The organism is Pantoea pleuroti (assembly GCF_014156615.1).
GTDB classification, from domain to species: Bacteria; Pseudomonadota; Gammaproteobacteria; order Enterobacterales; family Enterobacteriaceae; genus Pantoea; species Pantoea agglomerans.
Window position 1 is genome coordinate 1 of the sequence record NZ_SBFD01000009.1, and the last position, 115,343, is coordinate 115,343.

Consider the following 115,343-nt stretch of genomic DNA (forward strand, 5'->3'; position numbering starts at 1 on the left):
AGGCGCTCAGGCCTCCACTCTCGTGCCCTTTTTAACAATACACACTGAAGTTTCAGAGCAGGCCCGGCACCAGACTGCATTATCACCTGCCGCTTAACTGACAGGCATTACAGCTTCTGCTGGCTTTTTTTATGCCTGACACCGCTCTGCACCACAAAAAGGCAACGCTGCACCAGCAGAGGTCTTCGTTTGATTTATTCTAATTTTGCGGGCGAATTCGCATTACTTTTTCTCATTCTCCTGTCCGCTGAGCGCGGGATTTTTTTAACATCCTGAATGCCATCCCGCATAAATTTGCTGCGTATATTTAAAATCCCTGCATTTATTGCGCGATTAATCACAAAATTGCAGTTTTATATCCTGTTGGCAGCTGTTCCTGGTTAGGCTGTGCCTCTGCTTTCGACCCCGGTTTGCTTATGGTTAATCGTCAGATTCGGTGGTAACGTCAGCCATAAGAGAACGTTTGCGTCGGCACTGAATCCCGGCGCATTTTTGCACTCACTCGCTTCTGCACAGGATGGTTATGACTCAGCAAACACCTCTGTTTGAACAGCATCAGGCCTGCGGTGCCCGCATGGTGGATTTTCATGGCTGGATGATGCCGCTGCACTATGGCTCCCAGATGGATGAACATCATGTAGTGCGCACCGACGCTGGTATGTTTGATGTCTCTCACATGACCATCGTCGACCTGACAGGCCCGCGTACCCGTGAATTTCTGCGCTACCTGCTGGCAAATGATGTGGCAAAACTGACCCAGCCAGGCAAAGCGCTCTACACCGGGATGCTGAATGCCTCGGGTGGCGTCATTGACGATTTGATTGTTTACTTTATGAACGAAGAGTTCTTCCGGCTGGTGGTGAACTCTGCCACCCGTGAAAATGACCTCGCCTGGATCACGCAACACGCGCAGGGCTATGGCATAACGCTGACGGAACGCGACGACCTGGCGCTGATTGCCGTGCAGGGTCCGCAGGCGCAGCAGAAGGCACAGACGCTGTTCAGCGAGGAGCAGCGTCAGGCTGTTGCTGGCATGAAGCCATTTTTCGGTGTGCAGGCGGGCGACCTGTTTATCGCCACTACCGGCTATACCGGCGAAGCCGGATATGAGATTGCTATGCCCGCAGACGAGGCGGCCGATTTCTGGCAGCGTCTGCTGGCCGCTGGCGTAAAACCTGCCGGACTGGGCGCACGCGACACGCTGCGTCTGGAAGCGGGTATGAATCTGTATGGTCAGGAGATGGATGAAGGCGTTTCACCTCTGGCTGCCAACATGGGCTGGACGGTCTGCTGGGAACCTGCTGACCGCGATTTCATCGGCCGGGAAGCGCTGGAACTGCAGCGTGAACGCGGTACCGAAAAGCTGGTGGGACTCATCCTCACAGAAAAAGGGGTGCTGCGTAACGGCTTGCCGGTGCGTTTCACCGATGACCAGGGGCAGCCGCAGGAGGGGATCATCACCAGTGGCTCTTTCTCACCGACGCTGGGTTGCAGCATCGCCCTGGCGCGCGTACCGGCCTCAGTCGGCAGCACCGCCATCGTTGAGATCCGTAACCGCCAGATGCCGGTCCAGGTTACCCGTCCCGTTTTTGTCCGCGCCGGTAAACCGGTCGCTCAGTAAATTCTATTCAGGAGAAATGGCCAATGAGCAATGTGCCGAATACGTTGAAGTACCGCGACAGCCACGAGTGGGTGCGCAAAGAAGAAGATGGCAGCTACACCGTGGGTATCACTGAACACGCGCAGGAGCTACTGGGCGATATGGTGTTTGTCGATCTGCCGGAAGTAGGCGCGACGTTTGCCGCCGGAGAAGAGTGCGCGGTCGCGGAATCCGTTAAAGCGGCTTCAGATATCTATGCGCCGATCAGCGGTGAGATTGTGGCGGTCAACGAAGCACTGACTGACTCACCGGAGCAGGTCAACAGCGAGCCTTATGAAGGCGGCTGGTTATTCAAAATCAAAGCCAGTGACGCGTCTGAAATCGACACGCTGCTGGATGCGGATGCTTACAAAGCCTCCATCGACGAGTAGTCGTCAGGCGGCCTCATACAGAGGCCGCAGATTTATGTTTGCTCTCCGGTTCCCCCAGCCCGATTCAGGATTTACTGCTAATGACTCAGACTCTCAGCCAGCTTGAACACAACGGTGCATTCATTGAGCGCCATATCGGTCCTTCACCTGAGCAGCAGGCGCAGATGCTTGACGCTATTGGTGCCCGTTCGCTGGAAGCGTTAATCAGCACGATTGTGCCGGCAGACATTCAGCTGCCAGGCCCGCCAGCGGTTGGCGAAGCCGCCACTGAACAGCAGGCTCTGGCCGAACTGAAAGCGATTGCCAGCCAGAATCTGCGTTACAAATCCTGGATCGGTATGGGATACAGCGCGGTGATCACCCCGCCGGTTATCCTGCGTAATATGCTGGAGAATCCGGGCTGGTACACCGCCTATACCCCGTATCAGCCTGAGGTCTCCCAGGGCCGTCTGGAAGCGCTGCTGAACTTCCAGCAGCTGACGCTGGATCTCACCGGCATGGATATCGCGTCCGCCTCACTGCTGGACGAAGCAACCGCTGCCGCTGAAGCGATGGCGATGGCAAAACGCGTCAGTAAGCTCAAAAATGCCAATAAATTCTTCATTGCCGATGATATCCATCCGCAGACGCTGGATGTGGTCCGCACCCGTGCGGAGACGTTCGGCTTCGAACTGATTATTGATAGCGCGGACAAAGCGCCCGATCATGACGACCTGTTTGGTGTACTGCTGCAACAGGTGGGCACCACCGGTGAAGCGCATGATTACAGCGCACTGATTGCCGGACTGAAAGCCCGCAAAGTGGTGGTCAGCGTGGCGGCGGACTTTATGTCGCTGGTGTTACTGGAAGCGCCAGGCAAGCAGGGTGCAGACATTGTCTTTGGTTCAGCTCAGCGCTTCGGCGTGCCAATGGGCTACGGCGGCCCTCACGCGGCCTTTTTCGCCAGCCGCGACGAACATAAACGCTCTATGCCAGGCCGTATCATTGGTGTTTCACGTGATGCGGCGGGCAACACGGCGCTGCGTATGGCGATGCAGACCCGTGAACAACATATCCGCCGTGAAAAGGCCAACTCCAACATCTGTACGTCGCAGGTGCTGCTGGCAAACATCGCCGGTCTCTATGCGGTATTCCACGGCCCGGCGGGCCTGAAGCGCATTGCCTCACGCATTCATCGCTTCACCAACATCCTGGCGGCTGGGCTGCAACAGGGCGGCCTGAAGCTGCGCCATCAGCACTGGTTCGATACGCTGACGGTGGAGGTGGCGGATAAAGCTGCCGTGCTGAATCGCGCCCTGAGCTTTGGCGTTAACCTGCGTAGCGACATCCATAACGCCGTGGGCATCACGCTGGATGAAACCACCTGCCGCGAAGATATTCTGGCGCTGTTCGCTATCCTGCTGGGTGATGAACACGGCCAGGACCTGGAAAAACTCGACAGCGAAGTGGCCAGTGAAAGCCACGCGATTCCTGCTGGCCTGCAACGCCACAGCGAGATCCTGACCCATCCGGTGTTCAACCGTCATCACAGCGAAACCGAGATGATGCGCTACATGCACAGCCTGGAGAAAAAGGATCTGGCGCTGAATCAGGCGATGATCCCGCTGGGCTCCTGCACCATGAAGCTCAATGCCGCGGCAGAAATGATCCCGATCACCTGGCCGGAATTTGCGGAGCTGCATCCATTCTGCCCGGCTGAGCAGGCTACCGGCTATCTGCAGATGATCGGCCAGCTTTCGCAGTGGCTGGTGCAACTCACCGGCTATGATGCGCTCTGTATGCAGCCAAACTCCGGCGCGCAGGGTGAATATGCCGGACTGCTGGCGATCCGCCGCTATCACGAAAGCCGTGGCGAGGGCGATCGTCATCTCTGCCTGATCCCGAGCTCGGCGCACGGGACTAACCCGGCCTCAGCCCAGATGGCCGGCATGGATGTGGTGGTCGTGGCCTGCGATAAACAGGGCAACATCGACCTTGGCGACCTGCGTGAAAAAGCGGCTCAGGCGGGCGACAAACTCTCCTGCATCATGGTGACTTACCCGTCAACTCATGGCGTTTATGAAGAGACCATTCGCGAAGTGTGCCAGATCGTGCATCAGTATGGCGGTCAGGTTTATCTGGATGGCGCGAACATGAATGCGCAGGTCGGTATCACCACGCCTGGCTATATCGGCGCGGATGTCTCGCACCTGAATCTGCATAAAACCTTCTGCATTCCGCACGGCGGCGGCGGTCCGGGTATGGGACCGATTGGCGTCAAAGCGCACCTGGCCCCGTTTGTGCCGGGACACAGCGTGGTGCAGATCGACGGTGTACTGACGCAGCAGGGCGCCGTATCCGCAGCGCCGTTTGGCAGTGCATCCATTCTGCCAATCAGCTGGATGTACATTCGCATGATGGGCGCGGAAGGGCTGAAACAGGCCAGCTCGGTCGCGATTCTGAATGCCAACTACATTGCCCGCCGCCTGCAGTCGGCCTATCCGGTGCTCTACACCGGCCGTGACGATCGCGTGGCGCACGAATGTATTCTCGACATCCGTCCGCTGAAAGAGCAGACCGGCATCAGTGAGCTGGATATTGCTAAGCGCCTGATCGATTATGGATTCCACGCACCAACGATGTCCTTCCCGGTAGCGGGTACGTTGATGGTGGAGCCGACCGAATCGGAGAGCAAAATCGAACTGGATCGCTTTATCGACGCGATGCTGGCGATCCGCATGGAGATTGATCGGGTGACGTCAGGTGAATGGCCGCTGGATGACAACCCACTGGTTAATGCGCCGCATACACAGCTGGAAATCGTCAGTGAGTGGTCACATCCTTACAGCCGTGAACTGGCAGTCTTCCCGGCGGGCAGCCACAACAAATACTGGCCGACGGTAAAACGTCTGGATGATGTGTTTGGCGACCGTAATCTCTTCTGCTCCTGTGTGCCGATGAGTGACTATCAGTAATTTTCCCGCAGGCAAACGTTAACCATAGAGGGCCGATTCGTCGGCCCTTTGTTCTGGAGAATCAGCATGAAACTGGCACTGGTTACGGGTGGCAGCCGCGGTATCGGGCGGGCCACGGCGCTGTTACTGGCCGCCCGGGGTTATCGTGTTGCGGTGAACTACCGTCAGCGCGAAGTGGAAGCTCAACAGGTGGTGGCACAGATCCAGCAGCAGGGCGGTAAAGCCTTTGCTGTTCAGGCAGATATCAGTGATGAAGCCCAGGTGATGGCGATGTTTGCGCAGCTCGACCAGCAGTCCGAACCGCTGGCGTTGCTGGTGAACAACGCAGGGATTTTTTTTCAGCAGTGTCGCACCGAGCAGCTGGATGCGGCACGCCTGCACAAGGTCTTTGCCACCAACGTGATTGGGTCTTTTCTCTGCTGTCGTGAGGCGGTTAAGCGGATGGGCACGCATCACGGCGGCCAGGGCGGAGCCATTGTCAACGTCTCATCAGCAGCGTCGCGTACCGGTGCGCCTGGCGAATATGTCGATTACGCCGCTTCAAAAGGGGCGATGGACACGCTGACCAGAGGATTGTCGCTGGAAGTGGCGCAGCAGGGGATTCGGGTCAACGGCGTACGTCCGGGATTTATCTATACAGAGATGCATGCCGATGGCGGAGAGCCAGGCAGAGTAGACAGGCTTGCCAGCGTGATCCCGATGGGACGCGGCGGTGAAGCAGAAGAGGTGGCGGAAGCGATCGTCTGGCTGGCCAGCGACGCGGCCTCTTATGTCACCGGCAGCATCATTGACGCTGCCGGTGGGCGTTAACTCAATTCGCCGCTGATGCGGCGTGATGACTTACAAGTTTTCGCCGTTACTGGCGATAACCTGCTGATACCAGCTGAAACTCTTTTTCTTCCCACGAGAAAAATCGCCGCTGCCATCATCGTTTTTATTCACATGAATAAAGCCGTAACGTTTGTCGTACTGGCCGGTGGTGAAAGAGACGCAATCGAGGCAGCCCCACGGCGTATAGCCCATTAACTCAACACCATCGTATGCCACGGCTTTCTTCATCTCTTCGATATGCGCACGCAGATAGTCGATGCGGTAATCATCTTCAATTACGCCATTGGCGTTTGGCTTATCTATAGCACCAAAGCCGTTTTCAACAATAAACAGCGGCTTCTGGTAACGCTCATACAGCTCGTTCATGGCATAGCGCAGGCCAACCGGATCGATCTGCCAGCCCCAGTCGGACGCTTTCACATGCGGGTTTTTCACCACACCTTCAAAGCCGGTGATCGGATCGTCAACGCCGCTGGCATCGGTTTTCACCGCGTTGCTCATGTAGTAGCTGAAACCGACATAGTCTGCACAGCCCTGGCGCAGCGTCTCGGCATCATCCGCTTCCATCTGAATGTCGTAACCCTTGCGCGCCCACTCTTTCAGGGTGTAGGCCGGATAGTAGCCGCGCATCTGCACGTCACTGAATACATAGCGCTGATGCATCGATTCCTGCGCCAGCACCACATCGTCCGGGTGGCAGGAGAAGGGATAGACCGGCACCATGGCGATCATGCAGCCAATCTGAAAGTCAGGATTGATGTCGTGGCCGAGTTTCACCACTTTTGCACTGGCAACAAACTGGTGGTGCATCACCTGATACATCGCCTGTTCAGGTTTCTCATGTTCGGTAAAGATCACGCCTGAACAGCAGTAACCAAACAGCGGATACTGCCAGTTACGCTGGTTGTTGATCTCATTGAAGGTCATCCAGTATTTCACTTTGCTTTTATAGCGGTTCAGCACCACTTCGCTGAAGCGCACAAAGAAGTCGACCACTTTGCGGTTGTGCCAGCCGCCATACTCTTTGACCAGGTGATAAGGCATTTCGAAGTGCGAAAGGGTGATGACCGGTTCAATGCCATACTTCAGCAGTTCATCAAACAGGTCGTCATAGAATTGCAGGCCCGCTTCGTTGGGCTGTTGCTCGTCACCGTTAGGGAAGATACGGGTCCAGGCAATCGAGGTGCGGAAACATTTGAAGCCCATCTCGGCAAACAGCGCGACATCCTGTTTGTAGTGGGAGTAAAACTCCACACCCTTGTGGTTCGGGTAGAAATGACCCGGCTGCACGCCGTCGGTGATCACCCGGTCAACGCCATGTGAACCGCCGGTCATCACATCAGCAATGCTGACGCCTTTGCCGCCCTGATCCCAGCCGCCTTCAACCTGATGCGCTGCCACAGCTCCGCCCCAAAGAAAGCCTTTTGGTAACTGCAATTCTGCACTCATGCTTCACCCCATTACGGATATTGAAATTGAGCTGAGTGTAGCAAGGCAATAATGAAAGTCACGATATAACAGCGCGGCAATAATTGCGTTTGTTACATTTAAAAAACAGGCTGTTTTATTTCCCCAACTGGCGGCCGATTGCTTCAATAATATAAGTCACCGGCACCTGAGTCGTAATGTCGGAATTGTCCGCCATACGGATGATGGGCACATGGTAGCAGAGGTTGAAATCACCGATCTTCGCCAGCGAGCAGCTCTCCGTGTTGGTTATCGCAATTATTTTGCACTTATTCAGGTTGAACTGGCTGGCAATGCGCAGGATCTCTTCCGTTTCACCGGAAACCGATAAAATAAGGGCAATGGCGTTTTCATAGAGATCGGGACTGACCGGATAATAGGGATCATCAATCGCGTGGCTGAATTTACCGAGGTTAGAGAAAAAGCGTGCGCCATATTTTGCCAGGCTGCCGGAGGTGCCGACGCCAATAAAGAAGACCCGCTCAGCCTGATTAATCTTCTGCGCGGCCTCAGCGATGAGCTGTTCAAACTCAGGATTATTGATGCTCTTAAAAAAGCTCAGCATTTCACTGACGCCCGCCGTGTTGAGTATTGGCGCACTCTGCTGTTCGTTTAAGCGCAGGCGGATGCGGAATTCCGACCAGCCTTCACAGCCCATCTTGCGACAGAAACGCAGCACGGTGGTGGTGGAGACACCAGCCTGCTCAGCCAGCTCGCGGATCGTCATGTAGCTGACGCCTTCGCGGTGCTTAATGATGAACTGATAGACCTGCATTTCCAGATCGTTAAGGCGGGCGAGATCGCTATGCGAAAACATGGATGACTCGTTGAACAGTGGACTGGCGGCCAGTTTACCAGATTCATCACCCGGTTTAAGGGATAGTGAATTTCACCACGATAATTTTAGCGTACAAGTGTACACTGAAAAAATTGTTGGCTACGCTGGATAACGATATCACCGCTATGGAGCTGCTCAGGAACCTCTTATGACCCCCACACTCTCTCACAAACATCAACACGCCGCGGGCTATTCGTTCGCCGAGGAAATTGCCAACAGTATCATTCACGGTCTTGGCTGCCTGTTCGGCATCGTCGGTCTGATACTGATGCTCAATCAGGCCATCGAGAGGCAGGCCGACACCATCACTTTTATCAGCTACAGCCTCTATGGTGGCAGCATGATCCTGCTGTTTCTGGCCTCGACGCTCTATCACGCTATTCCGGCTGGCCCGGCCAGACCCTGGCTGAAAAAGTTCGATCACTGCGCCATCTATCTGCTGATTGCCGGCACCTATACGCCGTTTCTGCTGGTCGCGCTGAGGACGCCGCTGGCATATGGACTGATGGCGGTGATCTGGGGGCTGGCGCTGGCCGGTATCCTGTTCAAGCTCACGATTGCGCATCGCTTTAAAGCGCTGTCGCTGGTGACCTATCTCTGTATGGGGTGGCTGTCACTGATTGTGGTTTATCAACTGGCGATGATCCTGCCGCCGGGCTGCATCTGGCTGCTTGCCGCAGGCGGGATTATCTATTCGCTGGGAGTGATTTTCTATGTGGCGCGCCGCATTCCTTATAATCATGCAATCTGGCACGCGTTTGTGCTGGGCGGCTCTATCTGCCATTTCTGTGCGATCTATTTTTATGTCAGGTAGCCAGGCGGAACGGGCTTCCGCCTGGCTACGATCAGAGTCGTGAAGCGAGCATATCTTCCAGCTTTTGCTGATCCACGGCGAACTGGCGGATGCCTTCAGCCAGTTTATCGACCGCCATTGGGTCCTGATTATGCAGCCAGCGGAATTGCGCTTCCGTCAGCGGAAAGGGCGGATTCGACACCGCCGTCGAAGGTGTTAGCTGGCGCGTCACCGGCAGCGTGCTGCTTTCCAGACTCTGCAGCAGATCGGGGGAGATGGTCAGTCGATCGCAGCCTGCCAGCGCCAGCACCTGTTCGGTTTTACGAAAGCTGGCGCCCATAATCACCGTCTGATAGCGGTGAGATTTGTAGTAGTGATAAATGTTGCGTACTGACACCACGCCGGGATCGCGCTGCGCATCGTACTCCGTCTCTGGATTACGGCTCTGATGCCAGTCATAGATACGTCCGACAAATGGCGAAATCAGAAACACTCCCGCTTCGGCACAGGCCTGCGCCTGAGCAAAGGAAAACAGCAGCGTCAGGTTGCACTGGATGCCGTTGCGCTCCAGGGTTTCAGCCGCGCGGATCCCTTCCCAGGTGGCCGCCAGTTTGATCAGAATGCGTGAGCGATCAATCCCTTGTTCTTCATACATCCGCACCAGCTTTTCGGCTTTGGTGACACACATGCCGCGGTCAAAGGAGAGACGTGCATCCACCTCGGTCGAAACCCTGCCCGGCACGCTTTTCAGGATCTCCACCCCAAGGTTAACCGCGACCCGATCGCTGGCATTGATGATCTGCGTCTGTTTGCTGCCGCCCTGCGTGCGGGCGTCATCAATCGCCTGCTCAATCAGCGGCTGGTAGCGGGGCAGCGTCGCCGCTTTCAGGATAAGTGACGGATTGGTGGTGGCATCCTGCGGGTGATAGCGACGTATTGCCTCAATATCGCCGCTGTCGGCCACCACGGTGGTGAACTGTTTCAACGCCTCTAAAGGGTTCATTTTCTGCTCCATAGTCAGACCCGCAGCGCCACGCCAGGCACATTTTCCCCTGCGAAAGCCGCGTCGCCTCTCTGGTGGTGTGGTAAAGGAAAGTCAGGCGGAGTCCGGTAACGGGTGGCTTCGCCTGATGAAAAAGCGCGGCTTACTTATTCAGGCTCGCCTGCTCGTAATAATCAATTTTATCGACTTTTGCGCTCGACCCACCGGCCTCAAACTCCGACGCCAGCCAGGCGTTGACGATGCTTTTCGCCAGCTCCGGTCCCACCACGCGTGCGCCCATCGTCATCACTTGCGCATTATTACTTTTACGGGCGCGCTCGGCCGAGAAGGTGTCATGGCACTGGGCCGCCCGGACGCCAGGGACTTTATTGGCCACGATCGCCACGCCAATGCCGGTACCGCACAGCAGAATGCCGCGCTGATATTTTCCCTGCTGGATTGCCGTCGCCAGCGCAAAGGCCACGTCCGGATACATTGGGCGGTCATTGCGGGCGTCATTGCTGTAATCCACCACCTCGTACTGCTTCTCTTCCAGATGACGTTTAATCAAATTTTTCAGCTCAATCGCCGCATCATCGGCGCCAATCGCGATCGTTTTCATCGTCTTCTCCAGCCAGTTACCTGCTCAGCCCGCCACGCAATGACAGGCGCAAAAATGTTCAGCTTTAGCCTGACATATTTTTGTTCATATGTTCAATGGTATTTCTTTTGTTTTGCGCGGCGTCGCGGCGACCGGCTGCGCTGTAAGCGTGACTCTTCCCCGTCCGGCGCGGCGTACCGGCAGGTCATCTGGAAATTACGCTGAATTTAATTCATTTGAAGAGGATCACAGATCTCATCGTTGCTGTTGAGAGCTGCTCAATTATACGTGTACTGTTCATTTGTTCGAATAGTGATACCAATGTACAAGAAGACCCATTGAGGACTCGCACATGGATTACCCAGGCCCTGTTTTTTGCACCTGCTTCGACAATGCACCGCGTGCGTTGCCAACACCTGACACCACTTTTTATCGCGCCCAGACCGGAGGTGCGTCATGACCCAGACCACAATGACTGACGTGGAGCAATCCGCGATTCGTAAGATCTCCTGGCGACTGGTGCCGTTTGTCGCCCTGATGTTTTTTATCAACTTCCTCGACCGTACGGCGATTTCATTCGCCGGACCCAATGGCATGACGCAGGATCTCGGCCTGACCGCCGTGCAGTTCGGTCTCGCCTCCGGCATCTTTTTCATCGGTTATATCCTGCTGGAAGTGCCGAGCAATCTGGCGCTGCATCGCTTTGGCGCCCGTAAATGGCTGGCGCGCATCATGATCAGCTGGGGCATCGTGTCGCTGCTTTTTACCTGGGTCAGCAGTATTAACGGGCTCTATACCCTGCGCCTGCTGCTGGGCATTGCGGAAGCGGGCTTTTTTCCCGGCGCGATCCTCTATCTCAGCATGTGGGTGCCCGCACGCCACCGCAGCAAAATCCTGTCGCTGTTTTATCTGGCGCAGCCACTGACAGTGGTGTTCGGCGCACCGCTGGCGGCATCCTTTATTGAACAGCATGGTCTGTTTGGCCTGGCGGGCTGGCGCGTGATGTTCCTCGGCGTCTCCATCCCGGCCATTCTGATCGGCATCGTGGCGCTGTTCTGGCTGGTGGATACACCGCGTCAGGCGAAATGGCTGACGGCAGACGAGAAAAACTGGCTGACCCGCGAGCTGGATGCAGAACATAAGACGAAAACCCAGACCGGACACCAGGGCGTGCGCAGCATTCTCGGCAATCGCCGCGTCTGGATGCTATGTCTGATCTACTTCGGTTTTATCTACGGTCTCTACGCGCTAGCCTTTTTCCTGCCAACCATCATCGGCGGCTTCCAGCAGCAGTTCGGCACCACCTTCAATGTGATGCAAAAAGGATTGATTACCGGCGTGCCTTACCTGATTGCCGCGGTGGTGATGTTCTTCTGGTCCCGTGACGCCTCTCGTCGTGGCTGCAAAACCTGGCACATCGCGATTCCGGCGGTGACCGGTGGCATCAGCGTGCCGCTGGCGCTGTTCATGGACTCGCCTTTCACCACCATCATGGTGATTGCGATTACCGCCAGCTCTATCTTTGCCGCCTTACCCAATTTCTGGACCTTGCCGACGCAGTTTCTGACCGGCGCTTCGGCCGCGGCCGCCATCGCCCTGATTAACACGCTGGGCAATGTGGCGGGCTTCTCGGCGGGCTATATCACCGGCGCACTGCACGATGCCACCAGCAGCTACACCGTACCGATGTTTGTGGTTGGCGGCTTCATGTTGTTGTCAGCAGTGCTGATGCTGTTGCTGAACCGTAGCCGCCAGCTGGAACCGACCTCTCTCGCACAGGAGCAATTACCATGACTTACCTGTTTAACCAGCCTTCCGCTTTCGCGGCTGAACTGATCGAAGGCTTCGTGGCCGCTAATGCCGATAAAGTACGTCAGGTGCCGGGCGGGGTGGTGCGCAACACCCGCAGCCAGCCGGGCAGCGTGGCGGTCGTGGTGGGTGGTGGCTCAGGTCATTATCCGGCGTTCGCCGGGTTGGTTGGACAAGGTCTGGCGCACGGCGCGGCGATGGGCAACCTGTTTGCCTCGCCGTCGGCGCAGCAAATTTATAATGTGGCGCGCGCTGCCAGTAATGGCGGTGGCGTGTTACTGATGTTCGGCAACTATGCCGGTGACGTGCTGCATTTCGGTCAGGCCTGCGAGCGTCTGCGCGGCGATGGAGTCCCGTGCGAGATTCTGGCGGTCACCGACGATATTTCCAGCGCCGGCATCGACGAGATTGAGAAACGGCGCGGCGTCGCCGGTGATCTGACGGTGTTCAAAGTTGCCTGCGCCGCTGCCGAAGCGGGCCATCCACTGAAGCAGGTACTCCAGCTGGCGCAGCATGCCAATAATCGCACCCGTTCGTTTGGCGTGGCGTTTTCTGGCTGTACCTTACCGGGCGCGTCGCACCCGCTGTTCGACGTGGAAAAAGGGCGCATGGCGCTGGGGCTGGGCATTCATGGCGAACCGGGTATCAACGAATCGGCCGTGCCGACCGCCGATGAGCTGGCCGAAATTTTCGTTAACCGGCTGCTCAGCGAGCTGCCGCCGGGCATCAGCCAGACGGCGGGAGAGCGGGTTGCGGTGATCCTTAATGGCCTCGGCACGGTGAAATATGAAGAGCTGTTCGTGGTCTATCGCCGCGTGGCGCAGTTGCTTGAGGCGGCGCAGTTGCAGGTCATTGAGCCGGACGTCGGCGAGTTTGTTACCAGCTTCAATATGGCTGGCGCTTCACTGACGTTGATGTGGCTGGATGATGAGCTGGAAACCTTCTGGCGCGCCCCGGCCAATGCACCAGCCTACCGCAAAGGCAGTGTCATCGTTGCCGAAGCGCTGGGTCCGGATGCGATACTGGAGCAGGCGGAAGAGAGCCTGCCTGTCGCCAGCGCTGACTCACAGCAGAGCGCAAAACAGTTGCTGCAACTGCTGGAGGCAGTAGCCACCATGCTGAAACGCAACGCCGAGAAACTGGGTGATATTGATGCGGTGGCAGGCGATGGCGATCACGGCATCGGGATGGAACGCGGCGTACTGGGCGCGGTTGAAAAGGCGCGTGAGGTGGCGGCGCGAGGAGCAGGAGCCGGCACGCTGTTATGCCGTGCGGCTGATGCCTGGGCGGATAAAGCGGGAGGCACCTCCGGCGCATTGTGGGGCGTGGCGCTGACTGCCATCGGAACCGCCATCGGTGACAGCCAGACGCCAGACGCCGCGCGCATTGCCCGTGGCGTGCGGCAGGCGCAGGAAGGGATTCAGCATTTCGGCAAAGCGCGGGTCGGCGATAAGACTATGGTGGATGTGCTGGTCCCGTTCAGCGACAGCCTGAACGCCGCCGTTGCGTGCGGTACCTCACTGACCGAGGCCTGGTGCGAAGCGGCACGGGTGGCTGATGACGCCGCGCAGGCCACGGCGCAACTGCTGCCGAAAATGGGGCGCGCCCGGCCGCTGGCTGAAAAAAGCCTCGGCACGCCCGATGCAGGCGCGATTTCGCTGGCGATGATCGTCAATACCGTGGCCGATTTGCTGAAAGATCACGCCACCGCGGATCAGGGAGCCTGAGCATGTCACAACCTGTTCTGTGGCTGGGTGTCAGCCTGAAAATGTATTTTGGCTACCAGCAAACCCTCGACTGGTGCCACGACGTTGCCGCACTGGCGCGGCGTCATCCGGCGATTCAGCGCGGCGATATCGGGCTGTTTGTGCTGCCCGCCTATCCGGCGATACCGGCGGCTGCCGCTATTTTTGCCGATACGCCGGTACGCGTTGGGGGTCAGGATGTCTGCCAGGCTGAAAACGGTGCCTGGACCGGTGAAGTCAGCGCCAGCATGCTGCAGGAGCTGGGCTGTTCGCTGGCGGAGATCGGTCACGCCGAACGCCGCCGCCATTTCAATGAAGATTCCGCGCAGATTGCCGCCAAGGTGGCGATGTCGCTTAGCCATGGCCTGACGCCGGTGTTATGCATCGGGGAAGCGCAGCAGGGGGAGCCGTCGCAGGCGATTGCCCTGTGCCAGCAGCAGCTGGGCGAGGCGCTGTCGCTGGCACAACAGCAGGGCCTGACCGGCACGCTATTTTTTGCCTGGGAACCGCAGTGGGCGATTGGCGCACCGCAACCGGCACCCGAAAGCTATATCCGCGCGGTGTGTGAAGGTGTGCGTCAGCTGCCGACACCAGCAGGCATTACTCTGCAGGTAATCTACGGCGGCAGCGCCGGTCCGGGATTGATTCAGCGGCTTGGCGGAACGGTGGATGGTCTGTTCCTCGGCCGCTTTGCCCACGATCCTGCCGCGCTGGAGCAGATTATTGACGAGGCCAGCGCGCTGGCAGAGGAGTGTCACTCATGAGCCAGATCGGACTCAGCACCTACGCCTTTTTCTGGCGCATGTCAGAGCGGGTCCCGCAGCCGCTGACGCTGGAACAGATGCTGGAGCAGACCGCCGCACTCGATCTGTCGCTGTTCCAGATTTGCGATTATCCGGCGATTGAGAGCTGGTCGGATGCCGGGCTGCAACGATTGCGGCAGCAGGCGGATGCGCTGGGCATTACGCTGGAACTCGGCACTCGTGGGCTGGAGACGGCCCATCTGCAACGCTATCTGCAGATGGCGCAACAGCTCGATGCGCATGTCGTGCGCTCGATGTTTTACACCGCCAGCCATCGCCCCTCACTGGAGCAGGCGGCGCAACTGATCGCTGACGTGCTGCCGGACTATGCAGAGCAGCAGGTCCGGCTCTGTCTTGAGACCTACGAGCAGGTCAAAACGGCGGATCTGATGTCCGTGATTAACCGCTTTCCGTCGCCGTGGCTGGGTGTCTGTCTCGATCCGGCCAACTGCGTCGCCGGGCTGGAGTTACCTGAGCAGGTCATTGCGCAGACCGCGACGCGGGTCGGCAATCTGCATATCAAAGATTTCGCCTTTACCCGGCGTGATGGCTGGGTCGGCTTTACCTATGCCGGCTGCCCGATGGGTGAAGGCTTGCTCGATTATGACCAGATGATCGCCAGCGTGCGTCCGGCCGAACGCGGCATTAACCAGATTATTGAACACTGGCTGCCGTGGCAGGAAGACGCTGCCACCACCTGCCAGCGTGAAGCTGAGTGGACAGCACGCAGCGTGGAATTTTTACGTAGTAAACAAAATCGGGAGTAAAAATAATGAATCAACTGAAAACCCTTACTGTGATTGGCGCCGGCGGCAAGATGGGCATGCGCATTTCAGCCAACTTCCAGAAAAGTGATTACCAGGTCTTTTACTGTGAAAATTCGCCCGCGGCGCAGCAGCAGGTCACTCAACAGGGCCGTGAACTGTCGGATGCCGCCTCGGTGGTGCCGTTAAGCGACGTGGTGATCCTGGCGGTGCCGGATATCGTGTTGGGTAAGGTCTCTGAAGCGGTAGTGCCGCAGATGAAGGCCGGTGCGGTGCTGTTAACGCTCGATCCAGCCGCCGCCTATGCCAATCTGATCTTCCAGCGTGACGATATTCAGTATGCAGTGGCGCATCCCTGTCATCCATCGGTGTTCCTTGAGCGTTACACTAAAGAGGAGCACGCCGACGCATTTGGCGGCATTGCTGCGATTCAGCACGTTGCCGCGGCTTATGAAACGGGCAGCGAGGCGCAGCGCGCCGAACTCAGCAAGGTGATCAGCGTGATGTATGGCCCGGTGGAGCAGGTGCACTGGGTGACGGTGACCCAACTGGCCTATCTTGAGCCGACGCTAGTTGAGACCGTCGCCTGCATGGTCGGTGCCTTTATGAAAGAAGCGCTCGATGAAACGGTGAAGCACAGTGGCGTTCCGGAAGAGGCCGCAAAAGCGATGCTCTACGGGCATATTCAGATTGCGCTGGCGGTAGCGTTCCGCGCCACTAATCCGTTCTCTGATGCCTGCATGATCGCCATGGAATATGGACGCGAAAAGATTGTGAAGCCTGACTGGAAGCAGATTTTCGATCAGAAAGAGCTGGATATCGTGATTGCCCGGATGCTGAAAATCGACGCCATTCGTCGCTAATCTGTGACACCGCTACCGGCTCGCCGCCTCAATGCCTGGCGAGGTGAGCCGGTTCAATGGTATAAATTCCCTCCTTAAACGCCTGTGCTTAGTCAGGTAACTCACTGCGAGACAGATAACGCATGGAAAAACACACGCCTTCTCAGGACGCCGAACTGCTGACCGAAATCGCAGTCGCCTATTATCAGGATGAAATTACCCAGGAAGAGATTGCGCGTAAGTTTGGCATTTCACGCATCAAAGTCGGACGGCTGCTGAAGCGTGCCAGGGAAGAGGGCATTGTTGAGATTAACGTGCGTTACCATCCGGTATTCAGTACCCGGCTTGAGCAGCAGCTGCTTGACCGCTTTCCCCGCTTACAGCGTGCGCTGATCGCGCTCGATCTGCAGGATAATGATGAGCAGCGGCGTCAGGTGGCGGCGCTGGTCTCCTCCTGGCTGGAGCAATCGCTTAAAGAAAACTCGGTGGTGGCCGTCGGGCAAGGGCGCAACGTGGCGGCGGTGGCCGATCATCCGGGCCAGGTGCCGACGCGTAACTGCCACTTCATCAGCGGTATCGGCGGCACTCACCGTCCCGGTGATGCGATCAACGCTGACCACATCAGCCGTCGACTGGCGAAGAAGTTTGGTGGCATCAGCGAAACGCTCTACGCTCCGGCATATGTTGAAGATCGCTCGCTGAAAGCGGCATTTATGCAGAACGGCACCATTAAAGAGACGCTGGATCGGGCTCGCAAAGCTGACTTCGCGCTGGTCGGCATCGGCGACATGAATGAAAACAGCTATATGGTGAAGTTAGGCTGGTTTACGCCGCACGAAATTATCGACGCCAGCCTGAATCAGGGCGTCATCGGCGATATCGCGGGTTACGACTTTTTTAATTCGCAGGGGCAGCATGTTGATACCGTGATGAACGATCGGGTGATTGGTCTGAGCATTGATGAACTGCGCAAGATCCCGTGTGTGATTGCCATCGCCTCGGAGAACACCAAAGCGATGGCGATTCTGGGCGCGTTACGCACCGGCGCTATCGACATCATCGCCACCACGGCGCAGAACATCCGCACCCTGCTGAACATGACGCAGAAAGCGGAGTAGTCGCCGCGCAGGCATGTAGCCTCTGCGGCGACGTGCATCAGACGTTACTCTTCCTGCAGCGAGTAGGGCAGTGGCTGAATGGTCAGATGTCCGCCTTCATCGCCTTCCACCCGCAGCACGCTGTCCGGCTCCAGATCGTTATTCATCACGACCTGAATCCAGCTAATCCCGTCATCTAACTGTACCGCAGCCAGCACGCTGCCGGTTCGACGCCAGCGTTCACCCATCTGCAACTCCAGCGGGGCATTGGCTTCGGGCAGATGACTTGCCTGACCCGCCAGCCAGTAGAGCGCGCGTTTATTGGCGCCGCGATATTTCGCCCGGGCCACCATCTCCTGACCGGCATAGCACCCTTTTTTAAAGCTGATAGCATCCAGCGCCTGCAGGTTGGTGGCCTGCGGAATAAACTGCACGCTGGTGGCGGGATCAATCACCGGAATGCCGGCTTCAATCTCCAGCGCCAGCCACTGCTGACTGTCATTGAACTGTGCATCGTCATTGAGCTTCTGCTTCAGCGCTTCTGCCTGGGCCAGCGAAGTGACAATCAGAAAACGTTCGGCCGGATGGGCAAACCACAGCAGCGTGGTTTCTCCCTGCTGCACCACCGGTTTTTCACTGTCGGGCAGGCTATCAAACAGATTTGCCAGCGCGGCGCGCGCCTGAAAGCCGGCCACACCCAGTAATACTGACTCATCATCAGCCACCATCGACACTTTCGAAAACACGGCGTATTTCTTTAACTCGGGCAGCTGGGTGTCGCGCAGTTCACGACGGATCAGATAGGCATAGCCTTCACCGCGATGGAACAGGCGCATATTGCTCCACATTTTGCCTTTGGCATCGCAGTGTGCGGCAAGCGAATGATGGTCGGCATCCAGCGCGGCGACATCCAGCGTTAACTGACCCTGCAGGTAAGAGGTGCTGTCGGCGCCGGTAATGGAAACCAGCGCCCAGCTATCCAGTGACATCAGGGTTAACGGCAGACGAGACGACGCGGTAGGCTGGCGCGGCGGTAAAGTAAATGTGGGCATGGAGATATCCTGTATAAGAAGGTTCATCCGGAATAATATCTTCAATGTTAAAAGAGCCGACTGGCAATGCAACCTGTTTACGGAAAACGGCGCACAAAAGGCGTGATAACCCTGAAAACATTCAGCCTGAAATGTGGCAGGTTGCACAGCATGCGACGCTGCGCCTGCGAGCCGTATTAAACCAGGTTACACTAGGCGCCACGTTGTGAATTGTGGAAATTGATGCATGGATATTAATGATAAATCACGCATTCAGTGGGCCTGCCGTCGCGGCATGCTGGAACTGGATGTGGCTATTATGCCGTTCTTCAAATTTGAGTATGAGACGCTGAGCGACACCGATAAGCAGGTCTTTGTGGATTTGCTAAAGAGTGACGATCCCGATCTGTTTAACTGGCTGATGAATTACGGTGAGCCAAAGGATCCGGAGCTTAAGCGAATGGTGAACCTGATCCAGCAGCGTAACCATGATCGCGGCCCGGTGGCAATGTAAGCTGCAGCCCTCTCGCCTGGCGTGCGGGTTAGTCTGCGCCTGGCTGATAGCAGCCGTGACTGGCGTGGTGGTGATGACGCTGCCTGCAGGCAACTGGCTGGTTAAAGCACCAATTATTCTGCTGTTGCTGGCTGAGGGCTGGCGCAGCGTTCGGCGCCTGATTCAACGGCAGGGTACGTTACAGCGGGAAAGCGTCCATTGCTGGATCTGGCAGGGAAAACGCTGGCGGCCAACTCAGCCTTTATGCTGGTTACCCGTTGGCGTGCTGCTGGTGGCGAAGAGCGAACAGGGTGCCACGCTACGCTGGTGGCTGATGCAGGACAATATGCAGCCGGGCGAATGGCGGGCGTTACGCGCCTGCTGCTTCAGCAAGGCACGGCATTAACGCCAGCAGGGCAGGCAAAGCGTCTTAAGCCGTTTATCTGCCTGCACTGCGGTTCAATAATGACAGGCAAGGGTGGTTAAAGCCGCTCACCTGTTCATGCTACGGTTCGACACCGGCAGAAGGGCCGTCAGAGCAGTCCGGCTGTTTCGGTTAACACCTGCTCGCACCACTGCTCAACGCGCTCATCGGTGACCTCGAACTGATTCACATCATCCAGCGCCAGACCCACAAACTGCGAGCCATCGGCACTCAGCGGTTTCGGGCTGGTGAACTCATAGCCTTCAAGCGGCCAGTAGCCGACAAAACGTACCCCCATCGGCTGCAGCAAATCGTGCAGCATGCCGAGCGCATCTAAAAACCACTCGCCATAGCCAATCTGATCGCCCATGCCATACAGTGCGACAATCTTGTTTTGCAGATTCAGCGCGGGCAACTGCGGCCAGATCGCCTCCCAGTCCTCCTGCAACTCACCGAAATCCCAGGTCGGGATGCCCATGATCAGCAAGTCGTACTGCTCCATCAGGCGCGGGTCGTCATCTTTCACGTTATGCAGCGTCACTAACTCTTCGCCAATAAAATCGCGAATTTTCTCCGCTACGATTTCGGTGTAACAGGTACTGGAACCGTAAAAAAGACCGATTTTCATGCAGATAACACTCTGTAAATACTGACTTTGGCGCAATTGTACCAGAAGCGCTGCTGAATCAGGCATAATGAGCATGATTTTACACCAGACGGCGGAGATAACGTGCAGGACAGCGATCTGACAGAACAGTTTCTTGATGCGCTCTGGATTGAACGCAATCTGGCGCAGAACACTCTCTCCTCTTATCGCCAGGATCTTCAGACGCTGACCGGCTGGCTGGCGCATCATCAGCTGACGCTGCTTAGCGTGGCGCCGCTGGATCTGCAGCAGTTTCTGGCTGAACGGCTGGAAGGCGGCTACAAGGCGACCAGCTCAGCGCGGCTGCTCAGCGCCATGCGTCGCCTGTTCCAGTATCTTTACCGCGAAAAGCTGCGCCCGGACGATCCCAGCGCGCTGTTGTCAGCACCAAAACTGCCGCAGCGTTTACCGAAAGATCTCAGTGAGACGCAGGTCGAGCGGCTGTTACAGGCGCCGAATATCGATATCCCGCTGGAGCTGCGCGACAAAGCGATGCTGGAGCTGCTCTACGCCACGGGCCTGCGCGTCTCCGAACTGATTGGCTTGACGCTCAGCGACATCAGCCTGCGCCAGGGCGTTGTCCGGGTTATCGGTAAAGGGGATAAAGAGCGGCTGGTGCCTTTAGGTGAAGAAGCGGTTTACTGGCTGGAGCAATATATGGAACATGGTCGTCCGTGGCTGCTCAACGGTCAGACGCTGGACGTGATGTTTCCCAGTAATCGGGCGCAGCAGATGACGCGCCAGACCTTCTGGCATCGCATCAAGCATTACGCCACGCTGGCGGGGATCGACAGCGAAAAGTTATCACCGCATGTCATGCGCCATGCCTTTGCGACCCATCTGCTGAACCACGGTGCCGATCTGCGTGTCGTACAGATGCTGCTGGGACACAGCGATCTCTCCACCACCCAAATTTATACGCACGTCGCCACTGAGCGCCTGCGTCAGTTGCATCAACAACACCATCCGCGGGCCTGAACCGCGGCGATAAGGACAAAAATGAACAAGCATTTTGCCATGCTGGCTCTTTTAGCCAGCGCCTTTTCCGGTCTCGCACAGGCCGATGACAGCGCCATTCAGCAATCACTTAAAAAGCTCGGTCTGAACCAGACAGAGATCAGCCCGTCACCGCTGCCGGGTTTTAAAACCGTGCTGTCAGAAAGCGGCGTGCTCTACGTGACCGACGACGGCAAACACATGATCCAGGGGCCGCTCTATGACGTCAGCGGCAAACAGCCGGTCAACGTCACCAACCAGCTGCTGGACAAAAAAGTCGAAGCGCTGGTGCCGGAGATGATCGTCTACAAAGCGCCTAAAGAGCAGCACGTGATCACGGTCTTCACCGACATCACCTGTGGCTACTGTCACAAGCTGCACGAGCAGATGGCGGACTACAATGCGCTGGGCATCACCGTGCGTTACCTGGCGTTTCCGCGTGAAGGGCTGAACGGTCAGATTGAACCGGCGATGAAAGCGATCTGGTGCAGCGCTGACCGCAATAAAGCGTTTGATGAGGCGATGAAAGGCAATGCGCCGAAGATGGCCGCACCAGATAGCTGCAAAATCGATATCGCCCAGCACTATAAACTTGGCGTGCTGTTCGGCATTCAGGGCACGCCCGCGATGCTGACTGACAGCGGCATGATGATCCCAGGTTATCAGTCGCCGCAGGAGCTGAAGCAGGTGCTGGACAATCAGAAGCGTGGTGGTTAATCGGTGGTAAAACAGGATGTGGAACTCCGTCGCCGTGAGGTGACGGTTGACGATGCGCTTCCGGCGACGCTGCCGCCGCTGCTGAAACGACTCTATCTGCAACGCGGCGTGCGCGACGCGGCAGAGCTGGAGCGCGGAGCGAAAAACCTGCTGCCGTACCAGTCCTTAAGTGGGATTGAGAGCGCAGTGGAACTGCTGCATCAGGCGCTGCTGGATGGGCGTCGCATTATGGTGGTGGGCGACTTTGATGCTGATGGCGCGACCAGTACCGCGCTGACGGTCATGGCGCTGCGCAGCATGGGCGGCGGCAACGTGCAGTATCTGGTGCCTAACCGCTTTGAAGATGGTTATGGCCTCAGCCCTGAAGTGGTTGAGCAGGCGCGGGCGCGCGGCGCGGCGATGATCCTGACCGTCGACAACGGCATATCCTCCCACGCCGGCGTTGAATGTGCCCATCAGCACGGGATTCCGGTGCTGATTACCGACCACCACCTGCCGGGCGAGACCTTACCGGCCGCTGAGGCGATCGTTAATCCCAATCTGCCGGACTGTAACTTTCCCTCACGTGCACTGGCGGGCGTGGGCGTTGCGTTCTATCTGATGCTGGCGCTGCGCGCCCATCTGCGCACCCAGGGCTGGTTTGGTGCCACCCGCACCGAACCCAATCTTGCAGAGATGCTGGATCTGGTGGCGCTCGGCACGGTTGCCGACGTGGTGCCGCTCGACGTCAACAACCGCATTCTGGTGTGGCAGGGACTCAGCCGCATCCGGGCCGGAAAATGCCGGCCAGGCATCCGGGCGCTGCTGGAGATTGCTAATCGCGATGCGCGTCAGATGGCGGCCAGCGATCTCGGCTTTGCGCTGGGGCCACGGCTCAATGCCGCAGGCCGGCTCGACGATATGTCGGTGGGTGTGGCGCTGTTAATGACTGAGGATCTCAGTCAGGCACGGATGTTAGCCAGTGAGCTGGACGCGCTGAACCAGACGCGCAAAGAGATAGAGCAGGGCATGCAGAGCGAAGCGCTGGCGCTGTGCCAGGCGCTGGAGCGTGAGCAGAGCGATCTGCCGCTGGGGCTGGCTTTTTATCATCCCGAATGGCATCAGGGGGTGGTGGGGATCCTCGCCTCCCGTCTGAAAGAGCGTTTCCATCGTCCGGTGATTGCCTTTGCGCCGGCGGGCGACGGCACGCTGAAAGGCTCAGGCCGCTCAATTGCCGGTCTGCATCTGCGCGACGCGCTGGAGCGTCTGGATACGCTGAATCCCGGCCTGATGCTGAAGTTCGGCGGTCATGCCATGGCGGCAGGCTTATCACTGGAAACCGCACGCTACGAGGAGTTTCGTCAGCGCTTTGCCGATCTGGTCGGTGAGTGGCTGGATGGCGAATCTCTGCAGGGCATCATCTGGTCAGACGGCGCGTTGCAGCCGCAGGATTTTTCGCTGCAGACCGCTGAGATGCTGCGCGAAGCGGGGCCCTGGGGCCAGGCGTTCCCGGAACCCGCTTTTGACGGCAAATTTAAGCTGCTGCAACAGCGGCTGGTGGGCGAGCGACATCTGAAAGTGATGGTCGAACCGCTGGACGGCGGTCCGCTGATCGACGGGATCGCCTTTAATGTCGATACCACTCTGTGGCCCGACAGCAGCATTCGTCAGGTCGAGCTGGCCTATAAGCTGGATATCAATGAGTATCGCGGTAACCGCTCGGTACAGCTGATCATTGACCATATCTGGCCGCTTTGATTTTTATAAGGGGCGCGCGTCTCCGGCCACGGCAGAGGCGCGTCAGCCTGTTTTTCCCCTGCGTTAACCTGCTGTGCGAGCGGTTGTCGTCGCGGCCCGATAAGCAAATGCAACGCGTCACGCCGCCCCGGCATCAGCCCGCTGTCTCAGCGCTACAATCTGCCGCCAGTTTCGGGTAAACTTGTGCGTTAAATTTCCTGTCCCATCGAACATAAGAAAGACGCTAAAGCCATGTTTGAAATCAACCCGGTCAAAAACCGTATTCAGGACCTCAGTGAGCGCAGCGACGTTCTTCGGGGGTATCTTTGACTACGATGCCAAGAAAGAACGCCTCGAAGAAGTAAACGCCGAGCTGGAACAGCCCGATGTCTGGAACGAACCTGAGCGTGCTCAGGCGCTGGGCAAAGAGCGCTCCTCGCTGGAAGCGATCGTGCAGACGCTGGATCAGATGTCGCAGGGCCTGGAAGATGTGCAGGGTCTGCTTGAACTGGCGGTAGAAGCGGAAGACGAAGAGACTTTCGACGAAGCGGTTGCCGAGCTGGATGTCCTTGAGGGCAAGCTGGGCGAGCTGGAATTCCGCCGCATGTTCTCTGGCGAGTATGACAGCGCCGACTGCTACATCGATCTGCAGGCGGGTTCCGGCGGCACCGAAGCGCAGGACTGGGCCAGCATGCTGATGCGTATGTATCTGCGTTGGGCTGAAGCCAAAGGCTTCAAAACCGAAATTATCGAAGAGTCTGAAGGTGAAGTTGCAGGCATTAAATCTGTGACCATTCGCGTGTCAGGCGACTACGCCTTTGGCTGGTTGCGTACCGAAACGGGCGTACATCGCCTGGTGCGTAAGAGCCCGTTTGACTCCGGCGGTCGTCGTCACACCTCATTCAGCTCCGCCTTTATCTACCCGGAAGTCGATGACGATATTGATATCGACATCAACCCAGCCGATCTGCGCATTGACGTCTATCGTGCGTCAGGGGCGGGCGGCCAGCACGTTAACCGGACGGAATCTGCGGTACGTATTACCCATATTCCAACCGGTACCGTCACCCAGTGTCAGAATGACCGTTCTCAGCACAAGAACAAAGATCAGGCGATGAAGCAGATGAAAGCGAAGCTGTACGAGCTTGAGATGCAGAAGAAAAACGCTGAGAAACAGGCGCTGGAGGACAACAAGTCCGACATCGGCTGGGGAAGTCAGATCCGTTCTTACGTTCTCGATGATGCACGCATCAAAGATCTGCGCACCGGCGTAGAGACGCGTAACACCCAGGCGGTGCTGGACGGCGACCTGGATCGATTCATTGAAGCTAGTTTAAAAGCAGGGTTATAAGGAACCGACATGTCTGAACAACAACCGCAGAGCGCTGATGCCGCCGTTGAGTTAAATAACGAACTGAAAGCGCGTCGCGAAAAGCTGAGCGTGCTGCGTGCAAATGGCGTGGCGTTTCCTAACGATTTCCGTCGTGACAGCCTCTCAAAACAGCTGCATGAGAGCTATGGCGAAAAGAGCAACGAAGAGCTTGAAGATCTCGGCATCGAAGTCAGCGTCGCCGGACGTATGATGACCCGTCGTATCATGGGTAAAGCCTCTTTCGTGACCCTGCAGGATGTGGGTGGCCGGATTCAGCTTTACGTCTCGCGTGACGATCTGGCTGAAGGCATCTACAACGAGCAGTTCAAAAAGTGGGATCTCGGCGATATTCTGGGCGCGCGCGGCAAACTGTTCAAAACCAAAACCGGCGAACTGTCGATTCACTGTTCTGAACTGCGCCTGCTGACCAAAGCACTGCGTCCGCTGCCGGACAAGTTCCACGGCCTGGCCGATCAGGAAACGCGCTACCGTCAGCGTTACCTTGATCTCATCGCCAACGAGGAATCGCGTAACACCTTCAGAATTCGTTCGCAGATCATGGCCGGCATTCGCCAGTTCATGGTGGGCCGCGACTTTATGGAAGTGGAAACCCCGATGATGCAGGTGATCCCTGGCGGCGCGTCTGCGCGTCCGTTCATCACCCATCACAATGCGCTGGATATCGACATGTATCTGCGTATCGCCCCAGAGCTTTATCTGAAGCGTCTGGTGGTGGGCGGATTCGATCGCGTGTTCGAGATCAACCGTAACTTCCGTAACGAAGGTATTTCGCCACGTCATAACCCAGAGTTCACCATGATGGAACTCTATATGGCTTATGCGGATTACAAAGATCTGATCGAGTTGACCGAAAGCCTGTTCCGTACGCTGGCGCAGGATGTGCTGGGCAGCACCGTGGTGCCTTACGGCGAGCAGGAGTTTGATTTCGGTAAGCCGTTTGAAAAACTGACCATGCGTGAAGCGATCAAGAAATACCGTCCGGAAACGGATCTGGCCGATCTGGAAGACTTTGATAAAGCGGTGGCGATTGCTCAATCAATGCACATCAAGGTTGAGAAAAGCTGGGGTCTGGGCCGCGTCGTAACCGAAATCTTTGAAGAGACCGCTGAAGCGCATCTGATTCAGCCGACCTTCATCACTGAATATCCGGCTGAAGTCTCTCCGCTTGCCCGTCGTAACGACGAGAACCCGGAAATCACCGATCGCTTTGAGTTCTTCATTGGCGGTCGTGAAATCGGTAACGGCTTCTCTGAGCTGAACGATGCGGAAGATCAGGCTGAGCGTTTCCTGCAGCAGGTGAATGCCAAAGATGCTGGCGACGACGAAGCGATGTTCTACGACGAAGACTATGTCACCGCACTGGAGCACGGTCTGCCGCCAACCGCCGGTCTGGGTATCGGTATTGACCGTATGGTGATGCTGTTTACCAATAGCCACACTATCCGCGATGTGATTCTGTTCCCGGCACTGCGTCCAGGCAGCAAGTAATCGTTATGAGTCGCTACAAGGCCTGATCTTCAGGCCTTAAGCTTGCTGACAAAGTTTGGCCCGGTTCGCTGTCAGACCGTGCCTGCTCAGGGAACACGGTCAGATCGGAAAGACGCAAAAGCCGTCATCCATGACCGCTCGGCCCACGCCATCCCTGGCGCGGGACGCTTTCCTATTCTGACCGTGTTTCCTGCGCGCCTGGTTTATCTGTTGCTGTCAGATTTACTCAGATTTGGCGTTGTAAACATGCGAAATGGCCGGAAATTCCGGCCTTTTTTACATCTGTTCGTTCAGCATATATCAGGATTTAATCGCCTGATCCAGCCAGGTCTGAAATCGTGCATAGGGCACATAGAGCGCAACGTTCTTATAGAGTGTCTTACCGCTGACATTGTCGTTAATGTTATTGCTGTAGCCGATAATCACGCCCGCCAGCGTATCATCAGAGGCGTTATAGACTGCGCCGCCCGACATCCCTTTAACCACCCCCGCATTCGCCGCCACCACGACGCAGTCTGATTTGTTCCAGCTGTTCGCCAGCGTGGTATTGATCAGGTTCTGCCCGCTGGAACTGACCGGCATGGCCGAAATAAAACTGTAGCCGTAGAGATTGACCTGATCGCCGATGTGGCTGTTACGAAAGTTGGGTGGCAGGTTCATTTCGCTGTTTTTGTGGTAGACCACGGCCAGATCGCATTGCGGATGCCAGGCTTTTACCCGGTAAAGCGAAAACTTTGCCACATGGGCGGCGGTCAGGCTGTACTCCGGCGTCAGTGGGATGGTGGTACCAAGCGTGCCTAAACCCAGCACGGTGGGAATGCCGGTCACGGTCATATCCACCCGTTTTTCAGCTTCTTTACTGTACTCATAATGACCCACCGAGCAGCCGGTTAAGCCAAACACCATTAAGGCTATGAGTCGTTGCATTCTCTCTCCCTGCGTCAGAAGTTGATCACATCACCTGGCAATTGATTAGGGATATATCGGCAACGTTAAGGATTTATTAATTAAATACGCACTAAAAAGCGTAACGGGTTCGCGGGAAATGACAACCTGACCCTGGGTTATGTGCGCTTTAACGGGCTTAGCCAGCAGGCTGACAAAGCCATTTGTTCCGGCAAAGCGGCAGGATTATTGCGGCCCCGGCAATAATCCTTTGCTGCGCGCAGGCTATGTCGCGCATCAGCACTGTGCTGTAATGCTCACCGTGACGCAGATCTAATTTTAATAAGCGTCGAGGGGCTGCGCGTCTGTGCAGTTCACCTGCAAATGATATTGGGAGAGTGTTATGCCTGTAGCATTAATGGCGCTGGCGTTGAGTGCGTTCGCCATCGGAACCACCGAGTTTGTCATTATGGGATTGCTGCCGGAGGTGGCGCGTGACCTTCAGGTGACAATTCCGTCGGCGGGCTGGCTGATCAGCGGCTACGCGCTGGGCGTGGCGATTGGTGCGCCGATTATGGCGCTGCTTACCGCCAGGCTGCCGCGTAAAAAAACGCTGATTCTGCTGATGGTGATATTTATTGTCGGCAACCTGCTGTGTGCGCTGGCTTACAATTATAACCTGCTGATGCTGGCACGCATCGTCACCGCGCTCTGTCACGGTGCCTTCTTCGGTATTGGCGCGGTGGTCGCCGCCAGTCTGGTGCCAGCCGGTCGTCAGGCTTCCGCTGTCGCACTGATGTTTACCGGACTGACCTTAGCCAACGTACTGGGCGTTCCGCTGGGAACCAGTTTCGGACAGATGTTTGGCTGGCGAGCCACCTTCTGGGGCGTGGCTGTGATTGGCGTGCTGGCGTTTATCGCCCTGATCGTGAGTCTGCCCAACAATAAACAGGAAAAGCCGGTTCACCTGGCGAGTGAAATTGGTGCACTGGCCAACGGGAAACTGTGGCTGTCACTGCTGATGACGGTGTTCTTTGCCGCGGCGATGTTTGCGCTGTTCAGCTACATTGCGCCGCTGCTGTTAGAGGTGACGGGCATCAGCGATCGTGGCGTCAGCTGGACGCTGTTCCTGATTGGCGCAGGCCTGACGGTCGGTAACATTTTTGGCGGCAAACTGGCCGACTGGAAAGTCTCCTTCAGCCTGATCCTCAGTTTCTCCCTGATCGCCATCTTCTCGCTGCTGTTCAGCTGGACCAGCCATGCGCTGTGGCTGGCGGAGATCACCCTGTTCCTGTGGGCGATGGCGACCTTTGCGACGGTGCCGGGCCTGCAGATCAACGTGGTACGTCATGGCAAAGAGGCGCCTAACCTGGTCTCAACCCTGAACATTTCGGCGTTTAACGTGGGCAATGCGCTGGGTGCCTGGGTCGGCGGTGCGGTGATTGGCCGTGGATATGGCCTGACGGCGGTGCCGGTTGCTGCCGCTGCGCTGGCGGCAATCGGCCTGCTGATCTGTCTGATCACCTTCCGCAAATCGGGCCGCGCAGCCGCCAGGGTTCGCGCTTAAGCCAGGCGGGCGGCGATGCGTGCCGGAAAGTCAGCCACCTGCCGTTGCAGATGGCTGACAAAGGCATCGACCAGCGCCGACGCAGGGCGGTGCTGCGGCCTCACCAGGCTGACGGTAAACGGAACCGCCACGCTGAACTTACGCATCACCACACCGCTGTCGGCGTAATCCAGCGCCGTCAGCGGATTCACAATCGAAATGCCCACGCCCGCTCTGACCATGGCGCACACCGAAGCGGCACTGTGCGTCTCCATCACCAGCCGCCGCTCGACGCCCTGCTCATGAAACAGCGCATCCAGCAACTGACGATAGCTGTCACTGCGCGACAGGCTCACATACTGTTCGCCCGCAAAATCGTGCGGCGTCAGCTCTGTACGCTGACTCAGAGGGTGGTTCTGAGGCAATACACACACTTCATCGCAGGTGAGCAGGGCGAGACGATCAGTACCGGCCGGAGCGTGCTGAGTTTCGGTTAAGCCGATATCATAGCGCTGTGCTGACAGCCACTCCTCCAGCAGCGGCGACTCCTGCGGGATCACATTCAGGCTCACATCCGGGTAGCGCTGTAAAAAGGGCTGACACAGTGGTGGCAGCAGCGACTGCGAAAAAACGGGCAGGCAGGCGATCGACAGCTCACCCTGACGGAACTGGCGCAGCCCTTCAGCCGCTTCCATGATGCGATCCAGACCGTACCAGGATCGCTGCACCTCTTCAAACAGACGCAATCCCTGCACCGTCGGTTGCAGGCGACCGCGTACCCGTCCGAACAACTCTAATCCCAGCTGCTGCTCCAGGCGTGCCAGCTCCCGGCTCACCGTCGGCTGTGAGGTGTGCAGCAGTGTCGCGGCCTGAGTCAGATTGCCGCTGGTCATCACCGCATGAAAAATCTCGATATGCCGCCAGTTAATGTTCGCCACGTACCCTTCCTATATCCATTCTGCATAGACGATATTAAAACAGATATTTTTCGCTATGACACGATTCTGGCTTAATGCCGTTATTGCCACAGGAGAATTGCCATGCCACGTTCCTTACAGAGTACCGAAACCGCACTCAGCGCCGCTAACCTGCTGCCGCTGGCACGCCGCTACGCCGGGCCATTCTGGGCTTATGATGCGCAGATTATTCAGGCGCGTATTGCCCAGCTGCAGGCATTTGATGTGGTGCGCTTTGCGCAGAAGGCCTGCTCGAATACGCATATCCTGCGCCTGATGCGCGCGGCGGGTGTGAAAGTGGACTCGGTATCGCTGGGTGAAATCGAACGTGCGCTGGCTGCGGGCTATCAGCCTGGCGGTGACGAGATCGTCTTTACCGCGGATCTGTTCGATCAGCCGACGCTGGAGCGGGTGACCGCGTTAAAGGTGCCGGTTAATGCCGGATCGATCGATATGCTGCATCAGCTCGGCGCGGTCTCACCGGGACATGCGGTGTGGCTGCGGGTCAATCCTGGTTTTGGTCACGGCCACAGTCAGAAAACCAATACCGGTGGCGAAAACAGCAAGCACGGTATCTGGCACGCCGATTTAGCCGAGGCGCTGGCGGCGATTAAGCAGCACGGCCTGCAGCTGGTGGGCATTCATATGCATATCGGCTCTGGCGTCGATTATGCGCATCTGCAGCAGGTCTGTGATGCGATGGTTGAACTGGTGATGGCGTCGGGTCAGGATTTGACCGCGATCTCTGCGGGCGGCGGCCTCTCTGTGCCTTATCGCTATGGCGAAGAGGCGATCGATACCGATCACTATTTCGGCCTGTGGGATGCAGCACGGCAGCGTATCGCCCAGCATCTGGGTCACGCGATAAAGCTGGAGATCGAACCAGGCCGTTTCCTGGTGGCCGAGGCGGGTGTGCTGGTCTCTCAGGTACGGGCGGTTAAGGCGATGGGCAGCCGTCACTTCGTGCTGGTCGATGCCGGTTTCAGTGACCTCATGCGCCCCGCAATGTATGGCAGCTATCACCATATCTCGCTGATGGCGGGCGATGAGCGGGCGATTGATGAGCAGCAGACTATCGACACGGTGGTCGCTGGCCCACTGTGTGAATCGGGTGATGTTTTTACCCAGCTGGAGGGCGGCATGGTCGAACCGCGCGCGATTCCGGCGGCAAAGGTTGGCGATTATCTGGTGTTTCACGACACCGGTGCTTACGGCGCATCCATGTCCTCTAACTACAACAGCCGTCCGCTGATCCCGGAAGTCCTGTTTGAGCAGGGCCAGCCGCGCGAGATCCGCCGCGCGCAGACTATTGAGTCGTTACTGGCACTGGAAATCAGCTAATCACCTCACTCAGGCGGCCAGCGCGCCGCCTGTCAGCCATAGATCTCTTTACGCAGCATGACCAGCTCCTCTGCCAGCTCGCGGCACAGCATGGCATTCATCAGATGATCCTGCGCATGCACCAGAATCAGCGTGACCGGCAATTTTCCGCTTCCCTCGTCTGCACCAATCAACGCGGTCTGAATTTTATGTGCCGCTTTTGCCGCGGTATCTGAAGCAGCCAGCGCCGCGTCAGCCCCGGCCCAGTCGCGTTTGCGCGCACACTGAATCGCCATCATCGCCGACGAACGGGCTTCCCCTGCATTGATCAACAATTCCATCATGGTCTGTTCGTAATCCATAACGCCTCCGCTATTGGTATGCCAAATTGGCCGTTTTAATCATAATGGAATGCCAATAAGCGTTTCCGGGAGGTTCGTCACAGAAAAAAACGAGGGGATTCGTCATTTTGGTATGCCACTAACAGGGAAGACCACGACGATTACAGGAATACCGATCTTACATCTCTGAGGGTTGATCATGTCTCTACAGGACCGCCTTATCGATTCCCTAGGCAGCTTTGCCACCCGCTTTAACAGTTATCGCTACATCATGGCGATTAAAGCCTCGTTCATTACCCTGATGCCGGTGATCATTGTTGGCGCCTTCTCGGTATTGATCTCTAACATGGTGCTGGACAGCAAAAATGGGCTTGCCAGCTTTGCCGCCCTGGCTTTTTTAGCTGACCTCAAGCCCATCACCAGCAGTATCAATTACGCCACGCTCAGCTTTCTTAACATTGGTGCGGTGTTTCTGATTGGTATTGAGCTTGGGCGCATAAACGGTATAAAAACGCTGTTTCCCGGCCTGCTGGCGATCATCTGCTTTGTATCCGTGACGCCGACCACCTTACAGATGATGGTCGATGGGCAGATGCACCTGGTCACCGACGTGCTGGCCAAACAATTCTCCGATACCAAAAGCCTGTTTCTCGGCATGTTTATCGCCATTCTGTCGGTAGAGATCTACTGCCGCCTCGAACAGGTTGAACGGCTGAAAATCAAAATGCCCGACACCGTGCCGCCCAACGTGGCCGCCTCTTTCTCCGCGCTCATCCCCTCAATCATCACCGTGACGCTGATAGCGACCTTTGGCTTTATCTTCCATCGCGTCACCGGCATGTACCTTTACGACGCGGTATACCAGGTGGTGCAGCAGCCGCTGGAGTCGGTGGTGCAGAGCCTGTGGGGCATTCTGATTCTGATGTTCGTTGCCCAGCTATTCTGGGTAATTGGTATTCACGGCAACCAGATGGTGAAGCCGATCCGTGAGCCGCTGTTGCTGGGCGCGATTATGGTCAACATGACCGCTTTTGAGCAGGGAAAAGAGGCACCGAACATCATCACGATGCCGTTCTGGGATGTTTATATGAGCATCGGCGGTTCCGGCCTGACCATCGGACTGCTCACCGCCGTGATGCTGGCGACGCGGCGCAAAGAGATGCGTGAAATCGCCAAACTGTCGTTCGGGCCAGGCATTTTCAATATCAACGAGCCGGTTATATTTGGTATGCCGATTATGCTTAACCCGATCCTGGCTATCCCTTTCATCATCACACCGCTGGTAACAGGTTCTATCGGCTACTTCGCTACGGTGATGGGATTTGCCGGGAAAGCCGTGGTGATGGTGCCCTGGACCACGCCTCCGATTATCAATGCCTGGCTTTCAACCGCTGGATCTATGGGTGCGGTGGTGACGCAGATCGTCTGCATTCTGGTGTCAGTACTCATCTATCTGCCATTTGTGAAAGTTGCAGCCCGCCGCGCGGATGCAGCGGAAGCAAAGAGCCTGCAACCTGAGCTGAACCCCAACCGAACGGAGGTGTTATGAGTCGTCAGACTGTCCACATACCTGAGAATTTCATTCTGGGGGCTGCTGCCTCCGCCTGGCAGACGGAAGGCTGGAGCGGAAAAAAAGCGGGGCAGGACTCCTGGCCTGACGCCTGGTATCAGCAGGATCGTCACGTCTGGCACAACGGCTACGGCCCGGCGGTTGCCACCGACTTCATCAATAGGTTTAGTGAGGATGTGGCGCTAATGAAGGCCAGCGGGCTGACCCACTACCGCACTTCAATCAACTGGTCGCGTTTCCTGATCGATTACGAAACCGCCACGGTCGATGAGGAATACGCTGCTTACTATGATCGGCTGATTGATGAAATGCAGCGCCAGGGCATTGAACTGATGCTCTGTCTGGAGCACTACGAGCTGCCCGCCACGCTGCTGGCGCAGTATGGCGGCTGGCAGTCAAAGCATGTCGTTGAACTCTTTATCCGCTATGTCGAACAGGTGTTTAAACGCTATGCCGGTCGGGTCACGCGCTGGTTTGTGTTTAACGAGCCGATTGTGGTGCAGACTCGCGTCTATCTCGACGCGCTGCGCTGGCCTTATGAGCAGAACACCCATAAATGGATGCAGTGGAACCACCACAAGAATCTCGCGACCGCCCGGGTAGTGCAGCTGTTCCGCGCGGCAGGCTATGCCGGTCGCATTGGTACCATACTCAATCCGGAAGTCACCTATCCGCGATCATCAGCCCCGCACGACCAGAGGGCGGCGCATATTTATGACCTGTTCTACAACCGGGTGTTTCTCGATCCCGCCATTAAAGGCGAGTATCCGGCGGAGCTGCTGGCGCTGCTTGATAAGCATCAGATTGAGTGGGAAACCACCCCGGAAGAGCTGGCGATTATTGCCGCCAATACCGTCGATGAGGTCGGGCTTAATCTCTACTATCCGCATCGCGTGAAGGCACCGTCCCGCGCCTGGCATCCCGGGACACCCTTTCATCCCGCCTGGTATTACGAACACTTTGAACTGCCGGGACGACGGATGAACCCTTCGCGCGGCTGGGAAATTCAGCCTGAAATTATCTGGGATATGGCGCAGCGGATGCGCGATGAGTACGGCAATATCCCGTGGTTTGTGGCTGAAAGCGGTATGGGAATTGAGAACGAAGCGCAGTTCAAAAATGCCGACGGGGAGATTCAGGACGATTACCGCATTGCGTTTATCAGCGAGCACCTGCATCAGGCGATACGTGCCAGTCAGGCGGGGATTAACTGTCAGGGCTATATGCTGTGGGCGTTTACCGACAATGTCTCGCCAATGAATGCCTTTAAAAATCGCTATGGTCTTATCGAAATTGACTTAGATAAGCAGCGTCAGCGCCGTATGAAGAAATCTGCCCACTGGTTCCGTACGCTGCGCGACACGCAGCAATTTACCCTGTGGCTTGATGATGAGCCGAAATAACGCGAGGAAACGAGCATGAAAAGAATTGTTCTGGCCTGTGCTGCGGGCATGTCGACCTCAATGGTGGTGACGCGGATGGAAAAAGAGGCTGCCGCTCGCGGACTGGCATTCCAGATCTACGCCATTCCGGAGCAAAACCTGCGTGAAGAGCTGCAAAACTACGGCAACGAGGTGGTGGTCGTGCTGCTCGGGCCACAGGTGCGCTTCAAACTGGAGGAGAACCGAAAACTCACCGACAGCTATCAGTTGCCCATCGCGGTGATCGATACGGTTGCTTACGGCACGCTGAATGGTGCAAAGGTACTCGATCAGGCGCTGGCTTTGATACACTGAGCCCCAGTTTGCGAGCCAGCCTCTCCGGTTCGCGGGCATTGTCGCGCAGGGAACCGCGGCAATGCCGTTAGCGCATTGATTGCAAAGGGTGACAGTGTGGACAAAGCCGAAGCGCCGCAAGAAAAAAAGCAGTATCAGGAAATTGGTCAGCACCTGCGTCAGCAGATCTGTGACGGGCACTATCCGGTGGGATCGCGCCTGCCGCCTGAACGTCAGCTGGCTGAAACCTGGGGCGTCAGCCGGACCATCGTGCGCGAGGCATTATTGATGCTGGAGCTGGAAGGTACGGTGGATATCCGCCAGAGCTCCGGCGTCTATGTGATGCGTATTCCTTCCGCCAGTGATGATGAAGAAGAGGCCTTCTTCCGCAGCGACGTTGGCCCGTTTGAAATGCTACAGGCACGTCAGTTGCTGGAGAGCAATATTGCAGCCTTTGCCGCAAAAATGGCGACCAAAGCGGACATCGAAAATCTGCGCCGAACGCTGGAACAGGAGCAGCGTGCCATCGCCGCCAACGACAGCAGTCAGGACAACGACAAGTTGTTTCATCTGCTGCTGGCGGGTGCCAGTCAGAATCAGATGCTGCTCGATACCGTCACCAGTATCTGGCGACATCATGACAGCAGCCCGCTCTGGCAGCAGCTGCGCCCGCAGTTTGAAACCCGCGCCTATCGCCTGAAGTGGCTTGGCGATCACCAGACAATCCTGGCCGCTCTGCGTCGGCGTGATGTGATGGGGGCCTGGCAATCTACCTGGCAGCACCTTGAGAACGTCAAGAATACGCTGCTGGAACTTTCCGATGCCGATGCGCCTGACTTTGATGGCTTCCTGTTTGATTCAGTCCCGATCTTTCAGGGGAAACTGATGTGATCGAGATTGTATCGCTCAGCGATGCCCCCCAATTTGCCGATCAGATCATTGACTGGCAGTGGCGCGCATTTGGTGAAGCCACCAGCCGGGCGTTCTTTGCCAGTGTGGTGAACAGCAGCCTTATCGGTGCTGATTTTCCGGTGACTTTCGTTGCCGTGGAGGGGGACAGGGCAGTCGGCACGGTGGGATTCTGGCGCTGCGACCTGATCAGCCGTCAGGATCTTTTCCCCTGGCTGGCGGCGCTCTATGTTGATGAGTCGGTGCGCGGCAAAGGTGTCAGTGAGGCGTTGCAGCAGCATGTCATCGCCTATGCACAGGCACGGGGCTATCCACGGTTATGGTTATGGTCAACGTTTGGGGGCTACTACGAACGTTATGGCTGGCTGCCACAGGGCGAAGCGCTGGAGTATCCCGCTAAGCCGGTAAAACTCTATTATCGCGACCTGTAAGAGATGCCAGCCGCCATCGCGGCAGCTGGCAACAGAACGCTCAGGGAGCCGGATAGGTATAACGACGGTGGATCGCCTCAATGCCTTCCAGGATCTCTGCATTTAAGGTCAGATTGAAGCTGTCGATATTGATCTGCAACTGTTCAGGCGTGGTGGCGCCCAGCAGCGTGCTGGCCACAAACGGCTGCTGACGCACATAGGCGAGAGCCATCTGCGACGGGTCGATCTGATGCTGCTGAGCCAGTGCTACATATTCGGCAATCGCCTTTTGTGACTGCTCGCCGCTGTAGCGGGTAAAGCGGCTGAACAACGTGTTGCGTGCACCCGCAGGCTGTGCGCCATTCAGGTATTTACCGCTCAGCGTACCAAACGCCAGGCTGGAATACGCCAGCAGCTCTACGCCTTCATGCTGGCTGATTTCGGCCAGACCTACTTCAAAGCTGCGGTTCAGCAGGCTGTAGGGATTCTGAATGCTGATAATGCGCGGCAGTTCATGCTTCTCCGCCAGCTGCAGATAGCGCATCACGCCCCACGCGGTTTCGTTCGACACCCCGATATAGCGGATCTTACCGGCGCGCACCTGTTCGGTCAGCGCTTCCAGCGTCTCCAGCAGCGTCACCTGAGCGGTGGTTTCGCTGTACTGATAGCCGAGCTTGCCAAAATAGTTGGTCTGACGCTGTGGCCAGTGCAGCTGGTAGAGGTCAAGGTAGTCAGTATTCAGGCGTTTCAGGCTGGCATCGAGTGCTGCGCGGATGTTTTTACGGTCCAGTGCCATATCCGGGCGAATCGACGCATCATTGCCACGTGAAGGCCCGGCCACTTTACTGGCCAGAATGATTTTGTCGCGGCTGCCGCGCTGTTTAAGCCAGCTGCCAATATATTGTTCGGTCAGACCCTGGGTTTCCGGACGCGGGGGCACCGGATACATCTCGGCAGTATCAATAAAGTTGATGCCGGAACGGATAGCTAAATCCAGTTGAGCATGGGCGTCGGCTTCGCTGTTCTGTTCGCCAAACGTCATGGTGCCCAACCCCAGCTGACTCACTTCCAGCGTGCTGTGGGGAATACGATGATAGTGCATTGCCAGCTTCCTTTTCTTTATGGAATGGAATGTTGTGTCCTCAGGGACTATAGCGCGAGCAATGGCGGGGAAGGAAGGGGGAAAAGTCGGGGAAATCACCTGCCAGCCGGGAATCGGTGGCAGGCGATTAAATCGGGCACTTAACGTTCAATGATCGTCGAAACCTCATCGCTGTTAATCTGCACCATATGACCTGTCTGGTCTGTGTACTCCACCAGACCGGTCTCTTTATCGATGCTCGGCTTGCCTTCGGTCATGATCATCCGGCCATCTTTGGTCGCCATGACATAATCAGAACTGCATCCACTTAAGAATGCGGCGGTTACCATCACCAGTGCTACTCCTGTCAACCCTTTCATCACGCCTAATCCTCACAAATGGTCAAGTGCAAACAGTGTAGTAATAAATGGTTTTGCCGGCGGGGTTAATCGTAGAAATCTGAAAATAACCGGGCGAGCAGGCTCGCCCTTGACTTTATCAGGCGTGCTTTTTCTTACTGCGCATCAGGTTAAGACACTCAACCGCCATTGAGAAGAACATAGCGAAATAAATGTAACCTTTCGGTACGTGGACCGCAAAACTCTCCAGAATCAGGGTGAAACCGACCAGAATCAGGAAAGAGAGAGCCAGCATTTTCACTGAAGGATGGCGGTCAACAAACTCACCGATCGCGCGAGCAGCGAACATCATCATCAGCACGGCAATAACCACCGCCGCCATCATAATGAACAGATGATCGGAGAGGCCGATCGCCGTGATCACTGAGTCGAGGCTGAAAATAATGTCGAGCATCATGATCTGCACAATCGCACCCAGGAAGGAATGGACGCGGGTGTTGTGTTCGCCTTCGCTGCCTTCGATCGTTTCATGGATCTCCATGCTCGATTTCCACAGAAGGAACAGTCCGCCGAACAGCAGAATCAGATCGCGCGCCGAGAACGCATGATCCATCAGCGTAAAGAGCGGATTAGTCAGACGGGCTACCCACGCGATAGAAGCCAGCAGGCCAAGACGCATCAGCATCGCGCCCATCAGACCAATGCGACGCGCGCTGGCTTGCTGGTGTTTTGGTAGTTTAGCGACCACCAGCGACAGGAAAATGATGTTATCAATACCCAGCACCACCTCAAGGATGGTCAGGGTGCCCAGCGCCAGCCAGGCGTTGGGATCGGAAATCCACTCAAACATACCGACATTTAATCCTAAACGAAAAGTAAACGGCGATTATACGCATTCAATTCGCCGATCTCCCACAAAATTGCGACACATCAACGCGGGTGGCGACGTTCAGAGGAGAAAATGACGCGCCAGCAGGGGCCCGGTGAAGCTTTTCTTCAGGTAGAAACCGCGCGGCAGCGTCATGATTGGCTGGCCCTGATCGCCGATTCCTTCTGTCAGCGCTTTGCTATTGGCGGCTTTGGGCCGGATTTGCAGCCAGGCACCATGTCGCGCGGTAATCTGCTCTACGCGACCCAGCACAATCATATCCATCAGCTCTTCCCAGTCCTGCCGCAGCATCTCATCTTCTTCCGCATCGGGGCTCCATAACAGCGGCGCGCCGACACGGCGTTCCCGCAGCGGAATCTCACGCCCGCCTTCAACCGGGATCCACAATACCCGCGCCAGCTTGTGGCGCACATGGCTGGTGAGCCAGGTCACGCCGCTGTTGCCGGTCAGAGGTGCCACGCAGACAAAGGTGGTTTCCAGCGGTTTACCCTGCGCATCAATCGGGATAGTTTTCAGTTCGATACCTAGATGGGCAAAGTCCTGCTCCGCTTTGCTGCCTGCGCTGGCACCAAGATGCCACTCCAGCAGCATGCCGACCCAGCCCTTGTCGCGTTTGAGATCCGCAGGCATGGGCAGACCGGCGCGCGCGGCCAGGGTTTCCAGGGTCAAACCGGCTAAATCCTGCGCGCGTGCCAGCAGGCTGGCTTCATCTTCGGGTGGTCCTGGCTGGTAACTCATGGTGAACACTCGCAATGATTAAAATTTGTACAACAGCAGGTGAGTCACGTTTCTCACTTAAATAATCCGCGTCAGGGATCGATAATAACATGATAGATCGTGCTTTTTTTAGCGGATTGCACGCTCGCCGCCCTAAGTGCTTCAGGGTTATCCCAGCTTACCCGCAACAATGAACAGGATCTCCAGCCCGGTTATCCACAGAAAAATGGGATAACCACCGACTGAGTGCGGTACTGGTTCCATTTACAGCCTTGACTTTTCACGATCTGGCCATAATTTCGCCGCTCTGGCCTAACCCTGAGCGATTATCTGTGGATAAAAAGCAGTGTGCTTATATTTTAAGCAATTGTCAGTTGCCATGAAAATATTCACTGTTTATGAAAGATTTATCGATAAGATTTTTGATTTAATATCATTAAAAATCAGATGGATGTGTTGTTATCTTTTTTCGGCTCTCCAGTGCGCATGGAAAAGGTTATTCAGATAACTCCCGCGTTCTGCACAAAGCTATCCACAGAAAAGGTGAATAAGATCGATCTTTTTCACGGTCATTGTTTATAACTTTGCCATTTTCTGTGAGTTATCCCGACGCTGATGGCTTAACCCCCCGTGAATCCAGTGGTTTACCGCCTGTAAGGAGTGTGAAACAATCAGCTCATTCAAATTTTGCTTTGAGGTAGTCCGGTGATCGATGATGATGGCTACCGCCCGAATGTTGGTATCGTAATCTGTAACCGGCAGGGACAAGTGTTATGGGCCAGGCGCTTTGGACAGCACTCCTGGCAATTTCCTCAGGGAGGCATCAATCCCGGTGAAACCGCAGAACAGGCGATGTATCGCGAACTGTTCGAAGAGGTGGGATTACACCGGAAAGATGTTCGAATACTTGCCTCTACACGTAACTGGTTACGCTACAAGTTGCCAAAACGTTTGGTGCGTTGGGACACAAAGCCGGTATGTATCGGCCAGAAACAAAAGTGGTTTCTTCTGCAGTTAATGTGTAATGACGCGGATATCAATGTGCAGCACAGCAGCACGCCCGAGTTCGATGGCTGGCGCTGGGTCAGTTTCTGGTATCCGGTGCGTCAGGTTGTCTCCTTTAAGCGCGACGTTTATCGTCGGGTGATGAAGGAATTCGCTGGCGTGGTGATGTCCATGCAGGAGAGTGCGGGGCAGCGAAATAATCCTGCCCATCGACGTAAGAGAGGATAGGCCACGCCCTTTATGCTCACTCAGTTGCGCGAAATTGTAGAAAAAGTGGCGAGTGCGCCGCGTCTCAATGAAGCACTCGACATCCTGGTTAATGAGATCTGTCTGGCGATGGATACGGAAGTCTGTTCCGTTTACCTCGCCGACCACGATCGTCACTGCTACTACCTGATGGCGACGCGCGGGCTTAAAAAACCGCGTGGCCGCACCGTGACCCTGGCGTTTGACGAGGGGATCGTCGGTTTAGTGGGCCGTCTGGCCGAACCGATTAACCTTGCTGACGCCCAGAGTCATCCCAGCTTTAAATATATCCCCGCAGTGAAAGAGGAGCGCTACCGCTCCTTCCTCGGCGTGCCGATTATCAGCCGTCGCCAGTTACTTGGCGTGCTGGTAGTACAGCAGCGCGAGCACCGTCAGTTTGATGAAAGCGAAGAGTCGTTTCTGGTCACCCTTGCCACCCAGATGGCGGCATTGCTGTCGCAGTCGCAGATGGCCCAGCTGTTTGGTCAGTTCCGGCAGACGCGGGTGCGCGCGATTGCAGCTGCGCCTGGCGTGGCGGTGGCACCGGGCTGGGTAGATGAGACGCAGCCACTGCTCGATCAGGTTTCGGCTGCCTCAACGCTGGATGTTCATCGCGAACGTGAGCGTCTGTCGCTCGCCATGAGCGAAGCCACCAGTGAATTTCGTCGCTTCAGTAAACGCTTCAGCGCCAGCGCTCAGAAAGAGAGTGCGGCCATTTTCGACCTTTACTCTCACCTGTTAACCGATGCCCGCCTGAAAAAAGATCTGTTCGATGAGATCGAACGCGGATCGGTCGCCGAATGGGCAGTGAAACAGGTGATCGAGAAGTTTGCTGAACAGTTTGCCAGCCTGACGGACACCTACCTGCGTGAACGTGCAGGCGATCTGCGGGTGCTGGGTCAGCGCCTGCTGTTTCACCTTGACGATACGCTGGTCGGCACCAATGCCTGGCCGGAACGCTTTGTGCTGGTGGCCGATGAGCTGACTGCCACCACCTTAGCTGAGCTGCCGCATGAGCGGCTGGCGGGCGTGGTGGTGCGTGACGGCGCAGCCAACTCCCATGCGGCGATTCTGACCCGCGCGATGGGGATCCCGACCGTCATGGGCGCTGATATCCAGCCCCATCAGCTCAACAAACGTTTGCTGATCGTCGACGGTTATCGCGGTGAGCTGTTGATCGATCCCGAGCCGGTGCTGGTGCAGGAGTACCAGCGTTTGATCAGCGAAGAGAATGCGCTGAGCAAAATGGCGGAAGGCGTGGTCGATCAGCCCGGTGAGCTGAAAAGCGGCGAGCGCGTGCAGGTGATGCTGAATGCCGGATTAAGCCCGGAGCATGAGCAGACGCTGGGCAACTGGGTGGATGGCATCGGACTCTACCGCACCGAAATTCCGTTTATGCTGCAGAACGGCTTCCCGTCGGAAGAGGAGCAGGTGGCACAGTATCAGGGCATGTTACAGCTGTTTCACAACAAGCCTGTGACGCTGCGGACCCTGGATGTGGGGGCAGATAAACAGCTACCCTACATGCCGATCAGTGAAGAGAATCCCTGTCTGGGCTGGCGCGGCATCCGCCTGACGCTTGACCAGCCGGAAATTTTCCTGGTGCAGGTGCGCGCGATGCTGCGTGCTAACGCCGCATCCGGCAACCTCAGTATTCTGCTGCCGATGATCAGCCATATCGACGAGATCGACGAAGCGAAAAAGCTGATCGATCGCGCAGGACGCGAAGTCGAAGAGATGCTGGGCTATACGATCCCCGCGCCGCGCATCGGCATCATGATTGAAGTGCCGTCGATGCTATTTATGATCCCGCATCTGGCGTCACGGGTCGATTTTGTCTCGGTTGGCACCAACGATCTGACCCAGTATCTGCTGGCGGTGGATCGCAACAACACCCGCGTGGCCAATCTCTACGACTCGCTGCATCCGGCGATGCTGCGCGCACTGAATACGATTGCGCAGGAAGCCCGTCTGGCCAATCTGGAACTGTGCCTGTGTGGTGAAATGGCTGGCGATCCAATGTGCGTGGCGCTGTTGGTCGGGCTGGGATATCACCATCTCAGCATGAACGGCAAAAACGTACCGCGGGTGAAATACCTGCTGCGCCATCTGGATCACGAAGAGGCGCAGCAGCTCAGTGAGCAGGGGATGAATGCTCATACCGCCACCGAGGTTCGTCATCTGGTCTCGACCTTTATGGAGCGTCGCGGGCTGGGTGGATTAATCCGCGGCGGTCGCTAAGCGCCACTTCAGGCTATTTTATTTGCCATTCTGGCCCCGGGCAGTGCTCACACAGGCTGCTTTAGCAACCTGAACGCCCGTCAGGGCGGCCCTGAAGGGGCGAGCACAGCGAGTAATCCTCACGTACTACGTGTACGCTCCGGTTGTTGCGCGCTGTCCGTGACCAGACTGGTTGCAACAATGTACGCCTGACGGGTCAGACTCTGGGCGTTATCCGCGTTTACATTTGCGGGACAATTCACAAAACCGGCTGTGCTATGATGCGCAGCCTTAATTTATGTGCCTGACAACGCCCCTTTTCAGGGTTGAAAAATAGACGGTGAATGATGAATAACGGCTATATTGCATTTCCGCAGTTCGATCCGGTGATCTTCTCGATTGGACCGGTTTCGCTTCACTGGTACGGTCTGATGTATCTGGTAGGCTTTGTTTTCGCCATGTGGCTGGCTGTCCGCCGCGCCAATCAGCCGGGCAGCGGCTGGAAAAAAGAGGAAGTGGAGAACCTGCTTTATGCCGGTTTCCTGGGGGTCTTCCTGGGTGGACGCATCGGCTATGTGCTGTTCTACAACTTACCGCTGTTCCTGGAAAATCCACTCTATCTGTTCAAAGTCTGGGATGGCGGCATGTCGTTCCACGGTGGCCTCATCGGGGTGATTGTCGTCATGCTGGTCTTTGCCCGCCGCACCCGACGTAATTTCTTCCAGGTGGCTGATTTCATTGCGCCGCTGATCCCGTTCGGTCTGGGTGCCGGTCGTCTCGGCAACTTCATTAACGGTGAGCTCTGGGGCCGTGTCGATCCGGGCTTCCGCTATGCCATGCTGTTCCCTGGCTCCCGCAGCGAAGATGTCGCGCTGGCTGCCACCAATCCGCAATACCAGGCGCTGCTCAACACCTACGGCGTGCTGCCGCGTCATGCTTCGCAGCTCTATGAACTGGCGCTGGAAGGGATAGTACTGTTTATCATCCTGAATCTGTTTATTCGTAAGCCACGCCCGATGGGCAGCGTCTCAGGCCTGTTCCTGATTGGCTATGGCGCCTTCCGTATTATCGTTGAGTTCTTCCGCCAGCCGGATGCCCAGCTTGGCCTGTTTGAAGGCGGAATCAGTATGGGACAGATCCTCTCTGTGCCAATGATTATTGCCGGTATTATAATGATGATCTGGGCGTATCGTCGTCGCCCGCAGCCACAATTTCGCGAGGAAAAATGAAACAGTATCTGGATTTAATGCAACATGTGCTGCACGAAGGCACGCCAAAAGCTGACCGTACCGGCACCGGTACGCTTTCAATTTTTGGTCACCAGATGCGTTTCAATCTGCAGGATGGTTTTCCGCTGGTCACCACCAAGAAATGTCATATCCGCTCGATTATTCATGAGCTGCTGTGGTTTCTGAAAGGCGATACCAACATCGGTTATCTCAAAGAAAACAACGTCTCCATCTGGGATGAGTGGGCGGATGAGAATGGCGATCTCGGCCCGGTTTATGGTAAACAGTGGCGCAGCTGGGGAACGGCCAGCGGCCAGGAGATTGACCAGCTAAGCCAGGTGATGGAGCAGCTGAAGCGCGATCCCGACTCACGCCGGATTATCGTTTCTGCCTGGAACGTCGGCGAGCTGAGCGAGATGGCGCTGGCCCCTTGCCACGCGTTCTTCCAGTTCTACGTGGCGGATGGCAAACTCTCCTGCCAGCTTTATCAGCGCTCGTGCGACATCTTCCTGGGCCTGCCGTTTAACATCGCCAGCTATGCGCTGCTGGTACATATGGTGGCGCAGCAGTGCGATCTGCAGGTGGGTGACTTCGTCTGGACCGGCGGTGATACCCACCTCTACAGTAACCATCTGGAGCAGGCGCGCCTGCAGCTGACCCGTGAACCGCGTCCGCTGCCATCACTTGTTATCAAACGCAAACCGGCGTCACTGTTTGACTATCAGTTCGAAGATTTTGAGATTGAAGGCTACGATCCGCATCCCGCGATCAAAGCCCCTGTCGCCATCTGATTCGCGATAAAAGATAACGCCCTGGCACTTCGCCGGGGCTTTTTTTTGCCCGCCAACCGGTAAATCTGCGGCAACGCTCGCACGCTTCTGCCAATTGATGCTGTTGGGGAAGCTTCTCTGCGACGTGCTTTCCAGCCTGACAAACCGCGCCTTGTTTCATCTGTTCATCACCCGCACTCTGACACCATGAAAACAGCACACTTACGCGGTTTCACCCTGCCGGAACTGCTGCTGGTGATGGTGATTGCCGGCATGCTGAGTCTTGCCGCGCTGCATGGCTGGCAGCGCTGGCAACAGCGGCAGCAACTGCGCGACAGCGCTCAGCAACTACAGGGATTCCTGCTTCGGCTGCGTGCCCAGGCCAACCGGCAAAATAGCGACCTGATTTTATGGTCACGGCCTGGCGATCCCTGGTGCATCGGTGCCGGAAGCCGCCCCGTTGCAGGCTGTGATAGCCGAAAACGGCTGCAATTCGTAGCGCCGCACGCTGGCGTTGCGCTCTATGACATCCGGGGTGAACCGGGCTTCTATGGCCGACGTAATGTGGCCCGGGCGGGCAGCATTGAGTTGGGTAACAGCACCGGACGAATGCGGCTGATTATCTCGGCAAGAGCCCGTATTCGCCTCTGCATGACGGATGAGGAGACGTGCCGTTGAAAATGGCCGGATTCAGCCTGCTGGAGATGCTGATCGCCCTGGCAATCAGCGCCGTCGTGATGTTAAGTGCTGGCCGTTTTCTGCCGCTGCTGCTGGCAGAGAACGCCGGCGTGCTGCAGCGGGCGCAGCTGCGTCAGGAGTTACAGCAGATGATGGCGACGCTGGAAAAAGCGGTGCGGCGTGCCGGTTATTGTCACGGTGAGTGTGGCAGTGGGGCGCTGCAAATCAGAGAGAATTGCCTGCTGCTGCGCTGGGATGAGAACAGCAACGGAAAATGGGAAGGGGTGAGCCATGCAGAGAGTGACTATTACGGTTATCGCCTGCGACAACAGCAGCTTGAGATGCAGCGAGGTGTTGACCAGTGTCAGTCAGCGGGCTGGGAGCGGCTCTCCGATCCCGCATTTATGACGCTGGAGAAGTTCAGCGTCAGCCAGCAGGGCGCGCAGGTCAGGTTTGTGCTGCAGGGACGGGCCGGACGCTGGCTTGAAACGGTGGAGAGCTGGGTTGAGGCAGATAACCTGTGAAGCAGCGAGGCAGCAGCGCCCTGGGCATGGTGTTGATGATTATGGTCATCGGCAGCTTTACGCTGCATGCCAGCCGTAAGATGTCTGAGCAGGGAATGCGACTGCTGGCGGATGAGCAGCAGTTTATTCAGGATTTCTGGCGGGCGCAGTCTGCGCTGCAATGGGGCTTCTCCCTGAGCTGGTCAGCCAGTGAGGCGGCCAGCTGTCAGCAGGATGATCGCCAGGGCTGGCGCAGCTGTTTACAACGAGGTGAAAAGGATGAAGGTCTGCTTAAAGGGGAGGCCAGCGGCAGTGGTATGGCGGTCTGGCAGTGGGTGCGGTTACGGGGCAATCAGATTACCGCGTTGCCGCACGGCTGGATCGATTACTGCCCGCTCACGCCCCCGGCCACCTGCCAGTAAGCGCGGTGGATTCAGCCTGCCGGAAGTGTTGTTTGCTCTGCTGTTAATGGCATTAAGCAGCAGCACGCTGTTGCACTATCATCGCGCCCTGGCACTGGGATTCAGCCAGCAGTGGTATCAGCGTGAGGCATGGCGGGTGGCTGAGCAGCAACTGATGGGACATGAGAGTCCCGGCTGGACCTCAATACTGCAACAGCAGAGCGGCCCTTCAGGTTGCACCCTGGATCGGGCTGACGTGACGGGGCCTTATCAGCGCAGTGCCACCCTGACGCGGCTGCGATGTTAACTCTCCCCGGTCGCCCTTTTGATGGGTTTCAACCGCGATACGCGGTAAAGTGACAGAGCCGCAATACCGCAGTCACGTTCTGAGTTATCACAGGAGTTTTCATGTTTCACGTTTATCACTCAAATCAGCTTGATGTGCTGAAGATTCTGGCGGCTGCGGTGATTAAACATGACCCTCTTGATGATCCTTTCGCCTCAGAAATGGTGCTGGTGCAGAGTCCGGGTATGGCGCAGTGGCTGCAGATGGAGCTGGCGCAAACCTTTGGTATTGCTGCTAATATCGAATTTCCGCTGCCCGCCAGTTTTATCTGGGAGATGTTCGTCCGCGTCCTGCCCGATATCCCGGTAGAGAGTGCTTTCAGTAAGGCCAGCATGGGCTGGAAGCTGATGCACCGGCTGCCGGAGATGCTGAAGCACGAAGAGTTTGCTTCTCTGCGCCACTATCTCCATGACGACGGCGACAAGCGTAAACTGTTTCAGCTCAGCTCCCGCGTGGCCGATCTGTTCGACCAGTATCTGGTCTATCGTGCCGACTGGCTCAACAGCTGGGAGCGTGGCGAAACCATTGAGGGGCTGGGCGAGGCGCAGCGCTGGCAGGCCGCCCTGTGGCGCGATCTGGTGAGTTATACCCAGGCCCTGCGCCAGCCTGAATGGCACCGCGCCAACCTCTATGCGCGATTTATCCAGACGCTGGATCAGGCGAAAAGCACGCCGGAAAATCTGCCCAAACGGGTCTTTATCTGTGGCATCTCTGCGCTGCCGCCGGTCTATCTGCAGGCGTTGCAGGCGCTGGGACGTCACATCGACATTCATCTGCTGTTCACCAATCCCTGCCGCGATTACTGGGGCGATATTCAGGATTATGCGTTTCTGGCGAAACTACAAAGTCGTCAGCGCCGACGCCATGGTGCTGATGAATCACGCGGACTCTTCCGGGATGCTGAGCAGGCACCGGCGCTGTTTAACGATGCCGGTGAACAGCAACTGACCAACCCTTTGCTCGCCTCCTGGGGCAAGCTGGGGCGTGACAACCTGTTTCTGCTGAGTCAGATGGAGTCAAACGACGACATCGATGCTTTTGTCGATGTGGAGCCGGACAACCTGCTGCACTGTATGCAGCACGATCTTCTCAATCTGCAGGATAACGCCATCATCGGACTGAATGCGGCGGAACTGGCACACAGCGATCAGAAGCGCTGCCTGGATCCGGAAGATAGGTCAATTGCGGTGCAGGTCTGCCACAGTGCCCAGCGCGAAGTTGAAGTGCTGCAGGATCATCTGCTGGCGATGATGGAGGCCGATCCGACGCTGAAAGCACGTGACATCATCGTCATGGTGGCGGATATCGACGCCTACGCCCCTTTTATTCAGGCGGTGTTCGCCAATGCACCTGCCGATCGCTATCTGCCGTTTGCGATTTCAGATCGCCGTGCCAGTCAGGCTCATCCGGCCATTGTGGCGTTTTTGCATCTGCTGGCACTGCCGGACAGCCGTTTTGTCTCGGAGGATGTGCTGGCGCTGCTCGATGTCCCGGCGCTCGCTTCCCACTTCGCCATTGATGAAAGCGGCCTGCGTTTACTGCGGCGCTGGGTCAGCGAATCGGGGGTACGCTGGGGGCTCGATGATGCCAGCGTAGAAGCTCTGTCACTACCGGTTACCGGCCAGCACACCTGGCGCTTTGGCCTGCAGCGTATGCTGCTGGGTTATGCGATGGAGAGCCACAACGGTGACTGGGAAGGAATTCTGCCTTATGACGAGTCGGGTGGTCTGGTGGGGGAGCTGGCGGGACATCTGGCCGAGCTGCTCTCCCGGCTTAATCACTGGCGGCAGCTGCTTGCCGAACCCCGGCCACTGGCGGCCTGGCTGCCCATGTGCCGGGAACTGCTCAATGCCTTTTTCAGCCCCGATGCAGAAACCGAGGCCGCCTTGCTGCTGGTGGAAGAGCAGTGGCAGCAATTGATTGAATATGGCATGGATGCGCGGTTTGAAGAGGCGATTCCGGTGGCGTTGTTGCGCGATGATCTGCGTAGCCGGCTTGATCAACAGCGCATCAGTCAGCGTTTCCTGGCGGGGCAGATTAACTTCTGTACCCTGATGCCAATGCGCTCCATTCCTTTTCAGCTGGTCTGTTTGCTGGGCATGAACGACGGCGTCTATCCCCGAACTTTAGCACCGTTAGGTTTTGATCTGATGCAGCAGCAGTCCCGCAAAGGCGACCGCAGTCGCCGCGATGATGACCGCTATCTCTTCCTGGAGGCGATGATTTCGGCGCAGCAGCAGCTCTATATCAGTTATATCGGCCGGGCGATTCAGGATAATACGGAACGCTACCCCTCGGTGCTGGTCACAGAACTGCTGGATTACATTGGACAGAGTTTTTATCTGGACGGTGATGGCCATCTTGAGCTGGATGAGAGTGCCGAACGGGTGCGGATGCACCTGCAGCACCTGCACAGCCGGATGCCGTTTGCCGCCGAAAACTTCCAGCCTGCTGCCAGACTGCAAAGTTTCGCCCGTGAGTGGCTGCCTGCTGCGCGGGGCGCGGGGCAGCCCCAGCCCGATTTTGTGCAGCCACTGGAGGCGCCGTTAATTGATGCGCTCACGCTGGAGGCATTTCTGCGCTTCTGGCGACATCCGGTCCGGGCCTGGTTCCACCAGCGGCTTGGCGTGAGTTTCTGGCTGGAGGAGAACGAACTGCCCGACAGCGAGCCGTTTGCGCTCGACAACCTTGAGCGTTATCAGATCAACTCGCAGTTGCTGAATGCGCTGGTCGAAGGCGAGGATACTCAGCGGCTCTATGCGCACCATCGTGCGGCCGGTAATCTGCCTTATGGCGCGTTTGGTGAGCTGTTCTGGCAGGCACAGCGCGATGAGATGCAGGAAGTAGCGGCAGAAGTGGTCACCCAGCGCAGCGACGGCGAGAGCTGGGAAGTGAATCTGCAACTGGAGCAGGTCAGCTTAACCGGGTGGCTGACGCAGGTTCAGAGTGATGGATTGCTGCGCTGGCGGCCTGGCGTACTCAACATGAACGACGGACTGCTACTCTGGCTGGAACATCTGGTCTACTGCGCGCTGGGCGGCACCGGCAGCAGCCGGATGTTTGGCCGGCAGCAGAGCCGCTGGTGCTTCCTTGCCGTGTCGCAGGCAGAGGCGATTGCTGCGCTGAATGAGTATGTCACGGGGTATCTCGCGGGTATGCGTCAGCCGCTGATGCTGCTTAATAAAAGTGGCGGCGCATGGCTGACCGCCAGCTACGACAAAAAAAGTCAGCAGTTACTGACTGATGAGGCAACCCAGCTTAAGGCGCGTAATCGCCTGCTGACGGCCTGGTCAGGCAACTATCAGCTTGAGGGTGAAGGCAGCGATCCCTATCTGCAACGTCTTTGCCGGGTGCTGGATGAGCCACAACTACAGCAGATAACTGAGGCGGCACAGCGCTGGTATTTACCGGTGCTGGCTGCACATCAGGATGATGAATAGCCGATCAGAAGGCGTTTTTGCTGACTGACTCATTACACAGAAATTTTGCTCTGCTTTGAGCCGCCGCGTCCGACATTGGCGGTTTATCGGGAAACGAGAGGGGTTTACATGCGGGTACACGCACGCTGGATAGCGGTGCTAATGTTAAGCCTGGTGGCTTGCACAGCGCCGGCGCAGGCATCATCAGGCTGGCAGCCGGTTAACGACACTATTCGCAAAAGTGAACAGGATCCCCGCCACTATCAGGCTATCCGGCTTGATAATGGGATGACGGTATTACTGGTTTCCGATCCTGTGGCACCTAAATCGCTGGCGGCGCTGACGCTGCCGATAGGATCGCTGGACGATCCCGATCAGCAGGCGGGACTGGCGCACTACCTTGAGCATATGGTGCTGATGGGTTCAAAGCACTACCCGCAGCCCGACAACCTGGCTGAATTCCTGAAAAAGCATGGCGGCAGCCACAACGCCAGCACAGCCTCCTACCGCACCGCCTTTTATCTGGAAGTGGAAAATGACGCGCTGGAACCGGCAGTTGATCGCCTGGCGGATGCGGTGGCTGAGCCGCTGCTGGATCCGGTTAACGCTGACCGCGAGCGCCACGCCGTGAATGCCGAGCTGACCATGGCGCGCTCGCGCGATGGCCTGCGTATGGCCCAGGTCGGCGCAGAAACCCTGAACCCGGCGCATCCGGCGTCACGTTTCTCGGGCGGCAATCTTGAGACCCTGAAAGATAAGCCAGGCAGCAAACTGCACCAGGCGCTGCAGGACTTTTATCATACGCATTACTCCGCCAATCTGATGAAAGCGGTGATCTACAGCAACAAACCGCTGCCGGAGATGGCGTCGATTGCGGCTAAAACCTTTGGCCGCGTGCAAAATCATGACGCCAGCGTGCCGGAGATTACGGAGCCGGTGGTGACCGATGCGCAGCAGGGCATCATCATCCATTACGTTCCGGCCCAGCCGCGCAAGCAACTCAAAATTGAATTCCGCATTGCCAACAACAGCGATCGGTTCCGCAGTAAAACCGACACGCTGATCAGCTATTTAATCAGTAACCGCAGCAAAAACACGCTGACTGACTGGCTGCAAAAACAGGGACTGGCCGACGGGGTGAATGCGGGTGCTGACCCAATGACCGAGCGTAACAGCGGCGTGTTTGCGATTACCGCGTCACTGACTGATAAAGGGCTGGCGCAGCGCGATCAGGTCGTGGCGGCGATATTCAGCTACATCAATCTTCTGCGTCAGCAGGGGGATGATAAGCGCTATTTCGATGAAGTTTCGCATGTGCTGGCGCTCGACTTCCGCTATCCCTCAATTACCCGCGATATGGATTACATTGAATGGCTGGCCGACACCATGCTGCGCGTACCGGTTGAACATACGCTGGATGCACCTTATCTGGCGGATCAGTACGATGCCGCCGCGATTAATGCCCGGCTGGAAGAGATGACCCCGCAGCATGCGCGTATCTGGTACATCAGCCCGCAGGAGCCGCACAACAAAAAAGCCTATTTTGTGGATGCGCCTTATCAGGTTGAGAAGATCACCCCACAAACCTTTGCAGACTGGCAGCAGCGCGCCAGCCAGATTACGCTGGCGATGCCCGTGCTGAACCCCTATATCCCGGACGACTTTACCCTGCTGCCGTCAGACGGCAAAACGTATCAGCATCCGGTGAGACTGGATAACCAGGACGGTATGCGCATTTACTGGATGCCGAGCCGTTATTACGCCAGCGAGCCAAAAGCGGCGATCACCCTGGCGTTACGCAATAAGCACACCATCAGTGATGCCCGTCAGCAGGTGCTGTTTGGCCTGAATGACTACCTTTCCAGCCTGGCGCTGGACGAGCTAAATTCACAGGCTTCAGTGGGCGGTATCAGCTTCTCAACGGGTGAAGATGAAGGGCTGGTGTTCAGCGCCAACGGCTTCACTCAGCGTCTGCCGACCCTGCTGAAGAAACTGGTGGAAGGTTATGCCACTTTCCAGCCAACAGAACAGCAGCTGGAGCAGGCGAAATCCTGGTATCTCGAGCGGCTGGACGCGGCGGAAAAGGGCAAAGCGTTTGAACAGGCGATTCAGCCGATGCAACTGCTGTCGCAGCTGCCATATACCCAGCGCGAGGCTCGCCGCAAGCTGGTAAGCACACTCTCACTTAAGGATGTCACTGACTATCGCGATACGCTGTTCCGCGACGCGACCCCGGAGATGCTGGTAGTGGGCAACCTCAGTGCTGACAGCGTGACGCAGCTGGGGCATGAGCTCAAACAGCAGATGCAGAGTCATGCGATCCGCGACTGGCACAGCCAGTATGTCTCGATTAAAAAACCGCTGAAAGCCAACCTGCAACAAAAAGGCAGCAGCACCGACTCCGCCCTTGCCGCGCTCTATGTTCCACTGGGATACAGTGAATATCAGAGCATGGCGCACAGCTCCATGCTGAGCCAGATTGTGCAGCCGTGGTTCTACAATCAGCTGCGGACCAAAGAGCAACTCGGCTACGCGGTGTTTGCCTTCCAGATGCCAGTGGGTCGCCAGTGGGGGATCGGCTTCCTGCTGCAAAGTAACAGTAAGCAACCGGGCTGGCTGTTGCAGCGCTATCAGGCCTTCTACCCGCAGGCGGAAAAACGTCTGCGCAGTATGAGCCAGGCAGACTTTGCCCAGTATCAGCAGGCGATGATCAATGATTTGCAGCAGCGTCCTCAGACGCTCTTTGAGGAAGCGGATCGCTTCAGCCGCGACTTTGATCGGCAGAATGATCAATTTGATACCCGGCAAAAAATGACAGAGCAGGTTCAGCGGTTAACCCCGGCCAGCCTGGCAGACTTTTTCCGGCAGGCTGTGATCGAACATAAGGGCATGGTGATGACCTCGCAGATTGCGGGCACCGGCAATGGCAAAGTTGAGTTTGCCCGTCAGCCTGGCTGGAAAACCTGGAGTGAAGTGGCACAACTGCAGCAGTCGCTGCCGGTAAAGAGTGAGATCCAATGACGCAGTTACCTCCCGTATCGCTGAATCCTTTAACGCTGCCGCTCAAAGGTGAGCGGCTGATTGAGGCGTCAGCGGGCACAGGAAAAACCTTTACCATTGGTCTGCTCTATCTGCGCCTGCTGCTGGGGCTGGGCGGTGAAAACGCCTACAGCCGGCCGCTCTCTGTCGAAGAAATTTTAGTCGTGACCTTTACCGAGGCCGCGACCGCCGAATTGCGCGGGCGCATCCGCGAGAATATTCATCAGCTACGTCTGGCCTGTATCCGTGGCAAAAGCAGCAATCCGATGCACCAGTTACTGCTGGAGCAGATGCCGGATCTGAGTCAGGCCGCCGCGCAGTTGCTGGCTGCCGAGCGGCAGATGGATGAAGCCGCCATTTTCACCATTCACGGCTTCTGTCAGCGGATGCTGAATCTCAATGCCTTTGAGTCGGGCATGCTGTTCGAGCAGGAGTTGATTGAAGATGAGCAGGCGCTGCTGAAGCAGTCGGCCGCCGATTTCTGGCGTCGTCAGTGCTATCCACTGAGTCTGGATGTGGCGCGGATCATCGCCGCAGAGTGGAGCGGGCCGGACAGTCTGCTGGCCACGCTGCGCCCCTGGCTACAGGGGGAGTCCCCGGGGCTGAAACGTCCGCCTGCCGCCGATGAGACGCTGGCATCACGGCACGCCCGCAATCTGGCGCGCATCGAGGCCATCAAGCAGCAGTGGCAGGCGCTCAGCGCCGATGTTGAGGGCATTATCACTGCATCGGGCGTTGATAAGCGCAGCTACAGCAGTAAACATCTGCCCAACTGGGTCGCCCGCGTCACGCAGTGGGCCAGCAGTGACACGCTGGATTATCAGTTGCCCAAAGAGCTGGAGCGCTTTGGACAGCAGGTGCTGGAGGAGAAAACTAAAAAGGGCGAAGCGCCGCGTCATTCGCTGTTTGAGGCGATCGATCAGTTTCTGGCAGAACCGCTGTCGCTGCGGGATGTCATCATTGCGCAGGCGCTGACCGATGTGCGCGCCACGGTGCAGCGCGAGAAACGCTTACGTGCGCTGTTAGGCTTCGACGATCTGCTCAGTAAACTGGATGAAGCGTTGCAGCAGCCAGGCGGCGTTTTGCTGGCAGAAACCATCCGGGCGCGTTACCCGGTGGCCCTGATTGATGAATTCCAGGATACCGATCCGCAGCAGTACCGCATCTTCCGCACCCTCTATATTAATCAGCCTGAACAGGCACTGTTTCTGATCGGCGATCCCAAGCAGGCGATCTATGCGTTTCGCGGTGCGGATATTTTTACCTATCTGCGGGCCAGAAACGAAGTCAGCGCTCACTACACGCTCGATACCAACTGGCGTTCATCACCTGAGATGGTCGGGAGCGTCAACCGCCTCTTTTCTCAGCTCGATTCGCCTTTTCTGTTCTCGGCGATCCCCTTTCAGCCGGTTAAGCCTGCTGCGCCCAATCAGTCACTGAAACTGATTTTTGACGAGCAGCAGCAACCGGCGTTACGGTTCTGGCTACAGCCTGGCGAGGGCGTCGGTAACAGCGATTACCAGCAGTTTATGGCACAGCAGTGTGCGGCCGATATCAGCCGCTGGCTGGTGGCCGGACAGCAGGGGAGGGCCCGCCTGGGCAAAGGCGAGGTGCTGCAGCCGGTGCGGGCTTCCGATATCACCGTGCTGGTGCGCAGTCGCAATGAGGCCGGTTTAATCCGTGACGCGCTGAATGCGCTGGCGATTCCTTCGGTCTATCTCTCCAGCCGGGACAGTGTCTACACCACGCCGGAAGCGCGCGAACTGCTCTGGTTACTGCAGGCGATACAGACACCTGAGCAGGAACGTCTGCTGCGCAGCGCGCTGGCGACCTCAATCTTTGCTATTGATGCAGCAACGCTCGACGCGCTGACACAGAATGAACGCGAGTGGGATGCGCTGGTTGAGCAGTTTGCCGTCTGGCAGCAGCTCTGGCATCAGCGCGGCGTGTTACCGATGCTGCGTGATGTGATGATCAAGCGGCAACTGGCAGAGAATATGCTGGCCTCGGAGAACGGTGAACGTCGCCTGACCGATCTGATGCATCTGGGCGAACTGCTGCAGGAAGCTTCGGTGCAGCTGGAGAGTCCGCACGCCCTGGTGCGCTTCCTGGCGCAGCAGATAGCCCGGCCAAACAGCCAGGCCTCCAGCCAGCAGTTGCGTCTGGAAAGCGACCGCCATCTGGTGCAGATCATCACCATCCATAAATCGAAAGGACTGCAATATCCGCTGGTCTGGCTGCCATTTGCTGCCGGGTTCCGCGAGGCGGCCAGCGCGCTTTATCACGATCGCGACACGTTCACGGCACTGCTGGATGTACAGGGTGATGCACAAAGTCTGGCGCTGGCCGAAGAGGAGCGCCTGGCGGAGGATCTGCGTCTGCTCTACGTGGCGCTGACCCGTTCGGTCTATCACTGCAGCGTCGGCATTGCGCCACTGATCAAAGGCACCCGCAAAAAAGAGGGCGAAAGCGATCTGCATAAGAGCGCGCTGGGCTACCTGGTGCAGCAGGGCGAGGCGGCGGATGCGCAACAGCTCAGTCAGCGACTGAATGCGTTAACCGGTGAAGGGATTGCGCTGGTTGAAGAGGGGCTGCTGCCGGGAGAAATGTGGCAGGATGCGCAGCTGGGTGATGAGGTTTTAAGCAGCCGCGACATTACGCGCGCGCTGGCTGACGTCTGGCGGGTAACCAGTTATTCAGGCCTGCAACAGCATCACAGCTCGCCGCTGCTGGATGCGCTGCCCAACTTTGATATTGATGCCGCGGGCGAAGAAGAGAAGGGTGAAGAGGCTGCATTGACACCCCACCACTTTCCGCGCGGAGCGGCACCCGGTACGTTTTTGCACGGTCTGTTTGAGTCGATCGACTTTACCGAACCGCCGGACAGCGTCTGGCTGGAAGATCAACTGCAGCATAATGGCTATCCGCTGAGCTGGTTGCCGGTTCTGGAACAGTGGATTGACCGGGTCTTACATACGCCGCTCAATGCTGAGGGGCTGACGCTGTCGGCGATAAAAAGCAGCGAACGCCTGATCGAGATGGAGTTCTATCTGCCAATCAACAATCTGCTGACCGCGGCGGATCTTGACGCTCTGCTGCGCCGGCACGACAGCCTCTCTCAGCAGGCCGCCCCCCTGGATTTTCGTCAGGTGCGGGGCATGCTGAAGGGCTTTATCGATCTGGTCTTCCGCTGGCAGGGAAAATATTATCTGCTCGACTACAAATCGAACTGGCTGGGGGATAGCCACGCCGCTTACACGCCAGAGGCGATGGCGCAGGCGATGATTGGCCACCGCTACGATTTGCAATATCAGCTCTATACGCTGGCGCTGCATCGCTATCTGCAGCATCGTTTGCCGGACTACGACTATCAGCGTCATTTTGGTGGGGTGTTTTATCTGTTTTTGCGCGGGATGGATGGCAGCTCGCCGGACAACGGCATTTTCACCACCCGACCTGCCGAAGCCTTTGTGGAAGAAATTGATGCACTGTTTGGTGAAACCGGGGAGATGTTATGAGTGACATGCTGAGTCTGCTGCTGCAGGCGGTAGAGAAGCGTCTCCTGCGGCCGCTGGATATACAGTTTGCCCGTCTGGTGGCCCCGGAATCACAGCCTGGGCTGCTGCTCGCTGCGGCCTGCGTCAGCGCTGACGCGGGTGAGGGGCACGTCTGTTTACCGCTGAGCAACCTCTGCGAAGCGAATCTGTTCGCTGGTCGCCAGCCTGCGCTGGCTCAGGCGATCTGGCAGGCCGCTGGTGCGCCGGAAGACTGGCCAGCACGCTTTGCTGACTGGTCGGCTGTCAGTGATGGCAGCCTGGTTACGCCGCTGGTGCTGAGCAACCAGCGTTTATATCTGCATCGACTGTGGCAAAGCGAAGGCCGGGTCGCCGACTTCTTCGCTGCGCAGGAAGTGAAAACCGCGTTTGATATGCATGCTGCAGGCGACGTGCTGAACAGCCTGTTTGACGACCAGCCGGAGAACTGGCAGAAAATTGCGGCGGCCGTGGCGCTGACCCGCAAGACTGCGGTTATTTCCGGCGGGCCGGGTACCGGTAAAACCACCACAGTGGCGAAACTCCTCGCTGCCCTGATTCGTCTGAATCCCGGTGCACTGCGGATTCAGCTGGCGGCACCGACCGGCAAAGCCGCCGCGCGACTGACCGAGTCACTGGGCAGCGCACTGCAGGAACTGGCGGTCAGCGACGAAGAACGCCGGCGTTTTCCTGCCGAAGCCACCACGCTGCATCGCCTGCTGGGCGCACAGCCCGACACCCAGCGGCTGCGCTACCATGCCGGTAACCCACTGCATCTTGATGTGCTGGTGGTTGATGAAGCGTCGATGGTCGATCTCTCAATGATGGCAAAACTGATCGCCGCGCTGCCTGCCCATGCCCGCGTCGTGTTTCTGGGCGATCGCGATCAGCTGGCCTCGGTTGAAGCCGGTGCAGTGCTGGGCGACATCTGCCGCTGCACCGAAAGCGGCTACAGCCTGGCGCGGGCAGAACAGCTCGGCCTGCTGACCGGCTGCACACTGCAGGGCAGTGATGATGTGCAGGCACCCGCAGTCCGTGACAGTATCTGTCTGTTGCAGAAGAGTTATCGTTTTGATGACTCATCAGGCATCGGCCAGCTGGCAAAAGCGATCAACCGTGGCGATGCAGAGCAGGTCAGGGCGGTGTTTGCTGCGGCTTATCAGGATATCAGTTACCAGCCGCTGAACAGCGCTGACGCGTATCAGGCGATGCTGGATGAGGTAGCCCAGGGTTATCAGCCCTTCCTGCAGCTCATCAGACAGCAGGCGCCGCCCGCAGAGGTGATTGCCGCTTTTGGCCGTTATCAGCTGCTGTGTGCATTACGTGACGGGCCATTTGGCGTGCAGGGTCTGAACCAGCGTATTGAGCAGCGACTGATGCAGCTGCAGCGCATCCGTCGTCCTGGCATGGGCAGCCGCTGGTATGAAGGGCGTCCGGTGATGATCACCCGAAATGACAGCGCGCTCGGCCTGTTTAATGGCGATATCGGCATGACGATGCGGGATGAAGAGGGCAACCTGAAGGTCTTTTTCCCGCTGCCGGATGGATCGATCAAGGCGATTCAGCCGAGCCGGTTACCCTCACATGAAACGGCCTGGGCGATGACGGTGCACAAATCACAGGGATCGGAGTTTGACCATACCGCGCTGGTGATGCCCACGCAGTTTCTGCCGGTGCTGACCCGTGAACTGGTCTATACCGCGATTACACGTGCACGGCGGCAACTGACCATCTACAGCGAACCCGGCATATTTCAGCGTGCCGTGCAGCTGCAAACGCAGCGACGCAGCGGTCTGGTGGAGCGACTGGGGGAAACTGGCTGAGAAGAGAGGGGACAGGGCACGCGGGTGGTGCCTGTCCCTTACTGAATCAGGTAAGGTCGGCCATCAACACTTTTGAACGGCGCTGATAGTTATACATCTCTTTTTTACTCTCGGGCAGCGACTCAATATCTACCGGCGTAAAGCCGCGTTCCTGGAACCAGTGGATGCTGCGGGTGGTTAACACAAACAGTTTTTCCAGCCCCATCTGGCGTGCCTGAAGTGCCACGCGCTGCAGCAACATCTCACCGCGTGAAGAGCTGCGATAGTCAGGATGAACCGCCACACAGGCCATTTCGCCAATCTTCTCATCCATAAACGGATAGAGTGCTGCACAGGCGATGGTCAGATTATCGCGCTGAATGATGGTGAACTTATCAATTTCCATTTCCAGCTGCTCGCGCGAGCGACGCACCAGAATACCCTGCTGCTCCAGCGGACGGATCAGTTCGAGGATGCCGCCGATATCATTGATATTGGCGCGACGGATCTGCTCTGCCGACTCCATAACGATCTGGGTACCGATACCGTCGCGTGAGAAGAGCTCCTGCAACAGTGCACCATCTTCCTGATAACTGATTAAATGGCTGCGGCGTACACCACTGCGGCAGGCTTTCACCGCACCACGCAGGAAGCGGACAGTCCCGGAAAGATAATCGCCTTCCTTTTCAATCTCGTCGATACGAGCCTGCGCATCATTCGGGAAGAGCTCGGAGATGATTTCACCTTCGCTGTTCAGCACGCCCTGCTCAGAGCAGAAGCCGATCATTTTTTCCGCTTTGAGTTTAATTGCCAACTGGGTAGCCACTTCTTCCGAAGTCAGGTTAAAGCTTTCGCCGGTAACAGAAACCGCAACCGGGCCCATCAGCACAATCGCATCGTTATCCAGCTGACGATGAATGGCCTCTTCATCAATACGACGGATACGGCCGCTGTGACAGTAATCCACGCCATCATCCACGCCCAGCGGCTGTGAAATAATGAAGTTGCCGCTGACCACGTTGATATGCGCGCCCTGCAGCGGCGTATTATTGAGACTCATTGAGAGGCGGGCCGTGATATCTAACTGCAGCCGGCCGGCGGCCTGCTTCACTAACTCCAGCGATTGCGCGTCGGTGACCCGGGTAAACTTATGATAAACCGGCTCCAGCTGCTGCTGAGCCAGGCTGGCATCAATCTGCGGGCGCGCGCCATACACCACGACCAGGCGAATGCCCAGGCTGTGCAGCAGGCCGATATCATTAACAATGCCAGAGAAGTTCTCATGCTCAATCGCTTCGCCACCCAGCATGATGACAAAGGTTTTACCCCGGTGGGCATTGATATAGGGAACGGTATGGCGAAAACCCTGAACCAGTTCGGTACTACGTTCCTTCACGGCCAACCCTCAGTGAATGTTTATTCGTATTTTTTGTATTTTTATGCTTTTACGCCCGGTTTTGCAAGTCTTAATCCTGACGAAAATTTACGTTTTTCTGGGTGTCAAAGCCGCTAACAGCCTGCATTATTTAAGGTTTCCGGGGTGACATCATGCTGCGGATTGGATAAAGTTTTCGCCGCCATTTTAGTAACTGGCGCTTTTTTAGACATTACACAGCAGCTGGAGCGGCATGTCAGACGTTAATTCCCATTTTTCACGCAGACGATTTTTACAGGGGACGGGCGCCTTACTGCTGTTAAGCGTCAGCCGGACAGGGTTGGCGGCGAAGAACCACATTGTGGCGGTGCGTATCTGGCCCTCATCGACCTACTCGCGGATGACGCTGGAGTCCAATGTCGCGCTGAAGTACAAGCAGTTTGCGCTGAGCAATCCCGAACGCCTGGTGATTGATATTCAGGGCCTGCATCTCAATCCGGTTCTGAAAGGGGTAGATAAGCAGGTTCGGGTCGACGATCCCTTTATTAAAAATGCCCGTGTGGGTCAGTTCGACAGCAACACGGTGCGCGTGGTACTGGAATTAAAGCGCAACGTCGCGCCGAAGATCTTTAATCTCTCGCCGGTCGCCGGAATCAATCACCGGCTGGTCGTCGATCTCTATCCGAGCCAGAACCAGGTTGAGGATGATCCACTGCTGGCTCTGCTTAAAGATTATAACCAGGGCGATCTGGAGAAAGATGAAGGGGTGCAGGCGCCCTTACCCGGCAAAGCGGGGCGCGATCGTCCGATCATTATCATGATCGATCCCGGTCACGGCGGGGAAGATCCGGGCGCGCACGGCAAATATAAGACCCGTGAGAAAGATATTGTGCTGAAGATTGGACGGCGACTCAAAGCGCTGATCGATAAAGAGTCCAATATGAAAGCCTATATGACGCGTAATGAAGATGTCTTTATTCCGCTGCGGGTCAGAGTTGCCAAAGCCCGTAAACAGCGTGCCGACCTCTTTGTGTCGATCCATGCGGATGCTTTTACCAGTCGCGCGGCACGCGGCTCTTCAGTGTTTGCCTTATCAACCAGCGGTGCCACTTCGGCGGCAGCCCGTTTCCTGGCTCAGACTCAGAATGAATCAGACCTGATTGGCGGCGTCAGCAAAAGCGGCGACCGCTATCTCGATCACACCATGTTCGATATGGTGCAGCGTCAGACGATTCATGACAGCCTTAAATTCGGCAAAGAGGTGCTGCATCGCATGGGGCGCATCAACCATCTGCACAAACGCACCGTGGATCAGGCCGGATTCGCAGTGTTGAAAGCCCCTGATATCCCGTCAATTCTGGTCGAGACGGCGTTTATCAGTAATGTGGAGGAGGAGCGCAAGTTGCGAACGACCCGTTACCAGCATCAGGTGGCAGAGGCGATTCTGAACGGCATCAAAGCGTATGTGGAGAGTGGGGCGGCGCTGGCCCATCGGTAAAGGAGTGCGGGTAGCCGGGCTATCCGCGCGCTTTTCAGGGCAGAAAGAGGCTGAAGCGGCTTTTGGGAACGTCAGAAACAAAAAAACACCCTTTCAGGTGTTTAAATGATTGGTTGCGGGGGCCGGATTTGAACCGACGACCTTCGGGTTATGAGCCCGACGAGCTACCAGGCTGCTCCACCCCGCGTCCGTATCATACTTTTTTCACATTGTGACTTCTGTAAAACTGCTGCAGAAGTATTGGTTGCGGGGGCCGGATTTGAACCGACGACCTTCGGGTTATGAGCCCGACGAGCTACCAGGCTGCTCCACCCCGCGTCCGTATTGCTTCTATTACTTTTACTTCTCACATTGTGACTTCTGTAAAACTGCTGCAGAAGTATTGGTTGCGGGGGCCGGATTTGAACCGACGACCTTCGGGTTATGAGCCCGACGAGCTACCAGGCTGCTCCACCCCGCGTCCGTGGAAGCGCACTATACTCTCCGCGCTAATTCATGCAACCCCTTTTTGCAGATAAAAGCCAAATTAACAGCCAGTTGCTGAAGGATTCAACCATCTGGTTAATTATTAAACTGATATGCGTGACGTCTGAGCGGATGCATTTCATTCTGTCGGGGGCTTTGCTATCGTCGCGGGGCGAACAGTTATAAAAAGAGAAGATAATGAAATCACATTGGGTGAAGTATGCACTCACTGGCGCGTTAATTACGCTGCTGGCGGCCTGTAGCTCCAAACCGACCGATCGCGGTCAGCAATATAAAGATGGCAAACTGGAACAACCGCTGGCGCTGGTGAATCAGCCCAATGCCAAAGGCGCACCGGTTAATGGCAGAGACTTTGGCGAGCAGGTTCGTCAGATTCAGTCCGCCTCATCCGCCCTGTATAGTCGTCAGAACGGCACCTATAGCGCGATTGAGAGCTGGCTGATGGCGGGTGCCGATACCCGACAGCTTCGTCAGTATGGGCTTAACGCCTGGCAGATGGAGGGAACGGATAACTACGGTAACGTGCAGTTCACCGGTTACTACACGCCGGTAGTAGAAGCGCGTTACACCCGTCAGGGTGAATTCCAGTATCCTATCTACCGCATGCCACCGCGCAAACGCGGAGAAAAATTACCGAGCCGCGCCTCTATCTATAGTGGCGGACTCGATGACCGCTACATCATCGCCTACAGCAATTCCCTGATTGATAACTTCATGATGGATGTGCAGGGCAGTGGTTATGTCGACTTTGGCGATGGCCGCCCGATGACCTTCTTTGGTTACGCCGGTAAAAATGGCTGGGGTTATCACAGCATTGGCAAAGAGCTGATCGATCGCGGTGAAGTGAAGCGCGAAGATATGTCGATGCAGGCGATTCGTCAGTGGGCGCAGGAGCACTCACCGCAGGAGGTCCGTGCGCTGCTGGAAACCAACCCATCATTTGTCTTCTTTAAGGCTGAGCCATTTACGCCGGTGCGCGGTGCCAGCGCAGTTCCGCTGGTGGCGAAAGCCTCCGTTGCGTCTGACCGCTCAATTATTCCGGCGGGCACCGTACTGCTGGCTGAAGTGCCGCAGTTAAATGAGAAGGGCAAATTCAACGGCAAATATGAGATGCGCCTGATGGTGGCACTCGACGTGGGTGGCGCGATTAAAGGCCAGCACTTTGATATCTATCAGGGTATCGGCCCGGACGCCGCGCATCTGGCGGGCTTCTATAATCACTACGGACGCGTCTGGGTAATTAAAGCCGCACCGGGGGCCGGACAGCCGCTGTTCTCCAGCCCGCAAAACGGTAATAATGGTTCACTGCTTCTCGGCGCTAACTAATTTCTTCTCTGCGGGCCTTCGGGCCCGCACGACGTAACAGGTTCAACTATGAAAGTGTTAAATGACGCCTGGCATCAGCGCTTTGGCGGCACGGCGCGTCTCTATGGCCAGAATGCGCTGCAACGTTTTGCTGACGCACACTTCTGCGTCATCGGTATTGGCGGTGTCGGATCCTGGGCGGCGGAAGCGCTGGTGCGCACCGGGATTGGTAAAATCACCCTGATTGATATGGATGATGTCTGTATTACCAACACCAACCGACAGCTTCATGCGCTGCAGGGCAACGTCGGCAAAGCTAAAACGGACGTGATGGCAGAACGGCTGCGTGCGATTAATCCTGACTGCGAAGTGATCTGCATTGATGACTTTATTACGCCAGAAAACACCGCCGAACTGATGGCAGCCGGTTTCGACTATGTGATCGACGCTATCGACAGCGTGCGACCGAAAGCGGCGCTGATCGCCTGGTGTCGCCGGAATAAGATCCCGCTGATCACCACCGGTGGCGCGGGTGGGCAGATCGATCCCACTCAGATCCAGGTCGCCGACCTGGCTAAAACTATCCAGGATCCGCTGGCGGCGAAGCTGCGCGAACGACTGAAAAGCCTGGGCGTGGTAAAAAACAGCAAGGGCAAACTTGGCATCGACTGCGTCTTTTCTACCGAAGCGCTGGTCTATCCGCAGGCTGATGGCAGCGTCTGTGCTTCACGCAGCACAGCGGAGGGGCCAAAGAGAATGGATTGCACATCCGGCTTTGGCGCGGCCACCATGGTGACCGCCACCTTCGGCTTTGTTGCCGTCTCGCATGCGCTGAAGAAGTTTCTGGCGCGAGCTGCCCGTCAGGACGCCGTCAGCGCCTGACGCGCGGCGTGCTCCACTGCGGCGGCCAGCGCCTGCAGGCCGCTGCTGCGGGAGGCACTGAGCTGGGCGCGCAGGCCCAGTTCATCAAAGAGTTTTAAGGGATCCATTGCCAGCAGCTGTTGCGGCGTCTGGCCCTCAACGGCGGTCAGCAGCACGGCCAGCAGACCGCGCACAATACGTCCTTCACTGTCACCATAGAAATGCAGCGTGCCATCCTCGCATAACTGGCTGCCCAGCCAGACCCGATTTTCACAACCGCTCAGTTCAATTTCCGCTGTTTTCAGTTCCCCGGCTAAGTCAGGCAACTGGCGGCTCAGCTGGATCAGCTGACGATAACGATCTTCCCACTGATGAAAGCGGCCAAAGCTCTCTTTCAGACTGGCAACGGTTATCTGTTCGCCAAACGGGTGCGGCGCTAACAGCGATGAATACATAATCAAAACTCCGATAACAGCGAGATGGCGCTCTTCATGGCGCGCACCAGCGCATCAACATCCTGCAGATTATTATAGGGTGCAAAAGAGGCCCGCAGCGTGCCGCTGACGCCCAGCGCCGCCAGCAACGGCTGCGCGCAGTGCTGGCCAGCGCGCAGGGCGATTCCCTGCTCAGCGAGCAGCGTCACCAGATCGCTGTGATGCAGGTCAGCGAATTCAAATGCCAGCAGGCTGGCATTTGAACAGCGGAAGCTGCGGAAGCCGGGTAATTCCGCCAGCTGCTCTTCCGCCAGCGTCGCAAGTTGCTGACTCCAGCGCTCCGCTTCGGGCAGATCGTACTGCGCCAGCCAGCTCAGTGCTGCACTCAGGCCCACCACGCCCGCCACATTCGGGGTGCCAGCCTCAAAACGCCACGGCACCGGCTGCGGCGTGAATCCGCTGAAATCGACATCCGTTATCATTTTACCGCCGCCCTGCCAGGGCTCCATCGCCTCCAGCAGCTCCGCTTTACCATATAACGCGCCAATGCCCATTGGGCCGTAAATCTTATGGCCGGAAAAGGCGTAAAAGTCGATATCCAGCGCCTGTACGTCTGGCGGGCAATGCACCACGCCCTGTGCGCCATCGACCATGACTTTCGCACCTGTGGCGTGAGCGAGCGGGATCGCCTGAGCGAGTGCGGGACACCCGCCGGTGACATTCGACATCTGACCGACCGCCAACAGGCGGGTTCGGCTGTTGAGCAGGGCGGGGAGCAGGCTGATATCCGGCAGGCGATCCGCTCCTAACGGCCATTTTACGACGCGGGCACCGCACGCCTGCGCGGCCATCAGCCAGGGCACCAGGTTGGCGTGGTGTTCTGCCTCGCTGACCACAATCTCATCACCAGGCTGTAAGCGCGGACGCAGCCAGCTGTTTGCCACCAGGTTTATCGCTTCGGTGGTGCCGCGCGTCCAGACAATCTCACGATCGTCAGCGGCGTTAAGCCAGCGGGCAACCTGGTTGCGCGCCTGCTCATAGCGATGGGTTAAGGCCTGGGCGGCGGCAAACTGGCTGCGATGGACTGTACCCGCGCTGAGGCTGTAAAACTGCTGCGTGCTGTCAATGACGGCCTGCGGCTTCAGCGTGGTCGCTGCGCTGTCGAGATAAACGCCTGCGTCGGCGAGTGCGGGAAACTGCTGGCGAAATGCGGTGGGATTGAATGCGGTCATGCCTGGTCCATGATAAGAAAAATTAGGACCACACTGAAAGAATGGTCTGCGTCTGGCAAAGCTGGAAAAGCGCGTTATGCTGAATATTGCAAGGTTTGAACCAAACCCGCATAACGATCGGACGTTTACTAGTCGATCTCACTTATCGGCTGCCTCTGGTTAGCGTAACGCGGGTGGTTTGATGCAATCAATCTACAAGGAGATAGCAGATGAAAAAATTAACCGCAGTACTGGCCGTGTGTACCCTGGCTTTTACCCTGAGTGCCTGTTCAAGCAATTACGTGATGCATACCAATGATGGTCGTACCATTGTGGCTGCCGGCAAGCCTAAAGTCGATAACGATACCGGCATGATCAGCTATAAAGATGCGAATGGCAACGAGCAGCAAATCAACCGCTCTGATGTTAAAGAGATGGTAGAGTCTGGCAACTAAGCAGCAAAAAAAAAGCACCGCAATTTGCGGTGCTATTTAAAAATCACTATGGACAGACAGGGTAAATCTACAGGAATTAAGAGCTCGATCCGCAATCGTCGGATCAAAAATTGCAAACACAACATCACGACCACAAGCCAAAAGCTTTCAGAAAATCTGCGAACTCACTCACAAATCTAAAAACTTTTCGTTCCGGCTCAGGAAGTGCGGCAACTATAGGTATTTGCTGGAGGTTCCTCAACGGACAAATTATAATGCCTCGGATTAAAAATTCTAATACGTAAACGCTTTGTATAAGCCAGCGTATTTTTTGCCGATCCGGATACGGAAAACCATGTCGAAACGCCTTCCTCCTCTCAACGCACTGCGTGTTTTTGATGCAGCTGCACGCCATTTAAGCTTTACCAAAGCCGCAGAAGAGCTGTTTGTCACCCAGGCTGCTGTAAGCCATCAGATTAAATCTCTGGAAGATTTTCTGGGGTTAAAGCTATTTCGCCGGAGGAATCGTTCGCTATTACTGACCGAAGAAGGACAAAGCTACTATCTCGACATCAAAGAGATTTTCTCGGCAATCAACGAAGCGACCCGCAAACTGCAGGCGCGTAGCGCCAAGGGGGCACTGACCGTCAGTTTACTGCCGAGCTTTGCCATTCAGTGGCTGGTTCCCCGCCTCTCCAGCTTTAATATGGCTTATCCGGGAATCGACGTGCGTATCCAGGCGGTTGACCGCGACGAAGAGAAACTGGCCGACGATGTCGATGTGGCGATTTTTTACGGCCGGGGTAACTGGCCCGGCCTGCGGGTTGAAAAACTCTATGCCGAATATCTGCTGCCGGTCTGTTCACCGTCGCTGATGACCGGGGATAATCCGCTGAAAACGCCGATGGATCTGTCGCGTTTTACTCTGCTGCATGATGCCTCCCGCCGGGACTGGCAATCTTATATCCGGCAACTGGGCCTGCAGCATATCAATGTGCAGCAGGGGCCAATCTTCAGCCACAGCGCCATGGTGTTGCAGGCGGCGATTCATGGTCAGGGCGTGGCGCTGGCGAACAACGTCATGGCGCAGAGCGAAATAGAAGCCGGGCGATTAATCTGCCCGTTTAATGATGTATTAGTCAGTAAAAACGCTTTTTATCTGGTTTGTCATGACAGTCAGGCAGAACTGGGTAAAATAGCCGCCTTCCGACAGTGGATCCTGGAAAAAGCTGCAACCGAACAAGAAAAATTCCGCTTTCGCTATCAACAATAACATATTGATTTATTTGCATTCAGATGCAAAAGGACTCTGAGGATCGGTTAATGTCCAGTCGTGCCATGTTTGTTTTTTCGGCTATCAGCGGATTTCTGCTGGTGGCTTTTGGCGCATTTGGTGCCCACGTTTTGAGTCAGTCGCTTGGTGCGGCTGAAATGGCCTGGATTCATACCGGGCTGGAATATCAGGCTTATCACACCTTAGCGGTGATGGGGCTGGGTGCTGCGATGTTACGCCGCGCCAATATCTGGTTTTACTGGAGCAGTGCGCTGATGGCGCTCGGCACCGTGCTGTTTAGTGGCAGCCTCTATTGTCTGGCGCTGTCACATCTGAAGTTTTGGGTTTTTATCACACCCGTGGGCGGGGTCTGTTTCCTCGCCGGTTGGGTATTGATGTTGATTGGCGCGCTGCGTCTTAAACGAAAGGCAGAACGCCATGAATAAAGTTTTACTCTATTGTCGTCCCGGTTTTGAAAAAGAGTGTGCGGCGGAAATCAGCGCCAAAGCGGCTGAACGTGAAATCTACGGCTTTCCACGGGTTAAAGATGACTCTGGCTACGTGCTGTTTGAGTGCTATCAGTTTGAAGATGCCGAGCGGCTGGCACGTGAGTTGCCGTTTGACGAGCTGATTTTTGCCCGTCAGATGCTGGTCGTCGGCGAAATGCTGCGTGACCTGCCGCAGGAAGATCGCATTACCCCGATTGTCGGCATGCTGACCGGCGTAGTGGAAAAGGGCGGCGAACTGCGTGTTGAAGTGCCAGACACCAACGAAGCCAAAGAGCTGACTAAGTTCTGCCGCAAGTTCACCGTGCCGCTGCGCTCGGCACTGCGTGAAAGCAAAATCCTGTTGAATTATGAGAGCCCGAAACGCCCGGTCGTGCATGTGTTTTTCATCGCGCCAGGCACCTGTTACGTCGGCTACTCCATCCGGGAAAACAGCTCGCCGTTTTACATGGGTATTCCACGCCTTAAGTTCCCCTCCGATGCGCCAAGCCGTTCCACCCTTAAGCTGGAGGAGGCGTTTCACGTCTTTATCCCTGCGGATGAGTGGGATGAGCGTTTAGCCAGCGGCATGTACGCCGTGGATCTCGGTGCCTGTCCGGGCGGCTGGACCTATCAGCTGGTTCAGCGCAGCATGATGGTGTATGCGGTGGACAACGGACCGATGGCACCGAGCCTGATGGATACGGGCCAGGTGATGCACGAGAAAGCAGATGGCTTTAAATTCCGTCCGCCACGCACCAACATCAGCTGGCTGGTGTGTGACATGGTGGAGAAGCCGGTGCGCGTGGCTAACCTGATGACCGACTGGCTGGTTAACGGCTGGTGCCGTGAAGCGATCTTCAACCTTAAGTTGCCCATGAAAAAGCGCTATGAAGAGGTGACGCAGAATCTGGCCATGATGCAGGAACGATTTGATGATAATGGCATTAACGTGCAGATTCGCGCCCGCCAGCTTTATCATGACCGCGAAGAGGTGACGGTACATGTGCGCCGAATCTGGGCGGCTGCCGGTGGTCGTCGCGACGAACGTTAATCGCCGGGCTGAATGCAGGGGCACTCAGCCGGTATAACGCAGCGTATTCAGATTGCCCTGCAATACCAGATCCCGCTTCAGGGTTGCGACCTGACGGCTGATCTCTGCCATCTGCTGACCCTCAGCCAGCTTTTCCCGCCATCTGGCTGGCACCTGATCCAGTTGCTGATAGATCCCTTCAAGCGTGTGAAACTCTGTCAGCAGCTGTTTCGCGCTTTTCGGACCGATGCCGGTGATGCCCGGAATTTTACTACTGCTGATGCCGCACAACCCCCAGTAGTCGGGTAGCCGCTGTGGCGCCACACCAAATTCAGCCTCGATAAAAGGCAGATCAAGCCAGCGTTTCTGGAAGTAGTCGCGGATGCGGATCTCGGGTGCCAGCAGCTGACAGTAGCCTTTGTCGGTTGAAACAATGGTGGCCTGATGTCCGGCCTGAGCCATTTTCACCGCCAGCGTCGCCGCTAAATCGTCCGCCTCATCCTCGCCCGCTATCCAGCAGCTTACGCCTGCGGCGCGAAAGGCCTCCTGTAACGCCGGCATCTCTGCCTGTAAATCGTCTGGCATCGGCGGGCGACCGCTTTTGTAATCGGGTAGCAGCTGATGACGCCAGCCCTGATGACGTGCTTCGCCATCAAACACCGCCACCGCATGAGTCGGATGGGCGTGACCCAGTATCTGGCGCAGCGCAGCCACGCAGCCTTCGACACAGGGTGAACCCTGTACCGCATGCAGACGGCGAATCAGATTCAACGCGTCAACAATAACAAGATGAAGAGCCATGAGAGTATGGGCAGCCCGGGGGCTGCCTCCTGGTTTATTTGATAATTTCGTAGCAGGGAATGTAGGCGGTGCCTGGCAGTTTCATGCGTTGCTGTGCAACGAATCCCTGTAGCAGCTCATCCATGCGGTGCATGATGTCGGGGTCGCCATGCAGTTTGTAGCGTCCCTTCTCGCGGATTTCGCGGATGCCCATCTCTTTAACGTTACCGGCTACGATACCTGAGAAGGCGCGGCGCAGGTCAGCAGCCAGCTTTTCGGGTGGCTGATTGGTGTAGAGATTGAGATTCGCCATGTTTTCATGGGTTGGCAGGAAGGGCACCTGCAGATCGGGTTCAATGCGAATCGACCAGTTAAAGCTGTAAGCATCGCCGGTTTCGCGACGATTCTCTTTTACCTGCGGCATCGCTTTCTTCATCAGACGCGCCACTTCGGCTGCATCGTTAATGATGATCTGATAATGCTTACGCGCCTGTTCGCCCAGCGTGTTAACGATGAAATCATCCAGCACGCGGAAGTAGTCGGCGCTCTCTTCCGGCCCGGTCAGGATCAGCGGTAATACCTGATCGCTGTTCTGCGGATTCATCAGGATGCCCAGCAGATAGAGCAACTCTTCTGCGGTCCCTACGCCGCCCGGGAAAATGATAATGCCATGGGCGATGCGCACAAAAGCTTCCAGACGTTTTTCGATGTCCGGCATGATGATCAACTCATTCACCAGCGGATTCGGCGGTTCAGCCGCAATGATGGAGGGTTCGGTCAGGCCGATAAAGCGGCTGTCACGATAGCGCTGCTGAGCATGGCCTACGGCGGCCCCTTTCATTGGCGCTTCCATCACGCCCGGCCCGCAGCCGGTACAGATGTTCAGTTCACGCAGTCCAAGCTGAGTTCCGACATTGCGGCAATACTGGTACTCAACGGCGTTGATCGAGTGACCGCCCCAGCAGACCACGGTGTTGGGATACTCGCCGATATGCAGCGCCCGCGCGTTACGCAGAATGGAAAACACGGTGTTGGTGATAGTGGCGGAGTCATTTTCTTCAGCCGCAGTGAACCGACCCGGCATGTTGAGCTGACCGCTGACAAACAGGATGTCACGCAGCACCGCAAACAGGTTAGCCTGCAGTGAACGGATGATGCGGCCATCCACAAACGCCTCCTCCGGTGGATTGATCAGCTCCAGTTTGACGCCGCGCTCACGGCGCAACACATTGATGTCGAAATTTTCAAAGCGGGAGAGCAGCTCCTGGCTGCTGTCAGTCTGGCTGCCGGAGTTAAGCACGGCAAGAGAGCAGTTGCGAAACAGCTGGTAGAGGTCGCTGCTGGCTGTGCGCTTGAGCATATCGACTTCCAGCTGTGAAAGCAGATCCATCGAGCCAAGAGGGCTGATATGGGTAATCAAATGAACTCCTTTACACCCGCCTGGGTGCGTGTTGGCACTGCAACGGCAGTGACGAAAATCCCTGGTCGGCAACCCGCAGGTAGCCGCCATCACCAGAGTAGCCTTGTCGGCCCGCACAGCTCAAGCGGAACTGCGCTTAGTGCACGCAGCCTGCGAGAAGTCTCGCAAACTACTGACGGACCAGCCGCGAAAAACCGGGCGAGAAGGGCACATTGGTGCGCCATGGATTGATATCCAGCCCGCCACGACGGGTGTAGCGTGCATAGACCGTCAGCGCTTCCGGATGACAGAAACGCATCACATCATTAAAAATGCGTTCGACACACTGCTCGTGAAATTCGTTGTGCTGGCGGAATGAGACCAGATAGCGCAACAGCGCTTCACGGTCGATACGCGGGCCTTTATAACGAATCATCACGGAACCCCAGTCGGGCTGATTGGTAATCAGACAGTTTGACTTGAGCAAGTGGCTGACCAGCGTCTCTTCAACGATTTCGCTGCCCGCAGCATCGGCCAGATAGTCAGCATTGAAGCGATAATCCTCTATTGCGATATCCTGCTCATCAATACAACACCCCTCAAAATGGCCGATGGGCTGACCTTCCACTTCATTGAGACGGAACAGCGCGACCCGCGCTTCACCTTCAGCACAGGCACTCAGGTCCCGCTCCAGCGTCTGACGAACCTCGCCCCAGTCGGCAAAGCGGGTCTGGTTGAAACTGTTAAGATAGAGCTTGAAGCTTTTGGACTCGATAAGGTTGCGGCTCTGCGCATTGAGCACCACTTCGCCAACGGCAACCTGTGGCAGACCTTTGCTGTTGAGCCACGAGAGTTCATACAGGGTCCAGATATCACTGCCGGTAAAGGGCAGGCTGTCGGGAAACAGACCAAGGGGTTCACGATTCAGGCTGCGCGGCACCGCCTGCAGTAAGCTGTTGTCATAATGATCGTGATAGGCTGTGGGTTTGCCCAGCGTCAGGTTGCTGAGTGCCTGATCCTGTTCGTGTGTAGTCATTGCGGTTACCACCAAAATTAATCAAAGTGGCTAAGTGTAACCCATCAGAAGTGAGAATATGAATGATGCAGCAAACTGCCGCCGCGTTGCGCGACTTTACCACCCGATACTGCCAGCACTGGCTTCAGCAGGCCGGGCATGCGCCGGCCAGCAGCGATCTCTTTGGCGTACCTTCGCCCTGTGCCCTGGAGGATCGCGATCAGCAGGTCTTCTGGCAGCCGCAGCCTTTTACTCTGCCACAGACGCTGGATGCGGTTGAGCGGGCGATCGACATCCAGCTCCAGCCGCAGATCACGGCTTTCTATACCACGCAGTTTGCCGGTGATATGCAGGCCAGTTTTGGTGAGAATCAGCTGACACTCTTACAGGTCTGGAGTGAGGATGATTTTCTGCGTTTACAGGAGAATCTGATCGGGCATCTGGTGATGCAGCGCCGCCTTAAACAGTCGCCTACGCTGTTTATCGCTACCACCGAGTCAGAACAGGAGATCATCTCGCTTTCTAATCTCAGCGGCGAAGTGATTATGGAGCAGCCTGGTGGTAAACAGCGTGTGAAATTAGCGGAAACGCTTGAGATATTTCTTAAGTCATTACAACCGGTTATCATCTGAGTTGCAGTGATTTGCCCCTGATCTTGTGAGACATCTCTTACATGTGCTGTGAGAGATCGCTATATAACAGGTGAGCCTTCCGGAAGGCTGAGATGTAAAAATATTGTGAATCATCAACTTAATGGCGTTTATCTGAATTTACGCCGCACATTTCGTAAAGTTCTGCTGTGAGTACCTTGTGCGCGTAACGAGTTCTGTCAAAATGTTTCGCACTGCAGGAAGCTCAGGAAAAAGATATCGTCAGGATGATGATAAGCCATGAGGCAGGAACGTAACGGAGCTTACGGCACACGGAAGGTTTCAGGACGAAACAGGATAGCTCAGGATTGAGCAAGGGACACCTCCAGGATGGAGAATGAGAACCCCCTCAGAAGAGGTGGTGGGCCAGGATGCTAAGGATACATCAGGACGATGCGCGACAGGAGTTCGCACTGGACAAGTTGTCATGGAAGAGCAGGGAGCATTAACGTGGCGGGATGGCTGCAAACGAACCGGGAGCACTGTTTATACAGTGCTCCCTTTTTTTGTGCCTGTGCCAACTAGTGATATGCTTGCCGCCCATTTTTGACTGCTCGCGGAGGTGGCGCATGACGCCTGAACAACTAATTACGCAACGGCTGGAACAACTGGAAGCGGTGATGCGTGAGCACCATCTCTGGCAGAGTACCCCGCCGGCCGAGGGGGCGCTCGAGAGCCGTGAACCCTTTTGCCTGGATACGCTGGAGCCGCTGCAGTGGCTCCAGTGGGTGTTAGTCCCGCGGATGCATGCCCTGATTGCGGCCCGACATCCGTTACCACAAAATTTTGCCGTGGCCCCCTATTATGAGGTGGCTCTGGTGCCTGACCAGCCGGGTATTGCAACGCTGTTGCTGACCCTGCGTCAACTTGATGCGTTAATCACGGATGCTGCCCACTGATGCTGGAGATACTCTATCAGGATGAGTGGCTGGTTGCCGTCAACAAGCCCAGCGGCTGGCTGGTTCATCGCAGCTGGCTGGATCGCCATGAAACGGTGTTTGTGATGCAGACCGTTCGTGATCAGATTGGGCAGCATGTGTTTACGGCGCATCGTCTCGACAAGCCCACGTCAGGGGTACTGCTGATGGGGCTCTCCAGTGAAGTCGGACGTCTGCTTTCCCTGCAGTTTGAACAGCACCAGATGCAGAAAACCTACCACGCTGTGCTTCGCGGCTGGCTGGAGAGCAGCGGGACGCTCGATTATCCGCTGGTGGAAGAGCTGGATAAAATTGCCGATAAACACGCCACGGAAGCGCGCACCGCACAGCCCGCGGTCACCGATTATCAGTCACTGGCAACGGTCGAGATGCCGATCGGCATTGGCCGTTATCCCACTTCGCGTTATAGCCTGGTTGAACTGGCCCCTAAAACCGGTCGCAAGCATCAGCTGCGTCGTCATATGTCACACCTGCGTCATCCGATTATTGGCGATTCGGCGCACGGCGATCTGCGTCAGAACCGGGGTGCTGCCGAACATTTTGGCGCTAACCGCCTGATGCTGCACGCCAGCAGCCTGGCATTAACTCATCCGGTGACCGGTGAACCGTTGTTGCTTCGCGCCGGACTGGATGGCGTCTGGCAGAACCTGATGAACCAGTTTGGCTGGCAGGATCGCATTCCTGAGGTGCCGCGGGTTGAGTTTGACGCAGCGCCAGGACAGGATAACGTTTCAGAATAACGGAGAAAGCAGATGGCTAAGATTGGCATTTTTGTAGGTACGGTATATGGCAATGCGCTGCTGGTCGCGGAAGAAGCAGAGCCCATTCTGCAGCAGCAGGGGCACAGCGTAACGGTGTTTGACGATCCGACGCTGGCTGACTGGCAAAACTATGCCAGCGACGTGGCGTTAATCGTCACTTCTACTACCGGGCATGGCGATTTTCCCGACACGATTTCAGGTCTGTTCTATGCGATTAAAGATCAGCTCGGTCATCAGCCCGCGCTGCGCTATGGCGTGATTGCGCTGGGTGACAGCAGCTATGATCATTTCTGTGGCGCGGGTAAAACCTTTGACGCGCTGCTGCAGGAGCAGGGCGCTCAGCGGGTCGGCGAGGTGTTACTGGTTGATGCCACTGAAAATCCGGAACCGGAGGCGGTAACCTCGCCGTGGGTTGAAGCCTGGGGCGCGCAGCTCTGATTGCCACGCCAGGCTTATCTCTGCCTTAGCTGAGATAAGCCTGTGTTGCGCACACGACGACGTCCGTTGAGTGCAATATCAGGTGACAGGCGCCGGGTTAAACACCGCCAGCTGATTACGAATGCCCCAGCGATCGGACCAGGTCTGCTTTCTGCCACTGGCGATATCCAGAATCAATTCAAACAGTCGCCAGCCCACCTGCTCAATACTCTCTTCACCGGTAGCAATCGTCCCGGCATTGATGTCCATCAGATCGTGCCAGCGCTCCGCCAGCGCATTACGCGTCGCCATCTTGATCACCGGAATTGCGGCAAGACCGTAAGGCGTACCGCGACCAGTAGTAAACACCTGCAGGGTGATACCGGATGCCAGCTGCTGCGTACCGCAGACAAAATCGCTGGCTGGCGTCGCCGCGTAGATCAATCCGCGTCGCGTGGGCCGCTGGCCGGGCGAGAGCACTTCAACAATGGCGCTGCGTCCCGATTTTGCGATCGAGCCAAGCGCTTTTTCCACCACGTTCGCCAGCCCGCCTTTTTTATTGCCCGGCGACGGGTTAGCGCTGCGATCGGTCTGGCCCTGGTCGAGGTAATTATCATACCAGGCCATCTCCTCCAGTAAGCGCTTACCGACTTCCTGATTAATCACCCGCGGCGTCAGCAGGTGAATCGCATCACGCACTTCAGTGACTTCCGAGAACATCACGGTGGCACCGCAACGCACCAGCAGATCAGAGGCGAAGCCCACTGCCGGATTTGCCGTCACGCCCGAAAACGCATCGCTGCCACCACACTGCATGCCGACAATCAGCTCTGCTGCGGAGCAGGTTTCGCGCTGGCGCTGATTCAGCCGCTGGAGATGACGCTCCGCCACCTGCAGAATCTCATTGACCATCGCGCCAAAGCCCACCAGCTTTTCATCCTGCAGACGTACGATGTCATGATCGTCCAGCGAAATCGCCTGCACGTCGGGGGTGCCAGTCAGCAGACGCTCTGGCTGTAACTTTTCACAGCCGAGGCTGACGATCATCACTTCGCCGCCGAAATTCGCATTCAGCGCCAGGTTATGAATGGTGCGAATCGGCACGACCGCCGCGGGTGCGTTGATCGCCACACCACAGCCATAAAGGTGGTTCAGGGCAACCACACCATCCACGTTCGGATAGCGCGGCAGTAACTCCCGTTCAATGATCTGTACGACATGATCCACCACACCGGCCACGCAGTGGACGCTGGTGGTGATGCCGAGCAGGTTACGCGTGCCTACGCTGCCATCCGCATTGCGGTAACCTTCAAAGGTATAGCCCTCCAGCGGCGGCAAATCAGGCGGAACCTGGGTGGCTAGCGGCAGACTCTCCAGCGGAGGGGCTTCCGGCAGCGCGACCAGTGACTCATCAATCCAGCTGCCCTGGGCAATATCCCGCAATGCATAGCCAATGACTTCGCCATAACGCACGATCTCTGCACCCTGATTAATCGCGCTCAGCGCCACTTTGTGGCCCTGCGGCACATGCTCTGTGAGAGTCAGGCCATCCGCAAACTGCGTACCGGCTGGCAGACCGAGGCTGTTAACCACAATCGCCACATTGTCGTGCTCATGGACTTTGATATAGAGCGGTTGTTCATCTGTTTTTGGGTTCATCGCTCACCTTCCTGTCTGTCGTACCGTACTTGTGCGGCACGCTTTAATAATCTGACCTGTCACGCCCTTGTTTGCCAGCTTCAGTATAGGGAGGCGGGGCGGGTCGCGCATTGTGCAAATGACCACCATTAAGGCAATTCACCTCGCTGTTTTGGGTCGATTATCCAAAAGCAAGTGAAGACCCTCACAAACAGCGGGGGAAAGCGTTATCCGGGGCTGATTTTGCACGGGTATTTGCCACTTTCGTGAGCTATACCGCAGGCTTTTGTGCATCCGCCAGACAATCACTTCAATACGGCGATTATTCCAGGGCGATGCGCCAATGTGATCGCCACAGGCTGTTCTTATACTGAGTTCCGTTAGCCAAAGTCAGGTTATCTGTCACGACGTATTATTCATCCGAAAGAGGTTGCCTGGACGTATTACCTGCCGCGGCTGCCAGACGCCGGATGAATAAATAAAGTTTGCCAAAACAAAAAGATCGCCGTGTTTAACCCAACTTCTCTCTGATACCCAACGCGATGTGTATGCAGTCAGAGCGAATGTAGCTCACGCTATATTTCAGGAGTGCATCATGAATAGTTTCAGCCAGACCGCGGAAACGGTGCAGAAACGCACCAATGCCCGTTACTGGATTGTGGTGATGTTATTTATCGTCACCTCATTCAACTACGGTGACCGCGCAACCATTTCGATTGCCGGTTCGGCGATGTCAAAAGATATTGGCCTCGATTCGGTCGGACTCGGCTATATCTTCTCAGCCTTCTCATGGGCGTATGTTATTGGTCAGATTCCAGGCGGCTGGCTGCTTGACCGCTTCGGCTCAAAACGCGTCTATTTCTGGAGCATCTTTACCTGGTCGCTCTTTACCTTTTTGCAAGGGTTCGTCGATCTGTTCAGCGGCTTCGGCATCATCATGTCACTGTTTATTCTGCGTTTCCTTGTGGGACTGGCCGAAGCGCCCTCCTTCCCTGGCAACAGCCGCATTGTCGCGGCCTGGTTTCCGGCGCAGGAGCGTGGCACGGCCGTGGCGATCTTCAACTCGGCTCAATACTTCGCCACCGTCATCTTCGCGCCCATCATGGGCTGGCTGGTCTCTTCCGTGGGCTGGGCGCACGTGTTCTGGTTCATGGGCGGCCTGGGCATCATCCTCAGTTTCATCTGGCTGAAAGTGATCCACGATCCCACCGATCACCCAGGCGTGAATAAAGCCGAACTGGAGTACATGGAGCAGGGCGGTGCGCTGATCAACATGGATGTCAAAAAGGATAGCCGCAAAGTGAGCTGGAGCGAGAAGTGGTTCCAGATCAAACAGCTGCTGACGTCACGCATGATGCTGGGTATCTACCTCGGTCAGTACTGTGTTAACGCCTTAACCTACTTTTTTATCACCTGGTTCCCGGTCTATCTGGTACAGGCGCGCGGCATGTCGATTCTCAAAGCGGGCTTTATTGCCTCGATTCCGGCGGTGTGCGGCTTCCTCGGCGGCGTACTGGGCGGGGTGATCTCCGACTGGCTGATGCGTAAAACCGGCTCCCTGAATATCGCGCGTAAAACGCCGATCGTGCTCGGCATGCTGCTCTCTATTTCGATGGTGATGTGTAACTACACCGATACCGAATGGGTGGTGGTGTTCTTCATGGCACTGGCGTTCTTTGGTAAAGGCATCGGTGCGCTGGGCTGGGCAGTGATGGCAGATACCGCGCCGAAAGAGATCAGTGGCCTGAGCGGCGGTCTGTTCAACATGTTCGGTAACTTCTCTGGCATCGTGACGCCTATCGCCATCGGTTACATCATCGCCACCAGCGGCTCCTTTGAAGGCGCGCTGATCTATGTCGGTATTCACGCCTTTGTCGCCGCATTCAGCTTCCTGGTGATCGCGGGCGACATCAAACGTGTCGAACTGAAAACCTGGCCCGGTAAGGATGCATTATGAATACGCAAAGTTCGCCGGTGATTACTGAGATGCAGGTTATCCCGGTCGCCGGTTATGACAGCATGCTGCTCAATATTGGCGGTGCGCACAACGCCTGTTTTACCCGCAATATTGTGGTTCTCACCGACAGCGCCGGTCACACCGGCGTCGGTGAAGCCCCCGGCGGCGACACCATCTATAAGACGCTGGTAGAGGCGATTCCGCAGGTGAAAGGCCAGCAGATTGCGCGAATGAACCGTCTGGTGCAGCAGGTGCACAAAGGCAATCAGTCGGCTGACTTCACTACCTTCGGCAACGGTGCCTGGACTTTTGAGTTGCGGGTCAACGCGGTAGCCGCGCTGGAAGCGGCGCTGCTCGATCTACTGGGACAGTGTCTGGGCGTACCGGTGGCTGAACTGCTGGGGCCAGGTAAACAGCGTGATGAAGTGACGGTGCTGGGCTATCTGTTCTATCTCGGCGACCGCCGCAAGACCGATCTGCCCTATCTGAGTGGTGAGCAGGCCAGCCACGACTGGTATCACCTGCGTCATCAGGAAGCGCTGACCAGCGATGCCGTGGTACGGCTGGCTGAGGCGGCTGCGGATAAATATGGCTTCAAAGATTTTAAGCTCAAAGGCGGCGTGTTGCCGGGCGAGCAGGAGATTGCCACCGCGGCGGCGCTGAAGCAGCGCTTTCCCGACGCCCGCATTACGGTCGACCCGAACGGCGCCTGGCTGCTGGACGAGGCGATAGCGCTGTGTAAAGGGATGCAGGATGTGCTGAGCTACGCTGAAGATCCGTGCGGCGCGGAGCAGGGCTATTCGGGACGTGAAGTGATGGCCGAGTTCCGGCGCGCAACTGGCTTACCGGTGGCCACCAATATGATCGCCACCAACTGGCGCGAGATGAATCATGCGGTGATGCTCAATGCGGTCGATATTCCGCTGGCGGATCCTCACTTCTGGACGCTGAGCGGTGCCGTGCGGGTCGCGCAGCTCTGCGATGAATGGGGCCTCACCTGGGGCTGCCACTCCAATAACCACTTCGATATTTCGCTGGCGATGTTCACCCATGTGGGTGCGGCGGCGCCAGGTAATCCTACCGCGATTGATACCCACTGGATCTGGCAGGAGGGCGATCAGCGCCTGACGAAAAATCCGCTGCAAATCCGCAACGGGAAAATTGCCGTACCGGATGCGCCGGGTCTGGGCATTGAGCTCGACTGGGAGCAGGTAAATAAAGCCAATCAGCTCTATCAGTCACTGCCCGCCGGTGCACGTAACGACGCCACGGCGATGCAATATCTGGTCCCCGGCTGGACATTTGATCGCAAACGCCCGGCATTTGGCCGAGCAACAGCATAAGGAGCAGGAGATGAGTTCAACACCGAAAGTCACCGCCATGCAGGTTATTCCGGTCGCAGGCTACGACAGCATGCTGCTGAACCTCAGCGGCGCTCACTCGCCATTCTTTACCCGCAACATTGTGATTATCAAAGATAATGCCGGACACACCGGCGTCGGAGAAATTCCGGGTGGCGAAAAAATCCGCCAGACGCTGGAAGATGCGGCGTCGCTGGTGATTGGCAAAACCGTGGGCGAATACAAAAACATTCTCAGCCTGGTGCGCAGCACCTTCGCCGACCGCGATGCCAGCGGGCGCGGCACCCAGACCTTCGATCTGCGCACCACTATTCATGTGGTGACCGGCATTGAAGCGGCGCTGCTCGACCTGCTGGGTCAGCATCTGGAAGTTAATGTGGCCTCGCTGCTGGGCGACGGACAGCAGCGCGACCGCGTTGAGATGCTCGGCTATCTGTTCTACATCGGCGACCGCCGCAAAACGTCCCTCTCTTACCAGAGCCAGGAGAGCGATCCGTGCGACTGGTATCGCCTGCGCCACGAAGAGGCGCTAACCCCGGAGACGGTGGTGCGACTGGCGGAAGCGGCGTATGAGAAATATGGCTTCAACGATTTCAAACTCAAAGGTGGCGTGCTGCGCGGCGGCGAAGAGGCCGAAGCGGTCACTGCGCTGGCCAAGCGTTTTCCTGAAGCCCGTATCACCCTTGATCCCAACGGGGCCTGGTCGCTCAACGAAGCGATCATGCTCGGCAAACAGCTCAAAGATGTGCTCGCCTACGCAGAAGATCCCTGTGGCGCGGAGCAGGGCTACTCCGGCCGTGAAGTGATGGCGGAGTTCCGCCGCGCCACCGGCATGCCAACCGCCACCAATATGATCGCCACCGACTGGCGTCAGATGGGCCATACCCTGTCGCTGCAGTCGGTGGACATTCCGCTGGCGGATCCGCACTTCTGGACCATGCAGGGTTCGGTGCGGGTAGCACAGATGTGTCACGACTTCGGCCTGACATGGGGCTCGCACTCCAATAACCACTTCGATATTTCGCTGGCGATGTTCACCCACGTCGCCGCTGCCGCGCCGGGCGCGATCACCGCCATTGATACCCACTGGATCTGGCAGGAGGGCAATCAGCGCCTGACCAAAGAGCCATTCCAGATCAAAGGCGGCATGGTGCAGGTACCGCAGAAGCCCGGTCTCGGTGTCGAGCTGGATATGGATCAGGTGATGCAGGCCAACGCGCTCTATCAGAAGCAGGGGCTGGGCGCGCGTGACGATGCCGAAGCGATGCAATTTTTAGTGCCGGGATGGACCTACGACAACAAACGTCCCTGCCTGGTACGTTAACCTTTTCGGCTCCCCACGGGGAGCCATCGTCACAGGAGTTTAACCATGAGTAATGCAGCCTGGCCAAATGGATTTCGTCGTCGTTTGTTAGCGGGTGAAACCCTGATCGGCAGCTGGTGTGCGCTTGCCAGCCCGATTTCTACCGAGATTTTAGGGCTGGCCGGTTTTGACTGGCTGGTCCTGGATGGCGAACACGCGCCCAACGATATCACCACGTTTGTGCCGCAGTTGATGGCGCTTAAAGGCAGCCACAGTGCACCCGTGGTGCGTCCGCCCTGCAACGAGCCGGTGATCATTAAGCGTCTGCTGGATATCGGTTTTAACAACTTCCTGGTGCCATTTGTCGAGACCGAAGAGGAAGCAGTGCGTGCCGTCGCATCAACGCGCTATCCGCCAGCCGGCATTCGCGGTGTCTCGGTTTCGCACCGCAGCAACATGTACGGCACCCTGCCGGATTACAACAGCACCATCAATGACAACGTCACGGTGCTGGTGCAGATCGAAACCCAGCAGGCGGTCGACAACATTGACGCCATCGCGGCGGTTGACGGTGTCGACGGTATTTTTGTCGGGCCGGGCGATCTCTCTGCTGCGCTGGGCTATCTCGGTCAGCCCGCCCATCCTGAAGTGCTGAAAGTAATTAAACACATTTTTGAACGCGCCAAAGCCGCCGGTAAGCCGAGCGGCATTCTGGCACCGGTGGAAGCGGACGCGCGTCGTTATCTGGAGTGGGGTGCCACTTTTGTCGCCGTCGGCAGTGATGTCGGTATGTTCCGCAACGCCTCTCAGGCGTTATGCGACAAATTTAAGCGCTAATCAATTAAGGGGAAACGCAATGAAAATTGGATTTATCGGCCTGGGTATTATGGGCAAACCAATGAGTAAAAATCTGGTGAAAGCCGGTTATTCGCTGGTAGTGCGCGATCATAATGCTGACAACGAAGCGGAACTGACTGAACTGGGCGCGACCGTGGCGAAATCGCCAAAAGAGGTGGCTGAGCAGTGCGATGTGGTGATTACCATGGTGCCCAACTCGCCGCAGGTCATCGAAGTCTGTCTGGGTAAAAATGGCATTATCGAAGGGGCGAAGCCAGGCCTGGTAGTCATCGACATGAGCTCCATTGCGCCGCTGGCGAGCCGTGAAGTCCATGATGCGCTGGCAGAAAAAGGGATCAAAATGCTGGATGCGCCAGTCAGTGGCGGTGAACCCAAAGCGATTGAAGGCACGCTCTCTGTGATGGTTGGCGGTGATAAAGCGGTGTTCGATACCTGCTACGACATCATGAAATCAATGGCGGGATCGGTGGTGCATACCGGCGACATCGGTGCGGGTAACGTGACTAAGCTGGCCAATCAGGTGATTGTGGCGCTGAATATTGCGGCGATGTCCGAAGCGTTATCACTGGCGACCAAAGCGGGTGTAAATCCGGATCTGGTCTATCAGGCGATTCGTGGCGGCCTGGCGGGCAGTACGGTACTGGATGCCAAAGCGCCCATGGTGATGGATCGCAACTTCAAACCCGGCTTCCGTATTGACCTGCATATCAAAGATCTGGCGAACGCGCTGGATACCTCGCACAGCATCGGCGCGCATCTGCCGCTGACGGCGGCGGTGATGGAGATGATGCAGGCGCTGCGTAACGACGGACAGGGTAGCGCCGACCATAGCGCGCTGGCCTGCTATTATGAGAAGTTAGCGAAGGTTGAAATCGCCCGCTAAAACCCGGTGTCGGTCTCTGCGGAAACCGGACTGGTTCAGAGCCGTTTCAATTACTCAACTGCGCTCGGATTGCCTATGAAAATCGTAATCGCACCGGATTCATATAAAGAGAGTTTATCCGCCCTGGATGTGGCATCGGCGATTGAAGCGGGTTTCCGTGACATCTTTCCCGATGCGCATTACGTGAAAATACCGGTCGCCGACGGCGGAGAAGGAACGGTAGAAGCGATGGTGGCGGCGACGAAGGGAAAAATCGTCAGGCTGAAGGTGACGGGGCCGCTGGGAACACAGGTCAGCGCCTTCTATGGCCTGTCCGGTGATGAGTCCACCGCCTATATCGAAATGGCCGCTGCCAGTGGACTGGAGCGGGTGCCTGCATCGCAGCGTGACCCGCTGATAACGACCTCATTTGGCACCGGCGAGTTGATCAGACATGCGCTGGATAAGGGGGTCGGCCATATCATCATTGGTATCGGCGGCAGCGCCACCAATGATGGCGGAGCCGGCATGATGCAGGCGCTGGGCGCCCGGCTGCTGGACGCCCAGGGCTGCGAGATCGGTCACGGTGGCGGTGCGCTCGCCGATCTTGCCAGCATTGATATTGACGCGCTGGACGCCCGCATTCATCAGTGCCGCATTGAAGTGGCCTGTGACGTCACCAATCCGCTGACGGGCAAAGAGGGTGCATCGGCCATTTTCGGCCCGCAGAAAGGGGCGACACCGGCGCTGGTGCAGCAGCTCGATCAGGCGCTGGCCCATTACGCCGCGATAATTCACCGCGATCTCGATATTGATGTGCTGCATATTCCGGGCGGCGGCGCAGCGGGCGGTATGGGGGCGGCGCTGCACGCCTTCTGTCATGCGGAGCTGCGGCGCGGCATTGAGATTGTTACTGAGGCGCTGGGGCTGGCTGAACAGGTAAAAGATGCTGACCTGGTGATTACCGGTGAAGGGCGTATCGACAGCCAGAGTATTAATGGCAAGGTGCCGATCGGCGTCGCCAGCGTGGCAAAGCGCTTTAATAAGCCGGTGATTGGCATCGCCGGAAGCCTGACGGCCGATGTCGGCGTGGTGCATCAGCACGGGATCGATGCGGTATTCAGCGTGCTCTACAGCATCTGTACCCTGGATGAGGCACTCGCCAGCGCCGGAAAGAATGTTGAGATGACGGCGCGTAATGTGGCAGCCACGTTAAAGCTGGCCGGGTTTAACTAACTCCCAGCATTACCCGGCCACTCAACATGGGCCGGGTTTAACTAACCAATAGCCTTACCCAATCCCTAACAGCTGTCGGGCTTCTCGGGCGACGTTCTCCATCTCATCCTGCAGCTCCAGCAGTTCCGGCTCCAGCGCAGCGATATCGCTGGCCTCAAGCAGCTCTCTTTCCAGCTGATGGCAGAGTTGCTTCATGCGCGGCACGCCGCTGTAGCTGGCACTGCCGTGCAGCTTGTGAATAATCTCACGCAGGGCGTTGACCTCATTGGTCGACATAAACTGCGCCATCTTCGCATGCACTTCCGGCAAAAATTCCAGCAGCATCCGCAGCAGATCGCGCGCCAGATCGGCTTTGTTCGCCGCCTGTCGCAGCGCCAGTTGCCAGTCCAGCGTGGGTAATATTGGCAGCAGCTCCGGCACGGTGACCACCGGAGGTGGCGTATAGCGCGCCAGCAACTGTCTTAACTTGCTCTCATCAATCGGTTTGGCAAGATAGTCATTCATGCCCGCCTTGATCAATTGTTCACGTTCACCATCAATCGCATGGGCGGTGACCGCCACAATCGGTGTACTGGCATGATGCGGCATGCTGCGGATAATTTCGCTGGCGCGAATGCCATCGATGTCCGGCATCTGAATATCCATCAGAATCACATCCAGCGACTGCTGACGTGCTTCACGGATGGCATGTTCGGCGCTGCTGCACAGCAGGATGTTCTGCACCTGCTCCTCCAGCAGCGCGCCAATCAGCTTGAGGTTGGCGGGGTTATCATCCACCGCCATCACCGTCAGCGGCAGCCGGGGTGAAAGCGGCAGTTCGCTGATCTGACGGGTATGCATATCCAGTAACATCGGCAGGAGTCGCGTCAGGGAGATCGGTTTAGCGATACAACCGTCGATGCCGCGTACCTTCAGCTCATCCGCCAGCAACATCATCGGGCTGGGGAGCGCCATCAGCACGTTGTCGGCCCGATCCAGCAGCGCATTAATCATGCGTTCATTGAGCAGCTCGGGCTGACTGATGTCGACCGGCATCGCCATCAGCAGCAGCGGATAGTGAGACGCTTTTAAACCCTCCAGCGTTTCGCTGTAATCGATCTGCAATGGTGTGGCGCTCAACATCTCCAGTGCTGCGCTGGCAACGTTAGCATCCGCTTCAACATAGGCAATGCGCGCATGTGACAGCGCATCGAGCACGCGTGGCATGCCGGGCGCATTGGGATTGAGATCCAGCTGCACGCGAATCACAAAGGTGGAGCCCTTGTCCGGCTGACTGCTGAAGGTGATTTCGCCGCCCATCTCCCGCACCAGTTTCTGGGTGATCACCAGCCCCAGCCCGGTCCCCCCATGACGGCGTGAAATGCTGGCGTCAGCCTGACGGAACGCCTGGAACAGCTGTGTCTGTTGCTGCTCAGAGATGCCGATGCCGCTATCTTCAACCTGAATCTCCAGCTCGACGCGCGTCTGTGTGATCACCCGCTGTCCGACGCGCAGGCCGATATACCCTTTCTCGGTAAACTTGATGGCGTTGCCGATCAGGTTAATCAGAATCTGTTGCAGGCGCAGCGCATCGCCAATCACGTTGTCCGGCACGCTGCTGTCACACACCACCGTCAGCTCCAGCCCTTTGTCATGCGCCGACGGAGCCAGCAGCACCAGCGTTTCATCCAGTGTGGCACGCAGCGGGAAGGGGATCGCCTCCAGCATTAGTTTGCCCGCTTCCAGCTTTGAGAAATCGAGCACGTCATTGATAATACTGAGCAGGTTATTGGCTGAACGTTCAATGGTCTGCATATAGTCGCGCTGGGTGGTGCGCAGCTGGGTTTTCAGCATCTGCCGGGTAAAGCCCAGCACGCCATTAAGCGGCGTCCGCAGTTCATGCGACATATTGGCCAGAAACTCAGATTTGATGCGCGCCGCTTCCTGGGCGCGTTTCTTCGCCAGATCCAGCTCAACGTTCTGAATCTCCAGCTGTTCCAGCGTCTCTCGCAGATCGTAGGTCGCCTGATCGATATTGTGCTGCATCTCTTCGTGATAGGCGGTCAGCGACATCGCCATCGCATTAATCCCGTTTTTCAGAATGCTGAGCTCACCCAGCATGTATCCCTCAACGCGGCTGTCGAGCTGGCCGCGACGGATGCGGTCAACGGTGGTGACCATATTGCGGATCGGGCCGGTGACATCACGCATCAGACGATAGGCAAACAGCATGGCCAGGCAGAGGCAGAAGAGCAGCATCAGCGTGGCGACAAACACCTCTTTGTACTGCTGCAGGCGCACCGACTGCAGATCCAGTTCTATCGCCACGTAGCCCAGCGGATTGCCCGACGGCTTGGCATCTTCGTCCGGCAATTCATCCACATCGTAACGCTCGGTGGTGATCGGTGTGCGCAGAATCAATACGTTGCCGTGACGCTCCATTGAGACATCGTCGGGCAGGGCGCGGATATCATCCTGTTGCAGCAGGCTGAGGTTCTGCTTGTGATTGGAGGTGACGTAGAGCTGGTTGTGATTATCAAATACCGAGATCGCCCGGACGATGCCGGAATGGCGGCGGTGCAGCAGGCTGACCAGTTCACGCATGGCGTCACGATTGTGCCAGGTCATGCTGTATTCGCTGGAGATCGCCAGCGGTTCAATGATATTGGCTCCGGCATCGATAACCTGGCGCTGCAGTTCATTGTAGCGGTGTACCACAAAAAATGAGCTGAGCAGCAGGCCAACCATCAGCGTGGGTGCCAGAATTAAAATCATCATTCGCGCCCGCAGGCTGTATTTGGTCATAATAGTCGCCTGGCTACTCCGGCATTAACGTCCCTGTGCATGCTGTCGGCAAAACAATGCAGGTCGTTTTCGATAAAGAGAATTAATAACACTATGGCGCAATTTTACGTTGCAAAACAGCGCGTGACGACGCAACAACGGATTACCGTCACCATTGAGGCGCTCGATCCGTTCGGACAAGGTGTGGCGCGTCACAAGGGCAAAACCCTTTTTGTCGCCGGTGCCCTGCCTGGGGAACAGGCGGAGGTCATGCTGACAGAGGATAAACGTCAATTTGCCCGGGCGAAAGTGACACGACTGATTAGCCGCAGTCCGGCGCGCGTCACGCCGCGCTGCCCACATTATGAACGCTGCGGCGGCTGCCAGCAGCAGCATGCCGATGTGGCGCTGCAACAGCAGAGCAAAGCCCAGGCGCTGAGCCGGATGCTGCGCCAGGTCGCCGCACAAGATGTGGCGGTGGATGAGGTGATCGCCGGTCAGCCCTGGGGCTATCGTCGTCGCGCCCGTCTGGGGCTGCAATGGCAAAATAAGGCGCAGCGGTTGCAGATGGGGTTCCGTCAGGAAGCCAGCAACGATCTGGTCGATATTCAGCAATGCCCCATTTTAGTGCCCGAACTTGAGGCTTTACTGGTTCCATTGCACCAGTGTCTCAGTGACTTACGCGCCGTCAGGCGTCTCGGGCATGTGGAGCTGGTGCTGGCAGACAACGGGCCGCTGATGATTCTGCGCCATCTTGATGCGCTGCATGCGGATGACCGTGAAAAACTGGAACAGTTTTCGCATAAGCATGAGCTGATGCTGTTCCTGGATGCGGGCGAGGAAGAATTGAGTGCGTTAAGTAAGTCGACGCCGTTTTATCAATCTCACCAGCTTAAGCTAACCTTCAGCCCACAGGATTTTATTCAGGTTAACGACAGTGTTAATCAGCAGATGGTCGCGAAGGCAATTGCCTGGCTCGATCTGCAGCCGGAAGACCGGGTGCTGGATCTGTTTTGCGGCATGGGAAACTTCACACTTCCTATAGGAATCTTCGTACATAATGTGGTTGGTGTGGAGGGGATTGCAGCATTAGTGCGGCAGGCAGCGTATAATGCTGATTTGAATAATCTTAAAAATGTCAGTTTCTTTCAGCATAATCTGGAAGAAGAAGTGTCGCGCCAGCCGTGGGCGGCACAGGGATTTAACAAGGTATTACTCGATCCGGCACGCGCCGGGGCTGCGGGCGTAATGGCGCATGTGGTTAAACTTGCACCAGATCGCGTGGTCTATGTTTCGTGTAATCCCACCACACTCGCCCGCGACAGCCAGACATTGCTGTCGGCAGGCTACCAATTGGAAAGGGTCGCGATGCTGGATATGTTCCCACATACCCGTCATCTCGAATCCATGGTGCTGTTCAGAAAAACATAAGCGATGTATGTCGTTGTGCAGGAGAGGTTATGGTTGCGGTCAGAAGTGCGCATTTAAATACTGAGGGGGATTTCGCCCTCGACCAGTGGATCGCCAGTCTCGGTATTGCCAACCCGCAATCATGTCAACGTGTGGCCGAGACCTGGCGCTACTGCGAAGCGCAGACGCAGGGCCATCCTGATCAGTCGCTGCTGCTGTGGCGCGGTATTGAGATGGTTGAAATCCTCTCAATGCTCAGCATGGATATCGAAAGCCTGTGTGCGGCGCTGATTTTCCCGCTGGCTAACGATGAAGTGGTGAGTGAAGAGGAGCTGGAAACCGCCGTCGGCAAAGGCATTGTCTCGCTGGTACACGGCGTGCGCGATATGGACGCCATCCGCCAGCTGAAAGCGATCCACAACGACTCCATGGCCTCTGAACAGGTGGATAACGTCCGCCGCATGCTGCTGGCGATGGTGGAGGATTTCCGCTGCGTAGTGCTGAAGCTGGCTGAACGCATCATGAACCTGCGCGAAATGAAAGATGCGCCGGAAGATGAGCGGGTACTGGCCGCCAAAGAGAGCACCAATATCTATGCGCCACTGGCCAACCGTCTCGGTATTGGTCAGCTCAAATGGGAGCTGGAAGATTACTGCTTCCGCTACCTGCATCCCGACGAATATAAGCGCATCGCTAAATTACTGCACGAGCGGCGTATTGACCGTGAGCAGTACATCGAAAACTTCGTCAGTAATCTGCGCAAAGAGATGGTCAAAGAGGGCGTGCGCGCTGAAGTCTATGGCCGTCCGAAACATATCTACAGCATCTGGCGCAAGATGCAGAAAAAATCGCTGGCCTTTGATGAGCTGTTTGACGTACGGGCGGTGCGCATCGTCGCCGATCGCCTGCAGGATTGCTACGGTGCGCTGGGTACGGTGCATACGCTCTATCGCCATCTGCCCAGCGAGTTTGATGACTACGTCGCTAACCCCAAACCCAACGGCTACCAGTCGATTCATACGGTGGTGTTAGGGCCGCAGGGCAAAACGGTGGAAATCCAGATCCGTACCCGCCAGATGCATGAAGATGCTGAGCTGGGCGTGGCGGCGCACTGGAAATATAAAGAGGGGCCAACTTCCAGCAGCGCGCGTGGCGCGGCCGGTCATGAAGAGCGGATCGCCTGGCTGCGTAAGCTCATCAGCTGGCAGGAAGAGATGGCGGACTCCGGCGAGCTGCTGGAAGAGGTCCGCAGCCAGGTGTTCGATGACCGGGTCTACGTCTTTACCCCGAAAGGCGACGTGGTGGATCTGCCCGCTGGATCGACGCCGCTCGACTTTGCCTATCATATTCACAGCGACATCGGTCACCGTTGCATCGGCGCGAAAATCGGTGGCCGTATCGTGCCGTTCACCTACCAGCTGCAGATGGGCGATCAGGTTGAGGTGATCACCCAGAAGCAACCGAACCCGAGCCGCGACTGGCTCAATCCGAATCTGGGCTACATCACCACCAACCGTGGGCGCTCGAAGATCCACAACTGGTTCCGCAAGCAGGATCGCGACAAGAATATTATCGCCGGACGGCAGATTCTGGATAACGAACTGAATCAGCTGGATATCAGCCTGCGTGAAGCCGAAAAACTGCTGCTGCCGCGCTATAACGTCACCTCGCTTGAAGAGCTGCTGGCGGCGATTGGCGGCGGCGATATTCGTCTTAACCAGATGGTTAACTTCCTGCAGGCGAAGCTGAACAAGCCGAGCGCCGAAGAGGAAGATCGCGAAGCGCTGCGCCAGCTGACCCAGAAATCGTACACTCCCTCTTCACGCAAAGAGAGCGGACGCGTCGTCGTGGAAGGCGTGGGCAACCTGATGCACCACATTGCCCGCTGCTGCCAGCCGATTCCGGGGGATGATATTGTCGGCTTCATCACCCAGGGGCGCGGCATCTCTATTCATCGCGCCGACTGCGACCAGCTGGCTGAACTCATTTCGCATGCGCCGGAACGTATCGTCGATGCGGTGTGGGGCGAAAGCTACTCCAGCGGCTACTCGCTGGTGGTGCGCGTGACCGCCAACGATCGCAGCGGCTTACTGCGCGACATCACCACCATTCTCGCTAACGAGAAAGTGAATGTCCTGGGCGTCTCAAGCCGCAGCGACACCAAAAAACAGCTGGCGACCATCGACATGGATATCGAGATTTACAACCATCAGGTACTGGGACGTGTCCTGGCGCGTCTGAACCAGGTCTCTGATATCATTGACGCCCGTCGCCTGCACTGATATTCAGTCAGGCACTGAGGCAACCGGCAGCAGGAGGTTGCGCAGGCGTTTTCTGCACCACCAGACACGGCCGGACGCTATTCACGGCGTCCGGCCGTGTTGTACGCTTTGCCTCTTCGCCCGTTGCCTGTCATCTCACTAATCAAGGATCCTCCTGAATGAACGCTATTGAGCGCCTGCTTGGCATAATGAAAACCCTGCGCGATCCACAGAATGGCTGTCCGTGGGATCGTGAACAGACCTTCGCCACCATCGCGCCCTATACGCTGGAAGAGACCTACGAAGTGCTGGACGCTATCCAGCGCGAAGATTTTGACGATCTGCGCGGTGAGCTGGGCGATCTGCTGTTCCAGGTGGTGTTCTATGCGCAGATGGCCAGCGAACAGGATCGCTTTAATTTTGAGGATATCTGCCACGCAATCAGCGACAAGCTGGAGCGCCGCCATCCACACATTTTTGGCGATGCCACAGCAGAAACCAGCAGCGAAGTGCTGAAAAACTGGGAAGCGATAAAAACCGCTGAGCGGGCTGACAAAGCCCAGCATTCGGCGCTGGATGATATCCCTAAGGCTCTGCCCGCACTGATGCGCGCCCACAAGATTCAGAAGCGTTGTCACAATGTCGGATTCGACTGGACCACGCTGGGACCGGTGGTGGCTAAAGTGCATGAAGAGATTGATGAAGTGATGCACGAGGCGCAGCAGAGTGTGGTGGATGGTGAGAAGCTGGAAGAGGAGATTGGCGACCTGCTGTTCGCCACGGTTAACCTGTCGCGCCATCTGGGCAGCAAAGCAGAAACCGCGCTGCAAAAGGCCAACGACAAGTTTGAGCGCCGCTTCCGCGAAGTCGAAGCGATCATCGCTGCACAGGGGTTAAGTATGCCGGGTGCCACGCTGGAGCAGATGGAAGCCGCCTGGCAGCAGGTGAAACGGGGCGAGAAGCGCTGATTATTCCAGCGCTGTGCATAAAGTCACCGCTTTCGCTTACTCGATTCAGCCTGACGGCAACTTTGTGACGCACGTCAACATTTCATTGGCGGCTATCGGCTATGTTAGCCGCAGCAATGCGTTGGAGGATGGCGGTGATTCATCAATTGTGGCTGATAGCGGTTTCCAGTATACTGTTTTCCCGTCCTGGTTATTCCACCGTCTTTAAACCTAAACTCTCAGGTTCAGCATGACAACGAATTATATTTTTGTGACCGGCGGGGTCGTTTCCTCTCTGGGTAAAGGCATTGCCGCAGCCTCCCTCGCAGCCATTCTCGAAGCCCGTGGTCTGAACGTGACCATCATGAAGCTGGACCCGTATATCAACGTGGATCCAGGCACCATGAGCCCGACGCAGCACGGTGAAGTTTTCGTCACTGATGACGGCGCTGAAACCGATCTGGATTTGGGTCACTACGAGCGCTTCATCCGTACCAAAATGTCGCGTCGTAATAACTTCACCACTGGCCGTATCTACTCAGAAGTCCTGCGCAAAGAGCGCCGTGGCGACTATCTGGGCGCAACCATTCAGGTTATTCCGCACATCACCAACGCCATCAAAGAACGCATTATTGAAGGCGGTGAAGGTCATGATGTGGTGCTGGTCGAAATCGGCGGCACGGTCGGGGATATCGAATCACTGCCGTTCCTGGAAGCGATTCGCCAGATGGCCGTTGATGTGGGCCGCGAACACACCATGTATATGCACCTGACGCTGGTGCCGTATATGGCAGCTGCCGGTGAAGTGAAAACCAAACCGACCCAGCACTCGGTGAAAGAGCTGCTGTCGATTGGTATTCAGCCAGACGTGCTGATTTGCCGTTCTGACCGTGCCGTACCGGCCAACGAACGCGCTAAAATCGCCCTGTTCTGTAACGTCCCTGAAAAAGCGGTTATCTCGCTGAAAGACGTTGATTCCATTTACAAGATTCCTGGCATGCTGAAATCGCAGGGCCTGGATGACTATATCTGCAAGCGCTTCAACCTGAATGCACCGGAAGCCAACCTGGCCGAATGGGAGCAGGTGATCTACGAAGAAGCCAATCCGGGTGGTGAAGTCACCATCGGTATGGTGGGCAAGTATGTTGAATTGCCGGATGCCTACAAGTCGGTAATCGAAGCGCTGAAACATGGCGGCCTGAAAAATCGCGTCACCGTGAACATCAAACTGATCGATTCGCAGGATGTTGAATCACGCGGTGTCGAATTACTGAAAGATCTGGATGCGATTCTGATCCCGGGTGGCTTCGGTTACCGTGGCGTGGAAGGCAAGCTGATGACCGCGCAGTATGCACGTGAAAACAACGTGCCGTACCTGGGCATCTGTCTGGGCATGCAGGTTGCGCTGATGGAGTTCGCCCGCAATGTCGCCGGGATGCCGGGCGCCAACTCCACGGAATTTGTGCCAGACTGTAAATATCCGGTGGTGGCATTAATCACCGAATGGCGTGACGAAGATGGCAACGTCGAAGTCCGCAGCGAGCAGAGCGATCTGGGCGGCACCATGCGTCTGGGCAGCCAGCAGTGTCAGTTAACGCCGGGCAGCCAGGTTCGCCAGCTCTACGGCTCTGACACTATCGTTGAGCGCCATCGCCACCGCTATGAAGTGAACAATATGCTGTTAAAGCAGATTGAAGCAGCCGGTCTGCGCGTAGCAGGTCGCTCTGGTGATGATCAACTGGTTGAGATTATCGAGATCCCGAACCATCCGTGGTTTGTGGCCTGCCAGTTCCATCCTGAGTTTACCTCGACCCCACGCGACGGCCATCCGTTGTTTGCCGGCTTTGTTAAAGCCGCACATGAGCATCAGAAGCGTTTAGCGAAGTAAGTTTCACAGGCAGCGCGCGAACTTTTCGCGCGTTGCTTGTCTTAGGATTGACTAACTTGTACTGAGGAAAATCGTAATGTCCAAAATCGTAAAAGTCATCGGTCGCGAAATTATCGACTCACGTGGTAACCCGACTGTTGAAGCTGAAGTGCATCTGGAAGGCGGTTTCGTAGGCCTGGCAGCTGCGCCATCAGGTGCCTCTACCGGTTCACGCGAAGCGCTGGAACTGCGTGACGGTGACAAATCACGTTATCTGGGCAAAGGCGTAACCAAAGCCGTTGCTGCAGTAAACGGTCCGATTGCTGAAGCGGTAAAAGGCAAAGACGCGAAAGATCAGGCGAACATCGATAAGATCATGATCGACCTGGACGGTACTGAGAACAAATCTAACTTCGGTGCTAACGCCATTCTGGCTGTTTCACTGGCAGCCGCTAAAGCTGCTGCAGCCTCTAAAGGTCAGCCGCTGTATGAGCACATCGCTGAACTGAACGGCACCCCAGGCAAATACTCTATGCCACTGCCAATGATGAACATCATCAACGGCGGCGAACATGCCGACAACAACGTCGACATCCAGGAATTCATGATCCAGCCGGTTGGCGCTCCGAACCTGAAAGAAGCCATCCGTATGGGTTCTGAAGTGTTCCACAGCCTGGCAAAAGTGCTGAAAAGCAAAGGCATGAGCACTGCTGTGGGTGACGAAGGCGGCTACGCGCCTAACCTGGGTTCCAACGCCGAAGCACTGGCGGTTATCGCTGAAGCGGTAAAAGCAGCAGGCTACGAGCTGGGCAAAGACATCACCCTGGCGATGGACTGTGCGGCATCTGAGTTCTACAAAGATGGCAAATACGTTCTGGCCGGTGAAGGTGGCAAATCGTTTACCTCTGAAGAGTTCACCCACTTCTTGGAAGATCTGACTAAACAGTATCCGATCGTTTCTATCGAAGATGGCCTGGACGAATCTGACTGGGACGGCTTCGCTTACCAGACCAAAGTACTGGGCGACAAAATCCAGCTGGTGGGTGATGACCTGTTCGTTACCAACACCAAAATCCTGAAAGAAGGTATCGATAAAGGTATCGCTAACTCCATTCTGATCAAATTCAACCAGATCGGTTCTCTGACCGAAACTCTGGCTGCGATCAAAATGGCGAAAGACGCGGGCTACACTGCCGTGATCTCTCACCGTTCAGGCGAAACCGAAGATGCGACCATCGCTGACCTGGCGGTAGGTACTGCAGCGGGCCAGATCAAAACCGGTTCAATGAGCCGTTCTGACCGTGTTGCTAAGTACAACCAGCTGATCCGTATCGAAGAAGCGCTGGGTTCTAAAGCGCCATTCAACGGTCTGAAAGAAGTTAAAGGTCAGTAATGACTGTGCGTTGATGTCGCGCTAAGTGACATCATCGGCCCCTGAAGCCCCGCCTTGTGCGGGGCTTTTTGTTGGTGGCGGTGTGCAGACGCAGATGGCAAGGCCCGATCGCATAAGCGGCATCTCTGCCGGCCCGGTCCGCGCGATTACGTACCTCATCCCTGAGGTGCGACCATTACCGGGCCAACGCTTTGCGTTGTTCAAAAACGCTCCCGGCGTTTTTTTCCTGAGCGGGGGACGCTTTGCTCTTCGGTCCTGGCCATCCACGTTTTGAGCCTGTTAGCCATCTGAAGCCCCTCTTTTGTGTTTTGTCCGGCGCGGAGAAAAGGCACAACGCGTGGTTGAGCTGCGCGGCAAATCTGCCATAATCAGCGCCCTGTTTTTTTCAAGCGAGTCCGTAATGCAATACCCGATTAACGAAATGTTCCAGACACTGCAGGGCGAAGGTTATTACACCGGCGTGCCTGCCATTTTCATTCGTTTGCAGGGATGCCCGGTGGGCTGTAGCTGGTGCGATACCAAACACACCTGGGAAAAGCGGACAGATCGGGAAACGTCGCTGGGCGATATTTTGATCAAGACGGTGGAAAGCGACGCCTGGGGTGATGCCGACGCGGCGACCCTGGTGAGTGCCATTGCGCAGCAGGGCTGGACGGCGCGTCATGTGGTGATCACCGGTGGTGAACCTGCGATTTACGATCTGCGTCCGTTAACCACTGCGCTGGAGCAGCACGGTTTCCAGTGCCAGATTGAGACCAGCGGAACCCACGAAATCCACTGTTCCGAACGGACCTGGGTGACCGTCTCGCCGAAGGTCAATATGCGCGGCGGCTACGATGTTCTGCCCCAGGCGCTGAGCCGGGCCGATGAAATCAAGCATCCGGTAGCGCGCGAGCGTGATGTGGAAGCGCTGGATCTGCTGCTGGCAGGCATTGATGACACCAAAGCGCGTATCATCGCCCTGCAGCCGATCAGCCGCAAAGATGATGCAACCCGGCTCTGTATTGAGACCTGCATTGCCCGTAACTGGCGTCTGTCGATGCAGACCCATAAATATCTCAATATCGCCTGATCCTGATAAAGCGGCACGCATTGAGCCGTTAACCACAGGGAAGCGTTGAGCGTCAGAGGCGGGATGGAGAGAAGCCGCGTCGGATCGAAGAGTTCGATCCGACAGGGTTAGCCGCGGTAAACGCAGCCTGCGGTGCAGGTTTCTTTGATCATCACCGCGCTTAGCAGCGGCAATTGCGGCTTCATCTGATCCCAGATCCATTTCGCCAGCACTTCGCTGGTGGGATTTTCCAGGCCGGGAATATCATTCAGATAGTAGTGGTCCAGCCGATTGTAGACCGGCTTAAACGCCGCTTTCAGCTCAGCAAAATCCATAACCCAGCCGGTATGCGCATCCACTTCGCCGGTAATCTCCAGACGAACCAGGAACGAATGACCGTGCAGACGGCCACATTTGTGTCCGGCCGGCACATTCGGTAAATGATGCGCGGCTTCGAACTGGAACTCTTTAAACAAGGTGGTAGACATAGTGGTTCTCAGACATTAAAAAACCGCTGAATTCTACCTGATTACCGCTTTTTTCGCACCCGCCCCGCACAAACCGAACCTTTTCCTGCGCGTTTATACAGTGGCGTCCAGCTAATTAACTGATATATCACCGCTTTGCTTACCACTTTTAACGATTATTCCTACCTGGAAAACCATTTAGTCATTTTGGTTATTTGATATGTCGAAGGTGTATTTAATCGTTAATATACGGACCGGTAACCTACGCACTCTTCCGCCATTTTACGGTCCGGACTTCTGATACTGGAATTTTTAACGCGATGACGACTCAGGCACCTGGTTCAATGCTTCCGCTCTCCCCGGAACAACTCGCTCGCTTACAGGCGGCGACGACAGATTATTCCCCGACTCAACTGGCGTGGCTGTCAGGCTATTTCTGGGGCAGGGTGGAACAGACCCCGGGTAGCGCCGTCGCCAGCACTGCATCTGCTCCGGCTCCGGCCGAAGCGCCCGCCATTACGCTGCTTTCCGCCTCCCAGACCGGCAACGCACGTCGTCTGGCTGAGCAGTTGCGTGATGACCTGCTGGCCGCAAAGCTGAACGTAAACCTGGTGAATGCCGGTGATTACAAGTTCAAACAGATTGGCCAGGAAAAAATGCTGGTGGTTGTAACCTCCACGCAGGGCGAAGGCGAACCGCCGGAAGAGGCGGTGGCGCTGCATAAATTCCTGATGTCTAAAAAGGCACCGAAAATGGAGGGTGCCGCCTTCGCGGTGTTTGGCCTGGGCGACACCTCTTATGAATTCTTCAGTCAGGCGGGTAAAGATTTTGACAACCGACTGGCGGAGCTGGGCGGCGAGCGTCTGCTGGATCGCGTTGATGCAGATGTTGAGTATGCGGAGCAGGCTGCCGCCTGGCGCAATGCACTGACGGAAATTCTCAAGAAACGCGTGCCGACCGAATCCCCGGCGCAGGCTGCGGCGACAGCAGCCGGCAGCGTCAACGAAGTCACCACCAGCCCCTATACTAAAGAGTCGCCGCTCAGCGCGAGTCTTGCGGTGAATCAGAAAATTACCGGACGGGACTCAGATAAAGATGTGCGCCATATCGAAATCGATCTGGGCGATTCCGGTCTGCGCTACCAGCCTGGCGATGCGCTGGGCATCTGGTATGAGAACGACGCGGCGCTGGTCAGCGAACTGCTGGAGCTGGTCTGGCTGAAAGGCGATGAGCCGGTAGAGGTTCAGGGGAAAACCCTGCCGCTGGCGGAGGCGTTGCAGAAGCATTTCGAGTTGACGGTTAACACCGCGCAGATCGTGGCGCAGTATGCCCAGCTGTCACGCAACGCGGAGTTGCTCTCACTGGTGGATGATAAAGCCAGGCTGCAGCACTATGCGCAGCACTATCCGATTGTGGATATGGTGCGCCTGGCACCGTCCGAACTCAGCGCTGAACAGCTGACCGGACTGCTGCGACCGCTGACGCCGCGACTCTACTCTATCGCCTCTTCGCAGGCTGAAACCGATACCGAAGTGCATATCACCGTCGGTGCCGTTCGCTTTGATATTGAAGGTCGCCAGCGTGGTGGCGGTGCATCGACCTGGCTGGCCGATCGCATTGAAGAAGAGGGCGAAGTCCGGGTCTTCATCGAGCACAATGACAATTTCCGCTTGCCGGCTAATCCGGATGCGCCGGTGATCATGATTGGCCCGGGCACCGGCATCGCGCCGTTCCGCGCCTTTATGCAGCAGCGCGACAACGACGGTGCCGGCGGCAAAAACTGGCTATTCTTTGGTAATCCGCACTTCACCGACGATTTCCTCTATCAGGTGGAGTGGCAGAAATATGTGAAGGATGGTCTGCTGACTCATATCGACCTCGCCTGGTCGCGCGATCAGGCAGAGAAGATTTACGTACAGGATAAGATCCGCGCGAAAGGGGCCGAAGTGTGGCGCTGGATTGAAGAGGGCGCGCATCTTTATGTCTGTGGCGATGCGAATCGTATGGCAAAAGACGTCGAGCAGGCATTGCTGGATGTGGTGGTCGAACACGGCGGAATGGATCGTGAAACGGCCGACGAATTTTTAAGTGAGCTGCGCATTGAGCGCCGTTATCAGCGAGACGTTTACTAATGAGCGATAAACACCCTGGACCGCTGGTTGTAGAAGGCAAATTAGCAGACGCTGAGCGTCTGAAGAAGCAGAGCAACTATCTGCGCGGCACCATTAAAGAAGATCTGGAAGAGGGTCTGACCGGCGGTTTTACCGGCGATAACTTCCTGCTGATCCGTTTTCACGGCATGTACCAGCAGGACGATCGCGATATTCGTGCCGAACGTGCTGAGCAGAAGCTGGAGCCGCGCCACGCCATGATGCTGCGTTGCCGCTTGCCGGGCGGCATCATTACGCCGACTCAGTGGCTGGCCATCGACAAATTTGCCACCGATAAAACCATCTATGGCAGCATCCGTCTGACTAACCGTCAGACCTTCCAGTTTCACGGCATTCTGAAGAAGAACGTCAAGCCGACGCATCAGATGCTGCATGAGGTGGGGCTGGATGCGCTGGCGACCGCCAACGACGTCAACCGTAACGTGCTCTGTACCTCGAACCCGGTTGAGTCGGAGCTGCATCAGGAAGCGTATGAGTGGGCGAAGAAACTCTCTGAGCATCTGCTGCCACGCACCCGTGCCTATGCAGAGATCTGGTGGGATAAAGAAAAAGTCGCCACCACCGACGAAGAGCCGATCCTCGGTGAAACGTATCTGCCGCGTAAATTCAAAACCACCGTAGTGATCCCGCCGCATAACGACGTGGATCTGCACGCCAACGATCTGAACTTTGTCGCTGTCGCCGAGCACGGCAAGCTGGTGGGCTTTAACCTGCTGGTGGGTGGCGGGCTGTCGATTGAGCACGGTAACAAAGCGACCTATGCGCGCACCGCCAGCGAGTTTGGCTATTTCCCGGTGGAGAAGATCCTCGACGTCGCCGAGGCGGTGGTCACGACGCAGCGCGACTGGGGCAACCGTACCGACCGTAAAAACGCCAAAACCAAGTACACCCTGGAACGCGTTGGTGTCGAGACCTTTAAAGCCGAAGTTGAAAAACGTGCCGGTGTGACGTTTGAGCCGATCCGTCCTTATGAGTTCACCACCCGTGGCGATCGTATTGGCTGGATTAAAGGCATCGACAACAAATGGCACCTGACGCTGTTTATCGAAAATGGTCGCCTGCTCGACTATCCGGGCCGACCGCTGAAAAGCGGCATCGCTGAAATTGCAAAAATTCATCAGGGCGATTTCCGCCTGACCGCTAACCAGAACCTGATTGTGGCGGGCGTGCCGGAAAGCGAAAAAGCGCAGATTGAAGCGATCGCGCGCGAACATGGTCTGATGGATCGCGTTACGGCACAGCGCGAAAACTCGATGGCCTGCGTGGCGTTCCCGACCTGTCCGCTGGCGATGGCAGAAGCCGAGCGCTTCCTGCCTGCCTTCGTGACCAAAGTGGAAGGGATCATGCATGCGCATGGCGTTGGTGATGAGCACATAGTGTTACGCGTTACCGGTTGTCCCAACGGCTGTGGCCGTGCCATGCTGGCTGAGCTGGGTCTGGTGGGTAAAGCGCCAGGTCGCTACAACCTGCATCTGGGTGGAAACCGCAGCGGAACGCGTATTCCCCGCATGTACCGTGAAAACATTAACGAAAGCGAAATTCTCGCCACCATTGATGAGCTGGTGGGACGCTGGGCCACTGAGCGCCAGGCCGCGGAAGGCTTTGGTGACTTCACCATCCGCGCGGGCATTGTTGCGCCGGTGCTGGACCCGGCACGCGATTTTTGGGAGGAAGCAAAATGAGTCACCCCGACCTCGCAGCACTGAATGAGATGTCCAAAGTCCAGCGTGCTATGGCGCTGGCCGCGACCAATGCGCAGTTGGAGAAGTCATCAGCGGAAGAGCGGGTCAGCTGGGCGCTGGAGAATTTGCCGGGTGCCTATGTGCTCTCCTCCAGTTTCGGTATTCAGGCCGCGGTGTCGCTGCATCTGGTGACGCGTCTGCAGCCCGATATTCCGGTGATCCTGACCGACACCGGCTATCTGTTCCCGGAGACCTATCGTTTTATTGATGAGCTGGCGGACCAGCTCAATCTCAACCTTAAAGTGTTCCGCGCCGAAACCTCACCGGCCTGGCAGGAAGCGCGCTACGGCAAACTGTGGGAGCAGGGCGTCGAGGGGATTGAGAAATATAACGAGATCAACAAAGTTGAGCCGATGAATCGCGCCATTGAAACCCTGGGCGCGCAGACCTGGTTTGCCGGATTGCGCCGCGACCAGTCGGGCAGTCGGGCGAATCTGCCGGTGCTGGGCGTCCAGCGTGGCGTCTTTAAGCTGCTGCCGATTATCGACTGGGATAACCGCCAGATTCATCAGTATCTGGAACAGCATAAGCTGAAGTACCATCCGCTGTGGGATGAAGGCTATCTTTCCGTGGGCGATACCCATACCACCCGCAAGTGGGAACCGGGTATGGCAGAAGAAGAGACGCGCTTCTTCGGTCTCAAGCGCGAGTGTGGTCTGCACGAAGGCTGACGCAGGACTTCTCTCCCCCAACACAGGGAGAGAAGTTTTTCGCTGCAGTCAGGCGGAAAGCTAAGCGCCTTTTAATCCGGCAAACGCCTCTGCTGCACGGGTCACATTCACTTTCGTCACCTCATACTCTGCCACCGTGACAAACGGATCTTCCGCTAAAATTGCATCCAGCTCTTCTCGCTCCATTTCCCTGACCAGCAACATGCCGCCCGTGCGCGGATCTTTACGTCCCGCTGCAATAAAAAAGCCCGCGTCAAAATAGCGATCCAGCCATTCGATATGGGCTGCCAGCAGCGCTTCAACCTCTTCTACCGGACGAACGTAATTCAGAAAGACCACGTACATGTCAGATCCTTACACTTTGGGATTGGTCAGTTCACTGAGCAGCGGCAGCAGCACGCGAACGCTGTCGCGGGTTCGCAAGGTTATCTGCCCCGGCAGCCAGCGGTCGAGATAGCTCAGATTATCAAGATCAGTCTGATGGCGGGTAACGCCATCAGGAAAGTGGGGACTGCGATGACGCTGCAGCGCACCATCTTTATTACCCAGCGTCCAGTTGCTGGCGGTCACATCCAGCAGCGGAAAGCCCGCCTTGTCGAAGGCATTAAGAGCGTCAAAGTCTTTACGGTTCAGCTGATGACTGGCGGCGGGAATGCCCTGCTGACGTGCCAGCAACAGGGCACGTTCGCTGGTCTGCTTGCGTACCGCCCGGGGCGTATTCATGCCGCTGTTAAAATAGAGATGATCGCCGGTGATCAGGCTATTCAGATCGATGACCAGCAGGGTATTCTTCTTCTCACGCGTGCTCATCCGCTCAACATAATCATCCATGCCGTGCAGATCTGCCTCTCCGGCGCTCAGCGCCACAAAGCGTATGCCGTAGTGCAGCGGTTTGTGGCTCAGCTGCTGCGCCAGCTCCAGCATCACGCCAAGACCCGATGCATTATCATCGACGCCCTGCAGGCGTAAGCCGCCCAGATTGTGCTGGGCCTGGCTGCTATTTTGCGGCGTCCAGGTATCCAGATGTGCCACGATCAGAATCTCCTGCGGCACGCTGCCGGCACGCGCGGCAATCACCGAGGTTGCCGTGAGCTTATGCCAGCGCTGTGTGCCGTCCTCTTCCTGCCACTTATAGCCAGTCCTGAACTGGCGGGTATTGGTCTTATAACCCAGCGCGGTAAATTGCTGTTGCAGGTAGTCGGCTGCCATCAGCTCAGCCGGGCTGCCGCTCATCCGGCCAGGAAACAAGGTGGCGATATGCCGGACCTGCTGTTCGGCAAACTGACCAGGCGGAGTAGCCAGAGCCAGCGGGGAAATGAGTGCGCCAAATAAAATTGTCGCTACCCTCAAGCGGAGGGAATAAAACATAGTGCATCCTTTTTCATTATTCGGGAGCCGTTCCGCATGGGGGCCATGGCCAGCCATGCCGCGCGCATTATATCCTTTTTGTCCCGTGACTTTGTTAGTGGAATCGGGCGCTGTCACTATCGAAAGGCGTAACGGACCATTATCGCTGGCACTTATCTGCTTTTGCTGCCGCAGGTGTGGCTTTCAATATGTGAGCCTGTTCACGAAAAAGCCATTATATTTCATCTGTTAAGACCAAATTGTTCTGTGCTTTGCGGCGTCGTTATTCCATTCGGTAACTACTCATTCCAATTCGTAATTTCATCTGGATAAACCCAGCGACGTATAGTCGCGTTAATACAAAGTTAAAACATCAGGGTTAACGTGGACTATTTGCCTCTTTTTGCCGATCTTTCTGGCCGCCCGGTTTTGGTTGTCGGCGGGGGAGATATTGCGGCGCGAAAAATTGAACTGCTGCGCCATGCACGCGCGCGCGTTCTGATCGCATCTCGTGAACTCTGCCCTGAACTGCAGGCACTGCTGGATAAGCAGGAGCTGGAGTGGCTGGCGACCGAATTTGACCCGGCCCAGCTGGATGGCGTTTTCCTGGTGATTGCCGCGACCGACGACAACCATCTCAACAGCCAGGTGTTTGAAGCCGCCAACGCGCGGCATAAGCTGGTTAACGTGGTGGATGACCAGCCAAAATGCACCTTTATCTTCCCCTCGATTGTTGACCGCTCACCGCTGGTGGTGGCGATCTCCTCCAGCGGCACCGCACCGGTGCTGGCACGCATGCTGCGTGAAAAAATCGAAACGCTGCTGCCTGCCAGTCTGGGTCAGATGGCTGAAGTGGCCGGACTCTGGCGCGATAAAGTCAAACAGCGCTTCAGCCGCATGTCTGACCGTCGGCGCTTCTGGGAACGCGCTTTTGACGGCCGGTTCGCCAGTGAGATGTCTGCCGGTAACGTCGAAGAGGCGAAACGCACGCTGGACCGTGAGCTGCAGGAAGAGCCGACCCGTCAGGGCGAGATCTTTCTGGTGGGTGCCGGGCCGGGCGACAGCGGCCTGCTGACGCTGCGTGGCCTGCAGGTGATGCAGTTAGCCGATGTGGTGCTCTACGACCATCTGGTCAGCGAAGAGGTGCTGGACCTGGTGCGCCGCGATGCCGACCGCATCTGCGTCGGCAAGCGGGCCAGCGCCCATACGTTGCCGCAGGAAGAGATCAATCAGATGCTGGTTTCACTGGCGCTGAAAGGCAAGCGCGTCGTGCGCCTCAAGGGCGGCGATCCCTTTATCTTTGGCCGCGGCGGCGAAGAGCTGCAGGCGGCTCGTCAGTCGGGGGTGCCGTTCCAGGTGGTGCCGGGCGTCACCGCGGCAGCCGGAGCGACAGCCTATGCCGGTATTCCGCTGACCCACCGCGACTACGCGCAGAGCGTGATGTTTATTACCGGTCACTGCCGTCCCGATGGGGATGACATTGACTGGCCATCGCTGGCGCGTGCGCGTCAGACGCTGGCGATCTACATGGGAACCGTTAAAGCCGCTGCCATCAGCGAGGCGCTGATTCAGCACGGTCGCGCGCCATCAACGCCGGTGGCGGTGATCAGTCGCGGCACCCGTCCGGATCAACAGGTGCTGACCGGTACCTTAGAACAACTTGAGGCGCTGGCCGCCTCGGCACCCACTCCGGCGCTGCTGGTGATCGGAGAGGTGGTAAATCTGCACGGGCAACTCGCCTGGTTTAAACATTCAGCACAGCAGGGGGCTCGCGAGTCCGCCGTTGTCAATCTGGCTTGAGGGAAAATCATGGACCAAAAACGACTCACTCATCTGCGTCAGCTGGAGGCGGAGAGTATCCACATCATTCGCGAAGTGGCGGCGGAGTTCAGCAATCCGGTGATGATGTACTCCATCGGCAAAGACTCCTCGGTCATGCTACATCTGGCGCGTAAAGCCTTCTACCCAGGCACGCTGCCCTTCCCGTTGCTGCATGTGGATACCGGCTGGAAATTCCGTGAAATGTACGAATTTCGCGACCGCACCGTGAAAGCGATGGGTGCAGAGTTGCTGGTTCACCGCAACCCGGAAGGCGTGGCGATGGGCATCAACCCCTTTGTTCACGGCAGTGCCAAACACACTGACATCATGAAAACCGAAGGGCTGAAGCAGGCGCTGAACAAATATGGTTTTGATGCGGCCTTTGGCGGCGCACGTCGTGATGAAGAGAAGTCACGCGCCAAAGAGCGTATCTACTCATTCCGTGACCGCTTCCATCGCTGGGATCCGAAAAACCAGCGCCCTGAGCTGTGGCACAACTACAACGGTCAGATCAACAAGGGTGAAAGCATCCGCGTCTTCCCGCTGTCGAACTGGACCGAACTGGATATCTGGCAGTACATCTTCCTGGAAAACATCGAGATTGTGCCGCTCTATCTCGCCGCACCGCGTCCGGTGCTGGAGCGTGATGGCATGCTGATGATGATCGATGACGATCGCATCAACCTGCAGCCGGGTGAAGAGATCACCGAACGGATGGTCCGTTTCCGTACGCTCGGCTGCTGGCCGCTGACCGGCGCGGTAGAGTCTGAAGCGCAGACGCTGCCGGAGATCATCGAAGAGATGCTGGTTTCCACCACCAGCGAGCGTCAGGGCCGCATGATCGATCGCGATCAGTCCGGTTCGATGGAACTGAAAAAACGTCAGGGTTATTTCTAAGGAGACGCCAGATGAATACCGTAATTGCACAACAGATTGCCGACCAGGGCGGCGTTGAAGCCTGGCTGACCACGCAACAACACAAGAGCCTGCTGCGTTTTCTGACCTGCGGCAGCGTTGACGACGGAAAAAGTACCCTGATTGGACGTCTGCTACACGACACCCGTCAGATCTATGAAGATCAGCTCTCATCGCTGCACAACGACAGCAAACGTCACGGCACCCAAGGCGAGAAGCTCGATCTGGCGCTGCTGGTGGATGGTCTGCAGGCTGAGCGTGAGCAGGGCATTACCATTGATGTGGCCTACCGCTACTTCTCGACCGAAAAGCGTAAATTTATTATCGCCGACACGCCGGGACATGAGCAGTACACCCGTAACATGGCGACCGGCGCGTCAACCTGCGATCTGGCGATCCTGCTGATCGATGCGCGTAAAGGCGTACTGGATCAGACCCGCCGCCACAGCTTTATCTCGACGCTGCTGGGGATCAAACATCTGGTGGTGGCGATCAATAAAATGGATCTGGTGGAGTACAACCAGGAGCGCTTCGAGCAGATCAAACAGGATTACCTCGACTTTGCTGCGCAGCTGCCGGAAGACCTCGATATCCGCTTTGTGCCGATGTCGGCGCTGGAAGGGGATAACGTCGCTTCTGCCAGTCAGACCATGCCGTGGTATAGCGGCCCGACGCTGCTGGATGTGCTGGAGACCGTGGAGCTGAAGCGCGTCGTCGATCATCAGCCGATGCGCTTCCCGGTGCAGTATGTCAACCGTCCGAACCTCGATTTCCGTGGCTATGCCGGCACCCTGGCGTCGGGCAGCGTGCAGGTAGGCCAGCGCGTTAAAGTGCTACCTTCTGGCTTGGAGTCGGCCATTGCCCGCATTGTGACCTTTGATGGCGATCTGCAGGAAGCGGGTGCAGGCGAAGCGATTACCCTGGTGCTGCAGGATGAGATTGATATCAGCCGTGGCGATCTGCTGGTGGATGCCAGTGAAGATCTGGCAGCGGTTCATTCTGCCAGCGTTGACGTGGTCTGGATGGCAGAACAGCCGCTGCAGGCCGGTCAGAGTTATGACCTGAAAATCGCCGGTAAGAAAACCCGTGGCCGGGTAGAGAAGGTGCTGCATCAGGTCGAGATCAACTCGCTGGAGACGCGTCAGGTCGATACGCTGCCGCTGAACGGTATTGGTCGCATTGAGATCACCTTTGACGAACCGATGGTGCTCGACAGCTATCAGCAGAACCCGGTGACCGGCGGCATGATCTTTATCGATCGCCTGAGCAACGTCACCGTGGGTGCCGGTATGATCCATCAGCCAAACCATGATGCCCCGGTTAATACCGGTGAGTTCAGCGCGTTTGAGCTGGAACTGAATGCGCTGGTGCGCCGCCACTTCCCTCACTGGAATGCGCGCGACCTGCTGGGCGGTCAGTAATGGCTCAGCACGACGATAACGTGGTGTGGCATGATCATCCGGTGACACGCGCCTCTCGCGAACAGCAGCATGGCCATCAGGGCGTGGTGCTGTGGTTCACCGGGCTTTCGGGCTCGGGCAAATCCACCGTTGCCGGTGCGCTGGAGCAGGCGCTGCACCGTATCGGCGTCAGCACCTATCTGCTGGATGGTGACAATGTGCGTCACGGCCTCTGTCGTGACCTCGGTTTCAGCGATGATGACCGTAAAGAGAATATCCGTCGCGTCGGTGAAGTGGCGAAACTGATGGTGGATGCCGGACTCGTGGTGCTCACTGCCTTTATTTCGCCGCATCGCGCCGAGCGTCAGATGGTGCGCGATCTGCTGGAGCCGGGACAGTTTATCGAGGTATTTGTCGATACGCCGTTAGCCGTATGTGAAGCGCGCGACCCGAAAGGGTTGTACCGCAAAGCGCGCGCCGGTGAACTGCGTAATTTTACCGGTATCGACAGCGTCTATGAGGCGCCCGATAGCCCGGAAATCCAGCTGGATGGCGAACAATTGGTTACAAAACTGACCGCCCAATTGTTAGACCTGCTGCGTGACCGCGATATCATCAGGTCCTGAAGAGATAGCGGCAAATCGTTTCTGATTTGCCGCCCTCGCGCCAACAGGATGCCTATGCAGAACATTACCCCAATGCTCGCCCGAAAAGATGACTCCTCCCCGGATGAGCCGCGCTCATTGCTGCCGGGCGGCGTTATCGGTTTTCTCGCTTACTGGTGCGCGCTGGCGATCCCTTTCCTGCTGTTCGGCTCTAACACGCTGTTCTTCTTTCTTTATACCTGGCCATTCTTTCTGGCGCTGCTGCCGGTTGCGGTGGTCACGGGTATCGCGCTGAATACGCTGCTGAGTGGACAGTGGCTGTGGGCCGCGCTCGCCACGGTGATCCTGGTAGTCACGCTCTTCTGGTTAATGTTCTCTTTTCTCTCTGGCTGGTAAGCCGTCAGTGCGCCCGCGCTGATGTGCAAACGCATCGGCAGGTTACAAATCTTTTCCCGTCTGAATCGGTACTGATTCATATTTTGCGCAGACGCGCAGCAAAGCGCGCCATTTTCTCCGCTGGTGTGGAGTCCTGTGCAAAGTTATGGGATGATTGGGCCGTTTTTAGGGGGCGGGATGGGAAAACTGACGTTACTGTTATTGGTGCTGCTTGGCTGGCTGCAATATTCATTGTGGCTGGGGAAAAATGGCATCCATGACTATACGCGCGTCAATGATGATGTCGCGGTGCAACAGGCAAACAATGCCAAACTGAAATCGCGAAACGATCAGCTGTTTGCCGAAATTGACGATCTCAATGGCGGCTCGGAAGCGATCGAGGAGCGTGCACGCAATGAACTGGGCATGATTAAGCCCGGTGAGACTTTCTATCGTCTGGTGCCTGACCAGAACAAACGCAACGCGCAACAAGCTGCGCAAAACCAACAACGATAAAACATGAACACTCTGGCCTCCCTTGCGGATGTGATTGCCGTAGTGCCCGCTGCCGGGATCGGCAGCCGCATGCAGGCAACCTGTCCGAAGCAGTATCTGACGATTGGTCAGCACACCCTTCTGGAACACAGCATTGCTCGTCTGTTTTCCCATCCCGCTATCAAACAGGTGATTGTCGCCCTCAGTCCTGATGACCAGCACTTCGCTTCACTGCCGCTGGCACGCGATCCGCGCGTGCTCAGGGTGACAGGCGGAGAGACCCGCGCCGAATCGGTGCTGGCCGGATTGCAGGCCGCACAGGGTTCCGCCTGGGTGCTGGTCCATGACGCCGCGCGTCCCTGTCTGCATCCCGACGATCTCCAGCAACTGCTCAACGTGCGTGAACAGAGCCACGTTGGCGGGATTCTGGCCGCGCCAGTTCGTGACACCATGAAACGGGGCGAGCCGGGTAAAGCCGCGGTGGCGCATACCGTAGAGCGCGACGATCTCTGGCACGCCTTAACGCCGCAATTTTTCCCTCATGCGCTGCTCACCGCCTGCCTGACGCGGGCGCTGGCAGAAGGCGCAACCATCACCGATGAAGCTTCGGCGCTGGAGTATTGCGGCTACCACCCGCTGTTAGTCAGCGGACGCAGTGATAACATCAAAGTCACCCGGCCAGAAGATCTGGCGCTGGCGGCTTTTTATCTGAGTCAGATTCAATTAAAGGAGAGCGCATGATGCGTATCGGTCACGGTTTTGACGTTCACGCCTTTGGCGGAGAGGGTCCGTTAGTGATTGGCGGTGTGCGGATCCCGTTTGAGCAGGGTTTTATCGCCCATTCCGATGGCGATGTGGCGCTGCATGCGCTGACTGACGCGCTGCTGGGCGCAGTAGCGATGGGCGATATCGGCAAGCTATTTCCTGACACCGATCCGGCCTTTAAAGGGGCGGACAGCCGCGGCCTGCTGCGTGAGGCCTGGCGCCGTATCGAAGCCAAAGGCTATCGCATCGGTAATGTCGACGTCACGATTATTGCTCAGGCACCGAAAATGCTGCCGCACGTGCCACAGATGCGGATCAATATTGCAGAAGATCTGGGCTGCCATATGGATGCGGTCAACGTCAAAGCGACCACCACCGAGAAGCTGGGCTTTACCGGGCGCGGCGAAGGCATCGCCTGTGAAGCGGTGGCGTTAGTCCTGAAAGCTGACAGCCAATGATGCTGAATTACCTGCACGGTACACCCGTGGCCTCCGGCGTGATCAAAGCCAATCCGGAAGATTTCGTGGTGGTTGAAGATCTCGGTTATGGCGCGGATGGTGAAGGTGAGCACCTGCTGGTGCGCATCCGTAAAGTGGGGGCCAATACCCGCTTTGTGGCGGAGGCACTGGCGAAGTATCTCGGTATTCATCAGCGCGACATGAGTTACGCCGGAATGAAAGATCGCCATGCGGTGACGGAACAGACACTCTGTTTTCGCCTGCCGGGTAATGCAATGCCCGATCTGCGCGGTTTTGAGCTGGAAGGGGTCGAGATTCTGCAGGTGGTGCGCCACAAACGTAAGCTGCGCATCGGCGCACTGGCGGGGAATGCGTTCCGGCTGATCATCCGCCAGATCAGTGATCGTGATGCGGTTGAAACGCGTCTGGCGCAGATTCGCGATGCAGGCGTGCCGAACTATTTTGGTGAACAGCGTTTTGGTCGCGGCGGCAATAACCTGGTGATGGCAGAAAAGTGGGCGCGCAATGAGATCATTATTCGTGACCGCAACAAGCGCAGCCTGATGCTCTCTGCCGCGCGCAGTGCGCTGTTTAATCAGGTGACTAGTGCGCGTCTGCAACAGCAGGGTGGGCTGACTCAGGTGCTCAACGGCGATGCGTTGCAGCTGACCGGACGAGGCAGCTGGTTTGTCGCGCAGCCTGATGAACTGGCAGAGTCACAGCGCCGGGTTAATCAGCATGAGCTGCGCATCACCGCGCCGCTGCCGGGACGGGGCGAGCCTGGCCCGCAGGCTGACGCGCTGGCCTTTGAACAGCAGGCGCTGGCTGATAAGACGCTGCTGCTGGGACTGATTGAACGTGAGAAGGTCGATGCTGCACGCCGCGCCATGCTGGTGGTGCCGCGCGATATGCAGTGGAGCTGGTGGGATGATGTCACCCTGGAACTGGCATTCTGGCTGCCAGCGGGCAGCTTTGCCACCAGCGTGGTCCGGGAGCTGCTGACCCACGCGGACTCGCCCGATCAGATTGATGAGTAATCTTCGCCGCAACCTGACCCGCAGTGTGGGTAATGTTGCGGCAAACCCCCACCGTCGTGTGATTTACGCCTACCACTTCCTTGCGCGCCTCGCTAGAATGCAAAAATCGCCGTCTATTCCTCACCTGTTGCCATGCCGTTAAAACAGGTTCCGTCACGGCGACCAGTCGAATAAAAAAAGGTCAGAACGAAATGCGGATATTGCTCAGTAACGATGACGGCATTCATGCGCCAGGCATTCAGACTCTGGCGAAAGCCCTGCGGCAGATTGCTGACGTGCAGGTTGTTGCCCCCGATCGTAACCGAAGCGGTGCCTCGAACTCATTAACGCTGGAAACGCCTCTGCGCACCTTCACCCATGAAAACGGCGATATCGCCGTCCAGATGGGGACGCCGACCGACTGCGTCTATCTGGGGGTGAATGCGCTGATGCAGCCGCGTCCCGACATCGTGGTGTCGGGCATCAATGCCGGCCCTAATCTGGGCGATGACGTGATCTACTCCGGTACGGTGGCGGCGGCGATGGAAGGGCGACATCTTGGCTTACCGGCTATCGCGGTTTCGCTCAATGGCCATCAGCACTACGCCACCGCGGCGGCCGTGACCTGCGCGCTCCTCAGGGCGCTGACGCATGAACCGCTGCGCACTGGCCGCATTCTCAATATTAACGTTCCCGATCTGCCGCTGTCTGAACTCAAAGGCATCCGCGTGACGCGCTGTGGCAGCCGCCATCCGGCGGATCAGGTGATTGCGCAGCAGGATCCGCGTGGCAATACACTCTACTGGATTGGTCCGCCAGGCGAAAAACTGGATGCGGGCCCGGATACAGACTTCGCCGCCGTGGATCAGGGCTACGTCTCTGTCACGGCACTGCATGTCGATTTAACGGCGCACAGCGCGCAGAACGTGCTCAGTGACTGGCTGGCTAAAGCTGAGGTGAACCTGGCATGGTGAATCGGCGTATTGAGACGTTGCTGTCACAACTGCGTCAGCAGGGCATCGATGATGAAAACCTGCTGAAAGCCATCAGTGAGGTGCCGCGCGAACGTTTTATCGACGAAGCGTTCGAGCATAAAGCCTGGGACAATGTTGCCTTGCCCATCGGCTCCGGTCAGACGATATCACAGCCCTACATGGTCGCGCGGATGACCGCGCTGCTCGGGCTTAATCCGCATTCGCGTGTGCTGGAGATTGGTACGGGTTCAGGTTATCAGACGGCGATTCTTGCCCATCTGGTGGACCATGTTTATTCAGTGGAACGCATCAAAGGGCTGCAGTGGCAGGCCAAGCGCCGCCTGAAACAGCTGGATCTGCATAATGTCTCAACCCGTCATGGTGATGGCTGGCAGGGCTGGCCTTCACGTGGCCCCTTCGATGCCATCATCGTTACGGCAGCACCGCCTGAAATTCCGATTGCGCTGATAGCACAACTGGCAGAAGGCGGCATCATGGTGCTGCCGGTTGGTGAAGATCAGCAGGTACTGAAGCGCCTGCGTCGTCAGGGCGAAGAGGTGATGGAAGAGACCATCGAACCAGTGCGTTTTGTCCCGCTGGTGCAGGGCGATCTGGCCTGACCCTCTTCGTATTTCTTCACAACTGTTTCATAGCACCACGTACCTGATGTTGTTACTATCCAGTTTATTCATCGAAAACGCAGATTTTATCGCGCCGCGCAGAGTATCCTGCTGGCAGATACAGTGAAACAGATAGATCAGAGTTGCCATCACGGGGGATTAATGAGCACGGGAAGCACACTTTTTCAGTTACGCCGTCTGGCGGCGCTTTCACTGGTAGGTTTTTGGCTGGCAGGCTGTAGCTCCAGCGACAACTCACAGGCACCCATCAGTCGCGTTGGCGATAATGGCGGCATGAACGCTAACCAGTCTGGAGCAGACACGAGTTCAGGCGGCGTTCCTGCCACGCCAGCCCAGGGACAAATGTTAAGCAAAAATTCAGCATCTGCCCCCGCTAATGGTGGAATGATTAGTACCAACAGCAATGTTGAGACACAAAATGGCCGGATTGTTTACAATCGCAGTTATCAGAACATTCCTAAAGGTAGCTACTCCGGCGAAACTTATACCGTTAAGCGTGGCGACACATTGTTTTACATTGCCTGGATTACCGGCAACGATTTCCGTGATTTAGCCCAGCGCAACAATGTTCCTGCGCCATATGGCCTGAATGTCGGCCAGACTCTGCAGATTGGCAATGGGTCGGGTCAGCCGATTACCGGCGGCAATCCCATTACCGTTGCTGATGCAACGCAGGGCGGCGTTCCGGCGGCGCCACAAATTAAATCGCCTGCTGTTGCACAGCAACCTGTTATTACGTATTCTGATGATTCAGGTAATTCGGGTGGCAGCAAAATGTTGCCTTCGAATGGAGCAAATGTTGCAACGACAACAGCTCCAGTCGTTACCGCACCCCCAACGGTTAGCAGTACAACCAACAGTTCAACGCCGGTCGGAAGCTGGCGCTGGCCGACTGACGGGAAGATCATCGATAACTTCTCTGCCGCCGAAGGTGGCAATAAAGGTATCGATATCGCCGGGACGCGCGGACAATCTGTGGTCGCCACTGCTTCAGGACGAGTGGTTTACGCAGGTAACGCACTCCGGGGTTACGGTAATTTAATCATCATTAAACACAACGATGATTACCTGAGTGCCTACGCCCACAACGATACAATGCTGGTCCGGGAACAACAGGAAGTTAAGGCGGGGCAAAAGATCGCTACCATGGGTAGCACCGGAACCAGTTCAGTCAGATTACACTTTGAAATTCGTTACAAGGGGAAATCCGTAAACCCGTTGCGTTATTTACCGCAGCGATAATCCGGCAGAACAAAACAGGTTTATGTTCTGCCCTGGAATCACGGGTAGGAGCCGCTTATGAGCCAGAATACGCTGAAAGTAAACGAGTTACATGAGAACGCGGAATTCGATGAGAACGGAGCTGAAATTTTTGACGATAAGGCACTCGTTGAAAATGAAGCCAGTGATAGCGACGTAGCGGAAGAAGAGTTGCTATCACAGGGTGCGACGCAACGTGTGTTAGATGCGACGCAGCTCTATCTCGGGGAGATTGGCTATTCTCCGTTGTTAACGGCAGAGGAAGAGGTCTTCTTCGCTCGCCGTGCATTACGGGGTGATATCCCTTCCCGTCGCCGTATGATCGAAAGTAACTTACGCCTGGTGGTGAAAATCGCTCGTCGTTACAGCAATCGTGGTTTAGCCCTGCTGGACCTGATTGAAGAAGGTAACCTCGGCCTGATTCGCGCCGTAGAGAAATTTGACCCGGAGCGCGGGTTCCGTTTCTCAACGTACGCCACCTGGTGGATTCGTCAGACTATTGAACGGGCGATCATGAATCAAACCCGTACCATCCGTCTGCCGATTCACATTGTGAAAGAACTGAATGTTTATCTGCGTACTGCGCGTGAACTTTCCCACAAGCTCGACCATGAGCCGAGTGCGGAAGAGATCGCAGAGCAGCTTGATAAACCAGTTGATGACGTAAGCCGCATGTTACGTCTCAACGAACGCATTACCTCGGTTGATACGCCATTAGGCGGTGATTCTGAAAAAGCGCTGCTGGATATTCTGGCCGATGAGAAAGACAACGGCCCGGAAGACACCACGCAGGACGATGATATGAAACAAAGCATCGTTAAATGGCTGTTCGAACTGAACGCCAAGCAGCGTGAAGTGCTGGCACGTCGTTTCGGCCTGTTGGGCTATGAAGCGGCAACACTTGAGGATGTGGGTCGTGAAATCGGCTTAACCCGCGAGCGTGTACGCCAGATTCAGGTTGAAGGTTTACGCCGTCTGCGTGAAATCCTGCAGGCGCAGGGCCTCAGCATTGAAGCACTGTTTCGTGAATAATCGTTAACAGTAAATCTGAGTTTGAATGCGAAAAGCGATGGTGAAAACCATCGCTTTTTTTATGTCTGCAGAAAAGTGATTTGCGGGCGAGTAAGCATCGCACCGCGCATTAACGCGGTGCGGTTGACTATCAGAGGAGCGATTTAAGACGATAAATCCAGTCGAGCGCCTGACGCGGTGTCAGCGTATCCGGATCCAGCGCCTCAAGCGCCTCCACCGCAGGCGAGGTCTCTTCAACCAGCAGCGGCAGCTGAGAGCCATCGACCGTCGATGACGCGGAGTGGTTTGAAACGGTCTCAAGTTCCTTCAGCTTATTGCGTGCCCGCTTAATCACTTCTTTGGGCACCCCGGCCAGCGCCGCTACCGCCAGACCATAGCTCTTACTTGCCGCACCCTCCTGCACGCTGTGCATAAAGGCGATCGTGTCGCCATGCTCAACGGCATCCAGATGGACGTTGACCACGCCTTCCATTTTTTCCGGCAGTGTTGTCAGCTCGAAGTAATGGGTGGCAAACAGCGTCATCGCCTTGATGCGGTTCGCCAGGTTTTCGGCGCAGGCCCAGGCCAGCGATAAACCGTCGTAGGTGGATGTTCCACGGCCAATCTCATCCATCAGCACCAGGCTGTTTTCGGTGGCGTTGTGCAGGATGTTAGCGGTTTCGGTCATCTCAACCATAAAGGTCGAGCGCCCGGAGGCGAGATCGTCAGCGGCACCGACACGGGTAAAGATGCGATCCAGCGGGCCAATCAGCGTCTCATCGGCAGGAACAAAACTGCCAATCCATGCCATCAGCGCAATCAGTGCCGCCTGGCGCATATAGGTACTTTTACCGCCCATGTTGGGGCCGGTAATAATCAGCATTCTGCGCTGGGGTGCCAGTGACAGTGGGTTGGCAATAAACGGCTCTTTCAGAACCTGTTCCACCACCGGATGACGTCCGCCGCTGATTTTAATCCCGGCTTTATCCTGCAATACCGGGCGGCAATAGTTCAGGGACCAGGCACGTTCTGCCAGATTGCTTAACACATCCAGCTCTGCCAGCGCGGCGGCACTCAGCTGCAGCGCTTCAAGATGCGGCAGCAACTGATCGAACAGCGCCTCATACAGGCTTTTTTCCAGCGACAGCGCTTTACCTTTGGAGGTGAGTACTTTGTCTTCGTACTCTTTCAGCTCCGGAATGATATAGCGTTCAGCATTTTTCAGGGTCTGACGACGGACATAGTGCATCGGTACCTGATGGCTCTGTCCGCGGCTCACCTGAATGTAATAACCATGCACGCCGTTAAAGCCGACCTTCAGGGTATCCAGTCCCAGCTTCTCGCGTTCGCGGATCTCCAGCCGGTCAAGATAGTCGGTTGCGCCATCTGCCAGTGCGCGCCACTCATCCAGCTCCGCGTTGTAGCCGGGCGCAATCACTCCGCCGTCGCGGATCAGCACCGGCGGTGACTCAATCACCGCCTGCTCCAGCAGCTCACGCAACGCGGTAAACTCGCCCATCTGCGTGCGCAGCTTCTGCAACTGTGGCGCCTCAACATCGGCCAGCAGCTGGTTAAGTTCCGGCAGTTGCTGAAACGC

101 protein-coding genes and 3 tRNA genes (1 of these 104 running past the window's edge) are annotated in these 115,343 nt (G+C 56.7%); 76 read left to right on the plus strand and 28 right to left on the minus strand.

Going from position 1 to position 115,343, the window contains the following annotated elements:
• Positions 1-523 precede the first annotated feature (523 nt).
• The 4 genes from gcvT (at position 524) to EPG66_RS18150 (ending at position 5,795) form a co-directional block, all read left to right on the plus strand.
• Positions 524-1,621, plus strand: coding sequence for a glycine cleavage system aminomethyltransferase GcvT (gene gcvT, locus EPG66_RS18135; RefSeq protein WP_031592547.1), 1,098 nt, complete (start codon positions 524-526; stop codon positions 1,619-1,621).
• A 23-nt stretch (positions 1,622-1,644) separates the two neighbouring features.
• Positions 1,645-2,031, plus strand: coding sequence for a glycine cleavage system protein GcvH (gene gcvH, locus EPG66_RS18140; RefSeq protein ID WP_010248802.1), 387 nt, complete (start codon positions 1,645-1,647; stop codon positions 2,029-2,031).
• Positions 2,032-2,111: 80 nt separating this feature from the next.
• The gene (gene gcvP, locus EPG66_RS18145; RefSeq protein WP_182687700.1) at positions 2,112-4,985 is read left to right on the plus strand and encodes an aminomethyl-transferring glycine dehydrogenase; all 2,874 of its coding nucleotides are present in this window, start codon (positions 2,112-2,114) and stop codon (positions 4,983-4,985) included.
• A gap of 66 nt (positions 4,986-5,051) precedes the next feature.
• Positions 5,052-5,795, plus strand: coding sequence for an SDR family oxidoreductase (locus EPG66_RS18150; RefSeq protein ID WP_182687702.1), 744 nt, complete (start codon positions 5,052-5,054; stop codon positions 5,793-5,795).
• Positions 5,796-5,825: 30 nt separating this feature from the next.
• On the opposite strand, the gene EPG66_RS18155 is transcribed toward EPG66_RS18150, so the two are convergent.
• Both EPG66_RS18155 and EPG66_RS18160 read right to left on the minus strand, forming a co-directional pair.
• A complete protein-coding gene (locus EPG66_RS18155; protein ID WP_029519408.1) occupies positions 5,826-7,265 on the minus strand; it encodes a 6-phospho-beta-glucosidase in 1,440 nt (479 codons plus the stop codon).
• 115 nt (positions 7,266-7,380) lie between these two features.
• On the minus strand, positions 7,381-8,100 hold the full coding sequence (locus EPG66_RS18160) for a MurR/RpiR family transcriptional regulator (protein ID WP_182687704.1): 720 nt from the start codon (positions 8,098-8,100) through the stop codon (positions 7,381-7,383).
• 169 nt (positions 8,101-8,269) lie between these two features.
• Between EPG66_RS18160 and trhA the strand changes: the two genes are divergently transcribed.
• Positions 8,270-8,935, plus strand: a complete 666-nt coding sequence (gene trhA / locus EPG66_RS18165) for a PAQR family membrane homeostasis protein TrhA (RefSeq protein ID WP_182687706.1) — start codon at positions 8,270-8,272, stop codon at positions 8,933-8,935.
• 31 nt (positions 8,936-8,966) lie between these two features.
• Here the strand turns inward: trhA and tal are convergent, their stop codons facing one another.
• Together tal and rpiB are read right to left on the minus strand one after the other, a co-directional pair.
• Entirely contained in the window at positions 8,967-9,917 is a 951-nt protein-coding gene (gene tal, locus EPG66_RS18170) for a transaldolase (protein ID WP_064703567.1), read from the minus strand.
• 142 nt (positions 9,918-10,059) lie between these two features.
• The gene (gene rpiB / locus EPG66_RS18175) at positions 10,060-10,518 is read right to left on the minus strand and encodes a ribose 5-phosphate isomerase B (protein WP_064703550.1); all 459 of its coding nucleotides are present in this window, start codon (positions 10,516-10,518) and stop codon (positions 10,060-10,062) included.
• Positions 10,519-10,953: 435 nt separating this feature from the next.
• On the opposite strand from rpiB, the gene EPG66_RS18180 reads away from it, so the two are divergent.
• The 6 genes from EPG66_RS18180 to EPG66_RS18205 all read left to right on the plus strand — a co-directional run bounded on the left by EPG66_RS18180 (position 10,954) and on the right by EPG66_RS18205 (position 17,578).
• Positions 10,954-12,291: an MFS transporter gene (locus EPG66_RS18180; protein ID WP_064703549.1), complete on the plus strand. Its 1,338-nt coding sequence runs from the start codon at positions 10,954-10,956 to the stop codon at positions 12,289-12,291.
• Positions 12,288-14,033, plus strand: coding sequence for a dihydroxyacetone kinase family protein (locus tag EPG66_RS18185; protein WP_182687708.1), 1,746 nt, complete (start codon positions 12,288-12,290; stop codon positions 14,031-14,033). Before EPG66_RS18180 ends, EPG66_RS18185 begins: the two co-directional genes overlap by 4 nt.
• A 2-nt stretch (positions 14,034-14,035) precedes the next feature.
• On the plus strand, positions 14,036-14,815 hold the full coding sequence (locus EPG66_RS18190) for a triose-phosphate isomerase family protein (protein ID WP_182687710.1): 780 nt from the start codon (positions 14,036-14,038) through the stop codon (positions 14,813-14,815).
• Positions 14,812-15,621 (plus strand): sugar phosphate isomerase/epimerase family protein, encoded by an 810-nt coding sequence (locus EPG66_RS18195; RefSeq protein ID WP_182687712.1) that lies wholly within the window; start codon positions 14,812-14,814, stop codon positions 15,619-15,621. Before EPG66_RS18190 ends, EPG66_RS18195 begins: the two co-directional genes overlap by 4 nt.
• A gap of 2 nt (positions 15,622-15,623) precedes the next feature.
• Entirely contained in the window at positions 15,624-16,481 is an 858-nt protein-coding gene (locus tag EPG66_RS18200) for a phosphogluconate dehydrogenase C-terminal domain-containing protein (protein ID WP_182687753.1), read from the plus strand.
• A gap of 122 nt (positions 16,482-16,603) precedes the next feature.
• Positions 16,604-17,578 carry a sugar-binding transcriptional regulator gene (locus EPG66_RS18205; protein WP_064703544.1) on the plus strand — a complete coding sequence of 325 codons (975 nt, stop codon included), beginning with the start codon at positions 16,604-16,606 and terminating at the stop codon, positions 17,576-17,578.
• A gap of 44 nt (positions 17,579-17,622) precedes the next feature.
• On the opposite strand, the gene ygfZ is transcribed toward EPG66_RS18205, so the two are convergent.
• Positions 17,623-18,609, minus strand: coding sequence for a tRNA-modifying protein YgfZ (gene ygfZ / locus EPG66_RS18210; RefSeq protein ID WP_182687714.1), 987 nt, complete (start codon positions 18,607-18,609; stop codon positions 17,623-17,625).
• A gap of 226 nt (positions 18,610-18,835) precedes the next feature.
• Between ygfZ and sdhE the strand changes: the two genes are divergently transcribed.
• Together sdhE and EPG66_RS18220 are read left to right on the plus strand one after the other, a co-directional pair.
• The gene (sdhE, locus tag EPG66_RS18215; RefSeq protein WP_182687716.1) at positions 18,836-19,102 is read left to right on the plus strand and encodes an FAD assembly factor SdhE; all 267 of its coding nucleotides are present in this window, start codon (positions 18,836-18,838) and stop codon (positions 19,100-19,102) included.
• Entirely contained in the window at positions 19,077-19,487 is a 411-nt protein-coding gene (locus EPG66_RS18220; protein ID WP_143991090.1) for a protein YgfX, read from the plus strand. The genes sdhE and EPG66_RS18220 overlap by 26 nt, the downstream gene beginning before the upstream one ends.
• Before the next feature lie 127 nt (positions 19,488-19,614).
• Here the strand turns inward: EPG66_RS18220 and fldB are convergent, their stop codons facing one another.
• A complete protein-coding gene (gene fldB / locus EPG66_RS18225) occupies positions 19,615-20,133 on the minus strand; it encodes a flavodoxin FldB (protein WP_010248777.1) in 519 nt (172 codons plus the stop codon).
• A gap of 102 nt (positions 20,134-20,235) precedes the next feature.
• Here fldB and xerD point away from each other — a divergent pair, with 102 nt between their 5' ends.
• From xerD to lysS, 5 genes are all read left to right on the plus strand, one after another.
• A complete protein-coding gene (gene xerD / locus EPG66_RS18230) occupies positions 20,236-21,129 on the plus strand; it encodes a site-specific tyrosine recombinase XerD (RefSeq protein WP_143789771.1) in 894 nt (297 codons plus the stop codon).
• A 21-nt stretch (positions 21,130-21,150) separates the two neighbouring features.
• On the plus strand, positions 21,151-21,864 hold the full coding sequence (gene dsbC, locus EPG66_RS18235; protein ID WP_010671049.1) for a bifunctional protein-disulfide isomerase/oxidoreductase DsbC: 714 nt from the start codon (positions 21,151-21,153) through the stop codon (positions 21,862-21,864).
• 3 nt (positions 21,865-21,867) lie between these two features.
• The gene (gene recJ, locus EPG66_RS18240; RefSeq protein WP_143789772.1) at positions 21,868-23,601 is read left to right on the plus strand and encodes a single-stranded-DNA-specific exonuclease RecJ; all 1,734 of its coding nucleotides are present in this window, start codon (positions 21,868-21,870) and stop codon (positions 23,599-23,601) included.
• Between the two features lie 231 nt (positions 23,602-23,832).
• A protein-coding gene (gene prfB / locus EPG66_RS18245) for a peptide chain release factor 2 (protein ID WP_099257461.1) occupies positions 23,833-24,931 on the plus strand; the annotation gives its coding sequence in 2 pieces (ribosomal slippage) (positions 23,833-23,907 and positions 23,909-24,931; 1,098 coding nt in all).
• A 9-nt stretch (positions 24,932-24,940) separates the two neighbouring features.
• A complete protein-coding gene (gene lysS, locus EPG66_RS18250; protein WP_182687719.1) occupies positions 24,941-26,461 on the plus strand; it encodes a lysine--tRNA ligase in 1,521 nt (506 codons plus the stop codon).
• A gap of 300 nt (positions 26,462-26,761) precedes the next feature.
• On the opposite strand, the gene EPG66_RS18255 is transcribed toward lysS, so the two are convergent.
• The gene (locus tag EPG66_RS18255) at positions 26,762-27,388 is read right to left on the minus strand and encodes a serine protease (protein ID WP_031592530.1); all 627 of its coding nucleotides are present in this window, start codon (positions 27,386-27,388) and stop codon (positions 26,762-26,764) included.
• Positions 27,389-27,749: 361 nt separating this feature from the next.
• On the opposite strand from EPG66_RS18255, the gene EPG66_RS18260 reads away from it, so the two are divergent.
• A complete protein-coding gene (locus EPG66_RS18260) occupies positions 27,750-28,913 on the plus strand; it encodes an MFS transporter (RefSeq protein ID WP_182687721.1) in 1,164 nt (387 codons plus the stop codon).
• On the opposite strand, the gene EPG66_RS18265 is transcribed toward EPG66_RS18260, so the two are convergent.
• Positions 28,910-29,830: a LysR family transcriptional regulator gene (locus EPG66_RS18265; protein WP_031592527.1), complete on the minus strand. Its 921-nt coding sequence runs from the start codon at positions 29,828-29,830 to the stop codon at positions 28,910-28,912. The two genes, EPG66_RS18260 and EPG66_RS18265, sit on opposite strands and share 4 nt — an antisense overlap.
• A gap of 102 nt (positions 29,831-29,932) precedes the next feature.
• Here EPG66_RS18265 and lysA point away from each other — a divergent pair, with 102 nt between their 5' ends.
• Positions 29,933-31,189, plus strand: a complete 1,257-nt coding sequence (gene lysA, locus EPG66_RS18270) for a diaminopimelate decarboxylase (protein ID WP_069025337.1) — start codon at positions 29,933-29,935, stop codon at positions 31,187-31,189.
• A 32-nt stretch (positions 31,190-31,221) separates the two neighbouring features.
• On the opposite strand, the gene EPG66_RS18275 is transcribed toward lysA, so the two are convergent.
• Positions 31,222-31,530 carry a PTS lactose/cellobiose transporter subunit IIA gene (locus EPG66_RS18275; protein WP_031592523.1) on the minus strand — a complete coding sequence of 103 codons (309 nt, stop codon included), beginning with the start codon at positions 31,528-31,530 and terminating at the stop codon, positions 31,222-31,224.
• Positions 31,531-31,708: 178 nt separating this feature from the next.
• Between EPG66_RS18275 and EPG66_RS18280 the strand changes: the two genes are divergently transcribed.
• The 5 genes from EPG66_RS18280 (at position 31,709) to EPG66_RS18300 (ending at position 36,134) form a co-directional block, all read left to right on the plus strand.
• Positions 31,709-33,058, plus strand: coding sequence for a PTS sugar transporter subunit IIC (locus tag EPG66_RS18280; protein WP_039389290.1), 1,350 nt, complete (start codon positions 31,709-31,711; stop codon positions 33,056-33,058).
• Positions 33,055-34,482, plus strand: a complete 1,428-nt coding sequence (locus tag EPG66_RS18285) for a glycoside hydrolase family 1 protein (protein WP_031593703.1) — start codon at positions 33,055-33,057, stop codon at positions 34,480-34,482. Before EPG66_RS18280 ends, EPG66_RS18285 begins: the two co-directional genes overlap by 4 nt.
• Before the next feature lie 15 nt (positions 34,483-34,497).
• Complete coding sequence (locus EPG66_RS18290; protein ID WP_010248665.1) at positions 34,498-34,815, plus strand: PTS sugar transporter subunit IIB; 318 nt, start codon at positions 34,498-34,500, stop codon at positions 34,813-34,815.
• 96 nt (positions 34,816-34,911) lie between these two features.
• A complete protein-coding gene (locus tag EPG66_RS18295) occupies positions 34,912-35,685 on the plus strand; it encodes an FCD domain-containing protein (RefSeq protein ID WP_031593704.1) in 774 nt (257 codons plus the stop codon).
• Positions 35,682-36,134, plus strand: a complete 453-nt coding sequence (locus EPG66_RS18300) for a GNAT family N-acetyltransferase (protein WP_039389297.1) — start codon at positions 35,682-35,684, stop codon at positions 36,132-36,134. Before EPG66_RS18295 ends, EPG66_RS18300 begins: the two co-directional genes overlap by 4 nt.
• Before the next feature lie 40 nt (positions 36,135-36,174).
• On the opposite strand, the gene EPG66_RS18305 is transcribed toward EPG66_RS18300, so the two are convergent.
• The 4 genes from EPG66_RS18305 to mutH form a co-directional block, all read right to left on the minus strand.
• On the minus strand, positions 36,175-37,215 hold the full coding sequence (locus EPG66_RS18305) for an NADP(H)-dependent aldo-keto reductase (RefSeq protein ID WP_010248659.1): 1,041 nt from the start codon (positions 37,213-37,215) through the stop codon (positions 36,175-36,177).
• Positions 37,216-37,355: 140 nt separating this feature from the next.
• The gene (locus EPG66_RS18310; protein ID WP_069025335.1) at positions 37,356-37,574 is read right to left on the minus strand and encodes a YgdI/YgdR family lipoprotein; all 219 of its coding nucleotides are present in this window, start codon (positions 37,572-37,574) and stop codon (positions 37,356-37,358) included.
• A 118-nt stretch (positions 37,575-37,692) separates the two neighbouring features.
• Positions 37,693-38,403, minus strand: a complete 711-nt coding sequence (locus tag EPG66_RS18315) for a TerC family protein (RefSeq protein WP_010248654.1) — start codon at positions 38,401-38,403, stop codon at positions 37,693-37,695.
• 99 nt (positions 38,404-38,502) lie between these two features.
• The gene (mutH, locus tag EPG66_RS18320) at positions 38,503-39,180 is read right to left on the minus strand and encodes a DNA mismatch repair endonuclease MutH (protein ID WP_010248652.1); all 678 of its coding nucleotides are present in this window, start codon (positions 39,178-39,180) and stop codon (positions 38,503-38,505) included.
• Positions 39,181-39,864: 684 nt separating this feature from the next.
• Between mutH and rppH the strand changes: the two genes are divergently transcribed.
• The 12 genes from rppH to recD all read left to right on the plus strand — a co-directional run bounded on the left by rppH (position 39,865) and on the right by recD (position 58,371).
• Positions 39,865-40,392, plus strand: coding sequence for an RNA pyrophosphohydrolase (rppH, locus tag EPG66_RS18325; protein WP_009087042.1), 528 nt, complete (start codon positions 39,865-39,867; stop codon positions 40,390-40,392).
• 12 nt (positions 40,393-40,404) lie between these two features.
• Positions 40,405-42,651, plus strand: a complete 2,247-nt coding sequence (ptsP, locus tag EPG66_RS18330) for a phosphoenolpyruvate--protein phosphotransferase (RefSeq protein WP_010248647.1) — start codon at positions 40,405-40,407, stop codon at positions 42,649-42,651.
• A 326-nt stretch (positions 42,652-42,977) separates the two neighbouring features.
• A complete protein-coding gene (lgt, locus tag EPG66_RS18335; protein ID WP_010671040.1) occupies positions 42,978-43,859 on the plus strand; it encodes a prolipoprotein diacylglyceryl transferase in 882 nt (293 codons plus the stop codon).
• Positions 43,856-44,650, plus strand: a complete 795-nt coding sequence (gene thyA, locus EPG66_RS18340; protein WP_010248642.1) for a thymidylate synthase — start codon at positions 43,856-43,858, stop codon at positions 44,648-44,650. Before lgt ends, thyA begins: the two co-directional genes overlap by 4 nt.
• Before the next feature lie 186 nt (positions 44,651-44,836).
• Entirely contained in the window at positions 44,837-45,307 is a 471-nt protein-coding gene (locus tag EPG66_RS18345) for a prepilin-type N-terminal cleavage/methylation domain-containing protein (protein ID WP_031593708.1), read from the plus strand.
• Positions 45,304-45,831, plus strand: a complete 528-nt coding sequence (locus tag EPG66_RS18350) for a prepilin peptidase-dependent protein (RefSeq protein WP_143991094.1) — start codon at positions 45,304-45,306, stop codon at positions 45,829-45,831. Before EPG66_RS18345 ends, EPG66_RS18350 begins: the two co-directional genes overlap by 4 nt.
• Positions 45,828-46,232, plus strand: coding sequence for a DUF2509 family protein (locus tag EPG66_RS18355; RefSeq protein ID WP_033758709.1), 405 nt, complete (start codon positions 45,828-45,830; stop codon positions 46,230-46,232). Before EPG66_RS18350 ends, EPG66_RS18355 begins: the two co-directional genes overlap by 4 nt.
• A 25-nt stretch (positions 46,233-46,257) precedes the next feature.
• Entirely contained in the window at positions 46,258-46,518 is a 261-nt protein-coding gene (locus EPG66_RS18360; RefSeq protein WP_370513289.1) for a prepilin-type N-terminal cleavage/methylation domain-containing protein, read from the plus strand.
• 101 nt (positions 46,519-46,619) lie between these two features.
• Complete coding sequence (gene recC, locus EPG66_RS18365) at positions 46,620-49,997, plus strand: exodeoxyribonuclease V subunit gamma (protein ID WP_182687723.1); 3,378 nt, start codon at positions 46,620-46,622, stop codon at positions 49,995-49,997.
• Between the two features lie 108 nt (positions 49,998-50,105).
• Positions 50,106-52,997: a pitrilysin gene (gene ptrA, locus EPG66_RS18370; RefSeq protein WP_115758840.1), complete on the plus strand. Its 2,892-nt coding sequence runs from the start codon at positions 50,106-50,108 to the stop codon at positions 52,995-52,997.
• The gene (recB, locus tag EPG66_RS18375) at positions 52,994-56,533 is read left to right on the plus strand and encodes an exodeoxyribonuclease V subunit beta (protein WP_182687725.1); all 3,540 of its coding nucleotides are present in this window, start codon (positions 52,994-52,996) and stop codon (positions 56,531-56,533) included. Before ptrA ends, recB begins: the two co-directional genes overlap by 4 nt.
• Positions 56,530-58,371, plus strand: coding sequence for an exodeoxyribonuclease V subunit alpha (recD, locus tag EPG66_RS18380; RefSeq protein WP_031593715.1), 1,842 nt, complete (start codon positions 56,530-56,532; stop codon positions 58,369-58,371). Before recB ends, recD begins: the two co-directional genes overlap by 4 nt.
• A gap of 46 nt (positions 58,372-58,417) precedes the next feature.
• On the opposite strand, the gene argA is transcribed toward recD, so the two are convergent.
• Entirely contained in the window at positions 58,418-59,746 is a 1,329-nt protein-coding gene (gene argA, locus EPG66_RS18385) for an amino-acid N-acetyltransferase (RefSeq protein WP_010248624.1), read from the minus strand.
• A gap of 232 nt (positions 59,747-59,978) precedes the next feature.
• On the opposite strand from argA, the gene amiC reads away from it, so the two are divergent.
• Positions 59,979-61,223 carry an N-acetylmuramoyl-L-alanine amidase AmiC gene (gene amiC / locus EPG66_RS18390; RefSeq protein ID WP_010248623.1) on the plus strand — a complete coding sequence of 415 codons (1,245 nt, stop codon included), beginning with the start codon at positions 59,979-59,981 and terminating at the stop codon, positions 61,221-61,223.
• A 110-nt stretch (positions 61,224-61,333) separates the two neighbouring features.
• Here amiC and EPG66_RS18395 read toward each other — a convergent pair.
• The 3 genes from EPG66_RS18395 to EPG66_RS18405 form a co-directional block, all read right to left on the minus strand.
• Positions 61,334-61,410, minus strand: a tRNA-Met gene (locus tag EPG66_RS18395).
• Between the two features lie 54 nt (positions 61,411-61,464).
• A tRNA-Met gene (locus tag EPG66_RS18400) sits at positions 61,465-61,541 on the minus strand.
• A gap of 65 nt (positions 61,542-61,606) precedes the next feature.
• Positions 61,607-61,683, minus strand: a tRNA-Met gene (locus EPG66_RS18405).
• A gap of 203 nt (positions 61,684-61,886) precedes the next feature.
• On the opposite strand from EPG66_RS18405, the gene mltA reads away from it, so the two are divergent.
• Together mltA and tcdA are read left to right on the plus strand one after the other, a co-directional pair.
• On the plus strand, positions 61,887-63,035 hold the full coding sequence (gene mltA / locus EPG66_RS18410; RefSeq protein ID WP_010248620.1) for a murein transglycosylase A: 1,149 nt from the start codon (positions 61,887-61,889) through the stop codon (positions 63,033-63,035).
• Positions 63,036-63,083: 48 nt separating this feature from the next.
• Complete coding sequence (tcdA, locus tag EPG66_RS18415; RefSeq protein ID WP_182687727.1) at positions 63,084-63,896, plus strand: tRNA cyclic N6-threonylcarbamoyladenosine(37) synthase TcdA; 813 nt, start codon at positions 63,084-63,086, stop codon at positions 63,894-63,896.
• Here the strand turns inward: tcdA and csdE are convergent.
• Positions 63,875-64,330, minus strand: coding sequence for a cysteine desulfurase sulfur acceptor subunit CsdE (csdE, locus tag EPG66_RS18420; RefSeq protein WP_039389322.1), 456 nt, complete (start codon positions 64,328-64,330; stop codon positions 63,875-63,877). The genes tcdA and csdE overlap by 22 nt on opposite strands.
• A gap of 2 nt (positions 64,331-64,332) precedes the next feature.
• The gene (gene csdA / locus EPG66_RS18425) at positions 64,333-65,541 is read right to left on the minus strand and encodes a cysteine desulfurase CsdA (RefSeq protein WP_182687729.1); all 1,209 of its coding nucleotides are present in this window, start codon (positions 65,539-65,541) and stop codon (positions 64,333-64,335) included.
• A 209-nt stretch (positions 65,542-65,750) separates the two neighbouring features.
• Between csdA and EPG66_RS18430 the strand changes: the two genes are divergently transcribed.
• The 4 genes from EPG66_RS18430 to rlmM all read left to right on the plus strand — a co-directional run bounded on the left by EPG66_RS18430 (position 65,751) and on the right by rlmM (position 68,766).
• On the plus strand, positions 65,751-65,975 hold the full coding sequence (locus EPG66_RS18430; RefSeq protein WP_010248613.1) for a YgdI/YgdR family lipoprotein: 225 nt from the start codon (positions 65,751-65,753) through the stop codon (positions 65,973-65,975).
• A gap of 334 nt (positions 65,976-66,309) precedes the next feature.
• Entirely contained in the window at positions 66,310-67,227 is a 918-nt protein-coding gene (locus EPG66_RS18435) for a transcriptional regulator GcvA (protein ID WP_003854641.1), read from the plus strand.
• Positions 67,228-67,277: 50 nt separating this feature from the next.
• Complete coding sequence (locus EPG66_RS18440; RefSeq protein ID WP_010248611.1) at positions 67,278-67,673, plus strand: DUF423 domain-containing protein; 396 nt, start codon at positions 67,278-67,280, stop codon at positions 67,671-67,673.
• Positions 67,666-68,766: a 23S rRNA (cytidine(2498)-2'-O)-methyltransferase RlmM gene (rlmM, locus tag EPG66_RS18445; RefSeq protein WP_010248609.1), complete on the plus strand. Its 1,101-nt coding sequence runs from the start codon at positions 67,666-67,668 to the stop codon at positions 68,764-68,766. Before EPG66_RS18440 ends, rlmM begins: the two co-directional genes overlap by 8 nt.
• Positions 68,767-68,790: 24 nt before the next feature.
• Here rlmM and xni read toward each other — a convergent pair whose 3' ends face one another.
• From xni to queF, 3 genes are all read right to left on the minus strand, one after another.
• Positions 68,791-69,546 (minus strand): flap endonuclease Xni, encoded by a 756-nt coding sequence (gene xni / locus EPG66_RS18450; RefSeq protein ID WP_022623810.1) that lies wholly within the window; start codon positions 69,544-69,546, stop codon positions 68,791-68,793.
• A 34-nt stretch (positions 69,547-69,580) separates the two neighbouring features.
• On the minus strand, positions 69,581-70,945 hold the full coding sequence (ppnN, locus tag EPG66_RS18455) for a nucleotide 5'-monophosphate nucleosidase PpnN (RefSeq protein ID WP_010672144.1): 1,365 nt from the start codon (positions 70,943-70,945) through the stop codon (positions 69,581-69,583).
• 169 nt (positions 70,946-71,114) lie between these two features.
• The gene (gene queF / locus EPG66_RS18460; RefSeq protein WP_031594510.1) at positions 71,115-71,960 is read right to left on the minus strand and encodes an NADPH-dependent 7-cyano-7-deazaguanine reductase QueF; all 846 of its coding nucleotides are present in this window, start codon (positions 71,958-71,960) and stop codon (positions 71,115-71,117) included.
• Positions 71,961-72,022: 62 nt separating this feature from the next.
• On the opposite strand from queF, the gene syd reads away from it, so the two are divergent.
• From syd to EPG66_RS18480, 4 genes are all read left to right on the plus strand, one after another.
• Positions 72,023-72,571, plus strand: coding sequence for a SecY-interacting protein (gene syd, locus EPG66_RS18465; protein WP_182687731.1), 549 nt, complete (start codon positions 72,023-72,025; stop codon positions 72,569-72,571).
• 587 nt (positions 72,572-73,158) lie between these two features.
• Positions 73,159-73,488, plus strand: a complete 330-nt coding sequence (locus EPG66_RS18470; RefSeq protein ID WP_031594512.1) for a YqcC family protein — start codon at positions 73,159-73,161, stop codon at positions 73,486-73,488.
• A complete protein-coding gene (truC, locus tag EPG66_RS18475; RefSeq protein ID WP_115759102.1) occupies positions 73,488-74,267 on the plus strand; it encodes a tRNA pseudouridine(65) synthase TruC in 780 nt (259 codons plus the stop codon). The genes EPG66_RS18470 and truC overlap by 1 nt, the downstream gene beginning before the upstream one ends.
• Before the next feature lie 12 nt (positions 74,268-74,279).
• Positions 74,280-74,726: a flavodoxin gene (locus EPG66_RS18480; RefSeq protein WP_182687733.1), complete on the plus strand. Its 447-nt coding sequence runs from the start codon at positions 74,280-74,282 to the stop codon at positions 74,724-74,726.
• 78 nt (positions 74,727-74,804) lie between these two features.
• On the opposite strand, the gene garD is transcribed toward EPG66_RS18480, so the two are convergent.
• Positions 74,805-76,364 (minus strand): galactarate dehydratase, encoded by a 1,560-nt coding sequence (garD, locus tag EPG66_RS18485; protein ID WP_033769943.1) that lies wholly within the window; start codon positions 76,362-76,364, stop codon positions 74,805-74,807.
• 574 nt (positions 76,365-76,938) lie between these two features.
• Here garD and EPG66_RS18490 point away from each other — a divergent pair.
• The 6 genes from EPG66_RS18490 to EPG66_RS18515 all read left to right on the plus strand — a co-directional run bounded on the left by EPG66_RS18490 (position 76,939) and on the right by EPG66_RS18515 (position 83,920).
• The gene (locus EPG66_RS18490) at positions 76,939-78,300 is read left to right on the plus strand and encodes an MFS transporter (protein WP_010248591.1); all 1,362 of its coding nucleotides are present in this window, start codon (positions 76,939-76,941) and stop codon (positions 78,298-78,300) included.
• On the plus strand, positions 78,297-79,643 hold the full coding sequence (locus EPG66_RS18495) for an enolase C-terminal domain-like protein (protein WP_039389335.1): 1,347 nt from the start codon (positions 78,297-78,299) through the stop codon (positions 79,641-79,643). The genes EPG66_RS18490 and EPG66_RS18495 overlap by 4 nt, the downstream gene beginning before the upstream one ends.
• Before the next feature lie 10 nt (positions 79,644-79,653).
• Positions 79,654-80,985 (plus strand): glucarate dehydratase, encoded by a 1,332-nt coding sequence (gudD, locus tag EPG66_RS18500; RefSeq protein ID WP_010248587.1) that lies wholly within the window; start codon positions 79,654-79,656, stop codon positions 80,983-80,985.
• Positions 80,986-81,030: 45 nt separating this feature from the next.
• A complete protein-coding gene (garL, locus tag EPG66_RS18505) occupies positions 81,031-81,801 on the plus strand; it encodes a 2-dehydro-3-deoxyglucarate aldolase (RefSeq protein WP_033769945.1) in 771 nt (256 codons plus the stop codon).
• A 19-nt stretch (positions 81,802-81,820) separates the two neighbouring features.
• A complete protein-coding gene (gene garR, locus EPG66_RS18510; protein WP_010248583.1) occupies positions 81,821-82,705 on the plus strand; it encodes a 2-hydroxy-3-oxopropionate reductase in 885 nt (294 codons plus the stop codon).
• A gap of 75 nt (positions 82,706-82,780) precedes the next feature.
• Complete coding sequence (locus EPG66_RS18515) at positions 82,781-83,920, plus strand: glycerate kinase (RefSeq protein ID WP_031594087.1); 1,140 nt, start codon at positions 82,781-82,783, stop codon at positions 83,918-83,920.
• Positions 83,921-83,974: 54 nt separating this feature from the next.
• On the opposite strand, the gene barA is transcribed toward EPG66_RS18515, so the two are convergent.
• Complete coding sequence (gene barA / locus EPG66_RS18520) at positions 83,975-86,704, minus strand: two-component sensor histidine kinase BarA (protein ID WP_031594086.1); 2,730 nt, start codon at positions 86,702-86,704, stop codon at positions 83,975-83,977.
• A 93-nt stretch (positions 86,705-86,797) separates the two neighbouring features.
• On the opposite strand from barA, the gene rlmD reads away from it, so the two are divergent.
• The 6 genes from rlmD to queE all read left to right on the plus strand — a co-directional run bounded on the left by rlmD (position 86,798) and on the right by queE (position 95,633).
• Positions 86,798-88,114 (plus strand): 23S rRNA (uracil(1939)-C(5))-methyltransferase RlmD, encoded by a 1,317-nt coding sequence (rlmD, locus tag EPG66_RS18525; RefSeq protein WP_039389342.1) that lies wholly within the window; start codon positions 86,798-86,800, stop codon positions 88,112-88,114.
• A 29-nt stretch (positions 88,115-88,143) separates the two neighbouring features.
• Positions 88,144-90,375, plus strand: a complete 2,232-nt coding sequence (gene relA, locus EPG66_RS18530) for a GTP diphosphokinase (RefSeq protein WP_010248576.1) — start codon at positions 88,144-88,146, stop codon at positions 90,373-90,375.
• Positions 90,376-90,533: 158 nt separating this feature from the next.
• Positions 90,534-91,322 (plus strand): nucleoside triphosphate pyrophosphohydrolase, encoded by a 789-nt coding sequence (gene mazG / locus EPG66_RS18535; RefSeq protein WP_064703516.1) that lies wholly within the window; start codon positions 90,534-90,536, stop codon positions 91,320-91,322.
• Positions 91,323-91,551: 229 nt separating this feature from the next.
• On the plus strand, positions 91,552-93,189 hold the full coding sequence (pyrG, locus tag EPG66_RS18540; protein WP_010248572.1) for a glutamine hydrolyzing CTP synthase: 1,638 nt from the start codon (positions 91,552-91,554) through the stop codon (positions 93,187-93,189).
• A gap of 76 nt (positions 93,190-93,265) precedes the next feature.
• Positions 93,266-94,561, plus strand: coding sequence for a phosphopyruvate hydratase (gene eno / locus EPG66_RS18545; RefSeq protein WP_010248571.1), 1,296 nt, complete (start codon positions 93,266-93,268; stop codon positions 94,559-94,561).
• A 400-nt stretch (positions 94,562-94,961) separates the two neighbouring features.
• The gene (gene queE / locus EPG66_RS18550; RefSeq protein ID WP_033758767.1) at positions 94,962-95,633 is read left to right on the plus strand and encodes a 7-carboxy-7-deazaguanine synthase QueE; all 672 of its coding nucleotides are present in this window, start codon (positions 94,962-94,964) and stop codon (positions 95,631-95,633) included.
• A gap of 107 nt (positions 95,634-95,740) precedes the next feature.
• Here queE and queD read toward each other — a convergent pair whose 3' ends face one another.
• The gene (queD, locus tag EPG66_RS18555) at positions 95,741-96,100 is read right to left on the minus strand and encodes a 6-carboxytetrahydropterin synthase QueD (RefSeq protein ID WP_010248568.1); all 360 of its coding nucleotides are present in this window, start codon (positions 96,098-96,100) and stop codon (positions 95,741-95,743) included.
• A gap of 299 nt (positions 96,101-96,399) precedes the next feature.
• On the opposite strand from queD, the gene cysJ reads away from it, so the two are divergent.
• The 3 genes from cysJ to EPG66_RS18570 are packed head-to-tail and all read left to right on the plus strand — an operon-like array spanning position 96,400 to position 100,663.
• Positions 96,400-98,211 (plus strand): NADPH-dependent assimilatory sulfite reductase flavoprotein subunit, encoded by a 1,812-nt coding sequence (gene cysJ / locus EPG66_RS18560; protein WP_182687735.1) that lies wholly within the window; start codon positions 96,400-96,402, stop codon positions 98,209-98,211.
• Complete coding sequence (gene cysI / locus EPG66_RS18565; RefSeq protein ID WP_031593993.1) at positions 98,211-99,932, plus strand: assimilatory sulfite reductase (NADPH) hemoprotein subunit; 1,722 nt, start codon at positions 98,211-98,213, stop codon at positions 99,930-99,932. The genes cysJ and cysI overlap by 1 nt, the downstream gene beginning before the upstream one ends.
• Positions 99,929-100,663: a phosphoadenylyl-sulfate reductase gene (locus EPG66_RS18570; protein WP_010672133.1), complete on the plus strand. Its 735-nt coding sequence runs from the start codon at positions 99,929-99,931 to the stop codon at positions 100,661-100,663. Before cysI ends, EPG66_RS18570 begins: the two co-directional genes overlap by 4 nt.
• 60 nt (positions 100,664-100,723) lie before the next feature.
• On the opposite strand, the gene EPG66_RS18575 is transcribed toward EPG66_RS18570, so the two are convergent.
• Together EPG66_RS18575 and EPG66_RS18580 are read right to left on the minus strand one after the other, a co-directional pair.
• Positions 100,724-101,008, minus strand: a complete 285-nt coding sequence (locus EPG66_RS18575; protein ID WP_010248560.1) for a YciI family protein — start codon at positions 101,006-101,008, stop codon at positions 100,724-100,726.
• Between the two features lie 9 nt (positions 101,009-101,017).
• Positions 101,018-102,031 (minus strand): aminopeptidase, encoded by a 1,014-nt coding sequence (locus tag EPG66_RS18580; protein WP_031593992.1) that lies wholly within the window; start codon positions 102,029-102,031, stop codon positions 101,018-101,020.
• Between the two features lie 363 nt (positions 102,032-102,394).
• Between EPG66_RS18580 and cysG the strand changes: the two genes are divergently transcribed.
• The 13 genes from cysG (at position 102,395) to rpoS (ending at position 113,767) form a co-directional block, all read left to right on the plus strand.
• On the plus strand, positions 102,395-103,810 hold the full coding sequence (gene cysG, locus EPG66_RS18585; protein ID WP_182687737.1) for a siroheme synthase CysG: 1,416 nt from the start codon (positions 102,395-102,397) through the stop codon (positions 103,808-103,810).
• A 9-nt stretch (positions 103,811-103,819) separates the two neighbouring features.
• The gene (gene cysD, locus EPG66_RS18590; RefSeq protein ID WP_010248554.1) at positions 103,820-104,728 is read left to right on the plus strand and encodes a sulfate adenylyltransferase subunit CysD; all 909 of its coding nucleotides are present in this window, start codon (positions 103,820-103,822) and stop codon (positions 104,726-104,728) included.
• A gap of 11 nt (positions 104,729-104,739) precedes the next feature.
• On the plus strand, positions 104,740-106,167 hold the full coding sequence (gene cysN / locus EPG66_RS18595) for a sulfate adenylyltransferase subunit CysN (protein WP_083069951.1): 1,428 nt from the start codon (positions 104,740-104,742) through the stop codon (positions 106,165-106,167).
• Positions 106,167-106,772 carry an adenylyl-sulfate kinase gene (gene cysC / locus EPG66_RS18600; protein WP_083069949.1) on the plus strand — a complete coding sequence of 202 codons (606 nt, stop codon included), beginning with the start codon at positions 106,167-106,169 and terminating at the stop codon, positions 106,770-106,772. The genes cysN and cysC overlap by 1 nt, the downstream gene beginning before the upstream one ends.
• A gap of 54 nt (positions 106,773-106,826) precedes the next feature.
• Complete coding sequence (locus tag EPG66_RS18605) at positions 106,827-107,147, plus strand: DUF3561 family protein (RefSeq protein ID WP_064703510.1); 321 nt, start codon at positions 106,827-106,829, stop codon at positions 107,145-107,147.
• Between the two features lie 177 nt (positions 107,148-107,324).
• Entirely contained in the window at positions 107,325-107,642 is a 318-nt protein-coding gene (gene ftsB / locus EPG66_RS18610) for a cell division protein FtsB (RefSeq protein ID WP_013358867.1), read from the plus strand.
• 3 nt (positions 107,643-107,645) lie between these two features.
• Complete coding sequence (gene ispD / locus EPG66_RS18615) at positions 107,646-108,362, plus strand: 2-C-methyl-D-erythritol 4-phosphate cytidylyltransferase (RefSeq protein WP_010248543.1); 717 nt, start codon at positions 107,646-107,648, stop codon at positions 108,360-108,362.
• Positions 108,362-108,844 carry a 2-C-methyl-D-erythritol 2,4-cyclodiphosphate synthase gene (ispF, locus tag EPG66_RS18620; protein WP_010248541.1) on the plus strand — a complete coding sequence of 161 codons (483 nt, stop codon included), beginning with the start codon at positions 108,362-108,364 and terminating at the stop codon, positions 108,842-108,844. The genes ispD and ispF overlap by 1 nt, the downstream gene beginning before the upstream one ends.
• Positions 108,841-109,881, plus strand: a complete 1,041-nt coding sequence (gene truD, locus EPG66_RS18625) for a tRNA pseudouridine(13) synthase TruD (protein WP_083069946.1) — start codon at positions 108,841-108,843, stop codon at positions 109,879-109,881. The genes ispF and truD overlap by 4 nt, the downstream gene beginning before the upstream one ends.
• A 191-nt stretch (positions 109,882-110,072) precedes the next feature.
• A complete protein-coding gene (gene surE, locus EPG66_RS18630) occupies positions 110,073-110,834 on the plus strand; it encodes a 5'/3'-nucleotidase SurE (protein ID WP_003849099.1) in 762 nt (253 codons plus the stop codon).
• Complete coding sequence (locus tag EPG66_RS18635; protein WP_010248537.1) at positions 110,828-111,454, plus strand: protein-L-isoaspartate(D-aspartate) O-methyltransferase; 627 nt, start codon at positions 110,828-110,830, stop codon at positions 111,452-111,454. Before surE ends, EPG66_RS18635 begins: the two co-directional genes overlap by 7 nt.
• A gap of 162 nt (positions 111,455-111,616) precedes the next feature.
• Positions 111,617-112,717, plus strand: coding sequence for a murein hydrolase activator NlpD (gene nlpD / locus EPG66_RS18640; protein ID WP_031593985.1), 1,101 nt, complete (start codon positions 111,617-111,619; stop codon positions 112,715-112,717).
• Between the two features lie 57 nt (positions 112,718-112,774).
• Complete coding sequence (rpoS, locus tag EPG66_RS18645; protein ID WP_182687739.1) at positions 112,775-113,767, plus strand: RNA polymerase sigma factor RpoS; 993 nt, start codon at positions 112,775-112,777, stop codon at positions 113,765-113,767.
• A gap of 130 nt (positions 113,768-113,897) precedes the next feature.
• Here rpoS and mutS read toward each other — a convergent pair whose 3' ends face one another.
• Positions 113,898-115,343: the 3' portion of a DNA mismatch repair protein MutS gene (gene mutS, locus EPG66_RS18650; protein ID WP_064703507.1), read on the minus strand. The gene runs 1,116 nt beyond the window's last position; the window shows 1,446 of its 2,562 coding nt (coding positions 1,117-2,562); its start codon lies off the right edge, out of view — the gene reads right to left on this strand; it ends in the stop codon at positions 113,898-113,900.

Excerpts from the sequence above, each read along its gene's own strand:
- ptrA (WP_115758840.1), top strand. The coding sequence starts at position 50,106 with ATGCGGGTACACGCACGCTGGATAGCGGTGCTAATGTTAAGCCTGGTG.
- amiC (WP_010248623.1), top strand. The coding sequence starts at position 59,979 with ATGTCAGACGTTAATTCCCATTTTTCACGCAGACGATTTTTACAGGGG.
- syd (WP_182687731.1), top strand. The coding sequence starts at position 72,023 with ATGATGCAGCAAACTGCCGCCGCGTTGCGCGACTTTACCACCCGATAC.
- cysD (WP_010248554.1), top strand. The coding sequence starts at position 103,820 with ATGGACCAAAAACGACTCACTCATCTGCGTCAGCTGGAGGCGGAGAGT.
- EPG66_RS18255 (WP_031592530.1), bottom strand. The coding sequence starts at position 27,388 with ATGCAACGACTCATAGCCTTAATGGTGTTTGGCTTAACCGGCTGCTCG.
- rpoS (WP_182687739.1), top strand. The coding sequence starts at position 112,775 with ATGAGCCAGAATACGCTGAAAGTAAACGAGTTACATGAGAACGCGGAA.
- EPG66_RS18155 (WP_029519408.1), bottom strand. The coding sequence starts at position 7,265 with ATGAGTGCAGAATTGCAGTTACCAAAAGGCTTTCTTTGGGGCGGAGCT.
- EPG66_RS18310 (WP_069025335.1), bottom strand. The coding sequence starts at position 37,574 with ATGAAAGGGTTGACAGGAGTAGCACTGGTGATGGTAACCGCCGCATTC.
- csdA (WP_182687729.1), bottom strand. The coding sequence starts at position 65,541 with ATGACCGCATTCAATCCCACCGCATTTCGCCAGCAGTTTCCCGCACTC.
- EPG66_RS18470 (WP_031594512.1), top strand. The coding sequence starts at position 73,159 with ATGACGCCTGAACAACTAATTACGCAACGGCTGGAACAACTGGAAGCG.
- EPG66_RS18490 (WP_010248591.1), top strand. The coding sequence starts at position 76,939 with ATGAATAGTTTCAGCCAGACCGCGGAAACGGTGCAGAAACGCACCAAT.
- EPG66_RS18275 (WP_031592523.1), bottom strand. The coding sequence starts at position 31,530 with ATGGATTACGAACAGACCATGATGGAATTGTTGATCAATGCAGGGGAA.
- EPG66_RS18495 (WP_039389335.1), top strand. The coding sequence starts at position 78,297 with ATGAATACGCAAAGTTCGCCGGTGATTACTGAGATGCAGGTTATCCCG.
- recD (WP_031593715.1), top strand. The coding sequence starts at position 56,530 with ATGAGTGACATGCTGAGTCTGCTGCTGCAGGCGGTAGAGAAGCGTCTC.
- relA (WP_010248576.1), top strand. The coding sequence starts at position 88,144 with ATGGTTGCGGTCAGAAGTGCGCATTTAAATACTGAGGGGGATTTCGCC.
- mltA (WP_010248620.1), top strand. The coding sequence starts at position 61,887 with ATGAAATCACATTGGGTGAAGTATGCACTCACTGGCGCGTTAATTACG.
- ptsP (WP_010248647.1), top strand. The coding sequence starts at position 40,405 with ATGCTCACTCAGTTGCGCGAAATTGTAGAAAAAGTGGCGAGTGCGCCG.
- ftsB (WP_013358867.1), top strand. The coding sequence starts at position 107,325 with ATGGGAAAACTGACGTTACTGTTATTGGTGCTGCTTGGCTGGCTGCAA.
- garR (WP_010248583.1), top strand. The coding sequence starts at position 81,821 with ATGAAAATTGGATTTATCGGCCTGGGTATTATGGGCAAACCAATGAGT.
- lysA (WP_069025337.1), top strand. The coding sequence starts at position 29,933 with ATGCCACGTTCCTTACAGAGTACCGAAACCGCACTCAGCGCCGCTAAC.
- truD (WP_083069946.1), top strand. The coding sequence starts at position 108,841 with ATGATGCTGAATTACCTGCACGGTACACCCGTGGCCTCCGGCGTGATC.
- EPG66_RS18195 (WP_182687712.1), top strand. The coding sequence starts at position 14,812 with ATGAGCCAGATCGGACTCAGCACCTACGCCTTTTTCTGGCGCATGTCA.
- thyA (WP_010248642.1), top strand. The coding sequence starts at position 43,856 with ATGAAACAGTATCTGGATTTAATGCAACATGTGCTGCACGAAGGCACG.
- ygfZ (WP_182687714.1), bottom strand. The coding sequence starts at position 18,609 with ATGCCCACATTTACTTTACCGCCGCGCCAGCCTACCGCGTCGTCTCGT.
- EPG66_RS18570 (WP_010672133.1), top strand. The coding sequence starts at position 99,929 with ATGAGTCACCCCGACCTCGCAGCACTGAATGAGATGTCCAAAGTCCAG.
- rpiB (WP_064703550.1), bottom strand. The coding sequence starts at position 10,518 with ATGAAAACGATCGCGATTGGCGCCGATGATGCGGCGATTGAGCTGAAA.
- trhA (WP_182687706.1), top strand. The coding sequence starts at position 8,270 with ATGACCCCCACACTCTCTCACAAACATCAACACGCCGCGGGCTATTCG.
- EPG66_RS18315 (WP_010248654.1), bottom strand. The coding sequence starts at position 38,403 with ATGTTTGAGTGGATTTCCGATCCCAACGCCTGGCTGGCGCTGGGCACC.
- EPG66_RS18260 (WP_182687721.1), top strand. The coding sequence starts at position 27,750 with ATGCCTGTAGCATTAATGGCGCTGGCGTTGAGTGCGTTCGCCATCGGA.
- recB (WP_182687725.1), top strand. The coding sequence starts at position 52,994 with ATGACGCAGTTACCTCCCGTATCGCTGAATCCTTTAACGCTGCCGCTC.
- mazG (WP_064703516.1), top strand. The coding sequence starts at position 90,534 with ATGAACGCTATTGAGCGCCTGCTTGGCATAATGAAAACCCTGCGCGAT.
- nlpD (WP_031593985.1), top strand. The coding sequence starts at position 111,617 with ATGAGCACGGGAAGCACACTTTTTCAGTTACGCCGTCTGGCGGCGCTT.
- csdE (WP_039389322.1), bottom strand. The coding sequence starts at position 64,330 with ATGTATTCATCGCTGTTAGCGCCGCACCCGTTTGGCGAACAGATAACC.
- gcvP (WP_182687700.1), top strand. The coding sequence starts at position 2,112 with ATGACTCAGACTCTCAGCCAGCTTGAACACAACGGTGCATTCATTGAG.
- xni (WP_022623810.1), bottom strand. The coding sequence starts at position 69,546 with ATGGCTCTTCATCTTGTTATTGTTGACGCGTTGAATCTGATTCGCCGT.
- EPG66_RS18515 (WP_031594087.1), top strand. The coding sequence starts at position 82,781 with ATGAAAATCGTAATCGCACCGGATTCATATAAAGAGAGTTTATCCGCC.
- mutH (WP_010248652.1), bottom strand. The coding sequence starts at position 39,180 with ATGAGTTACCAGCCAGGACCACCCGAAGATGAAGCCAGCCTGCTGGCA.
- EPG66_RS18185 (WP_182687708.1), top strand. The coding sequence starts at position 12,288 with ATGACTTACCTGTTTAACCAGCCTTCCGCTTTCGCGGCTGAACTGATC.
- EPG66_RS18285 (WP_031593703.1), top strand. The coding sequence starts at position 33,055 with ATGAGTCGTCAGACTGTCCACATACCTGAGAATTTCATTCTGGGGGCT.
- EPG66_RS18345 (WP_031593708.1), top strand. The coding sequence starts at position 44,837 with ATGAAAACAGCACACTTACGCGGTTTCACCCTGCCGGAACTGCTGCTG.
- EPG66_RS18575 (WP_010248560.1), bottom strand. The coding sequence starts at position 101,008 with ATGTACGTGGTCTTTCTGAATTACGTTCGTCCGGTAGAAGAGGTTGAA.
- queD (WP_010248568.1), bottom strand. The coding sequence starts at position 96,100 with ATGTCTACCACCTTGTTTAAAGAGTTCCAGTTCGAAGCCGCGCATCAT.
- EPG66_RS18635 (WP_010248537.1), top strand. The coding sequence starts at position 110,828 with ATGGTGAATCGGCGTATTGAGACGTTGCTGTCACAACTGCGTCAGCAG.
- EPG66_RS18580 (WP_031593992.1), bottom strand. The coding sequence starts at position 102,031 with ATGTTTTATTCCCTCCGCTTGAGGGTAGCGACAATTTTATTTGGCGCA.
- recC (WP_182687723.1), top strand. The coding sequence starts at position 46,620 with ATGTTTCACGTTTATCACTCAAATCAGCTTGATGTGCTGAAGATTCTG.
- rlmD (WP_039389342.1), top strand. The coding sequence starts at position 86,798 with ATGGCGCAATTTTACGTTGCAAAACAGCGCGTGACGACGCAACAACGG.
- EPG66_RS18440 (WP_010248611.1), top strand. The coding sequence starts at position 67,278 with ATGTCCAGTCGTGCCATGTTTGTTTTTTCGGCTATCAGCGGATTTCTG.
- cysC (WP_083069949.1), top strand. The coding sequence starts at position 106,167 with ATGGCTCAGCACGACGATAACGTGGTGTGGCATGATCATCCGGTGACA.
- tal (WP_064703567.1), bottom strand. The coding sequence starts at position 9,917 with ATGAACCCTTTAGAGGCGTTGAAACAGTTCACCACCGTGGTGGCCGAC.
- EPG66_RS18150 (WP_182687702.1), top strand. The coding sequence starts at position 5,052 with ATGAAACTGGCACTGGTTACGGGTGGCAGCCGCGGTATCGGGCGGGCC.
- ispF (WP_010248541.1), top strand. The coding sequence starts at position 108,362 with ATGCGTATCGGTCACGGTTTTGACGTTCACGCCTTTGGCGGAGAGGGT.
- gcvT (WP_031592547.1), top strand. The coding sequence starts at position 524 with ATGACTCAGCAAACACCTCTGTTTGAACAGCATCAGGCCTGCGGTGCC.
- EPG66_RS18190 (WP_182687710.1), top strand. The coding sequence starts at position 14,036 with ATGTCACAACCTGTTCTGTGGCTGGGTGTCAGCCTGAAAATGTATTTT.
- queE (WP_033758767.1), top strand. The coding sequence starts at position 94,962 with ATGCAATACCCGATTAACGAAATGTTCCAGACACTGCAGGGCGAAGGT.
- gudD (WP_010248587.1), top strand. The coding sequence starts at position 79,654 with ATGAGTTCAACACCGAAAGTCACCGCCATGCAGGTTATTCCGGTCGCA.
- barA (WP_031594086.1), bottom strand. The coding sequence starts at position 86,704 with ATGACCAAATACAGCCTGCGGGCGCGAATGATGATTTTAATTCTGGCA.
- cysI (WP_031593993.1), top strand. The coding sequence starts at position 98,211 with ATGAGCGATAAACACCCTGGACCGCTGGTTGTAGAAGGCAAATTAGCA.
- EPG66_RS18605 (WP_064703510.1), top strand. The coding sequence starts at position 106,827 with ATGCAGAACATTACCCCAATGCTCGCCCGAAAAGATGACTCCTCCCCG.
- rlmM (WP_010248609.1), top strand. The coding sequence starts at position 67,666 with ATGAATAAAGTTTTACTCTATTGTCGTCCCGGTTTTGAAAAAGAGTGT.
- lysS (WP_182687719.1), top strand. The coding sequence starts at position 24,941 with ATGTCTGAACAACAACCGCAGAGCGCTGATGCCGCCGTTGAGTTAAAT.
- cysJ (WP_182687735.1), top strand. The coding sequence starts at position 96,400 with ATGACGACTCAGGCACCTGGTTCAATGCTTCCGCTCTCCCCGGAACAA.
- EPG66_RS18205 (WP_064703544.1), top strand. The coding sequence starts at position 16,604 with ATGGAAAAACACACGCCTTCTCAGGACGCCGAACTGCTGACCGAAATC.
- queF (WP_031594510.1), bottom strand. The coding sequence starts at position 71,960 with ATGACTACACACGAACAGGATCAGGCACTCAGCAACCTGACGCTGGGC.
- ispD (WP_010248543.1), top strand. The coding sequence starts at position 107,646 with ATGAACACTCTGGCCTCCCTTGCGGATGTGATTGCCGTAGTGCCCGCT.
- EPG66_RS18305 (WP_010248659.1), bottom strand. The coding sequence starts at position 37,215 with ATGCACTATCATCGTATTCCCCACAGCACGCTGGAAGTGAGTCAGCTG.
- EPG66_RS18290 (WP_010248665.1), top strand. The coding sequence starts at position 34,498 with ATGAAAAGAATTGTTCTGGCCTGTGCTGCGGGCATGTCGACCTCAATG.
- dsbC (WP_010671049.1), top strand. The coding sequence starts at position 21,151 with ATGAACAAGCATTTTGCCATGCTGGCTCTTTTAGCCAGCGCCTTTTCC.
- gcvH (WP_010248802.1), top strand. The coding sequence starts at position 1,645 with ATGAGCAATGTGCCGAATACGTTGAAGTACCGCGACAGCCACGAGTGG.
- eno (WP_010248571.1), top strand. The coding sequence starts at position 93,266 with ATGTCCAAAATCGTAAAAGTCATCGGTCGCGAAATTATCGACTCACGT.
- cysN (WP_083069951.1), top strand. The coding sequence starts at position 104,740 with ATGAATACCGTAATTGCACAACAGATTGCCGACCAGGGCGGCGTTGAA.
- EPG66_RS18220 (WP_143991090.1), top strand. The coding sequence starts at position 19,077 with ATGATCGCGGCCCGGTGGCAATGTAAGCTGCAGCCCTCTCGCCTGGCG.
- sdhE (WP_182687716.1), top strand. The coding sequence starts at position 18,836 with ATGGATATTAATGATAAATCACGCATTCAGTGGGCCTGCCGTCGCGGC.
- EPG66_RS18280 (WP_039389290.1), top strand. The coding sequence starts at position 31,709 with ATGTCTCTACAGGACCGCCTTATCGATTCCCTAGGCAGCTTTGCCACC.
- garD (WP_033769943.1), bottom strand. The coding sequence starts at position 76,364 with ATGAACCCAAAAACAGATGAACAACCGCTCTATATCAAAGTCCATGAG.
- EPG66_RS18480 (WP_182687733.1), top strand. The coding sequence starts at position 74,280 with ATGGCTAAGATTGGCATTTTTGTAGGTACGGTATATGGCAATGCGCTG.
- EPG66_RS18435 (WP_003854641.1), top strand. The coding sequence starts at position 66,310 with ATGTCGAAACGCCTTCCTCCTCTCAACGCACTGCGTGTTTTTGATGCA.
- tcdA (WP_182687727.1), top strand. The coding sequence starts at position 63,084 with ATGAAAGTGTTAAATGACGCCTGGCATCAGCGCTTTGGCGGCACGGCG.
- garL (WP_033769945.1), top strand. The coding sequence starts at position 81,031 with ATGAGTAATGCAGCCTGGCCAAATGGATTTCGTCGTCGTTTGTTAGCG.
- truC (WP_115759102.1), top strand. The coding sequence starts at position 73,488 with ATGCTGGAGATACTCTATCAGGATGAGTGGCTGGTTGCCGTCAACAAG.
- surE (WP_003849099.1), top strand. The coding sequence starts at position 110,073 with ATGCGGATATTGCTCAGTAACGATGACGGCATTCATGCGCCAGGCATT.
- EPG66_RS18160 (WP_182687704.1), bottom strand. The coding sequence starts at position 8,100 with ATGTTTTCGCATAGCGATCTCGCCCGCCTTAACGATCTGGAAATGCAG.
- pyrG (WP_010248572.1), top strand. The coding sequence starts at position 91,552 with ATGACAACGAATTATATTTTTGTGACCGGCGGGGTCGTTTCCTCTCTG.
- EPG66_RS18180 (WP_064703549.1), top strand. The coding sequence starts at position 10,954 with ATGACCCAGACCACAATGACTGACGTGGAGCAATCCGCGATTCGTAAG.
- lgt (WP_010671040.1), top strand. The coding sequence starts at position 42,978 with ATGAATAACGGCTATATTGCATTTCCGCAGTTCGATCCGGTGATCTTC.
- fldB (WP_010248777.1), bottom strand. The coding sequence starts at position 20,133 with ATGAAAATCGGTCTTTTTTACGGTTCCAGTACCTGTTACACCGAAATC.
- EPG66_RS18430 (WP_010248613.1), top strand. The coding sequence starts at position 65,751 with ATGAAAAAATTAACCGCAGTACTGGCCGTGTGTACCCTGGCTTTTACC.